Annotated in this window: 104 protein-coding genes, 2 tRNA genes and 1 riboswitch (1 of these 107 running past the window's edge); of the genes, 50 read left to right on the forward strand and 56 right to left on the reverse strand. The window is 38.7% G+C overall.

Annotation, left to right across the window (positions count from 1 at the left end):
* Positions 1 to 2982: the 3' portion of a vitamin B12 dependent-methionine synthase activation domain-containing protein gene (locus DEU42_RS01065; protein WP_114756426.1), read on the forward strand. It extends 258 nt beyond the left edge of the window; only the last 2982 of its 3240 coding nucleotides appear in the window; the start codon falls outside the window, past its left edge; it ends in the stop codon at positions 2980 to 2982.
* A 100-nt stretch (positions 2983 to 3082) separates the two neighbouring features.
* Positions 3083 to 4039, forward strand: coding sequence for a methylenetetrahydrofolate reductase [NAD(P)H] (gene metF, locus DEU42_RS01070; protein ID WP_114756427.1), 957 nt, complete (start codon positions 3083 to 3085; stop codon positions 4037 to 4039).
* A 454-nt stretch (positions 4040 to 4493) separates the two neighbouring features.
* Here metF and gldA read toward each other — a convergent pair whose 3' ends face one another.
* On the reverse strand, positions 4494 to 5399 hold the full coding sequence (gene gldA, locus DEU42_RS01080) for a gliding motility-associated ABC transporter ATP-binding subunit GldA (protein ID WP_114756429.1): 906 nt from the start codon (positions 5397 to 5399) through the stop codon (positions 4494 to 4496).
* 61 nt (positions 5400 to 5460) lie between these two features.
* Here gldA and DEU42_RS01085 point away from each other — a divergent pair, with 61 nt between their 5' ends.
* The 10 genes from DEU42_RS01085 to queA all read left to right on the forward strand — a co-directional run bounded on the left by DEU42_RS01085 (position 5461) and on the right by queA (position 16895).
* Positions 5461 to 6567 (forward strand): bifunctional 3-deoxy-7-phosphoheptulonate synthase/chorismate mutase type II, encoded by a 1107-nt coding sequence (locus tag DEU42_RS01085; RefSeq protein WP_114756430.1) that lies wholly within the window; start codon positions 5461 to 5463, stop codon positions 6565 to 6567.
* A gap of 20 nt (positions 6568 to 6587) precedes the next feature.
* On the forward strand, positions 6588 to 7559 hold the full coding sequence (gene rsgA, locus DEU42_RS01090; RefSeq protein WP_114756431.1) for a ribosome small subunit-dependent GTPase A: 972 nt from the start codon (positions 6588 to 6590) through the stop codon (positions 7557 to 7559).
* Positions 7559 to 8011, forward strand: coding sequence for a D-aminoacyl-tRNA deacylase (gene dtd, locus DEU42_RS01095; protein ID WP_114756432.1), 453 nt, complete (start codon positions 7559 to 7561; stop codon positions 8009 to 8011). Before rsgA ends, dtd begins: the two co-directional genes overlap by 1 nt.
* 48 nt (positions 8012 to 8059) lie before the next feature.
* Positions 8060 to 9961, forward strand: coding sequence for a DUF3857 domain-containing protein (locus tag DEU42_RS01100; protein WP_114756433.1), 1902 nt, complete (start codon positions 8060 to 8062; stop codon positions 9959 to 9961).
* Between the two features lie 13 nt (positions 9962 to 9974).
* Positions 9975 to 11912 (forward strand): DUF3857 domain-containing protein, encoded by a 1938-nt coding sequence (locus tag DEU42_RS01105; protein ID WP_114756434.1) that lies wholly within the window; start codon positions 9975 to 9977, stop codon positions 11910 to 11912.
* Positions 11913 to 11915: 3 nt separating this feature from the next.
* Positions 11916 to 13844 (forward strand): DUF3857 domain-containing protein, encoded by a 1929-nt coding sequence (locus DEU42_RS01110; protein ID WP_114756435.1) that lies wholly within the window; start codon positions 11916 to 11918, stop codon positions 13842 to 13844.
* A 91-nt stretch (positions 13845 to 13935) separates the two neighbouring features.
* Positions 13936 to 14262, forward strand: a complete 327-nt coding sequence (locus DEU42_RS01115; protein ID WP_114756436.1) for a nucleotide pyrophosphohydrolase — start codon at positions 13936 to 13938, stop codon at positions 14260 to 14262.
* A 1-nt stretch (position 14263) separates the two neighbouring features.
* The gene (locus tag DEU42_RS01120; protein WP_114756437.1) at positions 14264 to 14479 is read left to right on the forward strand and encodes a hypothetical protein; all 216 of its coding nucleotides are present in this window, start codon (positions 14264 to 14266) and stop codon (positions 14477 to 14479) included.
* Entirely contained in the window at positions 14480 to 15703 is a 1224-nt protein-coding gene (gene aroA / locus DEU42_RS01125) for a 3-phosphoshikimate 1-carboxyvinyltransferase (protein ID WP_114756438.1), read from the forward strand. It abuts the gene before it with no gap.
* Between the two features lie 142 nt (positions 15704 to 15845).
* Positions 15846 to 16895, forward strand: coding sequence for a tRNA preQ1(34) S-adenosylmethionine ribosyltransferase-isomerase QueA (queA, locus tag DEU42_RS01130; protein WP_114756439.1), 1050 nt, complete (start codon positions 15846 to 15848; stop codon positions 16893 to 16895).
* A gap of 47 nt (positions 16896 to 16942) precedes the next feature.
* Here the strand turns inward: queA and DEU42_RS01135 are convergent, their stop codons facing one another.
* On the reverse strand, positions 16943 to 17674 hold the full coding sequence (locus tag DEU42_RS01135) for an SIMPL domain-containing protein (protein ID WP_114756440.1): 732 nt from the start codon (positions 17672 to 17674) through the stop codon (positions 16943 to 16945).
* An 85-nt stretch (positions 17675 to 17759) separates the two neighbouring features.
* Here DEU42_RS01135 and kynU point away from each other — a divergent pair, with 85 nt between their 5' ends.
* Positions 17760 to 19043 carry a kynureninase gene (kynU, locus tag DEU42_RS01140; protein ID WP_114756441.1) on the forward strand — a complete coding sequence of 428 codons (1284 nt, stop codon included), beginning with the start codon at positions 17760 to 17762 and terminating at the stop codon, positions 19041 to 19043.
* A gap of 31 nt (positions 19044 to 19074) precedes the next feature.
* Here kynU and DEU42_RS01145 read toward each other — a convergent pair whose 3' ends face one another.
* The 8 genes from DEU42_RS01145 to DEU42_RS01180 all read right to left on the reverse strand — a co-directional run bounded on the left by DEU42_RS01145 (position 19075) and on the right by DEU42_RS01180 (position 23718).
* On the reverse strand, positions 19075 to 19992 hold the full coding sequence (locus tag DEU42_RS01145) for a YARHG domain-containing protein (RefSeq protein ID WP_114756442.1): 918 nt from the start codon (positions 19990 to 19992) through the stop codon (positions 19075 to 19077).
* A complete protein-coding gene (locus DEU42_RS01150) occupies positions 19989 to 20561 on the reverse strand; it encodes a DUF2306 domain-containing protein (RefSeq protein WP_114756443.1) in 573 nt (190 codons plus the stop codon). Before DEU42_RS01150 ends, DEU42_RS01145 begins: the two co-directional genes overlap by 4 nt.
* A gap of 189 nt (positions 20562 to 20750) precedes the next feature.
* Positions 20751 to 21254, reverse strand: coding sequence for a DinB family protein (locus tag DEU42_RS01155; RefSeq protein ID WP_114756444.1), 504 nt, complete (start codon positions 21252 to 21254; stop codon positions 20751 to 20753).
* A gap of 81 nt (positions 21255 to 21335) precedes the next feature.
* Positions 21336 to 21710, reverse strand: coding sequence for a VOC family protein (locus DEU42_RS01160; protein ID WP_114756445.1), 375 nt, complete (start codon positions 21708 to 21710; stop codon positions 21336 to 21338).
* A gap of 29 nt (positions 21711 to 21739) precedes the next feature.
* Positions 21740 to 22165 (reverse strand): VOC family protein, encoded by a 426-nt coding sequence (locus DEU42_RS01165; RefSeq protein WP_114756446.1) that lies wholly within the window; start codon positions 22163 to 22165, stop codon positions 21740 to 21742.
* Positions 22166 to 22194: 29 nt separating this feature from the next.
* On the reverse strand, positions 22195 to 22716 hold the full coding sequence (locus DEU42_RS01170; RefSeq protein ID WP_114756447.1) for an SRPBCC family protein: 522 nt from the start codon (positions 22714 to 22716) through the stop codon (positions 22195 to 22197).
* Positions 22717 to 22722: 6 nt separating this feature from the next.
* Positions 22723 to 23250, reverse strand: coding sequence for an SRPBCC family protein (locus tag DEU42_RS01175; RefSeq protein ID WP_114756448.1), 528 nt, complete (start codon positions 23248 to 23250; stop codon positions 22723 to 22725).
* A 24-nt stretch (positions 23251 to 23274) separates the two neighbouring features.
* A complete protein-coding gene (locus DEU42_RS01180; RefSeq protein WP_114756449.1) occupies positions 23275 to 23718 on the reverse strand; it encodes an SRPBCC domain-containing protein in 444 nt (147 codons plus the stop codon).
* A 199-nt stretch (positions 23719 to 23917) separates the two neighbouring features.
* Between DEU42_RS01180 and DEU42_RS01185 the strand changes: the two genes are divergently transcribed.
* Positions 23918 to 24883, forward strand: coding sequence for a GlxA family transcriptional regulator (locus tag DEU42_RS01185; protein WP_114756450.1), 966 nt, complete (start codon positions 23918 to 23920; stop codon positions 24881 to 24883).
* Positions 24884 to 24885: 2 nt separating this feature from the next.
* On the opposite strand, the gene DEU42_RS01190 is transcribed toward DEU42_RS01185, so the two are convergent.
* From DEU42_RS01190 to DEU42_RS01200, 3 genes are read right to left on the reverse strand one after another with little or no spacing between them, the layout of a single operon-like run.
* The gene (locus DEU42_RS01190) at positions 24886 to 25167 is read right to left on the reverse strand and encodes a hypothetical protein (RefSeq protein WP_114756451.1); all 282 of its coding nucleotides are present in this window, start codon (positions 25165 to 25167) and stop codon (positions 24886 to 24888) included.
* A gap of 43 nt (positions 25168 to 25210) precedes the next feature.
* Positions 25211 to 25903, reverse strand: a complete 693-nt coding sequence (locus tag DEU42_RS01195) for a response regulator transcription factor (RefSeq protein ID WP_114756452.1) — start codon at positions 25901 to 25903, stop codon at positions 25211 to 25213.
* Positions 25900 to 27252 carry a sensor histidine kinase gene (locus DEU42_RS01200; protein WP_114756453.1) on the reverse strand — a complete coding sequence of 451 codons (1353 nt, stop codon included), beginning with the start codon at positions 27250 to 27252 and terminating at the stop codon, positions 25900 to 25902. Before DEU42_RS01200 ends, DEU42_RS01195 begins: the two co-directional genes overlap by 4 nt.
* A gap of 104 nt (positions 27253 to 27356) precedes the next feature.
* On the opposite strand from DEU42_RS01200, the gene DEU42_RS01205 reads away from it, so the two are divergent.
* The 3 genes from DEU42_RS01205 to DEU42_RS01215 all read left to right on the forward strand — a co-directional run bounded on the left by DEU42_RS01205 (position 27357) and on the right by DEU42_RS01215 (position 31782).
* Entirely contained in the window at positions 27357 to 29822 is a 2466-nt protein-coding gene (locus tag DEU42_RS01205) for an outer membrane beta-barrel family protein (protein ID WP_147278037.1), read from the forward strand.
* A gap of 105 nt (positions 29823 to 29927) precedes the next feature.
* Positions 29928 to 30122, forward strand: a riboswitch (cobalamin riboswitch).
* A 266-nt stretch (positions 30123 to 30388) separates the two neighbouring features.
* Entirely contained in the window at positions 30389 to 31393 is a 1005-nt protein-coding gene (locus DEU42_RS01210) for a beta-ketoacyl-ACP synthase III (RefSeq protein ID WP_114756455.1), read from the forward strand.
* Positions 31394 to 31395: 2 nt separating this feature from the next.
* Positions 31396 to 31782, forward strand: a complete 387-nt coding sequence (locus DEU42_RS01215; protein ID WP_114756456.1) for an acyl-CoA thioesterase — start codon at positions 31396 to 31398, stop codon at positions 31780 to 31782.
* A 101-nt stretch (positions 31783 to 31883) separates the two neighbouring features.
* On the opposite strand, the gene DEU42_RS01220 is transcribed toward DEU42_RS01215, so the two are convergent.
* Positions 31884 to 34130 carry a TonB-dependent receptor gene (locus DEU42_RS01220; protein ID WP_114756457.1) on the reverse strand — a complete coding sequence of 749 codons (2247 nt, stop codon included), beginning with the start codon at positions 34128 to 34130 and terminating at the stop codon, positions 31884 to 31886.
* A 204-nt stretch (positions 34131 to 34334) separates the two neighbouring features.
* On the opposite strand from DEU42_RS01220, the gene DEU42_RS01225 reads away from it, so the two are divergent.
* The 7 genes from DEU42_RS01225 (at position 34335) to DEU42_RS01255 (ending at position 42191) form a co-directional block, all read left to right on the forward strand.
* Entirely contained in the window at positions 34335 to 35183 is an 849-nt protein-coding gene (locus DEU42_RS01225) for a helix-turn-helix domain-containing protein (RefSeq protein WP_233506594.1), read from the forward strand.
* A gap of 80 nt (positions 35184 to 35263) precedes the next feature.
* Positions 35264 to 35452, forward strand: a complete 189-nt coding sequence (locus DEU42_RS01230; protein ID WP_114756459.1) for a hypothetical protein — start codon at positions 35264 to 35266, stop codon at positions 35450 to 35452.
* 8 nt (positions 35453 to 35460) lie between these two features.
* Positions 35461 to 35817 (forward strand): hypothetical protein, encoded by a 357-nt coding sequence (locus DEU42_RS01235; protein WP_147278038.1) that lies wholly within the window; start codon positions 35461 to 35463, stop codon positions 35815 to 35817.
* A 543-nt stretch (positions 35818 to 36360) separates the two neighbouring features.
* Positions 36361 to 37440 carry an efflux RND transporter periplasmic adaptor subunit gene (locus tag DEU42_RS01240; protein ID WP_114756461.1) on the forward strand — a complete coding sequence of 360 codons (1080 nt, stop codon included), beginning with the start codon at positions 36361 to 36363 and terminating at the stop codon, positions 37438 to 37440.
* 2 nt (positions 37441 to 37442) lie between these two features.
* Positions 37443 to 40517, forward strand: a complete 3075-nt coding sequence (locus tag DEU42_RS01245; protein ID WP_114756462.1) for an efflux RND transporter permease subunit — start codon at positions 37443 to 37445, stop codon at positions 40515 to 40517.
* A gap of 13 nt (positions 40518 to 40530) precedes the next feature.
* Positions 40531 to 41829 carry a TolC family protein gene (locus DEU42_RS01250; RefSeq protein ID WP_114756463.1) on the forward strand — a complete coding sequence of 433 codons (1299 nt, stop codon included), beginning with the start codon at positions 40531 to 40533 and terminating at the stop codon, positions 41827 to 41829.
* Positions 41830 to 41831: 2 nt separating this feature from the next.
* Positions 41832 to 42191, forward strand: a complete 360-nt coding sequence (locus tag DEU42_RS01255) for a hypothetical protein (RefSeq protein WP_114756464.1) — start codon at positions 41832 to 41834, stop codon at positions 42189 to 42191.
* A gap of 47 nt (positions 42192 to 42238) precedes the next feature.
* On the opposite strand, the gene DEU42_RS01260 is transcribed toward DEU42_RS01255, so the two are convergent.
* The 15 genes from DEU42_RS01260 to DEU42_RS01330 all read right to left on the reverse strand — a co-directional run bounded on the left by DEU42_RS01260 (position 42239) and on the right by DEU42_RS01330 (position 57200).
* Positions 42239 to 43684, reverse strand: coding sequence for a glycoside hydrolase family 30 protein (locus DEU42_RS01260; RefSeq protein WP_114756465.1), 1446 nt, complete (start codon positions 43682 to 43684; stop codon positions 42239 to 42241).
* 63 nt (positions 43685 to 43747) lie between these two features.
* Entirely contained in the window at positions 43748 to 44410 is a 663-nt protein-coding gene (gene rpe / locus DEU42_RS01265) for a ribulose-phosphate 3-epimerase (protein ID WP_114756466.1), read from the reverse strand.
* Positions 44411 to 44517: 107 nt separating this feature from the next.
* Positions 44518 to 45132: a hypothetical protein gene (locus DEU42_RS01270; protein ID WP_114756467.1), complete on the reverse strand. Its 615-nt coding sequence runs from the start codon at positions 45130 to 45132 to the stop codon at positions 44518 to 44520.
* Between the two features lie 321 nt (positions 45133 to 45453).
* Entirely contained in the window at positions 45454 to 46317 is an 864-nt protein-coding gene (locus DEU42_RS01275; protein ID WP_020212501.1) for an RNA polymerase sigma factor RpoD/SigA, read from the reverse strand.
* Between the two features lie 147 nt (positions 46318 to 46464).
* A complete protein-coding gene (locus tag DEU42_RS01280) occupies positions 46465 to 48156 on the reverse strand; it encodes a hypothetical protein (protein WP_147278039.1) in 1692 nt (563 codons plus the stop codon).
* Positions 48125 to 48673, reverse strand: coding sequence for an RNA polymerase sigma factor (locus DEU42_RS01285; protein WP_114756469.1), 549 nt, complete (start codon positions 48671 to 48673; stop codon positions 48125 to 48127). The genes DEU42_RS01280 and DEU42_RS01285 overlap by 32 nt, the downstream gene beginning before the upstream one ends.
* A 38-nt stretch (positions 48674 to 48711) precedes the next feature.
* Positions 48712 to 49572 carry a hypothetical protein gene (locus tag DEU42_RS01290; RefSeq protein ID WP_114756470.1) on the reverse strand — a complete coding sequence of 287 codons (861 nt, stop codon included), beginning with the start codon at positions 49570 to 49572 and terminating at the stop codon, positions 48712 to 48714.
* A 127-nt stretch (positions 49573 to 49699) separates the two neighbouring features.
* A complete protein-coding gene (locus tag DEU42_RS01295) occupies positions 49700 to 51235 on the reverse strand; it encodes a helicase HerA-like domain-containing protein (protein WP_114756471.1) in 1536 nt (511 codons plus the stop codon).
* Positions 51236 to 51321: 86 nt separating this feature from the next.
* On the reverse strand, positions 51322 to 52155 hold the full coding sequence (locus DEU42_RS01300; protein WP_114756472.1) for a hypothetical protein: 834 nt from the start codon (positions 52153 to 52155) through the stop codon (positions 51322 to 51324).
* A gap of 134 nt (positions 52156 to 52289) precedes the next feature.
* Positions 52290 to 52607: a DUF3817 domain-containing protein gene (locus DEU42_RS01305; protein WP_114756473.1), complete on the reverse strand. Its 318-nt coding sequence runs from the start codon at positions 52605 to 52607 to the stop codon at positions 52290 to 52292.
* A 2-nt stretch (positions 52608 to 52609) separates the two neighbouring features.
* Positions 52610 to 53068 (reverse strand): hypothetical protein, encoded by a 459-nt coding sequence (locus tag DEU42_RS01310; RefSeq protein ID WP_114756474.1) that lies wholly within the window; start codon positions 53066 to 53068, stop codon positions 52610 to 52612.
* 74 nt (positions 53069 to 53142) lie between these two features.
* Positions 53143 to 53733: a TetR/AcrR family transcriptional regulator gene (locus DEU42_RS01315; protein ID WP_114756475.1), complete on the reverse strand. Its 591-nt coding sequence runs from the start codon at positions 53731 to 53733 to the stop codon at positions 53143 to 53145.
* Positions 53734 to 53842: 109 nt separating this feature from the next.
* Complete coding sequence (locus tag DEU42_RS01320; protein ID WP_114756476.1) at positions 53843 to 56152, reverse strand: polyribonucleotide nucleotidyltransferase; 2310 nt, start codon at positions 56150 to 56152, stop codon at positions 53843 to 53845.
* Positions 56153 to 56292: 140 nt separating this feature from the next.
* A complete protein-coding gene (rpsO, locus tag DEU42_RS01325; protein ID WP_114756477.1) occupies positions 56293 to 56562 on the reverse strand; it encodes a 30S ribosomal protein S15 in 270 nt (89 codons plus the stop codon).
* Between the two features lie 179 nt (positions 56563 to 56741).
* Positions 56742 to 57200 carry a GAF domain-containing protein gene (locus DEU42_RS01330; protein ID WP_114756478.1) on the reverse strand — a complete coding sequence of 153 codons (459 nt, stop codon included), beginning with the start codon at positions 57198 to 57200 and terminating at the stop codon, positions 56742 to 56744.
* A gap of 146 nt (positions 57201 to 57346) precedes the next feature.
* On the opposite strand from DEU42_RS01330, the gene DEU42_RS01335 reads away from it, so the two are divergent.
* From DEU42_RS01335 to DEU42_RS01350, 4 genes are all read left to right on the forward strand, one after another.
* A complete protein-coding gene (locus tag DEU42_RS01335; RefSeq protein WP_147278040.1) occupies positions 57347 to 57772 on the forward strand; it encodes an HYC_CC_PP family protein in 426 nt (141 codons plus the stop codon).
* Between the two features lie 66 nt (positions 57773 to 57838).
* Entirely contained in the window at positions 57839 to 60073 is a 2235-nt protein-coding gene (locus DEU42_RS01340; protein ID WP_114756480.1) for a TonB-dependent receptor domain-containing protein, read from the forward strand.
* 17 nt (positions 60074 to 60090) lie between these two features.
* Positions 60091 to 60441 (forward strand): heavy-metal-associated domain-containing protein, encoded by a 351-nt coding sequence (locus tag DEU42_RS01345; protein ID WP_114756481.1) that lies wholly within the window; start codon positions 60091 to 60093, stop codon positions 60439 to 60441.
* A 166-nt stretch (positions 60442 to 60607) separates the two neighbouring features.
* On the forward strand, positions 60608 to 61822 hold the full coding sequence (locus DEU42_RS01350; protein WP_114756482.1) for a Ca2+-dependent phosphoinositide-specific phospholipase C: 1215 nt from the start codon (positions 60608 to 60610) through the stop codon (positions 61820 to 61822).
* A 39-nt stretch (positions 61823 to 61861) separates the two neighbouring features.
* On the opposite strand, the gene DEU42_RS01355 is transcribed toward DEU42_RS01350, so the two are convergent.
* The 8 genes from DEU42_RS01355 to miaB all read right to left on the reverse strand — a co-directional run bounded on the left by DEU42_RS01355 (position 61862) and on the right by miaB (position 71265).
* The gene (locus tag DEU42_RS01355) at positions 61862 to 64234 is read right to left on the reverse strand and encodes a hypothetical protein (RefSeq protein WP_114756483.1); all 2373 of its coding nucleotides are present in this window, start codon (positions 64232 to 64234) and stop codon (positions 61862 to 61864) included.
* Between the two features lie 162 nt (positions 64235 to 64396).
* Positions 64397 to 66028 (reverse strand): chaperonin GroEL, encoded by a 1632-nt coding sequence (gene groL / locus DEU42_RS01360; RefSeq protein ID WP_114756484.1) that lies wholly within the window; start codon positions 66026 to 66028, stop codon positions 64397 to 64399.
* 41 nt (positions 66029 to 66069) lie between these two features.
* Positions 66070 to 66345 (reverse strand): co-chaperone GroES, encoded by a 276-nt coding sequence (gene groES, locus DEU42_RS01365; protein WP_114756485.1) that lies wholly within the window; start codon positions 66343 to 66345, stop codon positions 66070 to 66072.
* A 146-nt stretch (positions 66346 to 66491) separates the two neighbouring features.
* Positions 66492 to 66857: a preprotein translocase subunit SecG gene (gene secG / locus DEU42_RS01370; protein WP_114756486.1), complete on the reverse strand. Its 366-nt coding sequence runs from the start codon at positions 66855 to 66857 to the stop codon at positions 66492 to 66494.
* Positions 66850 to 67605, reverse strand: coding sequence for a tetratricopeptide repeat protein (locus DEU42_RS01375; protein WP_233506595.1), 756 nt, complete (start codon positions 67603 to 67605; stop codon positions 66850 to 66852). Before DEU42_RS01375 ends, secG begins: the two co-directional genes overlap by 8 nt.
* 335 nt (positions 67606 to 67940) lie before the next feature.
* Positions 67941 to 68450 (reverse strand): LptE family protein, encoded by a 510-nt coding sequence (locus tag DEU42_RS01380; RefSeq protein WP_114756488.1) that lies wholly within the window; start codon positions 68448 to 68450, stop codon positions 67941 to 67943.
* Positions 68451 to 68464: 14 nt separating this feature from the next.
* Complete coding sequence (locus DEU42_RS01385; RefSeq protein ID WP_114756489.1) at positions 68465 to 69751, reverse strand: sigma-54 interaction domain-containing protein; 1287 nt, start codon at positions 69749 to 69751, stop codon at positions 68465 to 68467.
* A gap of 62 nt (positions 69752 to 69813) precedes the next feature.
* Complete coding sequence (miaB, locus tag DEU42_RS01390) at positions 69814 to 71265, reverse strand: tRNA (N6-isopentenyl adenosine(37)-C2)-methylthiotransferase MiaB (RefSeq protein ID WP_114756490.1); 1452 nt, start codon at positions 71263 to 71265, stop codon at positions 69814 to 69816.
* A gap of 217 nt (positions 71266 to 71482) precedes the next feature.
* On the opposite strand from miaB, the gene topA reads away from it, so the two are divergent.
* The 7 genes from topA to DEU42_RS01425 all read left to right on the forward strand — a co-directional run bounded on the left by topA (position 71483) and on the right by DEU42_RS01425 (position 81062).
* Positions 71483 to 73987 carry a type I DNA topoisomerase gene (gene topA, locus DEU42_RS01395; RefSeq protein ID WP_114756491.1) on the forward strand — a complete coding sequence of 835 codons (2505 nt, stop codon included), beginning with the start codon at positions 71483 to 71485 and terminating at the stop codon, positions 73985 to 73987.
* Between the two features lie 3 nt (positions 73988 to 73990).
* Positions 73991 to 75145 (forward strand): formimidoylglutamase, encoded by a 1155-nt coding sequence (locus DEU42_RS01400; protein WP_114756492.1) that lies wholly within the window; start codon positions 73991 to 73993, stop codon positions 75143 to 75145.
* A gap of 150 nt (positions 75146 to 75295) precedes the next feature.
* A complete protein-coding gene (gldK, locus tag DEU42_RS01405; RefSeq protein WP_114756493.1) occupies positions 75296 to 76675 on the forward strand; it encodes a gliding motility lipoprotein GldK in 1380 nt (459 codons plus the stop codon).
* Positions 76676 to 76748: 73 nt separating this feature from the next.
* On the forward strand, positions 76749 to 77381 hold the full coding sequence (gene gldL, locus DEU42_RS01410; protein ID WP_379820490.1) for a gliding motility protein GldL: 633 nt from the start codon (positions 76749 to 76751) through the stop codon (positions 77379 to 77381).
* A gap of 52 nt (positions 77382 to 77433) precedes the next feature.
* Positions 77434 to 78978, forward strand: a complete 1545-nt coding sequence (gldM, locus tag DEU42_RS01415) for a gliding motility protein GldM (protein WP_114756494.1) — start codon at positions 77434 to 77436, stop codon at positions 78976 to 78978.
* 46 nt (positions 78979 to 79024) lie between these two features.
* Positions 79025 to 79951: a gliding motility protein GldN gene (gene gldN, locus DEU42_RS01420; protein WP_114756495.1), complete on the forward strand. Its 927-nt coding sequence runs from the start codon at positions 79025 to 79027 to the stop codon at positions 79949 to 79951.
* 67 nt (positions 79952 to 80018) lie between these two features.
* Positions 80019 to 81062: an NAD(P)/FAD-dependent oxidoreductase gene (locus DEU42_RS01425; RefSeq protein ID WP_114756496.1), complete on the forward strand. Its 1044-nt coding sequence runs from the start codon at positions 80019 to 80021 to the stop codon at positions 81060 to 81062.
* Here the strand turns inward: DEU42_RS01425 and DEU42_RS01430 are convergent.
* Entirely contained in the window at positions 81049 to 81441 is a 393-nt protein-coding gene (locus tag DEU42_RS01430; protein ID WP_114756497.1) for a DUF983 domain-containing protein, read from the reverse strand. The genes DEU42_RS01425 and DEU42_RS01430 overlap by 14 nt on opposite strands.
* 53 nt (positions 81442 to 81494) lie before the next feature.
* Between DEU42_RS01430 and DEU42_RS01435 the strand changes: the two genes are divergently transcribed.
* The gene (locus DEU42_RS01435) at positions 81495 to 83408 is read left to right on the forward strand and encodes an ABC-F family ATP-binding cassette domain-containing protein (protein WP_114756498.1); all 1914 of its coding nucleotides are present in this window, start codon (positions 81495 to 81497) and stop codon (positions 83406 to 83408) included.
* 26 nt (positions 83409 to 83434) lie between these two features.
* On the opposite strand, the gene DEU42_RS01440 is transcribed toward DEU42_RS01435, so the two are convergent.
* Together DEU42_RS01440 and DEU42_RS01445 are read right to left on the reverse strand one after the other, a co-directional pair.
* Positions 83435 to 83743, reverse strand: a complete 309-nt coding sequence (locus tag DEU42_RS01440; RefSeq protein WP_114756499.1) for a hypothetical protein — start codon at positions 83741 to 83743, stop codon at positions 83435 to 83437.
* Between the two features lie 75 nt (positions 83744 to 83818).
* Entirely contained in the window at positions 83819 to 84793 is a 975-nt protein-coding gene (locus tag DEU42_RS01445) for an App1 family protein (protein WP_114756500.1), read from the reverse strand.
* A gap of 65 nt (positions 84794 to 84858) precedes the next feature.
* On the opposite strand from DEU42_RS01445, the gene DEU42_RS01450 reads away from it, so the two are divergent.
* Positions 84859 to 85737, forward strand: a complete 879-nt coding sequence (locus DEU42_RS01450; protein WP_114756501.1) for a diacylglycerol/lipid kinase family protein — start codon at positions 84859 to 84861, stop codon at positions 85735 to 85737.
* Here DEU42_RS01450 and DEU42_RS01455 read toward each other — a convergent pair whose 3' ends face one another.
* The 3 genes from DEU42_RS01455 to DEU42_RS01465 all read right to left on the reverse strand — a co-directional run bounded on the left by DEU42_RS01455 (position 85738) and on the right by DEU42_RS01465 (position 87936).
* The gene (locus DEU42_RS01455; RefSeq protein ID WP_114756502.1) at positions 85738 to 86880 is read right to left on the reverse strand and encodes a GNAT family N-acetyltransferase; all 1143 of its coding nucleotides are present in this window, start codon (positions 86878 to 86880) and stop codon (positions 85738 to 85740) included.
* 156 nt (positions 86881 to 87036) lie between these two features.
* Entirely contained in the window at positions 87037 to 87525 is a 489-nt protein-coding gene (locus DEU42_RS01460; protein WP_114756503.1) for a DUF1761 domain-containing protein, read from the reverse strand.
* 81 nt (positions 87526 to 87606) lie between these two features.
* Positions 87607 to 87936: a hypothetical protein gene (locus DEU42_RS01465; RefSeq protein WP_114756504.1), complete on the reverse strand. Its 330-nt coding sequence runs from the start codon at positions 87934 to 87936 to the stop codon at positions 87607 to 87609.
* A 28-nt stretch (positions 87937 to 87964) separates the two neighbouring features.
* Between DEU42_RS01465 and DEU42_RS17390 the strand changes: the two genes are divergently transcribed.
* The 4 genes from DEU42_RS17390 (at position 87965) to DEU42_RS01480 (ending at position 92882) form a co-directional block, all read left to right on the forward strand.
* Positions 87965 to 88141, forward strand: coding sequence for a DUF5522 domain-containing protein (locus tag DEU42_RS17390; RefSeq protein ID WP_158537839.1), 177 nt, complete (start codon positions 87965 to 87967; stop codon positions 88139 to 88141).
* Positions 88142 to 88213: 72 nt separating this feature from the next.
* Positions 88214 to 90202, forward strand: a complete 1989-nt coding sequence (locus DEU42_RS01470; RefSeq protein WP_114756505.1) for a urocanate hydratase — start codon at positions 88214 to 88216, stop codon at positions 90200 to 90202.
* Positions 90203 to 90268: 66 nt separating this feature from the next.
* Positions 90269 to 90829 (forward strand): DUF4136 domain-containing protein, encoded by a 561-nt coding sequence (locus DEU42_RS01475; protein ID WP_114756506.1) that lies wholly within the window; start codon positions 90269 to 90271, stop codon positions 90827 to 90829.
* Positions 90830 to 91121: 292 nt separating this feature from the next.
* Positions 91122 to 92882 carry an aromatic amino acid hydroxylase gene (locus DEU42_RS01480; RefSeq protein WP_114756507.1) on the forward strand — a complete coding sequence of 587 codons (1761 nt, stop codon included), beginning with the start codon at positions 91122 to 91124 and terminating at the stop codon, positions 92880 to 92882.
* 31 nt (positions 92883 to 92913) lie between these two features.
* Here the strand turns inward: DEU42_RS01480 and DEU42_RS01485 are convergent, their stop codons facing one another.
* The 5 genes from DEU42_RS01485 to alaS form a co-directional block, all read right to left on the reverse strand.
* Entirely contained in the window at positions 92914 to 93516 is a 603-nt protein-coding gene (locus DEU42_RS01485) for a DUF4230 domain-containing protein (protein ID WP_114756508.1), read from the reverse strand.
* Between the two features lie 50 nt (positions 93517 to 93566).
* Positions 93567 to 94517 (reverse strand): GSCFA domain-containing protein, encoded by a 951-nt coding sequence (locus DEU42_RS01490; protein WP_114756509.1) that lies wholly within the window; start codon positions 94515 to 94517, stop codon positions 93567 to 93569.
* A gap of 83 nt (positions 94518 to 94600) precedes the next feature.
* Entirely contained in the window at positions 94601 to 95374 is a 774-nt protein-coding gene (locus DEU42_RS01495; protein ID WP_114756510.1) for a fimbrillin family protein, read from the reverse strand.
* Between the two features lie 143 nt (positions 95375 to 95517).
* The gene (locus DEU42_RS01500) at positions 95518 to 96288 is read right to left on the reverse strand and encodes a hypothetical protein (RefSeq protein ID WP_114756511.1); all 771 of its coding nucleotides are present in this window, start codon (positions 96286 to 96288) and stop codon (positions 95518 to 95520) included.
* 122 nt (positions 96289 to 96410) lie between these two features.
* Entirely contained in the window at positions 96411 to 99038 is a 2628-nt protein-coding gene (gene alaS, locus DEU42_RS01505) for an alanine--tRNA ligase (RefSeq protein WP_114756512.1), read from the reverse strand.
* Positions 99039 to 99187: 149 nt separating this feature from the next.
* Here alaS and DEU42_RS01510 point away from each other — a divergent pair, with 149 nt between their 5' ends.
* From DEU42_RS01510 to DEU42_RS01530, 5 genes are read left to right on the forward strand one after another with little or no spacing between them, the layout of a single operon-like run.
* Positions 99188 to 100165, forward strand: coding sequence for a M23 family metallopeptidase (locus DEU42_RS01510; protein WP_114756513.1), 978 nt, complete (start codon positions 99188 to 99190; stop codon positions 100163 to 100165).
* On the forward strand, positions 100165 to 100494 hold the full coding sequence (locus DEU42_RS01515) for a MerR family transcriptional regulator (protein WP_114756514.1): 330 nt from the start codon (positions 100165 to 100167) through the stop codon (positions 100492 to 100494). Before DEU42_RS01510 ends, DEU42_RS01515 begins: the two co-directional genes overlap by 1 nt.
* A 12-nt stretch (positions 100495 to 100506) precedes the next feature.
* Positions 100507 to 101097, forward strand: a complete 591-nt coding sequence (locus DEU42_RS01520; protein ID WP_114756515.1) for a LemA family protein — start codon at positions 100507 to 100509, stop codon at positions 101095 to 101097.
* 10 nt (positions 101098 to 101107) lie between these two features.
* Entirely contained in the window at positions 101108 to 101545 is a 438-nt protein-coding gene (locus DEU42_RS01525; protein WP_114756516.1) for a TPM domain-containing protein, read from the forward strand.
* Positions 101546 to 102355 carry a TPM domain-containing protein gene (locus DEU42_RS01530; RefSeq protein WP_114756517.1) on the forward strand — a complete coding sequence of 270 codons (810 nt, stop codon included), beginning with the start codon at positions 101546 to 101548 and terminating at the stop codon, positions 102353 to 102355.
* A 37-nt stretch (positions 102356 to 102392) separates the two neighbouring features.
* Here the strand turns inward: DEU42_RS01530 and DEU42_RS01535 are convergent, their stop codons facing one another.
* From DEU42_RS01535 to era, 4 genes are all read right to left on the reverse strand, one after another.
* A complete protein-coding gene (locus DEU42_RS01535; RefSeq protein WP_114756518.1) occupies positions 102393 to 105233 on the reverse strand; it encodes an outer membrane beta-barrel protein in 2841 nt (946 codons plus the stop codon).
* A gap of 87 nt (positions 105234 to 105320) precedes the next feature.
* Entirely contained in the window at positions 105321 to 108137 is a 2817-nt protein-coding gene (locus tag DEU42_RS01540) for an outer membrane beta-barrel protein (protein WP_114756519.1), read from the reverse strand.
* 146 nt (positions 108138 to 108283) lie between these two features.
* On the reverse strand, positions 108284 to 109594 hold the full coding sequence (gene der, locus DEU42_RS01545) for a ribosome biogenesis GTPase Der (protein WP_114756520.1): 1311 nt from the start codon (positions 109592 to 109594) through the stop codon (positions 108284 to 108286).
* Positions 109595 to 109703: 109 nt separating this feature from the next.
* Entirely contained in the window at positions 109704 to 110588 is an 885-nt protein-coding gene (gene era / locus DEU42_RS01550; RefSeq protein ID WP_114756521.1) for a GTPase Era, read from the reverse strand.
* 127 nt (positions 110589 to 110715) lie between these two features.
* Here era and DEU42_RS01555 point away from each other — a divergent pair.
* Positions 110716 to 110788: transfer RNA gene (locus DEU42_RS01555), tRNA-Met, on the forward strand.
* A 261-nt stretch (positions 110789 to 111049) separates the two neighbouring features.
* Here DEU42_RS01555 and DEU42_RS01560 read toward each other — a convergent pair.
* Positions 111050 to 111481 (reverse strand): hypothetical protein, encoded by a 432-nt coding sequence (locus tag DEU42_RS01560; RefSeq protein ID WP_114756522.1) that lies wholly within the window; start codon positions 111479 to 111481, stop codon positions 111050 to 111052.
* Between the two features lie 387 nt (positions 111482 to 111868).
* Between DEU42_RS01560 and DEU42_RS01565 the strand changes: the two genes are divergently transcribed.
* Both DEU42_RS01565 and DEU42_RS01570 read left to right on the forward strand, forming a co-directional pair.
* Positions 111869 to 111941, forward strand: a tRNA-Met gene (locus DEU42_RS01565).
* Between the two features lie 547 nt (positions 111942 to 112488).
* On the forward strand, positions 112489 to 112938 hold the full coding sequence (locus DEU42_RS01570; protein ID WP_114756604.1) for a KTSC domain-containing protein: 450 nt from the start codon (positions 112489 to 112491) through the stop codon (positions 112936 to 112938).
* 36 nt (positions 112939 to 112974) lie between these two features.
* On the opposite strand, the gene DEU42_RS01575 is transcribed toward DEU42_RS01570, so the two are convergent.
* The 3 genes from DEU42_RS01575 to DEU42_RS01585 all read right to left on the reverse strand — a co-directional run bounded on the left by DEU42_RS01575 (position 112975) and on the right by DEU42_RS01585 (position 114504).
* Positions 112975 to 113457: a hypothetical protein gene (locus tag DEU42_RS01575; protein ID WP_114756523.1), complete on the reverse strand. Its 483-nt coding sequence runs from the start codon at positions 113455 to 113457 to the stop codon at positions 112975 to 112977.
* Between the two features lie 97 nt (positions 113458 to 113554).
* Positions 113555 to 114013, reverse strand: coding sequence for a hypothetical protein (locus DEU42_RS01580; RefSeq protein WP_147278041.1), 459 nt, complete (start codon positions 114011 to 114013; stop codon positions 113555 to 113557).
* A gap of 26 nt (positions 114014 to 114039) precedes the next feature.
* Complete coding sequence (locus tag DEU42_RS01585; protein WP_114756525.1) at positions 114040 to 114504, reverse strand: hypothetical protein; 465 nt, start codon at positions 114502 to 114504, stop codon at positions 114040 to 114042.
* A 254-nt stretch (positions 114505 to 114758) separates the two neighbouring features.
* Here DEU42_RS01585 and DEU42_RS01590 point away from each other — a divergent pair, with 254 nt between their 5' ends.
* Positions 114759 to 115184, forward strand: a complete 426-nt coding sequence (locus tag DEU42_RS01590) for a response regulator (RefSeq protein WP_114756526.1) — start codon at positions 114759 to 114761, stop codon at positions 115182 to 115184.
* The last annotated feature ends 159 nt before the right edge of the window (positions 115185 to 115343 follow it).

Here is a 115343-nt window from a genome sequence, read left to right on the forward strand (position 1 = left end):
ATCGATGTCAATATGGACGAGGGGATGCTGGATGGCGTGCATGCCATGACTACGTTCCTGAATCTTATCGCATCTGAGCCGGATATTGCTCGTGTGCCTGTGATGATCGATAGCTCTAAATGGGAGATCATCGAGGCAGGTCTAAAAGTAACTCAGGGTAAAAGCGTGGTGAATTCCATAAGCCTTAAAGAGGGGGAGGAATTATTTATAGCTCATGCTAAAAAAGTAAAACGTTATGGTGCTGCCGTAATTGTTATGGCCTTTGATGAGGTAGGCCAGGCAGACACTTATGAAAGACGTATTGAGATATGCAAACGCTCGTATGATATACTGGTTGATAAAGTAGGCTTTGCACCCGAGGATATCATTTTTGACCCGAATATATTTCCTGTGGCAACAGGCATGGAAGAGCACCGCAAAAATGCGCTCGATTTTTTTCTTGCTGCCAAATGGATTCGTGAAAACCTGCCGTATGCCCACGTGAGCGGAGGAGTGAGTAATGTTTCATTCTCTTTCCGTGGTAATGATAAGGTAAGGGAAGCGATGCACTCGGCGTTTTTATACCATGCCATTGCGCACGGTATGGATATGGGGATCGTAAATCCGGAAATGCTTGAGATCTACGACGAGATTCCGAAAGATCTTTTGGAGCATATCGAAGATGTATTGCTTGACCGACGTGATGATGCTACCGAACGCCTTTTGGCATTTGCTGAAAATGTAACCGGAGGTGCTAAGGTAAATGAAAAGCAGGCTCAGGAATGGCGCTCGCTTCCGGTACAGGAAAGGCTTACGCATGCGCTCGTAAAAGGCCTTGACGAATTCATCGAGATTGATGTTGAGGAGGCAAGACAGCAGGCATCGAAACCTATTGAGGTTATTGAGATCAACCTGATGAATGGTATGAATGTAGTGGGTGACCTTTTCGGAAGCGGAAAAATGTTCCTGCCACAGGTAGTGAAGTCGGCGCGTGTAATGAAAAAAGCGGTGGCTTATTTGCTTCCGTTCATTGAAGAAGCAAAAAGACAAGCCCCCTCCGCCCCCAAAGGGGGAACTCCCAAGCAGGACGTCAAAGGAGAACTCTATTGGAAAACGGCTAATCCTGTTAATTACGGACTCTTAAAAGAGTTTTGTAAAACAATGAGGAATATACCCACTGAAGCTGAAAAAGTTTTATGGGAGGCGTTAAGTGGTAAGAAGCTTGAAGGGTATAAATTCAGGAGACAACATATTTTAGGGAATTATATAGCCGATTTTATTTGTCTTAAAGAAAATATCATTATTGAGGTTGATGGATTAATTCATCAATTACCTGATAATATTGCGAGCGATATTGAAAGAACAAAATGGCTTGAAGAACAAGGCTACAGAGTTATAAGGTTTACAAATGATGAGGTTATAAACAGGCTAAATGAAGTATTGGATAAAATAGTGTCCGAGTTAGCTGCAAACAAATTAACGGCTGAGTTGGAAGCTCCCCCTTCGGGGGCGGGGGGTGCTGGGAAGATATTAATGGCAACAGTTAAAGGAGATGTTCACGATATCGGTAAAAATATTGTTGCGGTGGTTTTAGGTTGTAACAATTTTGAGATAATTGACCTTGGCGTAATGGTACCACCCGAAAGGATCATTGAAGTGGCTGTTAAGGAACAGGTTGATATTATTGGTCTTAGCGGACTGATCACGCCTTCACTTGACGAGATGGTGTACCTGGCTAAAGAAATGGATAAGCTGAATATCAGTATTCCGATAATGATAGGCGGGGCTACTACTTCGCGTGCGCATACTGCTGTTAAGATAGCTCCTGAATACCGCGAAACCGTGGTGCATGTTAACGATGCATCGCGTGCTGTGACTGTTGCAGGTAATTTACTGAATACTGCCACTAAAAGGGATTATTCAAAGAGCATACGTGAAGAATACGATAAGCTTCGTGAAGGTTATCTGAACCGTTCACGCGACAAGGACTTTCTGAGTATTGAAGATGCCCGCCGAAATAAGCTGCAACTGGACTGGGATGCGTTTACTCCGGTAACACCTAAGTTTACAGGGGTAGAGATAATTGAACCACATCCGTCGGAACTGGTTGATTTTATCGACTGGACACCTTTCTTCCAAACTTGGGATTTGCACGGTAAATATCCCGCGATACTGAATGATGAGGTTGTGGGCGAACAGGCTAAGGTGCTATTTGCTGATGCACAAAAAATGCTGAAGCAAATGATAGACGAGAACTGGCTTGAGGCTAAAGGTATTTATGGGATCTTTCCTGCCAATACAGTAAATGATGACGACATTGAGATAAGCCCCCTAGCCCCCAAAGGGGGGACAGGAACAGGTTCAGTAGCTCCCCCTTCGGGGGCGGGGGGGGCTGTGCGTTTCCTAACACTAAGGCAGCAGTCACAAAAGACAAAAGGTGCACCTAATATTGCGCTTTCGGATTTTATTGCGCCAAAAGACACCGGTAAGACCGATTATATGGGGGCTTTTTGCGTAACTACCGGTTTCGGTGTTGACGAAAAAGCTGCCGAATTTGAAGCAGAACATGACGATTACAACGCTATCATGGTTAAGGCACTCGCTGATCGATTAGCTGAAGCATTCGCAGAATACCTGCACTTAAAAGTACGTAAGGAAATTTGGGGTTATGCATCGGATGAGGTGCTAAGTAATGATGAACTGATTAAGGAGCAGTATGAAGGTATCCGTCCGGCACCGGGCTATCCTGCCTGTCCTGACCATTTAGAGAAAAAGACCATCTGGCAACTGCTGGATGTTGAGCATAAAATAGGTGTATCACTAACCGAAAGCCTTGCCATGTGGCCGGCTTCATCGGTATCGGGATATTATTTTGCGAATCCGAAGAGTAAATACTTTGGACTCGGAAAAATAAAAGAAGACCAGGTTGTTGATTACGCCAAACGAAGAAATATAAGTACAGACGAAGCCACAAAATGGCTTAATCCTAATATAGCTGAATAAGCCCCTTCCAACCTCCCCAAAGGGGAGGGGAGTGTGGAAATGCTGAAATGAGAATATGAGTATTAACGATATAAATTTCCCCTTTGGGGGATAGGGGGCTATGAAAGTAACAGAGCACATAGAGAATGCCAATGGCAAACCACTTTTTTCTTTTGAGATACTGCCTCCCCTAAAGGGACAGAACATCCAGTCTATTTTTGACAGTATTGACCCTTTGATGGAGTTCAATCCTCCGTTTATAGATGTGACCTATCACAGGGAAGAGTACGAATTTAAAGAACTGCCAAGCGGTTTGCTGGAAAAAAAGATAGTAAAGAAACGTCCGGGTACGGTAGGGATCTGCTCGGCGATACAGAATAAGTATCAGGTAGATGCTATTCCGCATATACTATGTGGTGGTTTTACCAAAGAAGATACAGAGAACTTCCTTATTGATCTTGACTTTTTGGGGATTGAAAATGTAGTAGCGCTGAGAGGCGATGCTGTAAAGAGTGAAATTTATTTTAAGCCGGAAAAAGAAGGTAATCATTATGCATCGGAACTGGTTACACAGATAGCCGACCTTAATAAAGGTATTTATCTTGATGCTGATTTACAAAATACATCGGCGACGAGTTTTTGTATTGGTGTAGCGGGCTATCCGGAAAAACACATGGAAGCACCAAGCCTTGACAGTGATATTCACTTCCTTAAACAGAAAATAAAGAACGGAGCATCTTACATTGTTACGCAGATGTTCTTTGATAACCAGAAATTCTTCGACTTTGTAGCAAAATGCCGTAAGGAAGGAATTACAGTGCCTATCATTCCGGGACTAAAGCCCATTGCAACTAAGAAGCAATTGAACCTTATTCCGCACCGCTTTAAGGTTGACTTGCCTGATGATCTTATTATGGCTGTGGTGAAAGCAAAAGATAATGATGCTGTACGACAGATAGGAATTGAGTGGTGTACCGAACAAAGTAAGGAACTGGTAAAAGCCGGAATTCCGGTACTGCATTATTACTCTATGGGTAAGGCAGAAAATGTAAAAGCTATCGCATCAGCGATATTTTAGATAATTGTTTGTTTGTTGTTTGTATAAGAAAGCCTGGCGTTAGCGTTGGGCTTTTTATTTTTTCAATACACCTACAATTAAAAAAATACAACTCAACAATACTATTGGCAGTATCAAATGAAATAAAAAATAAGCTCCGACTGGGTATTTATCTATCAAGGGATATCTTCCTGTATACTTGTCAATGATCTTATTGGCCTGTTTTTTTCTGAAAAGAAAAAAATGGTTGAGACAAATATGTAAAACCCAGGCAAAAAAAATAAATGGTTTTATCTTCTCATAGTTATACCAATCAATTTTTCCTGATTTACTGAGCTGATCTAGTATGAATGTTGGGCAGAACAATAACATCCACTGAAAACCTACAAAAGATATTTCAGCTTTAGACCATGTTGGATCGTAATCATTTTTGATAAGTGTAATTATATAATATAGTCTTTTCATAAAAGCAGCACTACTTCTTCTTCGTCATTTCCCTGAATACGGTCTCAAGATTTTTGCTCTTAAGCGATAACTGAAGCGTTTTCAGGTTATTAGCCTGTGCGAAGTCGAATACTGCAGGGCGCATATCGTTATCGGCTTCAAATGTAAGTTCCCAAACATTACCTTTTGTATTCACGGCTGAGGTAAGGTTTGTAAGGCTCTGAAGTGAAGATTTGTTTACGGCCTGGTCAAATTCTACTTCAATTACCTGAGCTTCTTTGTGGTCTTTTACAAGGTTGCCAATTTCTTTATCGGTAACAATTTTTCCGTGGTTGATGATGATAACCCTGTCGCAGATGGCCTCAACTTCCTGCATGATGTGTGTAGAAAGGAAAACGGTTTTGTCTTTACCAATGTTCTTAATAAGATCGCGTATCTCTACAATCTGGTTAGGGTCAAGTCCGGTAGTAGGCTCATCGAGGATAAGTACTTCAGGGTTGTGAAGTAATGAAGATGCAAGACCTACTCGCTGACGGTATCCTTTAGAAAGTGCACCAATTTTTTTGTGGGCTTCAGGAGTAAGTCCGGTTAGCTGGATAACCTCTTCAATACGCGATTTGTTTACTTTGTAAACATCGGCGTTGAATTCAAGATATTCCCTTACATATAAATCTAAGTATAATGGATTGTGTTCCGGAAGGTAACCAACCGATTTCTGAACCGCTTTTTCTGCTGTAGCTACATCTGATCCATTTACCAGTGCTGTGCCACTATCGGCATTAAGGTAAGTGGTCAGGATTTTCATTAGGGTAGACTTTCCGGCACCATTTGGCCCCAGGAAACCTACAATTTCTCCTTTGTTTACAGAAAATGAAACAGCATCAAGCGCTTTTTGTTCGCCGTAGCTCTTAGAAATATCCTTTACCTCGATTGACATAGCCTTTGAATTTGAAACAAAAGTAGTAAGAAAACATTAAATTTGTGGTAGATTTCAAAAAATGGAAAATAATACAGAGATGAGAACGTGGCTTGACGAATTTAAAGCGTCTAAGCCTTTGATTATAGCAGGTCCCTGCAGTGCCGAAACCGAAGAGCAGGTATTAGATATTGCCCGTCAGCTTAAAGATTCAGATGTTAGTATTTACCGTGCCGGTATCTGGAAACCCAGAACGCGTCCGGGAGGTTTTGAAGGTGTTGGTGCTATCGGACTGAAATGGCTGCAAAAAGCAAAAGCAGAAACCGGACTGCCTATGGCAATTGAGGTGGCAAATGCAACCCATGTAAAATTAGCCCTTGAACATGATATAGATGTATTGTGGATAGGTGCACGTACAACAGTGAATCCGTTTGCGGTGCAGGAGATTGCCGATGCGCTTGCAGGTACCGATAAAATTGTACTGATAAAAAATCCGGTAAATCCTGATTTGAGCCTTTGGCTGGGAGGTGTGGAGCGTTTGTATAATGCGGGTATCAAAAAGCTTGGTGTAATACACAGAGGTTTTTCTACTTATGAAAAAACGAAATACCGTAACATACCCGAGTGGCAGCTTGCCATTGAACTTCATGAACGTTTTCCTGATTTGCCGCTGATAGGTGATCCATCTCATATAACAGGTCGTCGTGACATGATACAGGAAGTAGCCCAACAGGCACTGAACCTGAATTATGACGGACTGATGATTGAAACACATAACGATCCTGAAAAGGCCTGGAGTGATGCTGCCCAGCAGGTTACTCCGGTAAGGCTAAAGGAGATATTGGAAAGTCTTGTGGTGCGTAAAAAAACGGATGAAGACAGTGCTTTTAATAAAGAGCTAGAGAAACTAAGGTTACGTATTGATGAATATGATTCAAAACTTATTCAGGTATTGGGGCAAAGAATGCGTATTGCGGATAAGATAGGGGAGCTTAAAAAAGAAAATAACGTTGCTGTATTGCAAACCCAGCGCTGGAAACAGATACTGGAAAGGATGAAGGCAGAAGGGCTTCCTGAAAACCTTGGTGAAGAGTTTATTTTGGATTTGTTCAGAGCGATACATCAGGAAAGTATTGCGCATCAGGAGAAAATAATAGGAGGTAAAAAAGATGAGGATAACGGCCAATAATAATTGGCTATCTTTGCGCTATGACAGGATTGGTTTATAAATCTACCGGGAGCTGGTATACTGTAAGGACAGAAGAGGGAACTTTTTACGAATGCCGTATAAAAGGGAAATTCCGTATTAAGGGTATTAAGAGTACAAACCCCGTTGCGGTGGGTGATATTGTTGACTTTGACCTTGATGAAACTTCTGATACCACTACGGGGCTTATCCATAATATACAGGAAAGGAAAAATTATATTATCCGTAAGTCGGTAAACCTGTCTAAACAGGTGCATATAATCGCTTCAAATATTGATAAGGTTTTCCTTTTGGTTACTATAAACAATCCGCCTACAACTACAAGTTTTATCGATCGTTTTCTGGTAACCGCCGAAGCATATGGTATTGAAGCTATTCTTGTTTTCAATAAGATAGATACGTTTGACGACGCCATGCTCGATGAGCAGCTGTATCTTCAATATATTTACAGTAACATAGGCTACAAATGCCTGCGGGTTTCATCTACCCAACAAAAAGGTATTGATGAGCTTAAAGCAGAAATGAAGGATAACGTTAGTATGTTCTCGGGACATTCGGGAGTTGGTAAATCTACACTTATCAATACACTGCAGCCAAATCTTAACTTAAAGACTAAAGAAATATCCGAACAGCACAGCCAGGGACAACATACCACTACTTTTGCAGAAATGTTTGATCTTGATTTCGGAGCTAAAATTATTGATACTCCCGGGATTAGAGGTTTTGGGATTGTAGATATGGAAAAAGAGGAGATAGGCGATTATTTTCCTGAATTCTTTGCCCTGAAAGACCAATGCAAATTTAACAACTGCCTGCATAAGGAAGAGCCGCATTGTGCCGTAAAAGAAGCGCTTGATAACGATGAAATTGCCTGGTCGCGTTACAATAGTTATTTGCAAATGCTGGAAGGTGATGAGGATCATTACCGCACTGATGCCTATGCAGATGGCAGAAATAAGGAGGAGCAGGAATAATGAGGGCAGTTATACAGCGTGTAAGTGAGGCATCAGTAACTATTGAAGGAAAAAGAGTAGCTGATATAAAAGCAGGACTACTCATCCTTGTTGGAATTGAAGATGCCGATACTCAGGAAGACATCAACTGGCTTTCTGCCAAAATAGTAAAGCTTAGGATTTTTGGTGATGATGAGGGGCTTATGAACCGTTCCATAGAAGATATTAATGGTGATGTAATAGTGGTGAGCCAGTTTACACTTCATGCGGCTACCAAAAAGGGCAATCGCCCGTCATATATCCGTGCTGCAAAGCCGGATATTGCCATTCCGCTTTATGAAGCATTTGTACTGCAAATGGAAAAAGACCTCGGAAAAAAAGTACAAACAGGTGAGTTTGGGTCTGATATGAAGGTAGCACTTATTAACGATGGACCGGTGACAATAATCATAGATACAAAAAATAAGGAATAAATATTTTCGTGTTAAAAAAATATTATTTTTGGGCAAACCAATCCAATTATGATATTTAGAATTTTATTACCCTTATTGTTTCTGTTTCAGTCTGCTTTTGCTCAGGAAAGCGATTTGACTGTAGCAGGAATTCCCGAAAACTTAAAAGAAAATGCCGATGCTGTTGTAAGGCTGAACAAAATTGATGTAGATATTTCTTCAAGAAAATCTATGTCGACCAAACAAACCAGGATAGTAACTGTTATTAATGAAAATGGGCTTGACGCGATTGATGCCTATGAATATTTTGATAAATCATCTATTTCAATAAAGTCAATTGAGGCTATAATCTTTGATGCTAAAGGAATGCAACTGAAAAAGATTAAGAGAAAAGACTTTAAAGATCTTTCTGCCTCTGGAGGAGCAATGTTCACCGATAGCAGAATACTCAAATTAGATTACACGCCTACTCAATATCCTTTTACTATTGTTTTTACAAGTGAAACAGAAAGTTCTAATACTGCTTTTCTGCCGAAATGGCTCGCAATAGCAGGTAGTAATACTTCGATGCAGAAGAATGTCATCAAGATTAGTTGTGTTGCAGATTTAGGCTTTAAATACAAAGAATATAATTTTGAAGGAGTTCCTATACAAAAAGAGCAATCAGCTAATACGGTTAGCTTCATTGCGGAAAATATACCTGCACTAAAAGATGAAGATTATTCTCCTTCAATAATGAAAGTAACACCTTATGTTTTGTTTGGACTTGAGAAGTTCCATCTCGAAGGAGTCGATGGTGACGCCAAAGACTGGGAATCATTTGGGACTTGGTATTTTAACAAAATACTTGCGGGTACTGACGAAGTTTTGCCGGAAACGGTTGCTAAAATTCAAAGTATAGTTGGGGGTGAAACTGATCTTGAAAAAAAGGCAGCGTTAGTATATAATTACGTACAGTCGAAAACAAGATATGTTAGTATTGCTTTGGGGATTGGCGGATGGAAACCAATGGCGGCAAAAGACGTTGACAGGCTTGGGTATGGCGATTGTAAAGCACTTAGCAATTATACCCGTGCCTTACTAAAAGCAGTAGGGGTGGAGTCTTATTATACCATTATATATGGTGATAGGCATAAACAGGATATGCAGGAGGATTTTGTATCAATGCAGGGAAACCATATTATACTTGCTGTACCAAATAAAGATAAAATGATTTGGTTAGAATGTACCAATCAGGCAATTCCGTTTGGTTATCAGGGAAGTTTTACAGATGATAGGTTGGCACTTATAGTGAAACCACAAAAAAGTCAGATAATAAGAACTGGTATTTACACTTCAGAAAATAGTATTCAGAAGTCTAAAGGCAACTATAATATATCAGATAAAGGTACGATTAATGGCAGTGTAATGATTGTAAGTACAGGGATACAATATGAGAGTAAATATTTTCTGAGTGAAGAGTCTAAAGAGAATAGGGATAAGTTTTATAAATCTGCATTTAGGAATATAAACAACCTGAAACTCAAAAAGACTGATTTAAAAAATGATAGGGAGCTTAAAGAGTTTACCGAAGATATAGTATTTGAAGCTGAAGGGTATTGTAATAAATCAGGAGACAGACTCATCTTCTCTGTAAATGCTTTTAACCAATATTCATCGATCCCTCAACGCTATCGAAACAGAAAAAATCCTTTTGAGATACTAAGGGGGTTTCTGGATAGTGATGAAATAGCAATTGATCTTCCGGAAGGATATAGTATTGAGTCTAAACCTGATGATGTTATTATAAAAGACAAGTTTGGAGAATATACGGCAAAATATACAATTTCAGAGTCAGGTACAATTGTTTATACAAGGAGTCTTTTAGTAACTCCGGGATATTATGCTAATAATGAATATGAAAATTTCAGGCAGTTCAGAGAAAAGATAGCAAGAAACGACAACGCTAGAATTGTGCTTTTAAAAAAATAACTCCAACCAATCGATGAAACTAACCAATACTATGCTGCTTTTCTTAAGCTGTATTTTTACTGTTGCAGCTCAAAATTTTAAACCCGCAAAAATCACCAAAGAAGATTTACTGCAAAAAGTACATCCTGTGGATACTTCTGCATCAGCGGCAATGCTTCACAAACTGGGTAAAACTTATTTTGCTATAAGTGGGGACCATTGGGAACTTGTAACAGAAGTCAATATACGAATCAAAATTTACAAAAAGGAAGGATACGAGTACGCTAATCAGCAGGTTTCTTATTATACTGGGGGAAAAACTATACGAGTTGATTTTAGTGATGCCTATACCTACAATTTGAAAAATGGTGAGGTTGTTAAGACAAAACTAAAGAGTGACGGAGAATTTAGAGAAAAAATAAATGAAGAGTATGAGCGTAGAAAAATAACTTTGCCGGATGTTAAGGAGGGAAGTATTATAGAATATACATATTCTATAAGATCACCATATTTTTCAGTGTTTAGGGATTGGTATTTTCAGGATGAAATACCAATTGATTATGTTGAATATACTGTAGCTGTACCCCAATATTTTGTTTATAACAGGTACTTGGCAGGATATCTTAAGATTGAAAAGACTGAAACAAAATATAATACTCCAATGGGTAGAAGTTATCAGGAATACATTGATACTTTTTGGGCAAAAAACGTAAAAGCAATAAAGGATGAAGCTTTTGTTTCTAATGTTGAAAATTACATGTCTATACTTAAACACGAGCTGTCTTCGACTAATTTCAGTACAGGAATACAAAAATATTCTACAGATTGGGCATCAGTGGCAAAAACCATTTATGATAACGAGCATTTTGGAAAGGAGCTAAATCGTGATTCATACTATAAAGAGGATCTTACAAAGTTGTTATCGGGCATTACAACTCCTGATGAAAAAATGAATACGATATTTGGTTATGTAAAAAACAGAATGCATTGGGACGGCGATAATGATTATTATTGTGATAAAGGTGTAAAAGCTGCTTATGAGAGTAAAAGTGGAAACGCTGCAGAAATTAACCTTATGCTTACAGCAATGCTTCGTGATGCAGGGTTAAAGGCTGATCCGGTTCTTGTAAGCACACGTACCAATGGAATCGCGCTTTTTCCAACATATTCAGCATATAATTATGTGGTAGCTGGGGTAGAGACTGATAAAGGTACTGTATTGCTTGATGCGACAAGTAAATATACTGTGCCTGATATACTGCCTGTACGAGCGCTCAACTGGCAGGGAAGAATGATAAGAAAAGATGGCGCCACTAAAGAAATTGAATTGAGGCCAAAGAAAAATTCAAGAGAAGTAATAGGGATGTCTGTGGTAATGGACAAGGATGGTAGTGTAAAAGGGAAAATGAGGGATCAGATGTTCGATTATTATGCCTACACTTTTAGAGAAGATTATGCTGAAATGAATGAGGACACTTATATCGAAAAATTAGAGAAAAGATATGCAGGTCTTGAGCTTGGAGAATATAAAAGAACAGGTGCAAAAGAAATGGATAAGCCGGTACTGGAAGAGTACGATTTTATGCATAAAGAGGTGGCTGATCTTATTGGAGATAAGATTTATTTTAGCCCAATGCTTTTCCTGCATAGAAAGGAAAATCCTTTTAAGCAGGAAGTTAGAGAATATCCGGTTGATTTTAATTTTACCTGGCAGGATAAATACATGATAAATATTACCATGCCGGAAGGTTATGTAATTGAGTCGCTTCCAAAAGGCGTTAACGTAGTTATGGAGGAAAATATAGGTAGTTTTAAATATAATGTTATTGCCCAAAACAATATTATTCAGGTTATGATTGTTTTTGATATGAATTACGTAAACATATCTAAGGATTATTATAAAACGCTAAAAGACTTTTATCAGAATATAATTGAAAAGCAAAACGAGAAAGTCGTTCTTAAAAAGGCATAACAAATGAAAAAAGGTATTCTTATTTTTCTTTTTTTTCTTATTTGCTTTCAGATGTCTTCACAAGTGTTTAAACTTGGTGGCGTGACTGTAAAAGAGTTGGAAGAAACAAAGCACCCTTTTTATAAGGATGCAGATGCGGCATACCTTTACAAGAAAGGAGAGACCTATTTTGAAATAATCGGAGGAAGCTTTAGGACAGTAACCGAGGTTGCTGTGCGTTTGAAGATATATACAAAAGCAGGATATGGATATGCCAATGTGAATATACCCTATTATGCGGGAAGGACTTCTCAGAAGGTAAAATTCAGTGATGTTTGTACTTATAATCTTGTAAATGGCAGTGTTGAAAAAACAAAACTCGGATCTGATGGCAAATTTGAAGACGAGATTGTTGATAATTTTAAAATCAAGTCTATAGTTATGCCTAATGTTAAAGAAGGTAGTGTTATTGAATACAGGTATAAGATTATTAATCCTTTCATGACTATAAGCGACTGGAATTTTCAGGAGAAGATACCGGTAAATAATGTTGAATATCAGGTTTCTATTCCCGATTATTTTGTTTATCACAAGCAAATTAAAGGCTTTGTACAAGTGACAAAATTGAGCAAGCCAAAGAAAAAGAATAATAGTTTTTCTGAAAACATAACGGTATACTATGCTCATAATGTAATGCCTTTTAAAGAGGAAACCTATGTAGACAATATCAATAATTATATGTCTATACTGGAGCATGATATGGTTAAGGCTCAGTTTCCAGGGGAAATGCCCCATTATTTTGCAGGCAATTGGCAAGTGCTTTGCAGAAATATCTACGAAGATGAGTCTTTTGGTGGTGAGTTAAATGGTACTTCTTATTTTAAAGAGGATGTAGATATGTTACTTAAGGATGTGCCTCAGGATAAAAAGTTGGATACGCTATTTAGTTTTGTAAAAGACAGGATGACTTGGAATGAGGTTGAAACAGAATTTTGTAATAAAGGAGTTAAAAAAGCATATTTGGAGAAAACTGGGAATTCGGCAGAAATTAACCTGATGCTTACGGCCATATTGCGCTATGCCGGATTTGATGCAAATCCTGTTTTATTGAGTACGCGTGGTAATGGACAATTAATATATCCGTCACCTTCTGCTTTTAATTATGTAGTGGTAGGTGTGACTATCAATACTGAGATTATACTTCTTGATGCGACCAGTAAAAATACTGTTCGCGGATTGTTGCCACTAAGGGCACTAAACTGGATCGGCAGAATGGTGAAAGAGAAAGATATGAGTATTGAAGTAGACCTCATGCCAAAAGAGAAATCGGCTGAAATGATTTCAGTAGCGGCTGAAATTGATGTGGAAGGAAGAATAACAGGGAAGGTAAGGAATCAGTACATTAACCATCTAGCTCATCTTTTTAGGGAAAGTTATAGTGAGAGTTATAAGGAAAAATATGTTGAAGAACTGGAAAAGAGTTATCAGGGTATTGAAATAAACGACTATCAGACATTAAATCTAAAAGATTTGTCGAAACCTGTTGGTGATGACTATAGTTTTGCGCATAATAACATCATGGACGTAATTGAAGATAAACTTTATTTTAGCCCCATGCTTTATTTTGTAGAAAAAGAAAATCCTTTTACTGCTGAGAAGAGACAATATCCTGTGGATTTTATGTTTCCGCATCAGAAAAAATATTTATTTGCTATTAAGCTGCCGCAAGGATATGTTGCAGAAACTATTCCGGCTTCTGTAGTTTATAATATGGGTGAGAATATAGGTAGCTTCAAATACCAGATTCTCGCTGATGATAACATGATACGCTGTAATATAACATTTGATATCAATTATGCTAATGTTAATCAGGATTACTATCCTATACTAAAAGATTTCTATTTTAAGATGATAGAGAAACAAAATGAGAAGATAGTTCTGAAAAAGGCTTGATATAAAAAACACCACACTGGCGGTGTTTTTTTATGATATGATGTTTGGAAGGAAAATCATAATTTTACAATCCTAATAACAGATAAATACGATGGATATCAAAAACGCACAGCTTGACGTAGATAACTGGATAAAAGAACACGGTGTTCGTTATTTTAATGAACTTACCAATATGGCCCAGCTTTCAGAGGAAGTAGGTGAAGTAGCCCGTATTATTGCACGCCGCTATGGTGAGCAGAGCGAAAAAGAAAGCGATAAGAATAAAGACCTTGGTGAGGAACTTGCCGATGTAGTATTTGTGGTTCTTTGTCTTGCTAATCAAACAGGGGTAGACCTTCAGGCTGCTTTTGATAAAAAAATGGATATAAAAAGCAAACGCGATCACGACAGGCATCATAACAACGAAAAGCTGAAATAATATGCGATTAAAAATTGCCCAGTTTTTTGGAGGTATAATTCTTTACTCAATATTTGGAGCATTAATGGTATGGATATCAGGAGTTGGGTTTAAAGGACAGTGGACTTTTCTCAGTATCTGGATTGTAGGCATTTCATTAATGCATGTACTTATTATTGAGCCTATGCGAATGAAAATGGCCAAAAGAAAAGCTGAATTGCAAAAAAAGAAGCAATAAATGGATATACGCCTGCATATATCAAAAAATATTATTTCTGAAACTATAAAGATTTCCGGTAGTAAATCTGAGACAAACAGGCTTTTACTATTACAATCTCTTTACCCCGGGATTACAATTGAAAATGCATCAGAATCTGATGATAGCGAAGCGATGCGTAAAGCACTTGCGGGCAATGACTATGTAGTTGATATACACCATGCCGGCACTGCAATGCGTTTTCTTACGGCATACTATGCCATACAGCAGGGCAGGGAAGTAGTGCTTACGGGTTCGTCCCGAATGAAGGAACGCCCTATTGGTGTGCTTGTAGATGCTTTACGAGCCCTTGGTGCTGATATTGAATATACTAACCACGAAGGATACCCACCACTAAAAATTATAGGTAAAAAACTAACCGGTACATCTGTAAATATAAAAGCCAATGTGAGTAGCCAGTACATTACTGCTTTACTTTTAATTGGAGCTAAACTTGAAAGCGGACTTGAAGTAATTCTCGATGACGAAATTACATCGCGTCCCTATCTCGAAATGACACTTTCACTATTGAGGGAAGTTGGAATTAAATCATCTTTTCAGGATAATGTCATTAAAGTAAGTCCGGCAACTAACAACCAACAACCAACAACCGTTATTGTAGAGAGTGACTGGAGTTCAGCTTCTTATTTTTATTCCATAGTTGCCCTTTCGGAAATTGGTACATCGGTAACATTATCGTCATATAAAAAACAAAGCTTACAGGGAGACAGAGCCCTGGCAGATATTTACCAAGATCTTGGTATAACTACTGAGTTTAAAGAAAGTACTTTAACGTTGAGTAAAACCAATAACCCAAAACCCATAACCCGAAACTTAAAAGATACTCCTGATTTAGCACAAACAATAGCCGTGAGCTGTTTTGGGTTAGGAATTGGCTGTAATCTTACAGGATTGCATACGCTAAAGATAAAAGAGACCGACAGGCTTGAGGCACTTAAAACAGAACTTGAAAAACTTGGTGCTGAAGTTGTGGTTACTAATGATACACTTTTTCTGAAGCCCTCTTTAGCAATAAATGCGGAAATCGCTATTGAAACCTATAACGATCATCGTATGGCAATGGCCTTTGCTCCTTTGGCAATTAAAGTACCCATAAAAATTAAAGATGCCGAAGTGGTTTCTAAATCTTATCCGGCCTTTTGGGAAGATTTAAAAAAGGTGGGTTTTGAAATAAACACGTTGTAAGCTCTCCTAAATAGCTGTTTTTTAATTACTGGAATAAATAAATGCAAAAAGACTTGACAACGCCTGTTTGGCAATAGTATATTTGCACGCAATTAAAGCGGGCGGCAAGTAAGCCGTAACTGCCTAAAAATAAAAACAGAACATGAAATTATCTAACTTCAATTTCAACCTGCCAAAAGAGCTTCTTGCCGAATTCCCTGCAGAAAACAGAGATGAGTCACGCCTTATGGTGGTAAACAGGAAAACAGGAACTATAGAGCACAGACTCTTTAAGGATGTACTTGATTACTTTGATGAAGGTGATGTAATGGTACTTAATAATACTAAGGTTTTCCCTGCGCGTCTTTATGGTAACAAAGAAAAAACCGGTGCAAGAATTGAGGTTTTCCTTTTAAGAGAGCTTAATTCAGAGCAACGTCTTTGGGATGTTTTGGTTGATCCTGCAAGAAAAATAAGGATTGGTAATAAACTATATTTTGGCGATGACGATTCTCTTGTAGCAGAGGTTATCGATAATACAACTTCAAGAGGTAGAACACTTCGTTTCCTTTACGACGGTTCTTATGAAGAATTCCGTAACAAACTTACTGAACTTGGTGAGACTCCAATACCTAAATATATTAACCGTGAGGTAGTTCCTGAAGATGCAGAACGTTACCAAACAATTTACGCAAAAGAGGAAGGTGCTGTAGCAGCTCCTACTGCCGGTCTTCACTTTTCCAAGCACCTGCTTAAGAGACTTGAGATAAAAGGTATTGATTTTGCTGAAATCACGCTTCACGTAGGTCTTGGTACTTTTAACCCTGTTGAGGTTGAGGATCTTTCGAAACACAAAATGGATTCTGAGGAGCTTATCATCACTCAGGAGGCTTGTGATATCGTAAACAAAGCTAAGACAAGTAAACATAAAGTATGTGCTGTAGGTACTACTACCATGCGTGCTATGGAAAGTTCGGTATCATCAGCTAAAACGCTTAATCCTTATGTTGGGTGGACAAACAAATTCATCTTCCCTCCATACGACTTTAGCGTTGCGGATTGTATGATCACTAACTTCCATACACCAAAATCAACACTGCTTATGATGATCTCAGCCTTTATGGGTCACGATCTGATGAAAAAAGCATACGAAGAAGCGGTTAAAGAAGAATATCGTTTTTACACTTACGGAGATGCAATGCTTATTCTGTAATTGATAATAATAAAAAGAAAATCCTGCCATTGGCAGGATTTTCTTTTTTAATCAACCTGGTAGGCTAATTTTACGGTAATGTTTGCTGTTTTCTTCTTTGCTGAGGTATTAAACGAACCTCCCCAGGAATATTCTTCAGATGAGTTTTGGGCTATGATCTGAAAAACGCCCATGTCACTCTTTTTTAGATCTCCTAAAGATGAGCCTGCATTTTCAGCAATGCTTTTTGCACGTGAATGCGCATCTTTGGTAGCTTCAGCTATCATTTTTATTTTCAGTTCGGCTAGCTTCGTGTAATAATATTCTGGTGGGTTAGAATAAAATTCTACACCCGAATTTATAAGTTGTGATACTTCGCGCGATATACTTTCTACTTTATCTACTTCTTTAGATTCAATAGTTACATTTTGGGTAAGTGCAAACCCGCTAAAAGTTTGTTGTCTCATATTACCATTGCTATCATATTGATATTGAAACTCCTTGTTTATAGACACCGCAGAAAATACAATTTCTTCCTCTTTTATACCTTTTGAGGTAAGGTATTTTCGGATTACTTCACGGTCCTGATCAAGAGCAGCATAGGCATCACGAAGAACGGGATTTTTTTTGGTGAACGATCCGCTCCAAACAATGAGGTCAGATACAAAATCTTGTTTGCCCAATCCTGTTACACTAATAGTGTCGGCAGCACGATTACGGTTTTGGAAAGCATTTGAGAATAAGTAGGCGGCAATAATTATTGCTAAAGCCGCGACAATTGTATTTGCAAGATACTTCATAAAGTTTTTTATATAAAAATACGTTTTTCCTGATAACGTTATAGTTACTTTATTTAGTATTTTTGCAGCCTACAAACAAACTATAATGGATTTTCAAAATACACGCGAATTCGCACAACAGCTTGACGCTAAAGATAAGCTCGCAAAATACAGGGACGAGTTCCATTTCCCACATGTAAACGGAAAGCAGGTTATTTACTTTACGGGTAACTCGCTTGGGCTTCAGCCGAAAAGGACTAAAGCTTATGTTGACGAAATTATGGACGACTGGGCTAAACTTGCCGTAGAAGGACATTTCTATGCAGATAAACCCTGGTGGGATTATCATGAGCGTTTTGCAGCTCCGCTTAGTAAAGTGGTAGGTGCATTACCTTCTGAGGTTACTGTAATGAATACCCTTACGATTAACCTACACCTTATGATGGTTTCTTTTTACCGTCCTACAGCTAAGAGATTCAAAATCATTTGTGAGGAGAAAGCCTTCCCAAGCGATCAGTACATGATCAAAAGCCAGGTGAAATTTCACGGACTTAATCCTGAAGATGCTATCATAGAACTTAAAAGAAGGCCGGGTGAACACAACATCCGTCTGGAAGATGTTCTTGCAAAGATTAATGAGGTTGGAGATGAGCTTGCGCTTGTACTTATAGGTGGTGTAAACTATTATACAGGACAGGTTTTTGATATGAAAACCATAACTAAAGCAGGTCAGGATGCCGGGGCTTATGTAGGCTGGGATCTTGCGCATGCTGCAGGAAATATAGCACTTGAATTACACGACTGGAATGTAGATTTCGCTGCCTGGTGCAGCTATAAATATATGAACTCAGGACCGGGTAATGCTTCCGGAGCTTTTGTACATGAGATGCACCACAACGATATGGATCTAAATCGTTTTGCAGGATGGTGGGGTCATAACAAAGAGCGTCGTTTCCTTATGGAGCCAAACTTTGATCCGATCCGTGGAGCAAACGGCTGGCAGGTGAGTTGTCTTCCGGTAATTGCGCTGGCACCATACCTGGCATCGGTTGAGATGTTTGATGAGGTGGGTATGCCTGCTCTTATCCAAAAACGTGACCTGATCACTTCTTACCTTGAATTCATTCTGGGGGAAGTTGATAAAGAAATTAACGGTAACTTTGAAGTAATAACGCCAACTGACCCTGCACAAAGAGCTTCGCAAATATCCGTGTTCCTTCATGGAGAAGGAAGGTCTTTGTTTGAATACCTGATGAAAAATGGTGTTATAACCGACTGGCGTGAGCCTAATGTTATCCGCCTTGCTCCGGTGCCGTTGTACTGTTCTTTTGAAGACATGTACGAATTCGGACAGATATTGAAAGAGGGGATTTTATCTCACAGGAAATAAATAAAAATGGGAAGCAAGTGCTTCCCATTTTTTATCTACCAAAAGTATCGTAATGGTCAGTGGCGTATTCTTCCATACGTTTTAGCAAAGCGATATTTTGTTTTTCGAGCACAGTTAGGTCTTTATCCACATTATTAGAAACAGGGACATACCAGTCGCTGAATTCAAAAAAATAACGCAGGGAACTTTTCTTAAACGAATAACCGTGACGGGCGAAAACACAGTTTCTTACGATTTCAAGATCAAGCTTTCTCAGGTTTTTAAGCGATTCTTCGGTTAGGGTATCGGTTGAGGCATTAATGTGGAATATTTCATCAGATGCTACTCTGTATATATCTTCAAGGTATATATGCTCTTCGCCGTCCTCGTCAGTAACGGTATCCTGGCGTTGTAAAGGTGTATCCCATTCTACTATTGCGTCATCAAGCTCTTTACTAAGCATAAAGTGGGGGTTGTATACAAACTGTTTCTGAACCAGTTTTAGTTTCTTTTTCGGGATGATTTTCTTGTTGGGTTTATAGATGATCCAGCTTCCGTGCAACGTGTCGTTAGTAAAGGAGAGTTCAAACCTGCCATCGTCTTTTGCTTTACCGGGCTCATCCAGAGTTACAAAAAGATTGGCTCCCATTTTCGTAAGAATTCCTTTTAGAGGTCTTTGATTTCCTCCTACGATGCTCTGCCCAAAGATAGAGTCATTGTGTATCCTGTTGATTTTAATCGTGATTTTTTTAGGTCCATCTTCATAACCTGTATCTGTCGTGTCGTCTTCGTTCCTTACATAACTGTCATATTCCGGCTGAAGAGTTCCTGTCCATAAGCCATACAATTCTTTATGCGATTCCTTCGGTACTTCTACATAGGCAAGCGGAGCCTTGTTTTTCATTTCATCTTCCTTTTTACAGGAAATCATAAGGGTAAGCAGACAGGCTGCCAATAATAATTGTTTCATGTTTTTATTTTGGATTGGTTGTATATAATCAATTCGGCAATAAGCAGGTTAGGAATCCAGCCCAGCCAGGCTATTATCTGGTAGTTGTCCATTGGAGGCATCTGGAAAAAGTATACTAACACAACTTTCCATATACGCAAAGTTATAGCAGAAAGACATAAACTATAACTACGGATCATCCAGTTACGGTGCGATGCAAATTCACGTTTTTTTATCTTTTGCATGGCTATAAACGTAGATAACCACCAAAGGAGGCTAAGTATTGTAAATGAAACTTTTGACCATAATCCTCCATTTGCGTAAAATCCCATGTAAAGACCACTTGGTGCAGCAAAGGCTAAGAGAAGGAAAGCGTATTGATAGCCTGAAAAACGATGGATGAGACGCCAGGTTTTAGAGTGATTGTTGAAAAACTGAAGGAACCCAAATAAGAGTACAAATATACTGGTATATACATGTGCGTAGAAAATATAGCGGTACTCAGGTAATGTTTCAATTTCTGTTTGCTTGATCTTTAAAAAAGAAGCTGTGGTGCTATAGGGTACATAATACAGCGTTATCCTTAGCATTAACCAGTAAAAATATAAGAAGACGGAAATTAGCAGTAAATTCCACCGTAAATAAAAACCTGCATGTATTTTTAGCTGCTTTCTATTCATTGCTTCAAATGTACACAAAAAGCCAAAAATATAAACAGACAGTCTCCAGTCTCCGTTTACAAATCTGTGCTGCAAACGGAAACTGTCATTAAAAACTATTTACTGTAGCTGCTCGCGAATATTCTTCATCTGATGGTTGTGCCTAATGGTATGATAGGTAATAAAGTAAAGTGTTTCCAGCTTAGTAATTCCATTTAACGGATGTCCCTCGGGTAATGGAGCCATTTCTTCCAGTTTGGAATTCTTTGCAGCTTCAGTCATTTTATCTTTGGCACTTTCAAGAGAATCCTTAAGCTCTGATTGATTGTAGTATTTGTCTTCGGGCAAGATGAAATCAGGCGATTTCATCTTGTTTTCATAGTTCAGGAATATATCTTTTAGCCACTGGGCTTTCTCTTCCGGATTCCTGTCAGCCTGTTGTGAAGGGGTATACAGCAGCTCGTCCATTCCTTTTATAGATTTATAGAGATGCTGTGCAACCTGAGCTGTTGTCCAACTGCCCTCAAAAGGGATTTTATTTATTTTTTCTTCATTCAAAGAAGAGAGAAGCTGTAAAGTTTCCGTTAATGCAGCATCCATTTGATTGATGATTTCTTTAGGCATAAAATTCGTTTTTTGATTGATGATTTGATGTTTTTAGTTTAAGGATCAATGCCTCATAATTTTGAATACTGGAACTGTCTATTATTCCAGTACTGATAGTATATTTCCGGCGGGGTCTTTAAACCAGGCAATTTTTGGTCCGCCCCCACGAAAAATGTTATCAGGGTCGGTTTTAAGGTTCTCAAAGTCATAGGTTTCAAAAACAACCCCTTTATCTTTAAGCTGTTGTACAGCCTTTTCAATATCAGCTACAGGAAAGTTCAGTACTGTAAAAGTTGCAGGTTCGTGATTTGGCTTTGGATATAGAATAATGGGATTATTGCCTTTTGTATAGACCTCGAGAATACCCATCTCGCCGTCCTTTACAATTAGTCCCAACACATTACCATAAAAAGCTTTTGCCTTTGCGGTGTCATCTACCGAATAACCGCTGAATGCTTTAGTATCTTTAAACATGACTTTAGTAGTGGTTGAAAGACGATATTTTATGACTGATATTTTTCACTATAGCTTATCATCCATTGTATCTGATACTTGTCAGTAAGCATGCCGTAGTAATCGCCCCAAAACATATCGTTCATAGGCATGGTAGCTTTACCTCCTGCACTAAGGCCATTGTATACCCTGTCAGCCTCTTCGCGGCTGCTTACATTTACACTTATCGACATATTAGTACCGGCAGTAACCTGCTCCATAGATTTTGGGACATCGGTACCCATAAGAACATTCGATCCTATAGGTAATGCAATGTGCATAATGCCGTTCTTTTCAGTTTCGGGCATGTTTTCACAACCGGGCGTATCGCCAAAGCGCATTACCATGGCAAATTCACCGCCAAAAATGCTTTTGTAAAAGGTGAAAACTTCTTCGGTGTTTCCGTTAAAGTTCAGGTACGGGTTTAAAGAATTCATAATATTATAGATTAATTGTTTGTTTGCTTTTATCTGTTTTCCAGTATTTTCTTCAGGTCGTTAAGACTAATCGACATATCGTTACGCAGCACATTTTTCATCAGAGCTGTCATCAGGTTTAACGGATATGTGCTTTTGCCGGTCATGCGCCATACTACCTTTGTGCTATGTTCGCTTTCTGCTTCAGTAGTCATGTAAAAATGAGCGATGCTCTTAAAAGGCCTTACAAAACGAACCTCGGTAGTTATGCGTTCGCCATCAATAATTCCGGTTATTTCCTGTTCACCTTCACCGGCTTTGTTGTTCCCGTTCCAGGCGTAGATGTAGCCAACATTACCATCAACTCCGGTAAGGGTCTTTTTGATATTAGGATCGGTTTTTACCCATTTGCTGTATTCTTCCTGATTGTTTATGTATTTAAGGTAATCGAATACTTCGTGTTTTGGCTTGTTTACTATGGTCAGGGCTTCAACAGCATATTCTTTAGGTATAAAAAGAGCTATTATGGCAGGAATTGCCAGTATAATCAGTAGTATCCAGATTACGATCATATCGAATTATTTTTCAAGGTTGTTTCTTAGATTAGTAAGTCCCTCTTCAAAGGCACCACCCAATTGTTTGTTCATAAAAAGGTTCATGATATTCATAGGATAGTTGCTGTAACCTTTCATGTTCCATATTACTTTAGTCCCACCAGTGGTATCTTTTGTGGCCATGTAGGTATGTGCATCTCCATCAAACGGACGTATGAATTTAAGATCCATATCTACACGCTCACCTTCGCTAATTGCTGTTATTTGCTGTTTGCCTTCACCTACCTCATCATTACCATCCCAGTGGTATATAAAACCTACGGTCCCATCAGTACCTGTAAAATTTTTTTTCATTGTTGGGTCTGCCATATTCCAAACGCTATAGTAATCCTGATTTTTAATGTGTTTTACATAGTCAAATACTTCGGCTCTGGGTTTGTTAACTACGATTTCGCGGGTAACATCATATTCTTTATTTATAAATAAAGCAATGACAAATGGCAGTGCCACAAGAATTACAATTACAATAAGGATTCTTTTAAGTATTTTCATAAGAGGGTTTTTATATTATTAGGTTTATTTTTCAGAAAGCTTTTTAATAATTACAAGGGCTTTGTCCCACATATCAGCCATCATATCGGCATATTCTTCAGAACAGGCTGATTCGATATCAAGTTTTGTCCCTTCAGCAGTTTCTGATAGCCAATAGGTTTCACGATTGCCTTTTAATTGTTTGGCTTCGGCACTTTCAAAATCGTCTTTATGATCTTTTACCATACCTTCTGGTTCAATAGATAAGGTTTTCATAGGTACATTTTCAGCTATCTTCCCAATCATGCCAAAACCATTTTTGTCGACAACCCTGTATTTGCTTCCGGGCGACCAGTCGGTTTCTACTTTAAGGTCTTCGCCAAATTCGGCATACCATTCTTCTATATAAGGAGATTCAAGCAATACCTGCCATACTCTCTCTGGAGAGGCTTTAAGATTTACTGTTTTATGTATGATTTTTGCACTCATGATTTTTTAAATTTTACTGATTTTTAGTGAGATGTTATATTTTTAAAAAATTAACATCTGAATTGTAAATGTGTTTGTTTTGAGTTACTTATACAAAGTTAAGTTAAACATTTTATAGACATGGTGTTATAAAAGTCAACCAAAGGGGGTATTTGAGACAAAAACAGTATATTTGTTACTGACCTCTAATCTTATCGATATGCAATTAGGAATTCTATTGACTAAAGATCACCGTCTGCTAAGTGTGGCGGCACTACTTGACGTACTTGAAACGGCTAATCGTTTTTATCGGAATGAAGGCGATAAGGAGCCTTTTGCCATAAGCCTGCTTCATCAGTCAGGAGAGGAAAGTGTATCTTATTCAGGGTATCTTTCAAAAACAGCGGCAAAAGAGGAGCAATACGGCTTAATACTCATTCCTGCTTTTACAGGAGATAACCTTTCAGGGTCGTTAAAAGCCAATATGGCCTGGATACCCTGGCTGCAAAAAGAATATAAATCGGGTGCCGCGGTAGCAAGTTTTTGTACCGGTGCTTTTCTACTGGGAGCCTCAGGGCTGCTGGATAACAAACCTGCAACTACACATATTAATGCCGAAAAATCTTTTGCAAAACTATTTCCTTTGGTACAGGTGCAGGCTGAAGCCGTGGTTACCGAAAAGGATAGGGTGTTTACCAGTGGAGGAGCAACTAATACGTTTCACCTTCTTATGCGCCTGCTTGAAATTTATTGCAACAGAAAGGTAGCGGTAAAAGCGGCGAAAGTTTTTTCTATTGATATGGACCGTAACAGGCAAACTTATTTTGGAACATTTGCCCCTGCCGAAGATCATGGAGATGATTTGGTTAAAAAGGCTCAGGAAGAGATACAAAAGAATTTTAATACGGCAAATACTATTGAAGAACTCATTGCCGATGTGCCTGCAAGCAGACGTAATTTAGTGCGTCGTTTTAAGCAGGTTACCGGTATAACGCCTATAGAATACCTACAAAAAACCCGTATTGAAGCTGCAAAACAAATGTTAGAGCAGTCACGCTATAGTATACTTGAAGTAATGCTCGAGTCGGGGTATAATGACCTGAAAACATTCAGGACACTTTTTAAAAAGAATGTGGGCATGACTCCTAAAATGTACAGGGAAAAATTTAGTGGGCAGTTGGTGTAAACTTATGCCTTTTTGGGCTGTGTTTTTTTAGAAGCTTTCTTTTTAGGTGTTTTGGCCACAGGCTTCTTTTTTTCAGGAGCTGGTTCTGCTTTGCCATCAGTGTAAATAACTGTTTCAACCCCGGTTGGCTTACACATTTCTGAAGCATCAACTATTGTCAAAGCACTGTTAAAGGGTAAATTCAGACTAATCTCATTGTTGAAATCATATCTTAATGAATCGGGAGATAAAGTATCCGATACGCAAAAGAAAAACAAAAGTGCTAAAAGTAATATTCGTGCCATGATTTTACTGTTGGTTGTGTAAATGTAACTAAAATATTGATTGTCAGTTTTTAATTTTAAACTCAAGGCCAAGTCCGCGGTAACTGTTGATTGCAATAGCATTGTCCTCTCCAAAATACTTTCTGAGCCTGCTGATGAATACATCCATGCTACGGCCGGAGAAGAAGTCGTCGTTACCCCATACCTCAGTGAGTATATCTTCACGTTTAATCATACGGTTCCTGTTGGTAAACAAATAGCTTATAAGATGGGCTTCTTTTTCAGTCAGGCGATGTAACAGATCGTTTATGGTCAGGGTATAATTGGCATTGTCAAACTTATATTGTCCTATTAGTATAATATTGTCAGCTGAAGGCTGGGAAGCAAAACTGCGTTGCGAACGCTTTAGTATGTTTGTAATTCGCAATATCAGTTCATCGGCTTCAAAAGGTTTTACTACATAATCATCAGCACCCAGTTTCAATCCTCTTATCTTGTCTTCTTTCATTCCTTTTGCTGTAAGGAAGATCAATGGGATTTCTGGCTTAATAGCAATTACTTTCTCTGCGAGGGTAAAACCGTCCATTTTGGGCATCATTACATCAAATACACATATGTCGGGACTTGTGTCAGGAAATAACGCTAATGCTTCGGCACCATCTTTGGCCCAGGTAACTGTGAATCCTGATATCTCCAGGTATTGCCTCAGGATGCTGGCATAATCAAAATCGTCTTCAGCTAATAGTATATGCTTCATGGCTTGGGTATTGAAATTAAGAATTCAGCACCTTTGCCTTCATCACTGTTAACGGTTATATATCCCTTGTAGGCTTTTACAAGCTGCTGAACATAAAACAGTCCAAGTCCTAATCCCTTAGATGTATGTATGTTTCCCTTCTGAACCCTGTAGAACTTTTCAAAAATTGCTTTTTGCTCTTTTTTAGCAATGCCAATGCCGTTGTCGTTTACGCTTAATGTAACTTTATCATTGTCTTCCTTCAGGTTTATGGTAATGCAGTCGGCACCATATTTTACAGCATTATCAAGAAGATTAATGAGCATGGTCGAAAAGTGAAACCTGTCCATGCGAAATGTGGTAGCAGTTACATTGTTCTCTATTTTAATGTCTGGATGCGAAAGCATAAAGTCTTCTAAAATCTCATTTATGCAGTTCCGGTCAATATATTGTTCCCTTGCTGCGGTAATACTCCCTTCGGTTAGGGAAGCTTCAGTTACCTGTCCAAAGAGCTTTTGCATACGAATGTTTTGCCTGTCGATAATTTCGAGCGAATGCCTGAAATGTTCTTCGGTGAGCTCGCCTTCTTTTTTGCGGAGTGTCTTTACGGCTATATCAAGTGCGGCTATAGGCGTCTGAAACTCGTGGGTAATGTTATTTATGAAGTCGGTTTTTATCTCGGCTATCTTTTTCTGGGTGATAAGATTCTTTATAGACAGGTAAAAGAGGATTACTACAAAACTTAGCAACACAACTGAAAAAATAAGTAGCCCTGCCATCTTAATATACACCTGACGTTCCCAGTTGGCAATGCTGTAATAACGTTGCGATACCACTTCAAAAGTATAATTGGTCTTTTTTAGTGAGCTGTCAGTATATTTACCATCACGCCATGTAGATTGTGATGCTGCAGTTTCGGGCGTTCTTGCTTCGTTATTACCGTAAAGCATCAGTTTTCCTTTAAATATTGTATCCGGTATTTTACTGCCTTCCCTAAATAGTACTATCGTTTTAAGATAGTCGATATAATTTACTTCATATTCTTCAAATATCTTATTGCTATTGACATATTTACCCATAATGCCGGAAAGTGAATCGGCAACCTTAGTAATCATATCCTCATATTCGTCTTTGCTTGCTTTTTGATTGTAATAATCTTCGATGAACTTACCAGTGCGAATCATCCATACGCTATTAAGGGTGTCCAGTTTTCCTGAAGTTTCCAGAGCAAGGAACTGACTGGTTATTTCGGCGTTAGCCTCCTTGGCTTTAAGCTTATAGGTGTTATAAATAAAATAGCCCTGTATTACGGCAAGAGCCGATACAGTAACAATGCATCCGATGATAAGGAAAAGAATCTTTCGTTTCATACTAAGGTATACTATCTGCAAGATACAAAACTAAGGTTTTCCTTATTCCGATGGTAAGTGAATACCCCCATTAACCTGTCGTTAACCTAGCATTAACCATAAAGGTGAGAACATTTACTGAGCTTTGCGGTAATCATCAAATCATCATCATGGGTTCAATCATCAACAAAAAACGTTTGTTTTCATTTTTAATCACTTTCATTTCACTTGCCTGTGCGGCGCAGAACCCCGCCGTATCGGGTAAAGTAATAGATACCAACAAACAGCCGGTTGCATTTGCCAATGTAGTCCTGAAAGCAGTAGTAAAAGATAGTACTTTTATGAGGACATCATTTACAGATGAGAATGGCCATTTTGAAATTGCATCCGATCCAGATCAGAAAGAATATACATTAGAGATAAACACTATAGGTTACGAGAGTTATAGTGCCGCACTTGAGATAACAGCAAATTTGAAACTGCCGGATATTGTGCTTCAGGCATCGGCTAAAGAGCTTGATGGTGTAGTGATAGATCAAAAAAGGCCTGTGGTAACACGTAAGATAGACCGTCTTGAGTTTGATGTTGAGAATTCTATCCTGTCATCAGATAATGCATGGGAAATAGTTAAGAAAACTCCGGGAGTGATTGCTTCGAGCGACGGACTTTCCATTCGCGGAAGCAGCGGTATACTGGTTACCATAAACGACAAGAAAGTATATCTTACCGGAACGGAGCTCAAAAATCTTCTTGAAAATACTGATGGCAGCAATATAAAATCGGTTGAGGTAATCACAACACCACCTGCTAAATATGAAGCCCAGGGTAGTGCCGTACTGAACATCAAAATGAAAAAGAATATTGGAGGGGGCTATAAAGGTATGGCAACGGGAGCCTATGTGCAGTCGATGTATCCTAAAGGTGTGGTCGCAACCAACCATTATTATAAAGGTAAGAAGCTTACGGTTTTTGGTGGGTACATGTTTGGGTCGGGGCATTATTATGGCGAAAGCAAAGGTGATGTAAAATACTTTGATGCCAATGGCGATGTCTCATCTACATGGAAGAGTATAGAAAAATCGAATTACCGTGCAAAACAGCAAAACAGCTATAACATAACTGCTGAATATACCATCGATTCACTTAATACCTTTTCGGCAGGATTTAACGGTTTTCAAAGTCTTAAGAGCACTGCGCTTGTAGATACGCCAACCTATATTTACAATTCATCAGGGCAGCTTGACTCATTGTTTACCAGCCATAATCATAGGGACTATCCGGAAAAGAACAGTACTTTTACAGGGTCTTTTGAGCATAAGTTTAATGCTACGCACATGTTGGTTCTTTCGTCTGATTATACTTCATATTACACCAATCAGGATCAGGATATAAATACGGCTTTTTCACTGCCCGATGCTGCGCCATACAGACAGCAGGATATCCAGAGTGATGACACCCGACGTATCGATTTGTTATCCGTTCAGGCGGATTATAACGGACAGGTAGGCACTACCAGAATTGAAGGAGGAATGCGTTATGGTAAGGTTGATGCTGAAAATAACTTTGATTACTATAGCGAAATTGATGGTGTACCGGTTCCGGGCAACCTCTCGAACATGTTTTTGTATGATGAAACCATCATGGCCGGTTATATTGGTGCCGACAGGGAATTTGGTAAATGGGGCTTTAAGCTGGGACTTCGTGGCGAACATACTAAGCTTGAGGGCGATCTGGAAACTACCGGAGAGGTAAACAGTCAGAACTACTTCAAGTTATTTCCGTCGGCGTATGCGCTTTATAAAGCTTCTGACAATCATCAGATAGGTTTCTCGTATGGCAAGCGCATCATAAGGCCACAGTATGGTATGCTTAATCCGTTCAGGTCCTACAGTACCCCTTTTTCGTATACAACAGGAAATCCGCAGCTGCAGCCTACTATAGCCCATAATTTTGGGCTGCAGTATACGCTAAAAGGCAAGTATATGTTTGGTGCGTTTTACCGTTACGAAAAAGATCCTTTTGCTAATATTACCTATCAGGACTATGCAACCAGCACCATAATAACAGAGTATACCAACATCAGCAGCAATACATCAGTGGGAGCTGAATTTAACACTAATGTAGAATTGTTTCCGTGGTGGGAAGCAGGGACTTTTTTAACGGCAGGATATCAGCAAAACAGTTTTCAGGGAGCAGATGGAACTATTCGGGAAATAGACAGGTGGACATTTTACGGCAATACTAATAACCGTTTTATGCTGAATAAAAAGAAGGACTTCTTTGCAGAGCTTAGTTTCTTTTACTCATCAGCAACTGTATATGGAGCTTACAAATTAGGAGATATTTCGAGTCTCTCTATAAGTTTCAGGAAACGATTCTGGAAGGAAAACGGCGAAATTTCGCTTATATTCTCTGATATTTATAGAGGGGAGCGCCAAACTACCACTACAAGTTATGCCAATCAGTACAGTAGCTACAGGTCTTATGGTGATACACAAAGCTTCAGGATCCAGTTCAGGTACCGTTTTGGTAACCAGAAATTACAGGATGGAAAAGCTGTACAAAAAACCGAAGAGCAAAACCGTTTATAAACAATAACGTTTGAGTTAGTTGTCCTGCCCCGTCATTATTGGCGGGACAGGACTTTTGTATAGATTATTGTTGGTATATTTGCAGCCATAAGTTCTTTACTTAATTTCTTTTCAAACAGGAATGGTTTTCGGCAATAGCCGGAATGAAAAGGGAATCGTGTGCAAATCACGAACTGTCGCGCAACTGTAAATGCCACACCACAGTTTTTACTACTCATGTCCACTGTTCGCAATAGGCGGATGGGAAGGACCGTAAAAACGGCATAAGTCAGGAGACCTGCCATTACTTACTTGACAATGCTTTCGCGGTTTGAAGCAATTGGTTTTCGGTTATTTCATGGTATTCCCGTGCCCGAACCTAAGCTTCTTAAGGCATTGTGAAATGGGCAAAAGGGCTTTTAACTAATTTATTAATTTTTTAAAAGCAAGTAAACATGAGACACATTCAGAAATGTTACTTTGGTGAACGCCTGAGTCCTAAAGCAACATTTGCCGTAGTAACGGCATCGGGTTAGTCGGGCAAAACAATTGCGGCCTAAGGCTTACTTATTTACCAATTTAATTTTATGAATACCAAAATGAATGCAGCAATTACTGCTGTTGGTGGTTATGTACCCCAAACCATACTTGATAATGCCACTCTGGAGAAGATGGTAGATACATCAGACGAATGGATTATTACCCGAACCGGAATAAAAGAACGCAGAATACTCGAACCGGGCAAAGCAACTTCAGATATGGCTGCTTTTGCAATACAAAACCTGCTTGAGAATTCAGGAGTAGACCCAGAAGAAATAGAAGTACTTATACTGGCTACTTCTACACCTGATACGATACTTTCGCCTACTGCACCGCTTGCCTGTGTAAAAGCAGGTCTTAAAAATGCCTGGGGTTTTGACCTGAATGCTGCCTGTAGTGGGTTTTTATACGCGCTTTCCGTAGCAGCGTCACTTGTAGAGAGCGGCAGGCATAAAAAAGTACTTTTAGTTGGAGCCGACAAAATGAGTGCTATTGTAAACTACGAAGACCGTAATACCTGTGTGCTTTTTGGAGATGGGGCAGGAGCGGTATTACTGGAACCTGCTCAGGACGGGACAGGAGTTTTAGATACAGTCTATAAATCTGACGGAAGCGGTATACAGTTTCTTTCGGTTCCGGCAGGAGGATCGGCAGAGGGAACAGGTCAGCAGACACTCGATGAGAAAAGACATTATGTACAACAGGATGGGCGCACAGTGTTTAAGAACGCCATAAATGGTATGACTACAGCCAGCAATGAACTTTTGCAAAAGCTGAACCTTTCTACCGAAACTATAGACTGGGTAGTGCCACATCAGGCGAACCTGCGTATTATCGATTCAGTTGGTCAAAACCTTGGTATTCCTAAACAAAAGATAAAGGTAAATATTGAGCGCTATGGCAACACGACGGCAGCGACATTGCCGCTTTGCCTGTGGGATTTTCATAATGATTTTAAACCCGGCGATAAAATATTGCTTACCGCTTTTGGTGCCGGATTCACATGGGGGAGTACCTGCGTAGTGTGGGGAAACCTTAGAAACAATAACTAATAATGACTTTACAAGAAAAAATAGACGCTGCTCAAACACACATTTTTAAAGCAATATTTCCTAATACAACCAATCATTACGATACGCTCTTTGGAGGTATGGCCATGCATCTTATGGATGAGGTAGCCTTTATTACCGCTACACGTTTCAGCAGACAACGAATGGTTACCGTGAGCAGTGACCGTATCGACTTTAAAAAGCCAATACCGGCGGGTACTTTTGCTGAATTGATAGGCAAGGTTACACATATTGGTAATACCAGTCTTAAGGTACATGTTGAGATATATGTCGAGAATATGTATTCTGATAACAGGGAAAAAGCCATAACAGGCGATTTTACTTTTGTGGCTATTAATGAACAGAAAGAACCAATCCCAATTAATAAGTAACCTGTTCCCTTTTTATCATTGCGGGGAAGTATAGCACGGTAATCTCAAGGATTGTCGCGTTACGTTCACTTCACTCGCAATGATTAAAAATTATTCCTGTTTTAAAACAGGTTATAGCGCATCCCTATATAAATTCTTCTGCCCTGTAGCGATCCATAATTATAGCTGGTATCAAAAGTATATCCGTTAGGATTGGTTACCGGATCATCGGCTGTTTTATTAAAAGGATCAAACGGACGCATTAACGGGTCTTTTGGTACAAAATCAAAGAGGTTTTTCATGCCCATATACAATTCAAGTCCGTAAGTGAATTTTTTGGTAAACTGAATATTGGCAATGCAGAACCACGGTGAGTATTCCGATCTGTAGTCATTAGGTAATATGGGTAGCCGCATCGGGCCATACCAGTTGCCGGTAACATCTATACTGTAATTGTTTTTAAAGCTGTAGGTAGCAACAAAATTACCGGTCCATTTAGGCGCATGAAGCTGTTGTGACCTTTCTTCGCCATTACCTTTGTTTTCTATCTGGAAAACATCCATGTATGATACGCCTACCATCATCTTCAACGGAAAATTGAAAGTTACATCTGTGTTTAAGGATACACCCTGCGATATGGCATGCCCTTTCAGGTTGTCGTAAATAATCTTATCCGGATCAGTATCGAAATCGCCTACGATCTTATTGGTAAAATAGGAGTAAAAGCCTGTGATGTCAAAATTAAGGAAGGCAAAATTTGAAGGAACTTTTAATATATAGTTCAGGTTACCATTATAGGAGCGTTCCGGTTTCAGTGCTTCGGTAATTACAACATCGCGTGCACCTGTTAGCGCCGCATGGTCTTCGGTAAAAAGGTTTACCACTCTAAAGCCTGTACCAAAGCTTGCTCTGACAGTATTATTGTGGTTAGGAGCAAATTTATAAGCTACCCTTGGCGAATGCACGCCACCGTGGTTTTTGTCATAATCAAAACGATAACCTCCCAATAATTTATGTTTTTCATTGAGTGTCCATTCATCCTGTACAAATAGTCCTGGTAATGGTGTTTCCTGTGGCCTGTTGGCTAAACCGTCTGTGCTGGAGGTAGCCGGAGTGTTGTCGTCATAATAGGTGTAACGGAAAGCTCCTCCTAACAGGAAGTTGTGGTTGGGGCCAAACTGCTTGTCCCAATAGGTTTGTATGAAGGCTACCTGCTGATTAGCCATATAAGGCGTAAAACCATAATAAGAATTCTGATCATGCCAGTTATAGGAGAACTGGGTAAATATCCTTTCGGTTGTAGGAAGCTGGTATAAGCCTATAAGTTCTGCACGTTTGGTATAAATGCTTTCGCCATAAATGCTGTCACTGCCACGCCATTGTTTGGTCCAGTTCATCTCGCCACCCCAACGGTCTTCATATACATAGCGCGTACCCAGGCTAAAAGCACGATTTTCTTTACGTTCAAAATTCCATTTATTGAATAATGAGATACGGTTTTGTTGGGTAACATCGGTAAAATTATCACCGTTCTTATCGGCAAGTACGCTATAGTTAAAATAGTTTACTCCTAATAACGAAGTAGCTTTTCCGGCTTTAAGCTTTACTGCGGCATCAAGACTTTGTTCCCCCCAGCTTGTAAAAAAATAATCAGCACTTACAACAGGTGCCTTAGTTGGGCTTTTGGTTATCACATTAATAATGCCTCCCATAGCTTCAGACCCGTACAGTGATGATGCGGGGCCTTTTACCACTTCAATGCGTTCTACAATGCTGTTCGGTATACCACTTAGCCCATAGACGGTTGACAGGGCACTAACTATCGGCATACCGTCTATGAGTATCATGGTGTATGGGCCTTCCATACCATTAATATGGATGTCACCTGTATTACATACGTTGCAGTTAAGCTGTGGCATAACGCCGTTCACCATTCCTACAGCCTCAAAAAGACTGGCAGTGGGATTCTTTTTAAACAATTTTGGTGTTATTATTTCTACAGGGATAGGGCTGTCACTACGGCTTACTTCCTTCATGGTACCGGTAATAACCACTTCATCAAGGGCTTTATTCTCGTCCTGCATAACAATATTCAGGATTATAGGCGTACTACTGTTTAAGGTAACTTTTTTACGTTCGTTAAGCATTCCAACCGAACTGAATATAACCTCATAGGTGCCGAACGGTATGTCTTTTATTTCATACTTTCCGTCATTATCGGCGGCAATTGATTGTCCTGTAGGAAGTAGAACAATACTAACTGCGGGAACGGGTTCATTGTTTTGCGTAATTTTTCCCTTTATGCTTCCGGTTTGGGCAAACAGGGGGATTGTTGCGAATAATAATATAAATAGTATATGTTTTTTCATTATCTAAACTAATAATTAGTATTGCAAAAGTATAAATTTAGATTAGTCTAAAAATTATTTTTTATTTTATTTTAAAATAATGTTTTAGGAGGCTAACTTTTATTGTTTTTCTAATAAGATTTTTATGTATAATATCTTAGGTTATTTTTCTGTTATATTTTCTTGTAATTCCTTATTTTTACAGGACAGAAAAGAAAATCGCATTTGGATTCAACGGGTAATTTCATAACTATAAAACCAAAAGATGAGGTGGTAGCAAAATATATTGACTACTACTATTTTCATGTGTCTGACGATCCTTTATTCACTAAAAGATTCTTTTTTTATCCTAATTACAAACATGCAATTACGGTTTATAAAGGATCCGATGTTAGTCTTACCGAAGAAGGGTCTGTAGTCCTGCCTTCAGCAGATGATGCTATTCTTTCTTTCTATTCCATAAATACTGACCAGAATTTTAAAGTACAGCTTAACGGCATTTTCAATAAGGTGGGTATTGTATTCAATCCGCTTGGACTGAATCATTTTCTAAAAGAACCCCTTGGAAACTTTTTTGATCAGGCAACCAATAAGCTTGATTGCTTTGGAGCCTCTTTTGTAAAAACTTTGCAAAGTGTGTACGCCGAAAGTGATGCTGAAGCTAAAGGTGCTGTGTTGGATACTTTTTTTGCAGATACTTTTTCTGGGTTCAATGAGCCAGTCGTAAAAAAAGCGGTGCAGGAAATATTAAATTCAAATGGTTCGGTTAAGGTCGATGAACTTTCGGAACTTCTGGATGTGAACCGTAAAACGTTATTGCGCCTTTTTAAAAAACATCTTTGCTGTAGTGTGGAGGAATATAAAAAGCTGGTAATGTTCCGTAATGCATTAAACTATTCTCAGGCTATGGGAGAAGAAGCATCTTTAACCGATGTTGCCCTTTACAGTCTTTACTACGATCAGGCGCATTATATTAAACATTTTAAATCGGTTACGAATCAGTCACCTAAAGCGTTGCTGTCTAAACTTACAAAGTTGGGAAGCCAGGAAACGTACTGGTATTTTGAAGATTAAACGGAAGTGTCCCAATTTTACAATTTTCTGTTTTAGAGGTTTGGTAAGTTTGTATTATAAATCAGATAAATCAACCGAATATGAAAATTACAACTAAAAAACAATTGCTTGCCATCCTTATTATTGTAAATCTGCTTGTCTTTTCTGTGATTGGAGCAGTACTGTTTTACTTTGACGGAATAAGAATTCTTGCCCCTCTTTTAGGTGCCGCTGCGGCAGTTACAGCTATTCAGTATAATATGAGGAAAAAACAACTTCCTCAGGTATAGTAATCCAAATGAAAATTACCTTCAGGCATATTTTAATTTTTTGCACTACACTATTCATTAGTATGGTTATAGGTTATCTTGCCGATACATTATTTGATGTAAGATGGTATGGTTACCTTGCAGTGGGAGCAGCAATAAGCTGTTTTCTGTACATCAATAGCCAGCCAAAGCCTTTCATGGAGACGGCTCATCCATATTTAAGGTATGGTGTAGGCATATTAGTGCTATTGCTTATTTTTAGTGCTCTTGGATTTTTAGGTCACATTATTTTTGGGATAGATTTTTTTAAGCCCATACTATTTGGCTTTATTATCGCGTTTACAATGTTCTTTAATCAAAGAAAAACCACAATCAAAAAACAATAGTTATGTTACAGTTCATAATGATGATTGTTACCTTTATACAGGAAATTCTCATAAGTATATTTTGCTAAAAAAGCTTCCCGCAAGGAACGGGAAGCCTTTTTTCTGAAATAAGCACACACATTATCTTTAAGTATCTGTTTGGGACCGCAAATACTGTTTGTGATGCAATTAACTAACTAACAATGAGTCAATTTACCTAAAAAAAAACGTAGCTCATTATAAAGCGGTTAAAAATTACCTTTTGTCCTGATATTCTGCCATCTTATCGTATTTTTCTTTAGCATATTTATAAAAAGCTTCATTTTCCTGTATGGATAAATATGTAGTTGTTTGATAGTTATTGTTTTATGTAAGAAAATAAGTCTGAATATTTGTGTTAAAGTATTGACTGGTTTTTCCTATTCAATACTATATTGACTTAGCTTTGCAAAGCAACTGCATATTATGCCTTTGACGAATTGAATTGGTCATTTATTACGATTTCGTAATAACAATGGCATTCTATTCGTGTAGATTTGCGAATCGCTATACTATATCATAATTATGAAGGTTAAATACATCGTATACACACTCTTATTTGCGGGCGTTGGAGCCCTTGTGTTTTACAGGATATCTGAAAATAAAAAACAAAAAATGGACGCTGCCGGAGGTGGAGGAAAAGATGGTAAAAAGCCTCCTATGGCTGTAAACGGAGTAGTTGTTGCTCCTCAGGAGTTTGCCAATACACTTTCGCTTTCAGGTTCGATAGAGGCTAATGAACAGATTGAAGTGCATTCAGAGGTGTCGGGTATTGCCGAGAAAATATTTTTTACCGAAGGTGCTAAGGTGAGCAAAGGCCAGGTATTGGTAAAAATTAATGATATAGAATTGCGTGCTCAGGCAGGTCAGGCAAAAACAAGGCAAACCCTTGCGGCTGAAAATGAAAGACGCGCCCGATTGCTGCTGCAAAAAGAGGCAATAAGCCAGGAAGAATATGATATAGCAAGTGCTGATTATAAAACAGCTTTGGCACAGACACAACTTATTAATGCACAAATAGGAAAAACTTCAATAAGAGCCCCGTTTTCAGGGACTATTGGTTTACGTAATATATCGCCCGGAACTTATGTAACGCCTACTACGCTTATTACAAATCTTGTAAACAGCAGTCAGATTAAGATTACCTTTTCTGTTCCTGAAAAATATGCTTCGCAAATGAAGGTGAATTCAGTAATTACTTTTACTGTATCAGGAAGCAATGAGACATTCCAGGCTAAAGTATATGCATTAGAACCTTCGGTAGAAGTTACCACCCGTACCTTAAAGGTTAGGGCTATTGCTGAAAATGCACAGGGTAAACTGTTGCCGGGTACTTTTGCAAATGTCATCCTTCCCCTGGATGAGGTTAAGGATGCTTTTGTAATTCCTACCGAGGCTATTGTACCGGTTCAGGGAGGTAAAAAGGTATTTGTTGTAAGGAATGGGCAGGCCCAGGAAGCTACTGTAGAAACAGGTACACGTACTGATAAGGATATTGTAGTGCTTTCAGGACTTAAAGCCGGAGATACGGTGCTAACGACTGGTGTGCTAACCCTGAAGAAAGAGACTCCGGTAAAAGTATCGCTAACTAAAAAAGCGAAGTAGCGATGAGTTTATCTACGTTAAGCATAAAACGTCCCGTACTTACCATTGTAATGAATGTGGGCATAATCCTTTTTGGGGTTATAGGTTATACCTTTCTTGGCGTAAGGGAGTTTCCTTCTATCGATCCGGCACAAATATCTGTTCGTACAAGTTATGCCGGTGCTAATGCCGATATTATTGAATCGCAAATTACTGAACCACTCGAAAAAGCCATTAACTCTATTGATGGTATCCGAAATATTACCTCGTCGAGTAACCAGGGTTCTAGTAATATTACCATAGAATTTGAACTTGAAAAGAACCTTGAGGAAGCTGCTAATGATGTGCGTGACAAAGTATCGCAGGCTGTTCGAAGTCTTCCGCAGGATATCGATGCTCCGCCTGTAGTATCTAAGGCTGACGCCGATTCGGAACCGATCATTACAATGACCGTTCAGAGTGCTACAAGAAATCCATTGGAATTGAGTGATTATGCCGAGAATGTAATTGCCGAAAGATTACAGACCATTCCCGGTGTGAGTAGCGTGCAGATATGGGGACAGAAACGTTATGCCATGAGGCTTTGGCTTGACCCTATACAACTAAATTCGTATGGAGTTACTGTTAGTGATGTGCGTAATGCACTGAATAGCCAAAACGTAGAGTTGCCAACAGGTAAGCTTACAGGAGCTAATACCGAACTGACCATTAAAACATTGGGTAACCTTGCAACACCTGAGCAGTTTAATAATATTATAATAAAATCCGAAGGGGAGAAGATAGTACGCTTCAGCGATGTAGGTAATGCCGAGCTGGGGCCTGAGAATACAGAAACCAAAATGACCAACGATGGTCAGCAGCTGGTGGGGCTTGCGATCATTCCGCAGCCGGGAACAAACTATGTTGAGATTGCCGATGCTTTTTATGCTCAGTATGAACAGATGAAAAAAGAGCTGCCGGGAGATCTGATTACTAATATCGTTATCGATAATACGGTATTTATTAAAAAGTCGGTACTGGAGGTGGCTGAAACACTGGCAATATCTATCATACTCGTAACTTTGATTATTTATCTTTTCTTCCGTGACTGGGCAATAGCATTACGCCCTTTATTAGATATACCTGTTTCCCTTATTGCTACATTCTTTATCATGTATATTTTCGGGTTCTCCATAAATGTACTTACACTATTGGCTATTGTATTGGCTACCGGGCTTGTGGTAGATGATGGTATTGTTGTTACCGAAAATATATTTAAAAAGGTGGAAGAAGGTATGACGCCTATTGAGGCAGCTATGAAAGGTGCTAATGAGATTTTCTTTGCGGTTATCTCTATTTCCATAACGCTTGCGGCAGTGTTCCTTCCGGTAATTTTCCTTGAAGGTTTTGTTGGACGACTCTTCCGGGAGTTTGGGGTCGTAATCGCGGCAGCGGTACTGGTATCGGCATTTGTATCACTTACACTTACACCAATGCTTAATGCCTACCTGATAAAAGGAGTGCATAAAAAATCGAAATTCTACGAATTTACCGAACCTTATTTTGAAAAGATGAACAAAGGCTACGCAGGAATGCTTACCAATTTTATGAAAAGGAAATGGGTGAGTTTCCCTATACTTATCATCTGTATTGGTTTTATAGGTTTGTTCTACACTATCATTCAAAAAGAAACAGCGCCATACGACGACAGGAGTTTTATAGGGATGAATATTACGGCACCCGAAGGTGCTTCCTATGAATACATGGATCGTTTTATGCGTGAAATGGAGGAATTGATAAAAGATTCGATACCTGAGAAAAAAGCAAGCCTTGTAATTACATCACCGGGCTTTGGTTCTGCTTCTGTAAATAGCGGGCGTATTAGAATTGCACTTACAGAACCTGAAAACAGGGAGCGTTCACAGAAAGAAATCGCTGCTAACCTTACCAAATGGACAAAAAAATACAGCGAGGCCAAAACAGCAGTGTCTGAGCAGCCTACGATTGCCGTAAACCGCAGGGGAGGTCCGCCGATCCAATATATTATACAGGCACAGAATTTTGAAAAACTCCAGGAAAAGATACCGGTATTTATGGATGAAGTAGCTAAAGATCCTACTTTTTCCATGACCGATGTTAATCTTAAGTTCAATAAGCCTGAAATCAATGTGACCATTGATCGTGAAAAGGCCGAAAGCCTTGGTGTGTCATTGCTTGATGTTGCACAGACATTACAATTATCTTTAAGCGGGCAGCGTTTTGGATACTTTATGATGAATGGTAAACAGTACCAGGTTATTGGGCAGTTTGAACAGGACGATCGTGCCGCACCTATCGATTTAACATCAACATTTGTAAAGAGCAATACGGGACAATTAATACAGTTGGATAACCTTGTTTCGGTAGATGAGCAAAGCAGTCCGCCGCAGTTATACCATAACAACAGGTATATGTCGGCTACTGTATCGGCTGGGCTTGCGCCGGGTATGAGTATAAGCGACGGTATTGATGCGATGGAGCGTGCCAAAGAAAAAGTGCTGGACGATTCATTTACTACCGATCTTGGTGGTGAGTCACGTGACTTTGTTGAAAGTAGCTCGAATACCCTTTTTGCTTTCGGATTGGCATTATTGCTAATTTATCTGATACTGGCAGGACAATTTGAAAGTTTTATAGATCCTTTTATTATTATTCTTACCGTGCCAATGGCAGTTGCCGGGGCATTATTATCATTGTGGTTGTTCGGGCAGACATGGAACATCTTCAGCCAGATTGGTACCATTATGCTTATCGGGCTTGTAACCAAAAATGGTATCCTTATCGTGGAATTTGCCAATCAGCTGCGTGAAGAAGGAAAAGAAAAATATGAAGCCATTATGGAGGCTGCCGAATCGCGTCTTCGCCCGATATTAATGACGAGTTTGGCGATTGCTCTTGGAGCTTTACCAATTGCGATGTCATTAGGGGCAGCATCTACCAGCCGTATTGGTATGGGGGTTGTAATTGTTGGAGGAACGGTATTTTCACTTGTACTTACCCTTTTTATAATTCCGGCAATTTATTTTATGTGGTCGCGACCTAAAAAGCACCGACCTGAATTTGATAATCTTGAAGACTAAAGCCATTGTATCTATGAAGTTTTATTTATATATAGCATTTATATTTATCACAACGCTTTCGCAGGCGCAGGAACTGCTTACGCCACAACAGGCCATAGCTATCGCGTTAGAAAATAATTACGATATTAAGCTGGCTCAAAATGACCTGAAAATTGATGAGCAGAATGTTAGCCTTGCGAATGCCGGTTTGCTACCCAATGTAGCTGGTACATTTACGCAGAATAATAATATTCAGCACCTGAAACAGATACGTAGTGACGGTACAGTTCAGGAACAGGATAATGCACATAATAATAGTATGAATTATGGTGTAAACCTGGGGTGGACAATTTTTGATGGTTTTAAGATGTTTGCCCGTTATGACCAATTACAGGAATTACAGAAGCAGGGAGAAACTGAATTAAAACTCATGATACTGAACAGGGTTAGCGATGTAATGACAACGTACTTTGACCTGGTGCAGCAACAGCAGAATCTTACCGTGATGGATACTGCTATTGTAATTTCTAAACAAAGGGTAACCACAGCAGACAACCGATTTAAGATTGGTAAAGCAGCTAAACTGGAAGTGCTGAATGCACAGGTGGACTTGAATACTGACCAGACGAACCTGCTTCGCCAGAAGGAATTGTATGAGAATACAAAAACCTACCTGAATGAACTTTTGGCGCGCGATCTTACCACAAAATTTATGGTGATCGATTCGGTTAATATCGATGATAAACTAAAGCTTGGGGACCTGATGAATATCGCTTCACAGCAAAATCCGCAGATACAGTTGGCGCTCATCAATAAAAGGGTTGCCGAACTTAACCTCAAACAGGTTAAGGGTTCGCGTTATCCGCAGGTAGCGGTAAATACCGGTTATGTCTTTAATAACAGTGAATCGAGCCTTGGGTTTACGCAGCAAAGTAACAGCCGCGGACTTAACTATGGTGTTTCGGCATCCATAAATATATTTAATGGTTTTTTACAGAACCGTAACGAGAAGATAGCTAAAATACAGATTGATAACAGTAAAGTACTTGTCGATCAGCAAACGCAGACTATTAACTCTCAATTGATCTCGGCTTTTCAGACATATCTAACGAATATAGAATTGGTAAAGCTTGAGGCGACCAACGAAGAAATTGCCATGCAAAACCTTGATATCACGCTTGAAAAATACCGTATAGGGACAATAACGCAACTTGAGGTTCGTGCAGCACAGCTTAACTATGTAAATGCACGTGTACGAAGCAGTACGGCACAGTTTCAGGCAAAAATATCGGAAATTACCCTTAAGCAGCTGGCAGGGAATGTTACTTTTTAAGGATGGATGCTGAAGAATTAAAATTGCAAGTTGAAAATGAAATTGATCTTCTTATATCAAAAGTAGCTGATATACCATATGAACTTATTCCAAAAGTTAATGAGTCAAATGATTTTGCCTATCCTTTTGTGGATATAAGTTCTGAAGGAGATTTATACTATGTTGTCAGAGAGCAGGGAGTAGAATTAGAAAGAAGCATTCAGCCTGATACAGATTGTTTATTAAAAGTAATTTTCAAAAGCATATCTTATGAATTAGCTTTTCGCGAAGAACTTAAAAACAGCAATAATTATTCTCATCAGCAAGTCAAAAACTTGCAGGAAGAGTACTTAAAGAAGTTTAATCCTGATTGGGGTTTATAAATACAAAAGGCAGCCATTGGCTGCCTTTTTTGTGCTCTGTATATTTTTTAGAAAACCAGTGTCTGTATAGAGTGTGGCTCACTTGCAACTTCTACGGCCTTGCCTTCTATCCAAAGGTTGTAGTTTACTTTCTGGTCGCCTTTATTCATTACGATAACGGCAACTTTACCGTCAGTATTGATGAATCCTGTTGCACTGATAGCGCTACGGCTTGGTGAAACAGCGATACGCTTAGCACCCGGACGTACGAATTTAGAGAAGTGACCTATGTAGTAATATTCATTGGTATACATAATCTCTCCTGTTTTTACATTAGCGTGTATTGGTGCAAAACAAAGGTTGAAAACGTGGTTAGGTCCCCCTGTTTCATCAAGGAGGATGTTCCAGTCTGTCCATGCAACAATGCCATTATTGAAATCGTTGATCATGTTCGTTCCGTAAAGCTCGCCCAGTTTCCAGTCGTATACTTTATTGATGTCAAATTTCTCTTTACAGCCTTCGGTAAAGATAAGGTTGGTTTCAGGATATGTTTCGTGAACCAGTTTCAGGTTGTTGAACATCTGTTCGCCACCGCTCCAGTTCTCATACCAGTGGTACCCGATACCCCAAACGTATTTTGCAGCTTCAGGGTCATTAAGTACTGTGCTTGCTCTTTGGAACAGCATATCTCGGTTGTGATCCCAGGCGATGATCTTTTTATCACCAAGACCTTCTTTTTTCATTGTTGGCCCAAGGTAGTTCTTAAGGAAATCACGCTCTTCTTCGCCTGTATAAATACATGACTCCCATGTTTGGGTTGCCATTGGCTCATTCTGGATAGAGATTCCCCAGATTGGAATACCTTCTTTTTCGTAAGCTTTAATGAACTTAGTGTAGTAGGTTGCCCACGGCTGGTAGAATTCAGGTAACAATTTTCCGCCTTTCAGCATGTTTTTGTTGTCCTTCATAAAAGCGGGTGGACTCCACGGCGAAGCATACATCGTCAGTTTGCCTCCTGCAGTAGCAATAGCCTGCTTGATCATCGGGATGCGGAACTTCTTGTCGTGGTCTACGCTGAACGATTTCAGTTCCTTATCACCTTCTTTGATGTAAGTGTAGCTGCCACTTGAAAAGTCACTACTGTGGATGGTAGTCCTTGCCAGCGTGTAGCCAATACCTTTGTTCGGGTCATAGTAGGCCTCGATGATTTCCTTCTGTTTGTCTTTCGGCAATTTTGCAAAAGTCTCCGCAGAAGCATCAGTAATCGCTCCACCTATACCCATAACCGTTTGGAAAGTCTTGTTTGGGTCAACAAATACAGAAATTTGCGTTTCAAGCGGCTGCTTCAGTTCGGCGAACGAAAGCGTGCCCTGTTCGGCGCTCAGTTTCTGGCCTGTTTTTTCGGCAGTGGTGTACACTGTTACCTTTTTGCCATCTGTAGCGAAAGGATTTTTGTTCTGACCCCAAAGCGCACTGCCTGAAGCCAAAAGGATTAATAATGGAATTTTTTTCATAGAATGTTGAATAGATGTTTGGCCTTTCGGCCGGTTTGGATGTTTATTTGGGTTTTTGGAAATTTAAAAAGTGGTCAGCTTCTTAAGTCCCGCTATGGTTGCAACCGGGTCTTCCGCCCTGAACACATAGTTTCCGGCAACAAGTACATCGGCACCTGCCTCAACCAGTTGTTTTGCATTTTTGTCGCTCACCCCACCATCAATCTCGATAAGTGTAGAAGCACCGTTACGGGTAATAATTTCTTTTAGCTTTTTTACTTTGTCGTATGTTCTTTCAATGAAAGACTGTCCGCCAAATCCAGGATTAACACTCATAAGGCAAACTACGTCAACATCTTTGATAACGTCTTCAAGAAGCGATACATTAGTATGTGGGTTAACTGCAATACCTGCTTTCATGCCTTCAGCTTTGATAGCCTGAAGCGTACGGTGAAGGTGTGTGCAAGCCTCAATGTGCACGGTAAGGTTAGTAGCGCCAAGCTGAGCAAATGTTTTGATGTACTGATCAGGATTAACGATCATAAGGTGTACGTCAATTGTTTTTTTAGCGTGACGTGTTATAGCCTCAAGTACCGGCATACCGAAAGAGATGTTTGGTACGAAAACACCATCCATGATATCAATGTGAAACCAGTCAGCCTCACTGTTATTAATCATTTCGATATCGCGTTGCAGGTTGGCAAAATCAGCCGAAAGCACAGAAGGTGCAATTAGAGTATTTTTCATCGTGAATTTGTATGTTTAGGCAAAGATAACCTTAACTGCCTAAGCTACAAAATGCCAATGTCATAAAATTACCATTCTAAAAATCGTAATAATGTATTTTTAAGTTCTTATTGGGTAATATTTCCTGTTGATTCCGATTGTTCACTTTCCCCTTCAATGAACCAGTTGCGTTGAAAATCCAGATTAAGGAAAATGATTCTGATTTTCATGCCAGAGTATTTTTCTTTCAGGCTTTTATACCATTTAAATCCGGTATCGTTGATGGTTGGGGCCTCTTTTTTTGCATATAATCCCCATGTAAGGATAACAGTCGCATCATAATTTTGGCTGCCCAAATCTGATTTTTCAAGGAATGTAAAATCTTTTATCCAGTTATCAATATGTTCTGTGGTAATGGCAGGGGCAGTGTTTATTTTTTCAGCATTATTAATAACCTGGCCACATCTTGTGCCTTTAAAATTATCCTCAACCTGATAACCATCTTTGTTGAAAAAATAGGCGTGAGGAATTGGTAAATTGTTTTTTACTGCAAAAGCTCTGAAAACCGTAGTGTCTTTTAGTGTAGCAAGATCGGCTATCTGATAATCGACTTTACTGCTGTCAAGATAATGCAGTAAGGAAGTTTTAGTTTGTGGCTGAAAATCAAAATTTATCTTTTTGTGAAATGTAATGCTGCATGATGTAAGAAGTAAGATAAGAAAGAGAAACAGTAATTTTTTCATAGTAGGGATGGTGATATTCAACGAAAGATGAAACGAAAATATTAAAATAAGTTTTGTCGTACAATTTATTGTTTACTGTTTACGTTATGATGTAAGATTTTCCGTATTTAATTAATTTGAGTTATGCTAAAACGGAAGGTTTAGACAAAAAAAAAACTCCGGTAATCAGCCGGAGTTCAATCATCAATCAAAAAACGAACAGTTATTGAACTGTTTGTAGTTTTAAATATTTTTAGTTTTTACATACAAAATCAGACTGCCAAAATACAAATTTTATTTAAAATATGAAATCCGGGCAGTCTTTTTTGTAGTAATATGTAATTAGCCTAAATAGGTTTTAAGTATCTTGCTTCTCGAAGTATGTTTTAACCTTCTGATTGCCTTTTCCTTAATCTGGCGAACACGCTCACGTGTAAGGTCAAAAGTTTCTCCAATTTCTTCAAGTGTCATTGGGTGCTGGTCACCTAAACCGAAATAAAGCCTAACAACATCAGCCTCACGAGGCGTTAATGTTTCAAGGGCACGCTCAATTTCAGTACGAAGCGATTCGTGGATAAGTTCACGATCCGGGTTTGGAGACTCACCTGAACGTAGTACGTCATAAAGGTTAGAATCTTCACCCTCTACAAGCGGAGCATCCATTGACAGGTGACGGCCAGAGTTTTTCATACTCTCTTTAACGTCATTTACTGTCATGTCAAGCTCTTTTGCAATCTCTTCAGCTGAAGGAGCACGCTCGTTGCTTTGTTCAAGCAAAGCATACATTTTATTGATTTTGTTGATAGAACCAATTTTGTTAAGTGGCAAACGTACTATACGTGATTGCTCTGCAAGAGCCTGAAGTATAGACTGACGAATCCACCATACAGCATAAGATATAAATTTAAAACCACGTGTTTCGTCAAAACGTTGTGCGGCTTTAATAAGTCCTAAATTCCCTTCATTAATAAGATCGGGAAGTGTCAGGCCCTGATTTTGATATTGTTTAGCTACTGATACAACGAAACGTAAGTTAGCTTTTGTCAGTTTTTCAAGTGCTCTCTGGTCTCCGGCTTTTATACGTTGTGCTAACTCTACCTCCTCATCTGCAGTGATCAAATCCACTTTTCCAATTTCCTGAAGGTACTTGTCTAATGAAGCAGTCTCCCTGTTGGTTACCTGCTTGGTAATTTTTAATTGTCTCATGTAACGTTTCCTGAGTTTTATGTATGTATATATTATACGTAGCAAGCAGGTAAAAAGTTACACGATAGTGTAGTTATTTTTTGATTTTAACTTTTCATAAGTGAAAATAAAATTTTGTATAGGTGTATTTGTTTGTGATATAATGCTTTAGAGGTCGAAATTGTATTGAAGGCCTATTCTGAAAGTAAAAGAATATGGCTTACTGTTGCTATACGAATTGAAATAATAATTAAATACCGGTTCGGCATTCACCTGGAAAGAAGGGTTTATTTTATAGTGTAATCCAAGACCAAGAACTCCGGTAAAGCTTGTTTTTTTTGCCGCATTCCATTCTCCTAAAAATACTCTTCCATTTTCGTTGTAAGCAAAAACTTCATTTTTATTCAGTAGAAGCATACTGCCTCCGCTAAATAGATTTACACCAAAACGACGATCGAACAAGTTATAGCTTACTTCAATCGGAATCTCAAAGTAACTTAGTTTGCGGTCAATGTTTATTATAGCGGCATAGTTGTTAACAGAAACAGTAGCAAGTTTATCAATTACGGAACCATTGGTTACTCCGTCAGAGTAGTCTATCCAGGTAAAATTATCAGGGGGCATTATTCCGATTTCTGTTCCGGTAGACTCCATGGTATAATTTAGCTTAATGCCATTTGCCGATTGCTTCAGTTTATACACCGAAACACCGGTGCGAATGCTTAGTTTATGATTAAAATGATAGCCAAAAAGTACTCCAAAACGAGTTGTGGATTTAGTGTTGAGATCAGAAGTTGTGGAATCGGTTACAACTGTGCTGTTCGGAAAGCTAAAATACGACGGGCCTCCATAAGCATATACCGAGAATTTCTTGTAAGGTACTGGTGGTATGCTGTCTTTTTTGTTTTCGTCATCTTTTTTCGCTTCTTCTGTGGGAACAGTTACTTTGAGGCTGTCTGCTGCAACTTTTGTAGTATCGGTTATGCTTTCAATATTTCCATTTCCAATGTTCTTTGTTTCTATAGCCGATGAACTCTTTTCATTATTTGTAGCAGCATTATCGTTATTAGTAGTGGCAGCTAATGATGAATCATTTATAGTATCCGTTTCTTCTGTTGTTCGCTTGTTTTTTGCAGCAGTATTTTCATTTAAAGCATCAGGGCGATTAGCATTTTTAGACTTGTTTCCTAAAGTGGCTATATGATCTGTCGCGGCTGTATCGGTTTTTGATGTTTTTTTAGATTTTACAGGTTTGTCTTTTTCTGTATAAGCTGTTTCAGACTGTGAATCTTTATTACTGATGTTGTTATTTGTTCTTGCCTGTTTTTGTTTGGTTTTGACTGATGAAGATTCTATTGTGACTTTTGCCTCGGAATTTTTCTGAGAAGCTTTAGAATCGCTTACAGTGTTTTTTACGTTTTTAGAAGGCATAGTTGTATTTCCCTCGGTTTTTGTTGTCGAAATCGAAACTTTATTATTTTCTGCAGCAACTCTATTTTCGCTTGTGTTGCTCCCAGATGAGGTAGGAGTGCTCATTGTATTACTTTCAGCGTTTTTAGATTCCTCAGAAGTAATAATAGTATTTATAGTTCCTTTACGCTGAGAGTTATCTTTTTTATTGGTATTCTCTGTATTAGAAAGCACATAAGCTGTTGCCGTAATGCCAATAATGGTACAAATGATAATGTACAACCAGAAGAATGGGAAAAATTTTCTTTTCTTTTTCTGTTGTTTGTCAAGGTCGGCACTTATAGCACCCCACATAGCATCGTTGGGCTGCCTGTCCAGGCTGTCCAGTTTTTCACGAATGGCTTTTCCTATGTCTTTTTTAGCTTCCATGGCTTTGGGTATGCTCAGCATTTTTAAGTGCTGTAATTTTTTCTTTTAATATGGCTTTTGCCCTGTGCAGGTTCGATTTCGAGGTGCTTTCGGATATCGACAGCATTGTTGCAATCTCTTTGTGCGGATAATCATCCAGTTGATAAAGGCAGAATACAAGCCGGTACTGATCGGGCAGTTGTTGTACCATATCGAGTATTATATCTGCCGGAATATTCATTTCTTCTTCACCCACATCGGTATCGCTTGTAAAGTTATCCTTTATAGGTGTCAGTTGTTTGGTTTTTTTAAAGCTGCTTATGGCTTTATTTATAGTGATACGCTTCATCCAGCCTTCGAAGGAGCCTGTTCCTTTAAATTTATCGATGGTAGTAAATATTTCGATGAATGCATTGTGCAGGTTGTCTTCGGCTTCAGCTTCGTTACGGCAATACTTAAGGCACAGAGAGAAAAGTACCCCCTTATAAAGGTGGTACAGTTCTTCCTGCGAACCGCGATTATAATTGCGGCATCCTTTTATGATTTGCTCTAAGTCCAAGAATGAAGTTTAAAGTGTTAAAGCTAAGTATTTAGGGTTTAATTCTGGAAAAAATAATCAATATAGCAGAATGGTTGCCCCTGGATGGATACAGTTTGGTTCTGCGGATATCCTTCCATTCCTGAAACCGGATTGAATACTATGTCAGAATGGTAGTAAGGATTACCTGCAACTGTAAAATCCTGTAAAAAATAGTTGCCTAATAATGCTGAAGATTCCAGTTTAAGGGCTTTAAGCACTTCGTTGTTTATCTGTACTGTAGACTTTTGAAGCATAGCCGGCATGTTGTTAGGATAATACGTGAAAGTGCCTATCTGTTCCATAGGGCCTGTAATTCCCTGAGCCATTAGCGCAACAGGCTTGGTATTACCGTTAAATTGCAGGGCGGTAGCATTGCTGATAATGTCGCCCGTTAATTCACTATGCGACTCTATATTACCATCATTGTTTATCATAAAAACACCTATGTTGATAAATGCGCCGGCCGGGTCGTAATAATCTACTGAAACGGTATTGTCTTCATACGTGTATTCATAATGATCGCCATAATTAAAAAAGGCAATCAGCCTGCCTTGTGTGTCATATTCTTCAGCGGCAGAAGCAATGATTGTTCCTTCAGTGTCTTTTTTGTCTACGGTATAATTGCTTGCAGTGTAAGTGTGTACATTACGCCAGATGAAATTGCCGCTGGCATCATAGGTGCTATCCGCAACAATATGCATATTGCTGTCATAGTATTTTACATTACGTGTCTCAAAATTTTCCAATGCAGGAAAATAAGTAATAGTTTTTTGAAGTGTCACTGGAGACTCATTCGGGCTCATGTTTTCGGTATCGCTATCCGAGCATGAAGCTAAAACTGATAGGGCTGTAAAAGCCACAAGGAAATGTTTTTTCATAATAATTACTTTTTTGATTTACCCTTTAGTAATTGAAAATGAAAAAGGTTGCGTAGGGGATTAAAAATATTTTTAGATAAAATAAAAAAGCCCCTGTATAGGAGCTTTATATTTATGTTTAATGTTTTTACTTCCCAAACATTTTATTCAATACCCCAAACACACCCCTTATAAACGTAGCGCTGGTAACAGTCTTGATGATCTGTTTTTCAATAGTGCCACCCATAGTAGAAGTTGATTGTTTAGGAACTGCCTTAGCGGCTTTCTCTTCGGCTTTTTGTTGTTCTGCCTGTGCCTCTTGTTGCAATGCGGCTTCCATTTTACGGGTCAGGATCTCGCAGGCACTTTCGCGGTCTATAACTTCGCTGTATTTTTTAACCAGTTTTGAGGAAGCATTCAGTTGAGCAATTTCATCAGCGGTTAAAATATCCATACGGCTCATCGGTGCGCGTAGCATCGTAGCCGCAAGTGGGGTAGGATTTCCTTTTTCGCTCAGTGCGGTAACAAGGGCTTCACCGGTTCCTAACTGAGTGATTATCTCATCCGTATTGTAAAAGTCAGATAGAGGATAGTTCTCAGCGGTAAGTTTAATAGCTTTGCGATCGGTAGCGGTAAAGGCGCGAAGCGCATGCTGAATTTTTAGTCCCAGTTGGCTCAGTACGCCGTTAGGTACATCGGTAGGGTTTTGGGTTACAAAGAAGATACCCACACCTTTAGAACGTATCAGTTTTACGATGGTCTCGATTTGATCCAGCAATGTTTTAGTTGCCTCATCAAAAATAAGATGAGCTTCGTCAATGAATATTACCAGCTCCGGTTGGTCGGCATCACCTTTTTCGGGCATAGTATTGTAGATTTCCGCCAATAGCGAAAGCATGAATGTAGAGAACAGTTTAGGCTTATCCTGGATATCAGTAAGGCGGATGATGTTTACATAACCACGCCCCTGATCGTCTATGCGCATCAGGTCATGAATGTCAAATGACAGTTCGCCAAAGAATAAGTCGGCATCCTGTTGTTCCAACTCAATTATTTTGCGAAGTATTGCTCCGGATGTTGAAGTCGAGATCATTCCGTATTCTTTTTCGATTTCGGCTTTGCCTTCATCGGTAATGTATTGCAGTACTTTTTTAATGTCTTTCAAATCAAGCAATGGCATGTTATTGTCGTCGCAGTACTTGAAGATCACATTTACAACACCGGTCTGGGTATCATTCAATCCCAATACTCTTGAAAACAGTACGGGGCCAAATTCAGACACTGTAGAGCGTAGTCTTACCCCATCCTGATGTGATAATGACATCAGCTCTACAGGAAAAGCTTTTGCCTCATAAGGCAATCCTATTTTTGTGTGTCTTTCGGTAATGAATGGTTGTTCTATGGCAGCTTTGGCAATACCGCTCAAATCGCCTTTTATATCCATCATTAGTACAGGAATGCCATTTTCAGAAAGCTGTTCTGCCAGCACCTGTAAGGTTTTGGTTTTACCGGTACCTGTAGCTCCGGCAATGAGTCCGTGGCGGTTCATGGTCTTTATCGGAATCTTCACAAATGCGCCTTCAACAGGGGTTTCGTTAAGCATTGCGGTACCAAGCGTTATTGATGAGCCTTTAGGCTGGTAACCTGAAGTAATGGATTCTAAAAAGCGGGCTGTGTCTGCCATTGTAGTGTTGTTTTATTAAAATTCTAATTTCGGGATTATTTTTTTATAAGCAACATTGTATTTGTAAATTTTGAGGGTTATGAATCTTATTGTTTATTTAGGGTCTTAAGGTAGTCCTGAACAAGTTTCAGGCCTTCTTTGTCAACTATGGTTGTTCCCAGCTTAGGCATATCCCTAACAGTCATTCGGTGCTCTATATTCCATTTGTTGAAAAAAATACCTGTGTTTTCAAATTCATTTTCATACCGCAGATCAAGGCTGTAAGCCCCGGCGAATCCGTTAGGGTTATGACAATGGGCGCAGTTTATTTCAAAATATGCCCTGGCACGTTTTTCTATAGTGAGGCTGCCATCTTTATATGATGGCAGCTTTGCTGTTTTTTCATGTCCTTTTAACGAAAGCAATCCCTTATTGCTCAGTAATTGTAATTGGGGAGTCGCTTTTCCCTTAATGAAAACATCTACATTGAGATTACGAAGTTTTGGGCCAATGGGCGTTAGTTCGTTATTGTTTCTGTGGCAATCATAACAGTCATATACGGTAGGGATCTTATAGTTTATCTGTTTTCTTTCGCCATCAGGTAGGGTAACAGTTACCGGGACTTTATCGCCATCGTTTACTAAAAAAGCATTCGTTTGGGCTTCATTCCATTTGTAAGTAGCGACATTCCATAAGCCGTTATTCTTTTGTAAAATGCGGGTCTCTATAATTTTTTTCTTCCCTTCTGTTTGTTCTGCGGTATAATAAAAAGTCTTAGCTAGTATAGCTCCGTCAGGAAAATCAGGAAGGCCATCACCTTTTCCCTTTATTGATGTTCCTGTTGGCAGCTTTAGCAACCGTTGTTTCTCCGTATAGTCTGTAAACAGGGTAGAGGAGAGTTCAAGTACCTGAACGCTGTCAGCGGGAACTAAATCTGCCATGTTTCCTTTAAACAATTGGAAGGATGTCAATGAATCAGGGAACTTTATATTGTTTTTTGAAAAGCCTTCTTTACTATTATTAGGCGAACACGCTATTAAAATAAAACAAATTAGTAGGGATGTTATTCCTGATTTCATTGTTTAGGTGCTGCGATTTTAGCCAGTAGTTGACGGTCAATGTAAAATGTGCCAAAAGGTATAAAGCAGGCAAGTAATACTTTCCATGTTGTTTCTTTAAATTTCCATTGCTGCTCTACGCCAACACTCAGCGCATTGAAAATGAACAACAAAAAAAGTCCACCATGTATAGGTCCCATTGCTTTTACAAGTGATGGATCCTGCGAAAAGTATTTAAGGGGTACAGCAATAAATACAAGTGCTAATAGTGACAGGCCTTCTAAAAATCCCAATATCCTGAGACGGCCAATATTGGTTTTGAATAAATGTGTCATGATTAAAAATGTCTTAGGTAAGGACGTTGTGCCAATGGTGAAAACGGCCACGGAATAGCAATGAGAATGATGCACAGCCCTATTAAGAAAAAGGTGAGCATGGTTTTGAATTTGTCACTGTCTGATAAGACTCTTTTGGCTTTAGCCGAACCTATTGTAATAAAAACAACAGCGGTAAGCATCAGGCTTAAGTGTACCAGGCCAAAGAAAACAGGGTCGCTCCAACCATTTTTTATTTCAGAGACCATTGCTTTGGCAACCGCACTCTGGGTGTACAGTATAATTCCTAGTAATAACTGAATATGCGTGATAGTAGCTGTCCAGTGACGTAAGGAATTGTCTGTTTTAGTAAACGGCAATAATTTTCGATGTCCCTGCCATGCCTTATAAATTGAAAAGAGCAGAGCGATAAGAACCGCCCACCTGAACAGGGAATGTGCGACAAGAAGTGATTGATGCATAACTGTGATTTTTGATTGATGATGCAAAGATATATTAAAAACATACTAATTAGTATGTTTTTATGAAAAAAAAATTATATCAGTGTTTCAAGGTAAAATTTAAGCTGTTCCAAATGGCCTTTGTAACTCTCTTTTCCATAGATTTTACCAAGGTTTCTGATGCCTCCATAACCTGCCATAATGAAGTAGGCAACCTGCTTGCTGTCAGTGTCTTTTTTTATTTTTCCTGAAGTTTTGCCTTTTTCCAGGCAAGTAGCTATAGCTTCGTGCCATTGGTTGTTAAGCTTCATTAAAGCCGATTGAAAGGCCTCATTGTGAGAAGCCATTTCTTCAACCAGATTAACGGCCGGGCAGCCATATTTCACAATGAAAAAAGGGTTTTCCATGAGTAGCGAATGCATCATGGCATAAATCTCGGTAACAGGGTCATCGCTATCGGAAAGCGGGCCTATCAATGCTCCCTGCATACCGGGAACCATAACTTCATTTATCATCGCCAGACCCATTTCGTCCTTGTTTTTAAAATGATAAAAGAAAGCACCCTTTGTAACCTGTGTTGTAGCAATAATCTCGTCTACGCTGGTAGTGCGGTAGCCGTTCTGGTACACAAGCCCAAAGGCTTTCTGCAGTATGTTGAGTCGGGTAGCGGCAGCTTTAGCAGACATTATAATTTGATTAGGCTGCAAAGATGCAACTTTTTTGTAAATACGGTAAAAGTAAAAACCCTGTCACTTTTCAGTAACAGGGTTTTTATAATTAACCTTTTAAGGATGATTAAGACTCCTGAGGAGTTTCACCATTATTTTCATTTTGCGGAGCATCATTCCTGCGCTCTTCCCTTGGGCCACGGTCGCGAGAGTTTCTGTCATCTCTTGATCCACGGTTATCCCTTTTTCCACCGCCACGGTTGTCACGGTTGTTGTCACGAGGGCCACGGTCTTCGCGTTTAGGAGCGTTCTCATCCCTTGGAGGGCGAGGCAGTAATGCTTTTCTTGAAACTTTTTCTTTTCTTGTTTTAGGATCGATACCAATGTATTTTACATCAAATACGTCTCCCATATTCACAACGTCAGTTACGTTTTCAGTACGTTCCCATGCAAGCTCAGATACGTGAAGCAATACTTCATTACCCGGAGCATCCATGTACTCTACTACCGCACCAAAGTCAAGCATTTTTATAACTTTTACGCTATATGTTTCGCCAACCTGTGGTTTGAAGATGATAGAGTCAATTTTGCGTAGTACCATGTCGATACCTTCAGGGCTTGTACCAAGGATCTCAACTTCTCCCTGCTCATTAACTTCGTTGATAACGATAGTTGTGCCTGAAGCTTTCTGAAGTTCCTGAATAACTTTTCCACCAGGTCCGATAAGTGCTCCAATGTATGCACCAGGAATAGTAACTGTAATAATTTTTGGAGCGTGACGCTTAACAGTTTCTCTTGGAGTATCGATAACTTCAGTCAGTTTACCAAGGATATGAAGACGTCCGTCGCGAGCCTGGTTAAGGGCTTGTTCCATGATCTCATAGTTAAGACCGTCGATTTTGATGTCCATCTGACAAGCAGTGATACCATCAGCTGTACCTGTAACTTTAAAGTCCATATCTCCTAAGTGATCCTCATCACCAAGGATGTCTGAAAGTACAGCCCAACGTCCTGTAGCATCGTCAGAGATAAGTCCCATAGCGATACCGGAAACCGGTTTTTTCATTTTCACACCTGCATCAAGAAGTGCAAGCGTACCCGCACATACCGTAGCCATCGAAGATGAACCGTTAGATTCCAATACTTCAGATACTACACGTACAGTATATGGGTTCTCGTCAGCAATCATGTTTTTAAGTGCACGTTGTGCAAGGTTACCGTGTCCAACTTCTCTTCTTGAAGTACCTCTTAGCGGTTTAGCTTCACCTGTAGAGAAAGGAGGGAAGTTATAGTGAAGGTAGAAACGCTCTTCACCTTGTTCAGACGGTAGGTCGATGATGTTAGCCTCACGAGATGTACCAAGAGTTACAGTAGCAAGCGCCTGAGTTTCACCTCTTGTGAAGATTGAAGATCCGTGTGCAGATGGAAGATAATCTATCTCACACCATATTGGACGGATCTCAGTTGTTTTCCTTCCATCAAGGCGGATACCAAGATCAAGGATAACATTTCTTACAGCCTCTTTTTGAGATTTGTAAAGATATTTAGAGATAAGCTCTGCTTTTTCAAGAAGTTCTTCTTCTGTAAAGGCAGCTTTAACTTCTTCTTTCACTTCAGCAAATTTCTCAGAACGCTCATGCTTAGCAGAACTTTCTTTAGCGATGTTGAAGAATTTATCGTAAGCAAGTTCGTAAACTTTAGCTTTTACTTCGTCATCATTTGCTTCAGGCTCGTATGTTCTGAATTCTTTTCCGATAGCAGCTCTTAATTTTTCCTGAGCAGCAACCTGAAGTTTAATAGCTTCGTGAGCAAATTTAATTGCCTCAACCATTTCAGCTTCAGAGATTTCTTTCATCTCACCCTCAACCATCGCGATAGTATCAGCAGAAGCTCCGATGATCATGTCGATATCTGATTCAGCAAGCTGAGCTTTGCTAGGGTTGATGATAAGCTGTCCGTTTACACGTCCTACACGTACCTCAGAGATAAGTGTATAGAAAGGAACGTCAGACACAGCAAGTGCAGCAGAAGCTGCAAGACCTGCAAGTGCATCAGGCATTACTTCTTCGTCGTGAGACATAAGCTGGATCATTACCTGCGTTTCAGCGTGGTAGTCATCAGGGAATAGCGGACGTAATACACGGTCAACCAATCTCATGGTTAATACCTCTGCATCACTTGGTCTTGCTTCACGTTTGAAGAATCCGCCAGGGAAACGCCCTGCAGCGGCAAATTTTTCACGGTAATCTACCGTAAGTGGTAAAAAGTCGATACCAGGAGCAGCAGTTCTTGCAGATACTACAGTTGCAAGCAACATAGAGTTGCCCATCTGTACTACCACAGATCCATCTGCCTGTTTCGCTAATTTACCTGTTTCGATCGAGATGCTTCGTCCATCTCCCAGATCGATGATTTCTTTAATTACGTTAGGAATCATAAATTAATTCGTTTGATTAAACAATGGGTTGTTTAGTGTGTTGTTGTCGTGTAGTTGTTTAGTACCCAATGAAAAACCAAAACTTTTTCTGCATTATATAAAAATAAAAAGAGGCGCGCGGGCACCTCTTCTCATTTCGATTATTTTCTGATGTTTAGTTCTTTGATAATCTCACGGTATCTGTTGATATCTTTTTTCTTCAAATAATCAAGAAGACTTCTTCTTTTACCTACCAGTTTTACAAGAGAACGCTCAGTGTTGTAATCATGACGATTTTTCTTAAGGTGCTCAGTAAGGTGGTTGATTCTGAATGTAAAAAGGGCAATCTGACCTTCAGCTGAACCGGTGTTAGTTGCAGCTTTACCGTGTTTTGCGAAAATTTCCGCTTTAACTTCTTTAGTTAAGTACATGCTAATATTATTTAAATGATTATTATGTATGTATAAGTTTATCCTATACGGCTGCAAAGGTAATCAATATTTTTTGACTTGCAACCCTGTATAGTTGAAAGTCGTAAAGTTTTAATGTTATAAAGTTTTGTTACTATGTGATTCAGCGACTTTTAACTTTCCAACTTTCAACTTTATAACTAATTATAAAGTTTCGCTACTTCTTCATTTACAAACTCAAGGAAACGTTCATCCCTTTCGGTAAACGGATCCAGTACGTTTGAGTCGATATCTATCTGCCCTATGTTCTTTCCGTTTACGAATAATGGAATTACGATTTCAGATTTTACCGTAAAAGAGCACGCTATATAGTTGTCCTGTGCTTTAACATCCGGCACTACAAAATTTTGGTTAGAAACCGCCACCTGTCCGCAAATGCCTTTTCCAAAAGGAATTACGGTATGATCCGTAGGTTCGCCGGCATAAGGTCCCAATAAAAGTTCCGGTTTATCGCCATTGGCAAAATAAAAGCCTACCCAGTCGTAGTAGTCAATATTATCACGTAAAAGATGGCAAAGCTGTAATAATTTATCTTCTCTTAGCGTATTGTCGTGGTGAAGTATGTCGGTAACTTTTGGTTTTAATTCTTCGAATGTCATGATGTATAATTATTTTATACAAAATTACGACAAACACTATTCCACTTATGTTTTTATGGTTGGAAAATATAAAATTCCCACATTATGCATTTTATTGGCTGTCAGGCTGTCCGCTTTTAATAGAAAATATATACATTTGTCACGGTATGAAATTTAATAAGCACATAGGTATACTTTTAGCGTTCCTGATATTGGCTTCCAATATGGGGTTTGCTATCAATGTGCATTATTGTCATGATGAAGTTTCGTCGGTTTCGTTAGCTTATAAAATAGACGAACCTTGTAACGACCATCATAAGGAAGAGTCAAAAAGCTGTTGTGCAAAAGCTTCAGAAAGCCATAAAAAATGCTGTAAAAATGATCTTGTAAAACTGCAGGACGACAAAGCTGATAACATTATAGTTAAATCGCTGCAATTAGATCTTAGCGCATTTTATACGTTAGAGGAGTGGAAACCTGCCCAGTTTGCTACATATACTCCTGTAATTAACCATGAGTCACCTTCTTTCTATTGTGAGGCTCATGCACCGCCTTTATTCCAGTTATACTGCCAATACATTTTCTACGCCTGAGTTATACATTATAATTAGTTTCCTTTTAGGAGGAATCGAACGATTATTAATGATATAACTTTTTTTATGCGTAAAATATATTTATTGTTGCTACTGTGCGTATCATTTGCACAGGCACAGGAAACATTAAGCGGTAAAGTTCTTGATGAGCAGAATCTTCCGCTTCCGGGGGCCGGCATAAACTGGCTTAATACTACTATTTCTTCATCAACCTTAGAAGACGGTACATTTACAATTCCATATTCTCCGGAACACAAAAGACTTTTAATTAGCTATTTAGGATATCCTACCGATACGCTTGATATAGTTTCGCCTCAATATATTACCCACAAAATGAAACCTGCTAAGGGCAGTGATCTTAATGAGGTTGTGGTAGATAAGACCCGTAAAAGCCTTGAGCGGAGCCATGTTAAAGCAACAAACGTAGTGACTATGGGTAGTAAAGAATTGCTTAAAGCTGCCTGTTGTAATATTGCCGAAGCTTTTGAAACCAATCCTTCTATTGATGTTAGCTTTTCGGATGCGCTTACAGGTACCCGTCAGATAAAAATGCTGGGACTTACCAGTCCGTACCTTCTTATAGCAGAAGAGAATATTCCGGCTGTGCGTGGTGCTTCGCAGGTTTATGGACTTTCTTTTATTCCTGGTACATGGGTTGAAAGCATCCAGATTACTAAAGGAGCCGGTCCGGTTGTTAATGGTTATGAAAGTATTTCAGGACAGATAAACTATGAATTACTTAAGCCTGTTAATGATATACCTTTCTTTTTGAATGCCTATGGTTCTACCGATAGCCGTTTTGAGCTGAATACCCATTTCAATAAGAAATTTTCCGACAAATGGAGCAGCAGCCTTTTTGTTCACGGCAATGCCAGAGTAAGTAAAAATGACATGAATGATGATGGTTTTCTGGATAATCCGCTTGGAAAACAAATTAATATCATGAACCGTTGGCAATACAACGATATGGAGAAAGGCTGGGTTGGCTTCATCAACGCGCGATATATGCGTGATGAAAAGCAAACCGGAGAACTCGGCTTCGATCCTGATACCGACAAATTCACGACTAATCACTGGGGTTCAGAAATCAATACTGATAAAGTAGATTTTTCGGGAAAGCTGGGTTATGTGTTTCCTGATATGCCTTTTCAGAGTATCGGTTTACAATCAGCTTTCAACTGGCACAAACAGGAGTCTTATTTTGGTTTCAGGACCTATGACATCGATCAGAAGAGTTTTTACTCAAACCTTATCTTTAATTCAATCATTACCAATACAAGAAATAATTTTGCTACCGGCCTTAACTTTACTTATGATAAGTATGGCGAGTTCGTTAATGCTATTGATTATAGCAGGATAGATAATTCTGTTGGTGCTTTCTTTGAGTATACCTATGATAATGCTAACGATTTTACCGTGGTATTTGGTGGACGTTTTGACGTGCACAACCGTCTTGGGGCTTTTGTGACACCAAGAATGCATTTGCGTTACAATCCATGGGAAAAAGGAACCTTCAGGGCATCGGCCGGAAGAGGTAAAAGGGCAGCAAATATCTTTGCTGAAAATCAGTCACTTTTCGGTAGCTCAAGAACATTTACCATTGCGAACAATGGAGGTAAATTATACGGACTTAATCCGGAAATTGCTTGGAATTATGGTCTGAGTTTTATTCAGGGCTTTACATTGTTTGGTAAAAACACGGAGTTTGTGATTGATTTTTATAGAACAGATTTTCAGAACCAGGCAGTTGTCGATCTTTTTGCTTCACCACAACAGGTGTTGTTCTATAATCTTGATGGGAAGTCGTATGCAAACAGTCTTCAACTGGAGCTGAACTATGAGATAACTCATCATTTTAATGTTCGTACAGCCTATAAATATTACGATATTGAGACACAATATACAACCGGAATGCAGGAAAGACCACTGCAGGCTAAACACCGTTTCTTTACTAACTTGGCTTATGAAACACATATAGTTGACGGAGGAAAACAATGGAAGTTTGATTTTACCTATAACTGGATGGGTAAACAGCGTTTGCCTTATACGGGCAGTAATCCTGTAGATGAGCAAATGGGCAATTATTCTCCATCTTTCTCGTTAATGAATGCACAGGTAACCAGAACATTTTCAAGTGTTTTTGAGGTTTATGTAGGGGCAGAGAACTTAGGTAATTATCAGCAAAAGAAAGCTATTTTAGGTGCAGATGATCCTTTTGGCTCATATTTTGACACTTCAATTATCTATGCGCCTATTTTTGGACAAATGTATTATGCAGGAATACGATTTAAAATAAAATAACAACTAAACCACTTAACATGAAAAAATTAATTTTAATAATGCTTGTAACACTTGTAGGTTTTGCAGTGCAGGCACAGGAGAAAAAACAGGAAAAGAAAAAGAATGCTACTTATGAAATTCCTGTAAATGGTAATTGCGGGATGTGTAAAAAGCGAATTGAAGCTGCCGCTTATAGTGTTAAAGGAGTTAAATCGGCGCAGTGGCACCAGGATCATCACGATATGCATTTAATCATAGATGAAAACAAATGCAGTATTGATGATGTTCATGCAGCAATTGCTAAAGCGGGACATGATACAGATAAAGTAAAAGCAAAAGATGAAGATTTTGAAAAACTTCATGGATGTTGTAAATATGAAAGACTATAATTGGGAATTACCAATATAGCATTGAAATTATAAGATTAAATAAATTTTCAACAGAAGCAGCTTTTAGTTGCTTCTGTTTTTTTATATGTAAATCAGGTAATTGTACTTGTAGTCAGTGTTTTAAAATGAGATAATTTTGAAATCCTAACTATTAAATTACTAATTTATGTATGACAACTTAAGGTACGATCAGATTATGTTCAAGGCTTCTCATAACAGCTATGAACGTAATGAGACTATTGGGGAACAACTTACTTTTCATCCCGATCATCCCTATAACTCAGGCTGTTTGGGCCTTGAATTTGATATCTGGAGACATTCAGCTAATTACACACCATTTCAAAGCATACCGGAAACATATTTTACGGTAAGTCACGTTACGCCGGGTAAAACAATTTTGAAAAAATACCTTGATGAGCTTAAGAATTGGCATAACGGACTGGCTAACAAAAACCATTATCCTGTTTTAATAACATTAGATATAAAAAGTAAAGAAGGTGGCTATGATGGTTTTAATGACGAAATTGATACCTATCTGAAATGTTATTTTGATGAAAGTCTCATTTTTAAGCCTGGGGAGTTATTTGAGAAGAACAGGGGATATGACCCTAATGCATCTTTGGCTGATAATATACGTAATCATGGATGGCCTAAAATAGCCGATATGAGGGGTAAATTTATATTTTGCCTTAGCGGTAATAAAGACTGGAAAACTGAATATGCCAAAGGGGTAAGGCACCGCTTTTGTTTTAGTGACACAGGTAATTTAACTTCAACGGATCCAAATATCGTGTTTTTTAATACTGAAGTATCAGGTTTTATTTTACCTTTTATTAATGCGAGAATGCAGCAAGGGCTTATTGATCTTCAGTTTAAAAACTTCATAACAAGAGGGTATGGCGCTAATGATGCAACGTTATGGAACCTTGCCAAGAATCTTAATTTTAGTGAGATAGCTACAAACGCAGTTCGAAACCATGAATGGGCTGAAATACATTATACGAGTCCTATTAAAGAAAAAAGCAGAATATCTAAACGTTCTTTACGTAATAAAGCCAATAATGAGTACAGGACAGATAGAGCTACACATATGACAGCACATTATGACAGCAATACATGTCTTTTTATTTTTGAGCAAGATTCGGAAAGAGATATTTATGCGATTAAGAATTATAAAACCCAGGAGTATTTTGATTGTACTATTTCAACCATGTCGCCCACAATTAACGATGATTGTCAGCGATGGTCTCTTATTCCAAGTGGAGGAGCGAACGAGTATTATATCAAAAATGTAAAAAATGGAGAATACATGACCAAAAAAGCTTCTCAGCTTTCAAAAAATCATGGGAAAGATGAAGTATATATAATAGAGAATCGTTAAACGAAAAGAGGCCGTTTTTCAAAACGGCCTCTTTATATATTAGCTTTTAGGGTCTATCGTCTTTATTTCGGATATTAGTTTTCCGTCAGCACTAAAGCCTTCTATTAAAACTTTCATGGGTTTCGAAGTCATTTTAGGAATCGAAATGCTGAATTCACCTTTATTGTCGCTCCAAACATTGGGTTGCCAGTCAATAATGCCGAAGTTTTCAAAACCTTTATCATCTACACTGTTGTAGGTTACATTTTGAAAAAGTTTAGGTTTTTCAAACCCGGATTTGACAACAATATCGGGAGTGTTGTTTTTTAAATATCTTGGTCTGACACCCTTTTTAAGGTAAATTTTTATCATACCCTGAAAATTTCGAATTGATGGTACAATGGCGGTTGAGCTCATGTAAATTTCATCAACTTCTGATGTTTGTATAAGACTAAGCATGGAATAATCCATCAGCTGAAAATTATCAAGATAAATAATAGGTTTTGCCTGTGCCGCATTTACACTGTTAATCGTACGGGTGTATATGTCTAATTGCCCTGTTGCATGATTCTCATTGATATAAAAGCCTCCGTAGGTTTTAATAAACTGGAGTAAGGTTTGATATGAATTGGCATTAGAATCGGATATTTTGTATCCCCTTAAATCACCATTACCATAACTATTGGCATATTTTAAGGCGTTACCTTCAATCTTTACTTCTTCAAGTTCTATTGATGTATTGTCGCTAAAAATATTCGGGTTTTTAAATGTTTCATCATTATACTGAGGTGTATAGAAATGAGGCTCCGGTTTGTATGGTTTGTTAAATTTGCGTGACCCATTCAAAATTTGCGGTGTGATTGTAATTTCCTTAGGCTTAAGTCCTCTTTTTATCAATGTAAAGTTTACGTAAGAAGAATCGTCAATAACAAGATTTTTGAACTCAAATTCTCTGTTGTCATTTACTTCAGTATTTTCGTCAATGCCTGAAGTAAGTGAATATAGTCTTATACGGCCACCTTTACTGTCTATGCCGGATGGTATGGTTCCTTTTAGAGTAAGGCCAAGGTCGAAAGGATAATTGCTTTTAGGTGGATTTTGTTTAATGTTTATCCATTGGTATTTACTTTTTTGATTTATCAGAAATAAATCAAGCTCATAGAGTTTGTTCTTAGAAAGTGTTGTGAAATAATGTCTTCCGGAAGCTTTATGCTGGTTTTGTATATAGGGTAATAACAGAAATGAACCATAGATGTCGTTAGTGTCATCAAAGCTTATTGTGTTTTCAGGTAACACTGTTAGACTTAAGTTCATATTAGAGTGGTTAACTTTTCCCTGATACTTTTGCTTGGTAGCCGATTGTTCTGTTTTAGTAATATCTACCGTAAGTCCTGTTTTGGGATAATTAAAGAATAACCTCTCAGAAAGTTGTATGAGGTTACTGTCTAATATCCTTATGGTATTCATTCCCGGCGATAAATCTGCATTAGGGATAATAAGAGTTTGTTCAAAATTGGCATTGTTCAGGTTCAGTTCCATTATCACTGTTTTTGCATCCTGATGCACCAACATGTATACTGGCTGTTTGTTAAGTAGATTAATAGTGGCTTTATTAGTGCGAGCTTTTATCATTGTTTTATCAGCGATCGCATAATTGTTCACTTCGAGTGATATACCGGTTAAATCAGCAACAGGAAAAGTTTTTTCGTGCTTAACGTCTTCAATTGTTACTACAGCTTTATAGTTTGTAGATGCATTTGCAGGAAGATCAAATTTTCCAAAGCCAAGCTTGTTAAGTTGTACCTGTTTAAATATCTTTCCGGATCCATCTACTATATCAACTGTAGATATGGCTAACGGATTATTATTGCAATCTGTTACATGTATACCAATAGTGCTGGATAAACCGCTTATTATTTTTCCTCCTTCAGGATTTATGTCAATATTGATTTTAGAGGGGTCGGCTTTTGCTAAAGCTGTGCCTGATCCTTGTTGAGGGTTAATAACAGCTGTCTCGTAAACGGCGGAGTCATCTTCCGAAAAATTATTCATCCAGTTGGTGTAAAACTGTAGGTAATATTTGCCGGAATTGAATTTGCTGTTAAGTTTAAAAAAACCTGTAAATCCACCCCTGTTGCCAAAAAGAAGCTTTGTTTCGATAATCTTCCCCTGGTCATCCATTAATGATGCGTAAATGTTAGTTGTGTTGGGTGAAGGAGCATTTATCTTGCGATGAAATACGTATCCTTTAAACCAGATGGTCTCGTTGGTCATAAAGGCGTTTTTGTCGAACTGAACGTGAATATTTTCTCTTTCCAGGAGATAATAATCGGTTACTAGTTTCATGATTTCTTCACTACGGCTTTGCTGTGCATGCGCAGTCAGGTTTAGCAATGGGATGGTTGCTAAAAGAGTTAAAAGTATTTTTTTCATGGTTGGATGGTTGGTAAAATTTTTCCTGCAAAAAATATGCCGTAAAAATATGCGATTTAATTATATGTACATTTATAAAAGGGTTTAAATTATTTGTAAAATAAACGCAAAAAGGGAGCGTTTATTTTTAACGCTCCCTTTAAGTTTTTATAAGATAATGTATTACATCATTCCTGGCATTCCGCCTCCCATTGGCATTCCGCCTCCGGCATTATCTTCTTTGATATCTATTAAGGCACACTCAGTAGTAAGTATCATTCCTGCTACCGAAGCAGCATTTTCAAGAGCTACACGTGTAACTTTTTTAGGGTCAATAATACCAGCTGCAAGCATATCTACATATTCGTCAGTTTTAGCGTTGTAACCAAAATCTCCAGAGCCTTCAGCAACTTTTGCAACAACCACAGATCCTTCAAGACCAGCATTTTCAACAATAGTTCTTAGCGGAGCTTCGATAGCGCGAGCTACGATCTGAACACCTGTTGCTTCATCAGCGTTTTCAGCCTGAATTGAAGAAAGGGTAGCTTTAGCTCTTAGTAAAGCAACACCACCTCCGGCAACTATACCTTCTTCAACAGCTGCTCTGGTAGCGTGAAGTGCGTCATCTACGCGGTCTTTTTTCTCTTTCATTTCTACTTCCGATGCTGCACCTACATAAAGTACAGCTACACCTCCTGCAAGTTTTGCAAGACGCTCCTGAAGTTTTTCTCTATCATAGTCAGATGTTGTAGTTTCCATCTGAGCTTTGATTTGGTTTACACGGTTTTTGATGTTATCCTGATCACCTGCACCGTTTACGATTGTAGTATTATCTTTGTCAATAACTACTTTCTCACAAGTTCCAAGCATATCAAGTGTGGCATTTTCAAGTGTGTAACCTTGCTCTTCAGCAATTACAGTACCACCTGTAAGGATAGCAATGTCTTCAAGAAGTGCTTTTCTTCTGTCACCAAAGCCTGGAGCTTTAACAGCAGCAATCTTCAGCGCACCTCTCAGTTTGTTTACTACTAATGTAGCAAGAGCCTCGCCATCTACATCTTCAGCGATGATTAGTAGAGGTTTACCAGATTGTGCAACCGGTTCAAGTACCGGAAGCAGGTCTTTCATTGAAGACACTTTTTTGTCATATAATAAAATGTAAGGTCTGTCAAGTTCAGCCTCCATTTTTTCTGAATTTGTTACAAAGTAAGCAGACAGGTATCCTCTGTCAAACTGCATACCTTCTACAACATCAACATAAGTATCAGTTCCTTTAGCTTCTTCAACAGTGATAACGCCTTCTTTACCTACTTTTTCAAAAGCAGTAGCGATTAGTTCTCCTACGCTTTCGTCGTTGTTAGCAGAGATAGAAGCTACTTGTTTTATTTTTTCAGAAGTGCTTCCTACTTCTTTAGATTGTTTAGAAAGATCGCCCACAATTGCAGATACGGCCTTGTCTATACCACGTTTAAGATCCATAGGATTTGCACCTGCAGCAACGTTCTTAAGCCCTTCTTTTACGATAGCCTGCGCAAGAACAGTAGCAGTAGTAGTACCATCACCTGCAAGATCGTTGGTTTTAGAAGCTACTTCTTTAACCATCTGAGCACCCATGTTCTCAAGAGTGTCAGCAAGTTCAATTTCTTTAGCTACAGATACACCGTCTTTAGTTACAGTCGGTCCGCCAAATGATTTGCTGATAATTACGTTACGTCCTTTAGGACCAAGAGTTACTTTTACAGCATTTGCCAATGCATCCACACCGCGTTTTAAACCATCGCGTGCTTCAATATCAAATTTTATTTCTTTAGCCATTGTGTCTTTAGTATATGTTTTTTAAATATGTTAACCTAAAATTAGATTACAGCAAAAATTTCTTCTTCTTTCATGATAAGGTAATCTTTGCCTTCGAATTTCAATTCAGTACCGGCATATTTTCCGTATAATACAGTATCACCTACTTTTACGGTCATTTCATGGTCTTTAGTGCCATTGCCTACTGCCACTACAATACCTTTTTGTGGTTTTTCCTTAGCGGTGTCAGGAATAAAAATCCCTGAAGCAGTTTGCGTTTCTGCAGCTACCGGTTCAATAAGTACTCGGTCTGAAAGGGGTTTGATGTTTAAAGCCATATTGGTAAATTTTATTTTGTTTATTGTAAATATTTGCTGTTTCCTTTTTTTCAGAAATTATGCCATTCGGAACTAACCTGACATATTTTCAGAAAAAATGCCAGCTTAATGAGGCTGGCATTTTAATATCGTTATTTACGAAGAAATTACTGTTGTGGTTGTGTAGCCGGAGCCGGAGTTGTTGCCGGTTGTGCAGCCGGAGCAGCAGTACCTGCAGGTTTAGCCGCCGGAGCCTGAGCAGCCGGTACAGCAGACTCATCAATGAATGACTCATTTCCTCCTATTGAAGAGAAGCTAATGCTAGATAAAAGGATAAGTGTTACAAGGATAGCAGCAAGTGTCCATGTACTCTTGTCAAGAAAGTCTGTGGTCTTTTGAACGCCGCCCATCATCTGAGAACCTCCAATAGAAGAGGAAAGGCCTCCACTTTTTGGGTTTTGCACCATGATTACCACTACAAGCAAAAAGCTTACTATTGTTATAAGTACCAGAAAAATTGAAAAGTTAAGCATCGTTCTTTAAGTTGTTATTTTGTTGAATAATCTTTATATCTGAAATACGGTCTGCAAAGAAAACACTTTTTTCCGGATATTTCAAAATTAAAATTTCATAAGCCTGTATTGCTTTGCTGTATTTTTTTTGTTCGAGGTAAACCCTTGCCAGAGTTTCAGTCATCAGCATTGAGCTGTCCTGCGTGCTACGCTCAACGTTTGCAGGGGTTGGCGTATTGTTTTTAACAGGAGCAATCTTTGGATTTGTCTCAATGAATTTATCAATAAGCTCCAGTTTTTTTGCGATAGGACTCTCATTTTCTTCTTCTTTTGGCTCTGCTTTTTCTTCATTATCCCTATTTATTGGGGTAAGTCTTGATAATTGCAGCCATTCGGCGAAAGAATGAGTTTCATTTTTATCAAAGTCTAAAGGTTTTCCTATGCTGAGTTTTTCTTCTGTTGTCTCAATAGTGTTTTCTGCAACTTCCGGTGTTACCTCTTCTTCTTGAAAGCTATTAAGTTCTTCTGTTGCCTGTATTGAACGTTTTATGGAGTCTTCAAGTTTGTCTGAGGATTGAGGCTGAACATGAGTAGTGTTGTTAGCTTCTTCTGTAGCCTGTATCGAGCGTTTAATAGATTCCTCTATTTTGTCCACAGGAGATTGTTCTACCGGTTCAGCTTGAGTGATGGTTTCTTCTGCAGGTTCAATTTCTAAGATTTCGCTATCAGCAACGGTTATAGACTGCAAAGCATTTTCCTGCTGAGCCATCACGTCTTTTTCAATGCTTTGGAATTGTTCTGATGTAATAAAATCGAAAAGAACTGAACGATCTGTTGTGTAGGCAGCCGTTTTTTTTAGCTCAGTATTGTAACGAAAACTGTCCTGATTGTATAGCCCTTTCAGGTAAATGGCGCGCGCGCTTTGCAGGAACGGAAATTCCGAAAGGATTTTCTCCAGTTCGGCCGTCTGCCTTTCATTTAATGAATAAGGCTTATTAAGCAGGTATGTATAGTCTTTTGTGTTCAGTTTTTCTAGTATTCAGTGTTCAGTGTTCAGTGTTCAGAAGGCAACTGCCAACTGTGACTGCTTACTGAAAACTCATTTTACCATTTCGCCAGCGATTCGTTAAATATATCCTGAGTTATCCTTTCAAAAATAGCTTCAAGGGCTTCATTTAGAACAGTTCCTGTAGGCAGGTCAGTTCCGGAAAAGTCATGATAGAAGCTGAAAGGTTTTTCAAAATCATCTTTTTCGTTATTCTTGTTGGTAAACCTCACGTTTACGGTAATGCTTAGTCTGTTTTGCGCTGCTCTTTGGTCTGCTGTTGCTGTCATAGGAGAGATGCGGTATTGCGTAATCTCTCCTTCATAAAGCAAATCACCTCCTGAATTGGTAAGGCTCAGATTGGTTTGGTTCTGTATAAGATCCTGAAGCCTTCTTGTAAACGTAACGTCAATTCCCGGCTCTATCAGATCGGCATTATTCTGAAAATGGTTTACCTGAAATGTTTTGGCATTAATCGCCCCCGTAGTTCCGGTAAAGTTATAGGCTACAGTACATCCGCCTAAAGATAAAAGTACGGCAAACGCCATTATAAATTTTAAATATCTCATAGTATTTGCAATGGCTATAGGTCGTATTGTTTTATTTTTCGATATAAAGTTCTTTCAGATATACCAAGCTCGTCAGCGGCAGCTTTGCGTTTTCCTTTGTTACGTTCCAGTGCTTTTTTAATAAGCTCTATTTCTTTTTCGTCAAGGCGAAGTGTTTCTTCTTCTTCAACAGTTTCTGCAAAAAGGTAATTGTCATCATCTTCATCTTCGTCATGATGATCAATTACAGCAGGTTCGGTATGTACTGTTTTTTGAGGAGGGAAAACTTCAGCACGGTGCAGCTCTTCGTACTCGTTTATTGCGTTTCCGTTTTGCGATCCGTATATTTTCTGGATAAGGCCTTTATTTGTTTCCTGAACTTTAGAGGTGTTGCCGTTTTGCATCAGCTCCATCGTAAGTTTCTTCAGGTCGTTAAGATCGCTTTTCATATCGAACAGTACCTTATATAGTATCTCTCTTTCGGTACTGAAATCGCTTTCTGGTTTTTTATCTCTTACTACAGCCGGCAGGTTAGAGCCTTCTTCAGGGAGATAGCCACGTAATGTGGCCAGGGTTATATTTCGATTAGTTTCCAGTACAGATATCTGTTCAGCTACGTTACGTAGCTGTCTGATGTTTCCACTCCAACGGTAACGCAGTAATAATTGGATGGCATCGTCTTCAAGCTTAATGGGAGGCATTTTGTATTTGTGCGCAAAGTCTGAAGAGAATTTTCTAAACAGTAAGTGTATGTCATCCTTTCTGTCTCTCAATGGAGGAAGCGAAATCTCAACAGTACTTAACCTATAATAAAGGTCTTCCCTGAATTTGCCCTTTTCGATAGCGTCAAACATATTAACGTTTGTAGCAGCTACAATGCGCACATTCGTTTTCTGCACCTGCGACGAACCTACTTTTATAAATTCACCATTTTCGAGAACACGAAGCAGTCTTACCTGAGTGGTAAGAGGTAATTCACCAACTTCGTCAAGAAATATTGTTCCGCCATCGGCTACTTCAAAATAACCTTCACGTGTTGATGTTGCTCCTGTAAAGGCTCCTTTTTCGTGGCCAAAAAGCTCACTGTCAATTGTGCCTTCAGGAATTGCGCCGCAGTTTACAGCAATATATTTACCATGCTTTCTGTGCGAAAGTGCATGGATGATTCTCGGAATGTTTTCTTTACCTACACCGCTCTCACCGGTAACCAGTACCGAAATATCGGTAGGAGCAACCTGAATGGCTTTTTCTACAGCACGGTTAAGCTTAGGGTCGTTCCCTATAATCTCGAACCGTTGTTTTATGGCTTGTACACTTTCCATTATATTATTCTTAGCTATTCCTCAAATTAGCGAAAATTTTTGTAATTCGTAGCAAACAAAGATTAAGCTTGCATGATTTCGTTGTATCCTACAGCTTCACCTATAAGAGTAGCTGACGTACATTCGCTAATAAGCACATTAACAAAGTCTCCCGGTTTATACTCTCCTTTAGGGAATACCACTACCGTATTTTGAGAGTTTCTTCCGCTCCAGTGTGCGTCAGAACGTTTTGATTCTTTTTCTACCAATACTTCAACTACCTGACCAATGAAACGCTGTGTTCTTTCAAGGGCCATTTTCTGTTGTAGGTTGATGATCTCTGTAAGTCTGCGGTTTTTTACATCGGCAGGGACATCATCCTCCATTTTACGGGCAGCAAGTGTTCCCGGTCTTTCAGAATAAGCGAACATGAAACCAAAGTCATAATTACAATGTTCCATAAGTGAAAGCGTATCCTGATGGTCTTCTTCGGTTTCAGTAGGGAAACCAGCAATCATATCCTGAGAAAGTGACATTTCAGGGATGATGCGGTATATGTTGTCTACCAGTGCCATGTATTCCTCACGGGTGTGCTGGCGGTTCATTTCTTTTAGTATGCGTGTGCTTCCTGATTGTACAGGTAAGTGGATGTATTTACATATATTATGGTGTTTCGCCATAACTTCAATTACTTCAAGGTGCATATCCTGAGGGTTTGAAGTAGAGAAACGGAAACGCATTTTAGGGAATGCTTTAGCAACCATATCCAGTAGCTGTGCAAAATCTACTGCAGTAGCTTTCTGCATTTCAGAAGCTTTTACAAAATCCTTTTTAAGCCCGCCTCCGTACCAAAGGTAGCTGTCTACGTTTTGTCCTAATAAGGTAACTTCTTTAAATCCTTTGCCGTAAAGGTCTGCAATTTCTTCCATGATGCTTTGCGGCTCACGGCTTCGCTCACGCCCACGTGTAAAAGGAACCACACAGAAAGTACACATATTGTCGCATCCGCGGGTTATTGATACAAAAGCTGTAACACCATTGCTGTTAAGACGTACGGGTGAAATGTCTCCGTAAGTTTCTTCTTTGGAAAGGATTACATTAATAGCGTCACGGCCTTCTTCAACCTCTTTTAAAAGATTCGGAAGATCTTTGTAGGCATCAGGTCCAATAACCATGTCTACAATTTTTTCTTCCTCAAGGAACTGGCTTTTAAGACGCTCGGCCATACAGCCCAGTACGCCCACTTTCATTCCAGGATTTATCTTTTTTACGGCATTATAAGTTTCCAGTCTTTTGCGCACAGTTTGTTCCGCTTTATCACGGATAGAACAGGTGTTTACCAATACAAGATCGGCCTCCTCAATATTCTGGGTGGTGTTAAAACCTTCATTGGCAAGAATAGAAGCTACGATCTCGCTATCAGAGAAATTCATCTGGCAGCCATAGCTTTCGATGAAAAGTTTTTTAGTGTTTCCTTCTTTCTGTTCTAAAACAAGGCTTTGTCCCTGTTTGTTTTCTTCAATAATCTTTTCCATAATTCACTCCTGTAGTGCTTAATCAGGTCGCAAAGATAGCATTAATTTCAATATTATGACAAGTTGACAGCCTTAGTTGCTAAGATTTAGGAACGTTCATTGTTATGTTTTACTCCTTAATATATATTGCAGATTTCATAAAAATGATTTTAAAAAAAACGACAAAAAACTAATATTTAAAAAAAACCAATACTTTTGCGACACAAAGAAAAGCAATATGGCAAAGAATTTAGTGATCGTTGAGTCGCCTGCGAAGGCAAAAACCATTGAGAAATTTCTGGGTTCAGGATATCAGGTTGAGTCCAGTTATGGGCATATAGCTGATATTCCGGCTAAGGAAATAGGGGTGGATGTTAATAATGGCTTTAAGCCAAAATATGAAGTGTCTCCCGATAAAAAAGCACTGGTAAAAAAACTTAAAGATCTTTCTAAATCGGCCGAGACCGTTTGGCTGGCTTCCGATGAGGACCGCGAGGGGGAGGCTATTGCATGGCACCTGGCGGAAGAACTGAAACTGGATAAGTCTAAAACGAAAAGGATTGTTTTTCATGAGATCACCAAAACGGCGATACAAAAAGCAATTGAAAATCCAAGGGATATCAACTATGATCTTGTAAATGCGCAACAGGCACGCCGCGTGCTTGACAGGTTAGTAGGTTATGAGTTGTCTCCCGTACTTTGGAAAAAAGTAAAAAGCGGACTTTCGGCGGGTAGAGTGCAGTCGGTTTCTGTGCGTCTTATTGTTGAACGCGAACGCGAGATACAAAATTTTAACGCAGAGGCTTCTTATAGTGTAACAGCTGAGTTTGTAAACGAAGCCGGTAAATCTTTTAAAGCGAAGCTGCCAAAAAATTTTACGACTAAGCAGGAAGCTCAGGATTTCCTGAATAAAAATATTGGCTCTATATATAAGGTGTCAGATCTTGAGACCAAGCCGGCTAAAAAATCGCCGGCAGCACCATTTACTACATCTACATTACAACAGGAGGCGGCAAGAAAGCTGTATTTTCCGGTTGGTGTTACCATGATGCTGGCGCAACGACTGTATGAGGCCGGACTTATTACTTACATGAGAACGGATAGCGTTAACCTTTCTCAGGAGGCGATGGCTGCTGCCGAGGCTGAAATTATCAGGTCTTATGGTAAAGAATTTAGCAAGCCGAGAAATTACGCAACCAAAAGTAAGGGGGCGCAGGAAGCTCACGAGGCTATCCGTCCTACAGATATGTCTCGACATGGCGTGAATATCGACCGTGACCAGGCAAGGCTTTACGATCTTATCTGGAAAAGAACAGTGGCTTCGCAAATGAGTGATGCCGAATTGGAACGTACCAATGTAAAGATCGAGGCTAATAATCATAAAGAATTATTTTCAGCATCCGGTGAGGTGTTGATGTTTGAAGGTTTCCTTAAAGTATATCTTGAAGGGAATGATGATGAGGATGTAGAACAGGAAGGGATGCTTCCGGCACTAAGAGTGAGTGAGAGACTTATTAATAATTATATAACTGCTACTGAGCGTTTCTCAAGGCCGCCTGCACGATATACTGAGGCTGCACTTGTTAAGAAGCTTGAGGAACTTGGTATTGGGCGTCCGTCTACGTATGCACCGACTATTTCTACTATTATCAGCAGAAATTATGTTGAGAAAGGAAGTTTTGAAGGGCAGGAGAGAAGGTATAAGCAGTTGGTGTTAAAAGCGGGAGCAGTTTCTGAACAGGAGCTTCATGAAAATGTTGGTTCTGATAAAGGGAAGCTGGTGCCGACAGATATAGGTATTATTGTTAATGATTTCCTTGTAAATCATTTCGAAACCATTCTTGATTATAACTTTACCGCTAAGGTGGAGCAGGATTTTGACGAAATTGCTTCAGGTAAAGAAGACTGGACGAAAATGATGAGTGAATTTTACAGTCATTTCCATCCTACGGTAATCAATGTTGAGAAAAATGCTGAGAGGGAATCGGGTGAGCGTATTTTGGGTACTGATCCAAAAACAGGTAAGCCGGTAAGTGTTCGTTTGGGTAAATTTGGCCCAATGGCTCAGATTGGTGATGCCGAAGACGAAAATAAACAGTTTGCAAGCCTTCTTCCGGAACAAAATATTGGTACTATTACACTTGATGAAGTTTTAGGTTTGTTTATGCTGCCTAAGAACCTTGGTAATTACCAGGGAGAAGAAGTAGAGGTAAACAATGGCCGTTTTGGTCCGTATGTGCGTTTTGGAAAAGTGTTTATTTCGCTTCCAAAAGGAGAAGATCCGTTGGATGTGACTTTTGAAAGAGCGCAACAGTTGATTAATGAAAAGCAACAGGCCGATGCTCCGATAGGAACGTATAAAAATGAACCTGTGCAAAAAGGTGTTGGCCGATTTGGTCCGTTCATAAAATGGAATGGCATTTTTATCAACGTAAGCAAAAAATATAATTTTGATAAGCTTTCGCAATCTGATATTGTGGAGCTGATTGAAGATAAATTACAAAAAGACATCGATAAGGTTATTCATAACTGGGAGGATGAAGGTATCCGTGTGGAAAAAGCACGATGGGGGCGTTCAGTAATCCTTAAAGGAAAAACCAAGATTGAACTGAATAAAGATGTAGATGCTTCTAAACTGACACTTGACCAGGTTAAAGCAATGATAGAAGAGAAGGCTCCGGCTAAGAAAAAGGCGGCAGCTAAGAAGACTACAACTAAAAAACCTGCAGCTAAAAAGAAATAATAAATGATATTCGATTTTTTACAGCCTTTAGATGAGGGACTTCTTACTTTTATTTCTGAAGGTTCAGCGCAGGCGTTAGGTCATAAAACAGATTTTCATGCCGATGGACGATTTCCGGATCTTGAAAACGCAAAAATTGCTATTATTGGCGTGTTGGATGACAGGGGGGCGGGTAACAAGCGTGAGCACCACATTCATCTTAACTATGTTAGAAAGGAGCTTTACGGTCTTTTCCCGGGTAACTGGGATAAACAGGTTGTAGATTTGGGTAATATACCTGCAGGAAATTCACAGCAGGATACTTACTTTGCGCTCAAAAGTATTGCGGAAGAGCTTATAAAAAACGGTGTATTGCCGGTTGTTATCGGAGGTTCTCAGGATTTGTCATATGCAATGTACCGGGCTTACGATAAGCTGGAGCAAATGGTGAATTTTGTTTCAATTGATAGCAGGTTTGACTTTGGTAAGCAGGATGATGAGCTTTCGGCAGTATCTTACCTTACGAGAATGATTGTTGATGAACCTAATAATCTTTTCAATTATTCTAATTTAGGATATCAGACGTATTACAATCCGCAGGAAGAGATTGATTTGATTGAAAAGCTGTATTTTGATGCTTACCGACTTGGAGAAGTGTGCGGAAACCCCGTAATTGCTGAGCCTGTGTTAAGAGATGCTGATGTTGTAAGTGTTGATATGATGGCAGTTAAGTCGGGTGATTCCGGAAATATTGTTAAATTTATACCAAATGGTTTTGATGGCAAAGAAATTTGTACATTAGCACGCTATGCAGGGATAAGCGACAAGGTGAGTTCTTTTGGGATTTTTAATCACGGAGACAGTCTTCAGGAAGCGGCTCTTATTGCGCAGATTATATGGTATTTCATCGAAGGGGTACATTATCGCTCGAATGAGTACCCGTTCGGAAGTAAGGAGTCTTATATTAAATATATAGTGCCGTCGGAGGATGAAGAACTCGTTTTTTATAAGAGTGATAAGACCGACAGATGGTGGATTGAAGTTCCTTTTGTTTCAGATTTTAGCAATAAATTAAAAAGGAACACGTTATTACCATGTAATCATCAGGATTATCTTAGTGCAACCAACGGTGAGTATCCTGAAAGATTATGGAAAGCGCAAAGAAAGAACATAATTTAACTTTTTTGCTATAAAAATGGCATGTTTTACAAGAAGTGTTGAATTGTTTGCTTTTTGTTTAGGTTTTTTTAATAAAAAAATTGTTTTTTTAAAAATAAATAAATAGGTTTACGCCCTTAAAAATAGAATTACATTAATAACCCAAGTTTTATGAAGAAGTTCATTGCATTAACAGCAACTTTATCATTTTTAATCAGCTGTGGTTCCAGTGACCGAGGGGAACTGGTAGGAGTTAAAGGCAGAAAGTGGAGGCCTGAAAAGCCTTATGGTATGGCTTTGATTCCTGGTGGCGCTTACATTATGGGTAAGTCGGATGACGACTTAGCAAATGTTCAGGATGCTCCTACAAAAACGGTAACTGTTCGTTCTTTCTATATGGATGAAACAGAGATTACCAACAGTGAGTACCGTCAGTTTGTTCAATGGGTTAAAGATTCTACAATCAGAACCAGATTGGCTATTCTTGCAGATGAGCAAGGACAGAAGCCTGGTGCAGGTGGTATTGGAGAATTTGCGTTCAAAGATCAGGAAGCTACGGAAGATCAGTCTGCGTATGATAAATATATGTATGAGAACTACTATAGTTTAGGTACAGATGATGATATGTATGCGGGAAGAAAGCTTAATCATAAAGCTAAGCTTATTACTGATCCTCAGAAATATCCGGATGAGTACTATGTAGAGGTTATGGATTCTATGTATCTGCCTGAGTCAGAATCATACAATGGTTTAAGAACTATTGATGTTTCTAAATTGGTATTCCGTTACTCTTGGATGGATATTCAGGCTGCTGCAAAAGACAAGTCTACTAAAAATACAAGGGCTAAGAGAAGTAAATATATGAGACATGAGCAGGTTCAGGTATATCCGGATACTACTGTGTGGATCAAAGACTTTGCTTACTCATATAATGAGCCGATGCATAATGACTATTTCTGGCACGAAGCCTACGGAGAATATCCTGTAGTAGGTGTTACGTGGCAGAAAGCTAAAGCATTTTGTGCTTGGAGAACTCTTTATAAAAATGCTTATCAAAAAGATAAAAAGAGACAATTTGTAAACTCTTTCCGTTTGCCAACTGAGGCTGAGTGGGAATTCGCTGCAAGAGGTGGTCTGCAATCAGCTACTTTCCCTTGGGGTGGTCCTTATGCTAAAAACGACAGAGGTTGTTTTCTTGCAAACTTTAAACCAAACAGAGGTGACTACGCTGCTGACGGTGCTCTTTATACTGTAGAGGCTCGTTCATTTGATCCAAATGATCACAACCTTTATAATATGGCAGGTAACGTTTCTGAGTGGACTGACTCTTCTTACGATGCATCTTCATATGAGTATGTTTCTACTATGAACCCTAACGTTCCAGATCAGGCTAACAAACGTAAAGTTGTCCGTGGTGGTTCTTGGAAAGACGTTGCTTATTTCCTTCAGGTGAGCAGCAGGGATTGGGAATATGCTGATTCTGCAAGAAGCTACATTGGTTTCAGAACTGTACAGGATTACATGGGTACGCAAAATACCTCAAACGAATAATTTTAACCAACTCGAATTTTTTTTTTGAATATTTAAATTAATTAACTTAACTAAAAACTAAAAATTATTTATTATGGCACTACCTAAAAGAGTTATGAACATGGCCTATGGTCTTGGAGCGGCAGTTGTAATCGTTGGAGCTCTATTCAAATTGATGCACTGGCCTGGAGCGAGCGCGATGCTTATCATCGGTCTGGGAGCTGAGGCTTTTATCTTCGCAATCTCTGCATTTGATGCACCTGAAAAAGATCTTGACTGGTCTCTGGTTTACCCTGAACTAGCTGGTGGTGAGGCTAAGAAAAAAGACGTGAAGAAAGAAAACCCAACAGAAGCTCAAGGTCTTCTATCTCAAAAACTTGACAACCTATTAAAAGAAGCTAAAATTGATGGTGCTCTTATGGAAAGCCTAGGAAACAGTATCAAAAACTTCGAATCTGCTGCTAAAGGAATTTCTCCAACAGTTGATTCAATCGCTTCTCAGAAAAAATACAGCGAAGAAATGTCTCAGGCTGCAGCTCAGATGGAGTCTCTAAACAGTCTTTACAAAGTTCAGTTAGAGAGCGCTTCTCGTAACGCTGAGGCTAACAAAGAAATCGCTGATAACGCTGCTAAACTAAAACAAGAGATGGCTAACATGACTCAAAACATCGCTTCTCTTAACAATGTTTACGGTGGTATGCTTTCTGCTATGGGTAACAGAGCTTAATAATTAGTTACTATATATTTTAACACTAAAACCAAAAGATAACTAATTAGAAATGGCAGGAGGAAAATTAACCCCTAGGCAAAAGATGATTAACCTGATGTATCTGGTTTTCATCGCTATGTTGGCCCTAAACATGTCGAAAGAAGTACTTTCAGCTTTCGGCTTGATGAACGAACAATTTGAGTCTTCTAATGTAGAGGCTACTAAAAATAATGGAGCTTTATATGAAGCCCTTGCTTTAAAAGCTGCTGAAAACCCTTCTTTTACCGCTGCAAAAGCTGTGTCGGAAAAAGTTAAAGGTATCTCTGCTGAATTCAATGACTATATTGAAAGCCTTAAAGGTGATATCACTAAAGATGTTGAGAAAGATTCAAACGGAAAGCTTCCTTATGAGGCAATGGATAAAGGAGATAAAATCGATGAGCATTGGTTTGAAGGCGATGGTTACTCTAAAAAGGGTAAAGAAATCGTTGCTAGAATTGAGCAGTATAAGTCTGATATGAAAGCTGCTATCGGAAACGATGTTAAGTATGCTGCGATCAACAGAGAACTTGATTCTAAATTCAGTACTGCTGATATCAAAGATGGTGAGGGTGTTACTAAAAAATACCTTGACTATCACTACAAAGGTTTCCCTTCAATTGCTTCTTTAACTAAACTTTCTGCTATGCAGAACAACGTTAAAGTAATGGAGGCTAACGTATACAACCTTGCTCTTGGTAAAGCGGCTATCGAAGCTACTTCAATGAAAAACTATACAGCTTTAGTTGTTCTTGATAAAAATGCTTACTTCCAGGGTGAAAAAGTTACAGGTAAAGTTGTTCTTGGTCGTTATGATGAGAATACAAAACCAGTTTCATTCAACGGTCCTGGTAAAATTGAAAACGGTCAGGCTGTGATCAACCTTACTGCTGGAAATGTTGGTGAGCAAAAAATTGGTGGTGAATTCGTATTCCTTGAGGATGGTAAAAAAGTACCATTGAAATTTGAAGGTAAATACGTTGTAGTACCTAGACCAAACTCTGCAACTATCGCAGCTGATAAGATGAACTCTGTTTACCGTGGTGTTGAAAACCCAATGACAGTTTCATTTGCTGGTGTTCCTGATACTGATGTTAAAGCTTCTGCACCTGGTGCTTGGAGAAACACAGGTAAAGGTAAGTATAGCTGGAATGTAACTAATGTATCTGGTACTACTGCTAAGATTCAGGTTACTGCTAAGCTTTCAGATGGTAAAACAGTTACTGATATGAAAGAATTCAACGTTCGTCCTATCCCTGCTCCGGTACCGGAAGTTAGAGGTAAGAGAACTTCAGCAAAAGGTAACAAAAATGACCTTTCATCTTCAACTATTAACGTAGCGTTCCCTGACTTCGTATTCGATGTTAAAACGACAGTTAAATCATTTGAAGTGTTTGTATCTGGTTCAGGTACAATGGTATGTCAAGGTAACAGATTCAGTGCTCAGGCACTTGCTGCAATCGCTAAATGTAAAAGAGGTGATGTAGTAGTTATCAGCCGAATTGAAACTAAAGTTGACGGTGCAGGTGCTTATATGCCACCACCATCAGGTTCTTTCACTTGGGAAGTACAATAATTTGATTTAAAAGAACGTTTTTCTTTTACAGTATAAAATTAAAATAATGAATAGCAGAAATTTTTTATTAGCGGCTCTATTTTTTGCAGGTGTAACTACATCTTTTGCCCAGTCAAACTTGCTTAATGCAAAGACGCCGGATGAAATAGGTAAAAAAACCGCTGAGCAGGACTCATTAGATAATGATAAACCACTACCTTATGGTTATGTGGGTGATAGGGATGTTTTGCTTGCCAGAAAAGTTTGGGAGGTAATCGACCTTGATCAGAGAATCAACTTTCCAATGTATTTTCCTGTTGAGGATAATATAGGCGATGATAGAAGGTCACTATTCAGTGTTTTAATGACAGCTATCAAAGACGGTCAGCTTACGGAGGTATATGATGATTCATACTTTACCCTTAAAAAGACAGGTGATGATATCCAGTCTTCATTTTACTTCAAAGAGCTTAACGACTATGGTCGTGAAATCTTGAACCAGAACCCTGGTAAAACTGAAGATGATCTTAAGGCTAAAGGTGTTCTTACAGCGGAGCACTATACAACTTCTGAGCTAAACGGTGCAGACGTATCTAAATATAAGATCGTTGGTACCTGGTACTTTGATAAGAGACAAGGTGAGATGAAATACAGAATCCTTGGTATTTGTCCAATGGCTGTAGATGCTCTTACTAAGTTAAGACAAGGGTCTGAAGCAGAACCAATCGAGCTTTTCTGGGTATTCTATCCAGGGGCAAGAGATGTGCTTCACAAAGCGAAGGCTTTCAACGAGAAAAACTCTGCGCAGCCTATCACTTTTGACCACTTACTTAACTCAAGACGTTTCACTGCTGTAATTGTTAAAGAAGAGAACGTTTATGGAGACAGACTCATCGAAGACTACATGAAAGATAACTCTCAGATGCAGCTTCTTGAAGCTGAGCGTATCAAAGATAAGATACGTAACTTTGAGCAGGACATGTGGAACTACTAAGAAGTTATTCTTCGAATAATATTAAAAACTCTTACCCTCGTGGTAAGAGTTTTTTTATTTTTACACCATGAAAGATTTTATAATCGTTGGTGCTGGTCTTGCCGGGGTCAGCTTTGCGGAAACCGCTTTGCTTAATGACAAGTCGTTTGTTGTGATTAGTGACAATTCTCAAAATTCATCATATGTTGCGGCAGGGTTATATAACCCTGTAATATTAAAAAGGTTTAGCCTTCCGCAGGATGCTGCAGTCCATTTAGACTATATGGGGCCTTTTTATAAAAGAATTGAAGAGCGTCTTGGAGTTAAGTTTGATATAAGTTTGCCTGTTTACAGAAAATTTGCTTCTGTTGAAGAGCAGAACAACTGGTTTCAGGCTGCTGATAAAGCGGCTCTTGAGCCTTTTCTATCACCAAAAGTTCTATATACTGATTATGAAGGTTTGCCTGCTGAGTTTGGTTTCGGTAAAGTTATGCATACGGGTTATGTAGATACGGAGACCTTATTGAACACTTATAAAAAATTTTTAAGTGATAATGTGTGGTTAGTTCAGGAAACTTTTCAGCATGATCTTCTTGAAATCAAAGAAGACCATGTAGTTTATAAAGGAATTGAAGCACAGCATATAATATTTGCTGAAGGTTTCGGAATTCATGCGAATCCTTATTTTAAGCATTTGCCACTGGATGGGACTAAGGGAGAATTATTGCTAATAAAAGCTCTGGACTTAAAACTTGATGTGGCCGTTAATGCAAGTATCTTTATATTGCCTATAGGTGATGGTTTTTTCAAGGTAGGTGCAACTTATGAATGGTATGATAAGACTGCTGTGCCTACACAGGCGGGTAGGGATGAGCTGGTTGAAAAACTCAACGAGCTTATTAACTGTGATTACGAAATTATAGAACACTTAGCAGGAATTCGCCCAACTGTTAAAGATAGAAAGCCGCTTATTGGCACACATCCACTATACAAAAATGTCCATTTGCTGAATGGTTTAGGTACTCGTGGGGTAATGCTTGGACCTTCTATGGCCAAAGAATTGTATGATTCCATAATTACCGGTAACCCGGTTAGGAGAGAAGTGGGAATTCAGAGATTTAAGAATCTCTAGGTTTATTCCAGTCCTTATCATAGCCTACAAAGAAGTTTATCCAAATGTTTCGGGATATTCTCATAATGTAAGGCATGAGGAGTACGAGTCCGACGATTATACTGATGAATGCTGTTTTTAGATCTGTACCTATAAATGAGAAGCAGATAATAAATATAGCAACGCTGATAGCCACACCAAGTGCATAACTGACGTACATTGCGCCAAAATAAAATGATGGCTCAATTTTGTAAGGTTGCCCGCAATGGCTGCATCGCTCGTGCATTTTGTATATTTTAGCCAGATTGAAGGGGTTTTTATCAATATACATACTTTCTTCGTGGCATCGGGGACAGGTTCCTGTTAAAATGCTATATAGTTTCGATCCTTTTTTTAACATTTGCAAAAAATTTGTTGATACACAAATTTACGATTAATAAGACATAAAGAATAATGCTTAACATACATAATTTATCAGTTTCTTTCGGAGGGACATATTTGTTTGAGGAAGTTACTTTCAGGCTTGGTGCCGGAGACAGGGTTGGTCTTGTTGGGAAGAATGGTGCAGGAAAATCGACCATGCTGAAAATACTTTCAGGCGAACAGCAATATGACTCGGGTGTAATCGCTACTGAAAAAGAGATTAAGATTGGTTTCCTGAAACAGGATATCGATTTCATCAAAGGCAGGACTGTTCTTGAAGAAGCTTATCAGGCATTTGTTGAAATCAAAAAAGCTGAGGAGAAAATCGATAAGATCAACCATCAGTTGGCTACCCGTACCGACTATGAAAGTGCTGAATACTCTCAGCTGATTGAAGATCTGAGTGATGTTACACATCATTATGAGATTCTTGGCGGATACAATTATGTTGGCGATACTGAAAAAATATTATTAGGTCTTGGTTTTAAACGCGAAGATTTTGATAAGGCAACGGATACTTTCTCAGGAGGATGGCGTATGCGTATCGAACTGGCAAAGCTGCTGTTGCAATACAATGATGTACTACTTCTGGATGAGCCTACCAACCACCTTGATATCGAGAGTATCATCTGGTTGGAGTCATTCTTAAGAACGTATCCGGGGGTAGTGGTTATCGTATCGCACGATAAGATGTTCCTTGATAATGTTACCAACAGAACCATTGAAATATCGTTAGGAAAAGCCTACGATTTTAGTAAACCCTATTCGCAGTATCTTGAATTAAGGCAGGAGCTTAGAGAGAAACAACTTGCTACACAAAAGAATCAGGAAAAGAAAATCGAACAGACTGAAAAGCTGATCGAGAAATTCAGGGCGAAGGCTTCAAAGGCTTCGATGGCACAATCACTTATCAAAAAACTGGATAAAGTAGAGCGTATAGAGGTTGATGAAGATGATAATTCGGTAATGAACATATCATTCCCGGTTTCGATTACGCCGGGGCGTGTGGTTGTTGAAGCTGAACACGTAACTAAAAAATATGGTGAAAAAACCATTCTTAAAGATATTAGTTTGCTTGTTGAACGCGGAAGTAAGATTGCTTTTGTTGGGCAGAATGGCCAGGGCAAATCTACACTGATCAAAGCTATTACTAAGGATATAGATTATCAGGGAACGATTAAGTTAGGACATAACGTGCAGTTAGGTTATTTTGCCCAGAATCAGGCCGAATATCTTGATGGCGAAATTACGCTTCTTGAAACAATGGAAAATGCTGCTACTGACACTAACCGTTCTAAGGTGCGCGATATGCTTGGTGCTTTCCTTTTCAGGGGAGATGATGTAGAAAAGAAAGTAAAAGTACTTTCGGGAGGTGAAAGGAATCGTCTGGCATTGTGTAAGCTGTTGCTTCAGCCGATCAATGTGCTTGTAATGGATGAGCCTACGAATCACCTTGATATTAAATCTAAGAACGTTCTGAAAGCTGCATTACAGAAGTTTGAGGGTACTTTGTTGCTAGTATCTCACGACAGGGATTTTCTTCAGGGGATGAGTAATATTGTTTATGAATTCAAAGATCAGAAGATAAGGGAATATCTTGGGGATATCAATTTCTATCTTGAGCAGCGCAATATGCAGAATATGCGTGAAGTTGAGAAAAGGGATGTAGTGGTAAAAGAAAAAGAAAAGGAAGCTCCAAAAAAGCAGGTTTCTTATGAGGATCAGAAAAAGAATAAAACTCTTCAGAACAGATTAAGCAAAATAGAAAGCCAGATTGCCGAAGTGGAAAAACAAATTCAGCACGATGATAAGCTTTTGGCTGGAGATTACGAGAAGCTAATGGCTGATGCCGCTTTTTTTACTGCTTATGAAAATAAGAAAAAAGAACTGGAAAAACTCATGCAAGACTGGGAACAGGTTCAGGAAGATTTAGAGAACGCATAAAAAAATCCCGCATCTGCGGGATTTTTTTATGGCGTTTTGATTTCTACTTCAGCTTTTTTCTTGGAAATGGTTACGTTGTTAGTCGCCTCACCATTTTTATTCTTTACACTGAATCCGTCATTACTTACACTAACTGAGGTTCCGTCAGGATTTTCTTCAGTCTTCTGAACAGTTACATTAGTAGTTGTAGTTGTTTGTGTCTGAGGTTCCGGTGCTGGTGGTGGAGCGGGATCTTCAACAGGTGGTGGGGCCGGTGGAGGAACTGGTTCTTCTTTCTTTTTACAGGATGCCATAAGCAGTATGGCAAGGCCTGACATAACAATTAATTTTTTCATGATCTTAAGTGTTACCTGGTTTATTTGTTAAAATTACAGTTTTTGAAAATAGATAAATCTATAAATAACTTAATTTTAAGATATTAACCCTATTCGTTTTGAATGCTCTATAGCTTCTTTGCTTTCCTTGAAATAGCAGACAGCAACACCCATAGATTCCATATTTTTAACGGCTCTAACTGCTTTTTCTTTTTTAGCTGATCCTGTTTGGCGTATGTAAACAGCCTTGACGGTTAAAGGGAATATTTTGCATACATCTTCGTATAAAAATGGATCGTGCTGCGAGTCGTCACCCAAAAGGGTATATTGCAGGTGAGGGTAAAATTCGAGTATGTGTTTTATCTTATCAAATTTATGTCCGTGATTTCCACGCCCTGTTACCAAAAAATCCATGAGGCTGGTTTTAATGTCTTTTAATAGCATTACCGCCCTTGGCAAATCATGTTTTTCAGTAAATTTTACAATGAACCGATACAGGTTCCATTCACTGCTCGAAACGTAGAAAAAGGCATTTTGCTCGTCTTTTTTATTTCTCCCCGCAGTACTCAGTGCCTGATAGTGGGGTACAACATCCTGGAATATCTTTCGGTCATTTACGTTTCTAAACAGTAATATGTATATTTTTTTAAATACATTACGGGTGTGGGAAACAAGAAAAGTATCGTCAATATCAGATATAAAACCTAAGTTGCCTTCGTGAGGTCTTATAAAGCTTCCCTTTTCGATAATTTCTTTTCCTTCATGAAATGTGCTCACTTGGTAGTCCATCCAGCCGTGTCCTGCTCTCTCTTTTTCTTTTAGAGGGATGCAGAATTTAAAATAACCGTCGTCTAAAGCTTTAGTATGTATTTTTATTCCATTATGTTCCAGGTAAACATCAGCATTGGGTATGGTTTTTATGCGAAATACCTGTAGTACTGATTTTGCATTTTTAAAACGTTTCTTTTCAAATTCATAATTTCCGGGTGAAGATGTTCTTGCAACGTGTCCAAAAACGATAAGCTCTTCTTCGTTGGCATAGCCGCGGTATAGTTTTAAGATGGGCTTCATGAAAATTTATAAATTTGATAAGAGTTTCGTGTTTCAATTTATCTAAATTTAGTAAAAAAAATAAGATGGACTCCTTAAGAAAATGTTTATTGGTTGTTAATCCTATCGCGGGCGGTAATGATAAGACAGAACTGATTGGGATTACAAAGCTATACGCCGAAGAAAAAGGGGTAGAACTTGTTTTGTTTGAAACCACTGGAAAAGATGATGAAAGGGCAATTCATCAACTTTACAAAGAACATAAACCGGAGCGTATATTAGTGGCTGGCGGTGACGGAACCATAAAAATGGTTGCTGAAGCTGTTGAACACCATGATGTCATTATTGGGGTATTGCCTGCCGGATCGGCCAATGGTCTGTCTGTAGATCTTAAGCTCTCGGTAGATTTGAAAGAAAATCTGGATATTGCTTTTGGAGATTCTGTTATGGAAATGGATATGGTTTCCATTAATGGGAAAAAAAGTCTGCACTTAAGTGATATTGGAGCTAATGCCGAACTTATACGTAATTATGAGAATAGTTCACTAAGAGGGAAATTAGGTTATGGTTTGCAGGCAATTAATACGCTAACCGAACTTGATGATCCTTTTGAGGTTACGATTTATGCAAATGGCATGACTCTGACTACTGAGGCGCGAATGGTAGTAATAGCCAACACACAGAAGTATGGGACAGGTGTAACCATTAATCCTATTGGGGTTATGGATGACGGTAAATTTGAAATTGTTATCCTTAAAAGCCTTAATATATTTCTAATAGGAAAAATACTTACGGGCAATATGCCCCTGGATACTGATGAAGATGTAGAGATTATTTCAACTCAAGAAGCAATTATAACGACAAACAAACCTGTCAGTTTTCAAATAGATGGCGAGTATTGTGGGGAAGAAGAACGATTGGAAATAAAAATATTGCACAGGCAGATGCGTGTTGCCATACCGTAATTATTTAAAAGGATTACGTTCTTTCCAATCAATTTTTGGGTCAAAATAAGGGAATAGCCTCGGCATGAAAAGATTAATGATAGGATTGGTGTGTTTGATAATGCCAAAAACCTGCTCTGCTCTTGCTCCTACAGAGCTTTTTATTTCCATCGCAGACCTGGCGAATATTACATGTTTGAATTGCTTTTTTATGGCATAACTAACCATATCGTAAAGCATATTCAGGTAGAGCATTTTTTCTTTTTGAACTTTGTCGTCATAACCTAAAAAATAGGTATCCATATCACAACCGTTTCTGATAAGTGTGCTAAATCCAACAATCTCATCATTGATGAAATAACCGTAGAATAAGAAGTAGTCCTGCAATTGCTGTTTGAAAATTGTAAAATGATCTTCGGGTAGATGAAAGGTATTAAAGGATGCATTGCGGGCAACAGTCATGTACAGATCATGAATTCTTTGTTCCTGTTCTTTTATATCCTGCGCAGTAAGTTTTCTTTTCTCAATTCCTTCTGCTTTTTTTCGGGCACGGTTATATTGTGTGCGGTATTTGGTGTTTAGGTCAGATAGATAATCATCAATAGACAGCCATTCCGGTTTGATGTCAAATATCATGTTAGGCTGTGTGCAAAACTGATAATATCCTTTAAATCCGGCAGTTTTAAAGTCAGGTAATTCCTGAGCGTTAAAATCTTTTACCGCAAGCATATTTATTCGTATTCCCTTCTTTCTATAAATAAGGGTTAATTCTTTTATGGCTTTTTGAATTAATTCTAAAGCCTCAGATGTGGGTATTTCGTCGGTGAGTAAAAAAGCATTTTGCCCTGTAAGCATATTATTGCCTACTACAAGGGTATATGTTGTAAACAGACCAAAAATATAATCTTTAAAGCAAAAGCTTTTCTTTTCTTCTACAAATGTATTTACCTTACTGAGGTCAATGTGCTGAGCCAATGCAATACCACAAAGTTTATCATTCCTAAAAAGGCCTATAAAAAGGCAATCCATGTTTTCCGGAGCTGCTTTTTCAATAATGGACAGGTAAGCAACAGAAAGAAATATGTTGTTTTTGGAAATAGTATCCCAGTCTTCGGGAAGTGAAGCCGAAGTTGAATATATACGAAATGATAAGTCTGGTTTCAATGAGATAATGTTGGTACTGCTTTACGAGCTTATAGCAAATATAGAGATGACGACCGGTATGCTGTTTTGTTACAAAGTCTTTTTACTTTGTTCTGAAGTCCGTTCAATAGGGTTATAAAACAACAAATCTCCCGAAGGAGATTCATTGTATATTATTTAGTTTTCCCATGCACAGATGATACCACCCATAATGGTAAGACAAACAATGAAATAGCCTCCGTTGATAAGGATATACTTCCAGCTCTTTCTTTCAAAAAGTGCATTGATGCCTACTATAGGTAAAGCAAAGAAAAGCCCGGTCATGAATCCGTGAAGGGCACCATGTTTGAAGGTTCTGTAAGCCGTGCCATAGTCAGCCATGAAAGCATGGTAAGATGGTTTGATATCAGCTGCGGCAGGCCCTCCAACCATTCCTGATGCTCCAAACTGGTGGATAACAAGAAATTCAAGAATAAAAGCAATCATAAATGAAAACAGGATAGTAAGGCCAAAAATTTTAAACATGTTAGCGCCTTTTGCTTTCTCTTCAGTCATTCCGGTTTCATTCATCCAGATCGTTCCGAATACTTTTGGGTTATACCAGATGAAACCAACAGGTAATGTTGCTAATGCGGCTACAAGAATAGCTGGAAAATTGATTTGCATAATTGTTTTGTTTTAGTGTTTGGTATAACAAATTTATGTTTTTTTGTGAACGGATATCTAAAAATTGAATAATTACTTTTTTCAGCCTAAGAATTTTATGAAGTTCCAAAAAGGTCTGTTTTTTAGGTAATTAGTATCTGATTCGTTACTGTATGCCTCTTTTTCAAAACAGATACTCCGGTAAGCTTCTTTTCTATCCTTACAGCTTATAAGGCGTATTATATATTCGCATACATACCAGATGTAAAAGGGAATTATAAGCATTTCTGCCTGTTGGCGCAGGTGAATACGTTCGTGATTGATAAGCCTGTGATTTTCTTTCATCCTTTTATCGTGTAAAATGATAAATGGAAATAACGCCATGCCGGCATATCCTTTCGGGATTAAATATTTAGATGTGATTAGTATCATTAAATGTAAAGTTCATAAATTTGCGCGTATGACAGGGCAAAATTCTGAAAATAAATTAACCGAAGGTGAAGATTATTATCTTTCACCCGAAGGGTACAAAGTGTTTACCGAAAGGTTTCATTTAAAGCGCGGTTACTGCTGTAAAAGCGGATGCCGACATTGTCCTTACGGTTACGATAAAAAAACAGGAACATTTAAAAAGTAAGCAGTGGTCAGTGATCAGTAGGCATCTATGCAAAACTGAACACTGGAAACTGAACACTGAACACTATAAAATATGACATTTCAGGAACAAATTCAGGAAGGGATACCTTCGGTTTTACCGGCTGTTAAGCCCTATGAAACGGACATCAATCATGCTCCGAAACGTAAAGAGATTCTAACTGCAGAGGAAAAAAAACTGGCGCTTCGCAATGCGCTCCGTTATTTTGAACCGCAGCATCATGCAGAATTGATTAAAGAATTTACGGAAGAGCTTGAAAAATACGGACGTATTTATATGTACCGTCTTCGCCCTGATTATAAAATGTATGCCAGACCTATTGATGAGTATCCGGGAAAATCGACCCAGGCAAAAGCTATTATGCTCATGATACAGAACAATCTGGATTATGCAGTGGCGCAGCATCCGCATGAACTTATTACCTATGGTGGTAACGGAGCGGTATTCTCGAACTGGGCGCAGTACAGGCTTACCATGAAATACCTAAGCGAAATGACTGACGAGCAAACGCTGGTTATGTATTCAGGCCACCCAATGGGGTTGTTTCCTTCGCATAAGGAAGCTCCAAGGGTAGTTGTAACTAATGGTATGATGATTCCTAACTATTCTAAACCGGATGATTGGGAGAAATTCAATGCACTTGGTGTTACCCAATACGGCCAGATGACTGCCGGTAGCTATATGTATATAGGTCCGCAGGGAATTGTACATGGTACAACCATCACAGTTCTTAATGGTGGAAGAAAAATATCTAAGAACGGAGAAGGCCTTGAAGGCAAAGTGTTTGTTACATCGGGTCTTGGAGGTATGAGTGGTGCTCAGCCTAAAGCGGGTAACATTGCCGGTTGTATTACTATTTGTGCCGAGGTAAATCCTAAAGCGGTACATACGCGTCATTCTCAGGGATGGGTGGATGAAGTGATAACCGACGTTGACGCACTTATAAAAAGAGTTGAATTGGCTAAGGCCAACAAAGAAGTGGTTTCTATAGCTTACCAGGGCAACGTGGTAGAGGTATGGGAAGCATTTGATAAACATAATATTTATGTAGACTTGGGTAGTGACCAGACATCGCTGCACAATCCGTGGGCGGGAGGTTATTATCCCGTAGGCTTATCGTTAGAGGAGTCTAATGTAATGATGGCCGAAAATCCTGAGCTATTCAAAGAAAAAGTACAGGAGTCACTACGTCGTCAGGCTGCTGCTATCAACAAACACACGGTAAAAGGAACCTATTTCTTTGATTACGGAAATGCTTTCCTTTTAGAAGCATCGCGTGCCGGAGCAGATATTATGGCAGCTAATGGTATTGATTTTAAATATCCAAGCTATGTTCAGGATATTATGGGGCCAATGTGTTTTGATTACGGATTCGGACCATTCCGTTGGGTATGTGCTTCAGGTAAACCTGAAGATTTAGCTAAAACCGATGCTATTGCTGCTTCTGTATTGGAAGAAATGGCTAAAACGGCTCCGGGCGAGATCAAACAACAAATGCAGGACAACATTAAATGGATACACGGTGCACAGGAGAACAAACTTGTGGTGGGTTCTCAGGCACGTATATTATATGCCGATGCGCAGGGTAGGATAAACATTGCCGAAGCATTCAATAAAGCGATTGCTAAAGGTGAAATAGGTCCTGTAGTTTTAGGCCGCGATCATCATGATGTATCGGGTACAGATTCTCCGTACCGTGAAACATCTAACATTTATGACGGTTCACGCTTTACAGCCGATATGGCCATCCATAACGTTATTGGAGACAGTTTCCGAGGGGCAACCTGGGTAAGTATCCATAACGGTGGAGGTGTAGGCTGGGGAGAGGTTATAAACGGTGGATTTGGTATGGTTCTTGATGGTTCTACGGAGGCGTCAAGACGTTTAGAATCAATGCTTTTCTGGGATGTGAATAACGGAATAGCACGCCGAAGCTGGGCAAGGAATGAAGAAGCTGTTTATGCTATAAAAAGAGCTATGGAAGTTCAGCCGCTGCTAAAGGTAACATTGCCAAATATAGTTGACGACGCTTTACTGGGCTAGATAATTACGAAAGTTAATTATCGGCGCATTGTTTTTAATTGCTATGAACCATTAACTTTTAAAATTATGAAGACTGTAAAATTGCTCTCGTTACTGTTTATAACGGCCATTGCGGCTTCGTGCAGTTCTATATCGGTAAATTCTGATTATGATGATGCTACCGATTTTACGCAGTATAAGACTTATGGCTTTCTTGATAAGGCTATAGAGAAGGCTGAAATATCTGACCTTGATAAAAAGAGGATAATAAATGCTATTGATGCCGAGTTTCAGAAGAAAGGATTTACAAAAAGTGATAATCCTGCCGTACTGATCAACTTTTTTACCAAAGCAAACAAAGAGGTTAACGTAAACCAATGGGGTTACGGAGCCGGATTTGGCTGGGGTTGGGGTTATGGCTGGGGTTGGGGAGGCCCCGGATACTGGGGAGGAAACTATACCACAGTAACGGAATCTACCGAAGGAACACTTTTTATTGATCTGGTCGACACTAATAAGAAAGAACTGATTTGGCAGGGTGTAGGTACAGGAGTGCTGACGCTTGACCGTGAAAAGAAACAGGCAAGAATCAATGAGTTTGTTGCCGAGATCATGAAGCAATATCCTCCGCAGAAGAAAACGAAATAAAACAATAGAATCCGGGTTTTTAGCCCGGATTTTTTATTTGTAAAATTTTTAAGAAAATATATAATAAAAGATTGTTAAAGCACGTTATTTATTTACTGTTTTAATCAATTGTTATTTCAATTATTACTTTGTTTCTGTTTGCCACGGCTCCGGCCGTGGCTTTGCTTTTTAAATCCTGACTAATTTTTAACATCACTCTGAAAATTAGAGTAATTAAAATATATATATTACGATTTAATAATATTAAGTGAGAAATTCGTAATTTTACCCGGTAAATATTGTTCAGCACATTATGAATGCACCTATTGAGACAAACCCGCTTATAGACAGGCTTCCAAAACATCTGAAGCAGTTTATTAAACCTCAGGATTATAATGGTTATACCCCTATAAACCAGGCGGTATGGCGCTATGTTATGCGCAAGAATGTAGACTATCTGAGCAGGGTAGCGCACAGTTCATATCTTGAAGGTCTTAAGAAAACGGGTATTGAAATTGATAATATCCCAAGTATGTATGGTATGAACAGGATATTGCAGGAAATAGGCTGGGCCGCTGTTGCGGTAGATGGTTTTATTCCACCTAATGCATTCATGGAATTTCAGGCATATAATGTGCTTGTAATAGCTTCGGATATCAGACAGCTTGAACATATAGAATATACTCCCGCTCCGGATATCATTCACGAAGGGGCAGGACACGCACCTATTATTGCAAATCCTGAATATGCTGAATATTTAAGGCGTTTTGGAGAGATAGGATGTAAAGCAATCTCTTCGGCTCATGATTATGAAATATACGAGGCTATCCGCTTGTTGTCAATTTTAAAAGAAGCGGAAGGTACACCACAGGAAGAGATTGAAGCTGTTGAAAAGAGGGTAGACGAGTTGCAGAATGCAGTTGTTGAACCTTCAGAAATGGCACTTATCCGTAACCTGCATTGGTGGACCGTTGAATACGGACTTATAGGAACTGTTGAAGATCCTAAAATATATGGTGCAGGATTGCTTTCATCTATTGGAGAAAGCGCATGGTGCATGACTGAGAATGTAAAAAAAGTGCCTTATACCATAGAAGCAGCTTATCAGGGGTTTGATATTACAAAACCTCAACCACAGCTTTATGTAACACCTGATTTTGCTTACCTCAGCCTTGTACTTGAAGAGTTTGCTAATAAAATGGCATTGCGTACAGGAGGGCTTAGCGGTGTACAGAAACTTATAAAATCAAAAGCGCTGGGTACAATTGAACTTAGTACCGGAATTCAGATTTCAGGTGTGTTTACAAACGTAATCGAAAACGAAGGTAAATCTGTTTATATACAGTCAACCGGTAAAACGGCATTATCATTCAGGGAAAAAGAGCTTGTAGGTCATGGTACATCGTATCATGCTGAAGGTTTTGGTAGCCCGGTAGGGAAACTGAAAGGCATTAACCTTTCGGTGGAAGATATGAGTCCGCGTGACCTGATGGCATACGATATTTATGAAGGCAAACGTGTTACTCTTGAATTTGAAGGCGATATTACTGTTAGTGGTGAGATTATTACAGGCACAAGAAATATTCAGGGTAAGATTATTATCATCAGCTTTAAGGACTGTACCGTTACGCATGGTGATACAGTGCTATTCCAGCCGGAATGGGGTATCTACGATATGGCAGTAGGAAAAAAAGTAGTTTCTGCTTTCTCGGGGCCTGCTGATGTAAACAGTTTTGATTTGGTAACACACGTTCCATCAAGCAAAACCATTAAAGCAAAAAAATCGGCTGAGCGTGAAGATCTTGAAAGCCTGTATTTGAGCATAAGAAACATTCGCGAAGGAAAAGACTCAAATGGAAACTTTGGCAACATTTTTGCTTCAGTAAAAGAAAGACATACAAACGACTGGCTGCTTTCGGTAGAAATTGCCGAGCTGGCCCATAAAAATAATAATCAGGAATTACTGCAGGATGTAATGCTGCACCTGGATGCTGTTAAGAAGAAACGCCCTGAAGTGGCACATCTTATTGATGACGGATTAGAGCTTATTTTTGAAAAAGAGAAAGTTTCTTAATTACTAAAGAGCGCGAAAGCGCTCTTTTTTTTTATAACAATACATTTATAGACTGCTCATTCACTACTTCTCCATTGTATTGCAGTGTCCAGCCCATAGTATTGGTTAGTATAAGTATTTTAGATAACTCACTTATTAGCCTGTTTTGCGCATTGGATTTTAATGTAGACTTTTCAATCTTTTTGCGAAGACTTTCCTTTACCTGTTTGTTGATCTTATTGTAATCTTCATGAGAGAATTCATTAAAAGTGCTTTCCTGAATGTCGTAAAACTTCAGATCGGGACTGATCTTTATTTCTTCTTTGGGGATGTTTTTGATGGTAATAGTTTTGTTGGCTTCATTAATGTCATATTCAATTTTGCTAAGATCGTAACTTACGGTTACATCTGCATTGACTACAACCAAAGCCTTCTTTTCAAATGGAATTAAAAAGTATTTCTGCTGGTCTTTGAAAGTCAGTACCTCTGAGTAATGTCCTTCGGTAACCACCAGCTTCCTTACATTGCGTAGTTGTTCCTGTATTAAAGTTGTTTCTTCTAGAACTGAAGTGTCTTTCTTTTTGAATTCGCAGTAATGGAAAGCCAACATTATCAGTGCTATCCCTATTATACCGAGTAGTATTTTGCGTACCATTTTTATTTTAAATATAAGGAGAATTTACAGAGCCCTCTGTTATGGTTGACTTAAAATGTTATATGTGGATATTGTTTTTGTAATGTTTTTATCTTCTCATACAGTTTTTGCAAAAATGCCCGATGTTGTTCTGTGTCCGGATTAAAAGAGCGATGCGATAAACCTTTTTGAATGTTGTCTGCCAATTTCATGGTTTGTTGCGCTTCAGAGGCGGTATAAGCCTCTGTAAAGCGTTCCCAGATATAATCTACGGCAATTGCCGATGGATGTATCATGTCTTCGGCATAGAAGCGATAATCGCGTAGCTCGTCCATCATTATTTCGTAAGACGGGAAGTAGTTTATCGTTTGCTGTTTGTTGTTTATCGTTTGATGAAGTGCAGAAATAAGGTTCGCTTTGCTCCATTGGTTTTCGGTAAAGCCGTCTTTGATGTGGCGTACCGGCGAAACGGTAAATATGAAATTCAGTTTAGGATTTACTTCTGTTACCCTTGCAATGATACTTTCGAGGCTTTGTTTGATGGTCTCAGGAGAAAGAAGCTCTTTAGTGAACTCTTTTTGCGGAACCTTATGGCAATTGGCAACGAGATTACCTGAAGCAATGTTGCGGTATACCCATGCAGTACCTAATGTTATGATGAGGTGTGTAGCTTCTTTTAATTCGGCATACGCCAGAGAACCGGCCGAATTAAGATTATTTAGTAATACTTCTTTATCGCGATGGCTTAGGTCAGAATGTGCATCAAAGCAATGCCAGAGATCGTTAAGCTGAAAGATGTCAGAATCAGTGAATTGCTTTTGCTGTAGTGCATACCCAATGAATTTCTCGAGAGCTAATGGATGAAACAATATCCCGAACGGATTGGTTGTATTTCTAAATTTAAAATAATCGAATTTCTGCCCAATATTAACTGCAAAGCACGAGCCCAAAGAGACTATTTTAGAATTGTAATCAATGGGGTGATTGCTTTTTGCGATAGGTATAGGCGTACTGAATTGCATTGCTTTAATTTTGAATGTAAACTTAAAAAAGAAAACCCAAACACTCAGTGTCTGGGTTCTTTATTATATAACCTTTGTGAGGATTATTCGTAGAAGTATTGTGTTGTGTTTGTTATTGGTGATTGACCTTCATACTCGTATAGAATAGATGAGGATATCGGGTAATTATTATTGTTATATGTGTGATTGTAGGTATAAGTTTCATTACTGCTGCCTTCTATGGATTCAGAGACAGCATTATTTAAAAAACCCTCTGGTAGCATATACTCTTTAAAGCCTAATACATTTTTCATAGGGCCATTTTTGGTGTCGTAAACTGTTGTTATAGTTGTTTCTGTTGTTATAGTTGTTTCTGTTGTTTTTTGCTTAATGCTGTTTTCAGTATAAGATATATTGCTAGTGTCTCTAAAAGTCCATTCATTTTCTTGCTCAGCTACATATATTTGGGCCGTAACAGTTCCGTTCTGATTATATGTGTATATGTATTTAGTCCATTGCTCATATATTGAGCCGCCACTATTGTATTTGTAATGTATAATTAGTGAAGTCTTTTGGTTGTTGCTGTTGTATTCGAAATTTCTTTCATCTTCATAATTACTCCCAACAACTTTAATATTAGTTATTAGATTTCCGGTGTAAGTATATTCCCTGCTTTTTCCATTTTCATCTAATATGCTGACTATTTTATTACCGTCATAAGTATAAAAACTAGCTTGTGTATTTCCTTGCTGATCAGTTGTAACTGTTTTCTTTAAAAGGGTATTGTCTTGTGGTGTTGTTACGTTTGTGTTGTCATCGCTTGAGCATGAAGTAAAAATTAATAAGGCAATAGCTGCCAGTGAGAAAACTTTTTTCATTTGAAATAATTGGTTAATATTGGATGTAAATGTAGTAATTATAAAATGTTTGTCAAGGTTAGATTTAAAACACGTAATGCTATTAAAAAAGAAAGCCCAAACACATAGTGTTTGGGTTCTTAATTATATAACTTTAGAAAGTATTATTCGTAGGTGTATACAGTAGTACTTGTGTAACCACCGTTTACTTGTGTTTCTGTCTGCGTTAATGGATAATTAGCTGCATTGTAGGTGTATACAGTTGTGCTTTCCACAACAGAAGCATCTCCATTATAGGAATAGGATTGTGATACTACATTTTCATTATAGAATTTTGTAGTTCCCATAGTATTGGCAAAAGCAATTTTGTCCATACCGGTGATGCCTTTTAGCGGATTGTTTTTTCCATCAAACGTATAGGTATAAACTTCGGTGTCCTCCCCAGTGCCATAAACTGTAGTAAGAGTGGTTTCAGTAATAGTTCCTGTTGCATCCTGAGTGAAACTATCCGGGTTGTCAATATTATCGCTGTAATATTCAGTGAATGTTATTGTTCCGTTAGAATTATGTACGTATGTAGTTTTATATACATCGTCTCCAAATTCGTCATCATAAGCGAATTCAGTATATGTTACCAGTTGGTTTTGAGAATTGTATTCGTAAGTATCTTTGTAGATCAATTGATTGTCGGCATCATATGATTTCCATTCGGTTATAAGATCTCCTGTATAAGTAATCACGCTTTTTTCGCCATCATTGCTGTTTATCTCGATTAGTTTGTTGCCGTCATAAGTAAGGGTGCTAACAAAGTCGCCGTCAGAATCTGTTTCTGTAACTTTTATTAGTTTGTTCCCTGTCTGAGTGCTGTTAGAATCATCATCAGTACATGACACCATAAATAAGGCAATAGCTGCCATTGCAAGAATTTTTTTCATTTTTTAAGATTTGGTTTTTAATAATTGGTATGTGAATTTATGTTCTAAATAAAAGAGCCGTAATATTAAACGTGTATTTAACACATAAAGTATTACGGCTATTAAATTAATTTTATTGGTTCTTATTTTATAAAACCTTCGGCAGCTGTTAAAGCTTCGGCTATTCCGGCAACATTCTTACCACCTGCGGTTGCAAAGAACGGCTGTCCGCCTCCGCCTCCCTGGATGAACTTACCCAGTTCGCGTACTACCTGTCCGGCATTAAGGCCTTTTTCAGCGACAAGCTCTTTAGAGATGTAGCAGGTAAGCATTGGTTTTCCTTCTTCGGCAGTTGCCAATACAAGGAAAAGGTTAGTACTTAATGTTCCAAGTTCATAAGCAAGATCTTTGGCACCTGTAGCGTCAAGATCAACCTGCTTTGCAAGGAACTTAACTCCGTTTATTTCTTTAAGCTCGGCTGCAAGTTCGCCTTTAAGGTTTTTAGCCTTATCGCGAAGCAATGCCTCAAGCTGTTTCTTCAATTTTGTGTTTTCTTCCTGAAGCGATACCACAGCTTTTAACGTGTCCTGCGGATTCTTAAGAGCAGCATTTATGTCTTCAAGATCTTTTTCCTGAGTAGCAAAATAAGCTTTTACCGCCTCATTAGTAATAGCTTCAATTCTGCGGATACCGGCAGCAACTGCGCTTTCGCTTACTATTTTAAAGTACCATATGTCGGCAGTATTCCTAACGTGGATTCCACCACAAAGCTCCATGCTTTCGCCAAATTTGATGGCACGTACATTGTCACCGTATTTCTCACCGAAAAGTGCCATAGCACCTTCTTCAAGAGCCTGTTTAAACGGAATGCTTCTGCGTTCAATCAGCGGAAGATGCTCCTGAATTCTTGCATTTACAAAATCCTCAACCTGTTTTAATTCTTCGTCAGTCACTTTAGAGAAGTGAGAGAAGTCAAAACGCAGGTAATTAGGGCTTACTAACGATCCCTTTTGCTCCACATGCGTACCAAGGATAGACCTTAGTGCCTGGTGCAATAAGTGCGTAGCCGAGTGATTGCTTGCAGAATCACTGCGTAGTTTCTCGTTTACTTTAGCGGTAAAAGAACCATTTACGTTTTCAGGAAGCTTTTTAGCGATATGCAGTATAAGGTTGTTCTCTTTTTTAGTGTCAAGTATTTCTATAGTTTCATTAAGGGAAACTAAAGTTCCTTTGTCACCTACCTGTCCACCACCTTCAGGGTAGAAAGGAGTATTGTCAAGAACTATTTGGTAAAGAATACCGTCTTTTTTAGAATCTACTTTGCGGTAACGTGTAATTTTTACTTCGTTTTCCGTTTGGTCGTAACCAACAAAAGTTTCGATGTTACCTTCTGCAAGCAGAACCCAGTCGTCGGTAGCTACTTCAGAAGCAGCACGCGAACGGTCTTTTTGTTTCTTAAGCTCGGCATCAAAACCTGCTTTGTCGTAAGAAAGTCCTTTTTCTTTAAGGATTAGTGCTGTAAGGTCTTCAGGGAAACCAAAAGTGTCATAAAGTTCAAATGCTTTTGCACCTGATACTTCTTTTCCTTCTGTCTGGGCAACTACATTTTCTAATAGTTGAAGTCCCTGATCCAGTGTTCTAAGGAACGAAGCTTCTTCTTCACGGATAACATTGGTTGCCAATGACTGCTGCGATTTGATTTCAGGGAAGAATTCACCCATCTGAGCAGCCAGTACAGTTACAAGCTCATTGATGAATGGCTCTTTTTTATTAAGGAAGGTAAATCCGTAACGGATAGCCCTTCTTAATATTCTGCGTATAACATATCCTGCACCACCGTTAGATGGAAGCTGCCCGTCAGCGATAGCAAAAGCTACTGCACGAACGTGGTCAGCAATTACACGGATAGCGATATTTACTTTTTCTTCGGCATCGTTAGCTGCCTTAATTGTGTATTTAGCACCTGTAAGCTCTTCAATTTTAGAGATAAGCGGCGTGAAAACGTCTGTGTCGTAGTTTGATGTTACATTCTGTAATACCATGCAAAGACGCTCAAAGCCCATACCGGTATCAACGTGCTGTGCCGGTAGTTTTTCAAGAGACCCATCGGCTTTACGGTTAAATTCCATAAATACGTTGTTCCATATCTCTACTACCTGTGGGTGGTCATTGTTGACAAGAGATTTTCCTGAAACCAATGCTTTCTCTTCCGCTGAACGGATGTCAACGTGAATTTCAGAACATGGTCCGCAGGGTCCCTGGTCACCCATTTCCCAGAAGTTATCTTTCTTGTTTCCAAGAATGATTCTGTCTTCGTCAATAAGCTCTTTCCAGATGTCATAAGCCTCCTGATCGAACGGAACATTCTCTTCAGGACTTCCTTCAAACACACTTACATAAAGGATGTCTTTTGGTATTTTGTATACTTCTGTCAATAGTTCCCAAGCCCAGTTAATGGCTTCTCTTTTGAAATAGTCGCCAAAGCTCCAGTTTCCAAGCATTTCAAACATGGTATGGTGGTAAGTATCAAAACCTACATCTTCCAGGTCATTATGCTTACCCGAAACGCGAAGACATTTTTGGGTATCGGCTATACGTTTGCTTTTCGGGGTGCCATTGCCAAGGAAAAATTCCTTGAACTGCGCCATACCCGAATTGTTAAACATAAGCGTTGGATCATCTTTGGTAACAATAGGAGCCGAAGGCACAATAAGATGGCCTTTCTCCTTAAAGAATTCTAAGAATTGTTTTCTTATATCCTGGGATTTCATATACGGACAGAAATTTATTTAATGTTTATTAGCAGGTGCTGCCTTAAAAATTGGTGCTAAAACTGTAACATTTACTACATTTGTTCGTTTATCACTTATAGTCGCGGCAGGTATTTTACCTAAGGTGCAAAAATAGAATAATTTAAGACATGGCGAAGGTAAAATATTATTACGACGCAGAAAACTTAGCATACCGTATCATAAAACCTGTAAGAGGAAAAAAAATAGGCGTAGTCCTGCTGTTTTTGTTCTCTGCAGCCCTGTTCGGATTCCTTTGTTTTGTAGTGTTGCTTAATACCCCATACTTTGAAACTCCGAAAGATAAACTTCAGGCCCGTGAGATCGAAAACATGAAAATCCGTTATGAGATACTGAATCATAAAATGGACCAGATTGATGAGGTGCTCGAAGAAGTTGAAGATCGTGATAACAATCTTTACCGTGCTTATTTTAATGCTTCTGCCATTCCCGACGAACAACGAAAGGCTGGATTTGGAGGGGTTAACCGCTATAAGGATCTTGAAGGTTTTGATAATTCAGAACTTGTGATAGGAACCACCAAACGTCTTGATATCATTTCCAAAGAGCTGGTAATACAGTCTAAGTCACTTGATGAAATTGCGAAGCTGGCAAAGGATAAAGAAAAACTGTTAGCTTCTATTCCGGCAATACAGCCTGTAAAGAACGAAGATCTCCGCCAGATGGCATCGGGTTTTGGATACCGTAGCGACCCTTTTACCAAGATTCGTAAGTTTCATGCGGGTATGGATTTCTCTGCAAGAACAGGAACTCCCATCTATGCTACAGGTGATGGTGTGGTAGTAGCGGCAGATAACAGGCTTTCGGGTTATGGTAATCGTGTTGTTATACGTCATGGATTTGGTTATGAAACCCTGTATGGGCACATGAGCCGTTTTAAAGCGAAAGCCGGACAGAAGGTAAAAAGGGGAGATGTTATAGGCTATGTGGGTAGCACCGGACGTAGTGAGGCTCCGCACCTTCATTATGAAGTGCATAAAAATGGAGAGGTTGTAAACCCGCTTAACTTCTATTATGGAAATATTTCTGCCAAAGAATACATTTTAATTTCTAAATTAGCTAACCAGGAAAACCAATCGCTTGACTAATGCATTTAGAACTGCCTGAAAAAAGATATTACAGTATAGGCGAACTCGCCAAAGCATTCAATGTTAATGCATCGCTCATCCGTTTTTGGGATAAGGAATTTGATATTCTTAAACCTAAGAAAAACGCGAAAGGCAACCGTATGTTCACTCCCGAAGATGTAAAGAACCTGCAGCTGATTTACCATTTGGTAAAAGAGCGTGGCTTTACATTAGAAGGTGCAAAAGTGCATCTTAAGGAAGGACAGAAAAAAACACTCGATAAATTTGAAATTATCAGTAAATTAGAATCAATTAAAACAAATTTGATAAACCTTAAAAACGAACTTTAAAAACCAACAAACATGAAAAAATGGATTATCCCCGTAGTAATTATTGCAGCAATAGTAATAATTGGCTTTTTTTGGGCAATGGGTATTAAGAATGGGGCTTTAGGAAAAAGCCAGGCAGTAGGAAGTGCATGGGGTAACGTTGAAACCGCATACCAACGTAGAAATGACCTTATTGGTAATTTGGTTGAAACAGTAAAAGGGGCTGCTAACTTTGAAAAAAGCACTCTGGTAGAAGTTATAGAAGCAAGAAGTAAAGCTACATCAGTACAGGTAAATGCTGCCGATGCAACTCCTGAACAACTTGAGGCATTCAGTAAAGCGCAAGCTAATCTTATGGGGTCAGTTAACAAGTTGATAGGTAATGTTACTGTAGAAAAATACCCTGAACTGAAAGCAAACCAAAATTTCCTTAAACTTCAGGATGAGTTGGCTTCGACGGAGAATACTATTCAAACCGTTCGCACGCGTTACAATGAGAGTGTACAGGATTACAACAATTATGTGCTTAGGTTTCCTAACTCTATGTTCTTAGGCGAATATAAAGAAAAACCATACTTTAAATCGGTAGAAGGTGCTGACAAACCTGTAGAAGTTAAATTCTAATCAAAGCGTTATGCCCACAAACAATGATTTCCTGACTTCTGCTGATGAAGAGGCAATAGTTGCAGCTATACAGCAGGCCGAAAAGAATACTTCGGGAGAAATTAGGGTGCATATCGAAAATCATAGTGAAAAACCTCCTCTCGAAAGAGCTCAGGAGGTTTTTTATCAATTAGAGATGCATAATACCGCAATGCGAAACGGCGTATTGTTTTATGTTGGTATTAATGACCGCAGTTTTGCCATTATTGGTGATGAGGGTATTGATAAAGCTGTTGAAAATGATTTTTGGGACTGTACAAAAGATGTGATTATTAATCATTTTAAGGAGAAACGTTTTAAAGATGGACTTGTTGCAGGGATACTTAGGGCAGGCGAAAGGCTAAAAACCTATTTCCCTTATGCTGATGACGACAAAAACGAATTGCCTGATACTATATCTAAAGGATAAATGAAAAAAATAAAACAATTGAGCCTTTTGCTTCTGCTGATTTCATTTCTGTTGCCGGCAATAGGTTTTGCACAGTTTGATATTCCTCCCAAACCTGATTTACAAACCAGTGTTTATGATTATGCCGGAATTTTAAGTGCTTCTGAAAAGACAGCACTTGAACAAAAGCTTATAAGATATTCAGATTCTACTTCTACGCAAATTGTTGTAATTACAGTTGAAACTATTAAAGGGGAAAGTATCGGATTACTTACCCCAAAATGGGCCCATGAATGGGGAATAGGACAGGCTGATAAAGATAACGGTGTTTTAATCCTTCTCGCAGAAAAGGAACATCAGATATGGATATCTCCCGGATATGGTGTTGAAGACAGGCTTAGTGCCGGAATAGTGGGACAAATGACCCGTGATGTAATAATACCTGAATTTAAAGCAGGCAGTTATTATAATGGACTTGATAAAGGTTCAGATGCTATTTTTCAACTCTTAAAAGGAAAATATAAAGAAGAACGTAAAAACCTTAAAAAAGGCAAAGGCGATGGTGGAGGCGGCGGAATCTTTATTTTTATTATAATCTTCATTATTATCATAATTATCCTTTCCAGAAGGGGCGGTGGTCGTGGAGGAAATAATGGAGGTGGTGATTTTGGATCGACACTTACAGATATTCTTATTTTAAGCAGCCTCGGCCGTGGAGGAGGTTCACGTGGTGGATTTGGAGGCTTCGGTGGAAGTTCCGGCGGCGGCGGATTTGGCGGCGGCTTTGGCGGTGGCGGCTTCAGTGGAGGCGGTGCAGGAGGAAGCTGGTAAAAATAACAAGAAAGGCTGCAATTGCAGCCTTTCTTATTTAGAAGAACCAGAAACGATTGTCACCGTCGTCGTCTTTTTCCTTGGTTCCGAATTTATCAAGCTTAAGACTCAGTGAGAACATTACATAACGTTTAAGCACTGTGTTTTGCATATCGGTTACCGCAGTAGGTGATATGTATCGTGAAGTCCCCTGGTTTTGATTCAGGATGTCGTATACCTTAACCTTAAACATTAGTTTGTTGCTTAAGAAATTATACCCAAGACTGGTATTCCACAAAAAGAAATCTTTTTTAAATCCATCTCCTAAATTAGAATTGTAGGTATAGGTAAAGTCATTACCCCATACAATATGCTTTGGCCAGTAGCTTGTCGTTTGTAATCCTGCTTTGTGAACAAAATTCGACTGGAAATCGGTAGCGTAGTTGGTGTAATGCGATTCGTTGTATGTAAAGCTGTATATAGGGCTTATATTCAGTAATTCGCCATAGTCATAGCTAAAACCTATTTTTGGTACAATAGAGTATGAAGTTGCATCATACTGCAGATCATTGGTAATACCTTTGTTAAATTGTAAATATGTGTGAAGGTTAAAATTGAGACCGTATTTGCTTGCTCCTTCTGTTTTTATTTTTTTACTCCAGTTTCCACCCAGCCAGGCGTCATAGGTTCCGTTCATATTGCCATACTGAACGGTTCGTTTAGCACTTGCGTCTACATCGGTAAAAGTTATTACTTCGTTCTCGTTGTAGGTCGCACCGCCATAAAATGAGTAGCCACTGTTAGTAGCCCAGTCATAATCGTAAAAACTAAGGTACACAGAGTGCGCGACATTAGGGTTCAGGTTTTCGTTTCCTGTGGTCGTATACATAGGACTGCTCAGGTCGGTAATAGGTAATATCTGAGATGCCAATGGCATATTTGCATTATAGTTGTAGTTGACATATACCGACTGCGATTTGCCTAATTTTAAATGAGCATTGGCATTAGCATAAGGCAGCATGTAATTGCGGTTTACAGTATAATCTGTACCCATATAAGAACCGAAATTCCTGAAATTAATTACCGATGTACCTAAAGAAGCCCCAAAGCTGTATTTCTTTTTAACCAGATTAAAACCTGCATAAGGTGTTATTTTGGTTGTATTGCCTCTTGTATAATTTGTAAGCTCATCTGATATGTCTGAAAAGCTGTTGGTGCCGTCATTAAAATTAAAACCCTTACGGTTTTGAACATTAGTTTCATCCCTTAACTGGGTACCAACTTTAATACGAAGGGAATCGGTTATGGGTTCGGTGAAATTAATGCGTGCATCGTAATAGTCTTTTTTGTTTCCGTTGGTAACTAGTTGATTTCTTATATCGGCCCGGGTTTCATCTATACCGTCATCATTGGTGTCTTCATAAAAGAAAGTAGAAGAATTGGTATACTGCGAACGGTCTTCAGTATTGTTTTCAGTACTTAACTCAAGGCTGATCGATCTGCCTCTTTTGTTTAGCATTTTTGTTGCTGTAAGCTCAGTTTCAAAACCGTTATTGTCATTGTTATTACTGTTGGCACCACTGCTTTCGTTAAGTAGTTTTCCATCCTGGTTTTTTGTATTGCTTCTCGATTCACTGTTTGTCCTTTCGCTTGCTTTTACAAATTTTGGAGCAAAGTATAAAGTAGTAGTCGAATCTACCTTAAATTCAAATTCTGAGCTAAAGTTATGGGCATATTTAAAGGTATCCGTTTTTGATTCTGATTCGCTTATAAGGCTTTTGTTTGAAGATGTATTTGGAGTGCCGTTATCTTCCGTTGGCAAAAAGGTTTCCGATCTCGTTTTGCTTCTGTTTTCCGTGTCGGCACCGGTATAAAAATAATTGATATTAGGGTCAAAACCCTTAAACCACTGATCACCATAAGTGATGCCAAAAATATTAGTGCGGGTAATACCATTTCCTCCGCCAAAATGCATTCCGTTTATCCCGAAACTGCCGTCGCCACTCATATAAATGCTGTTGTTGCCACGTCCGCCGCTCATGCTGTCAAACACTTCATTCATGCTGAAACCGGTGGTGTTTATATTGTTGGAAGAGGCGAGTAAACTTATCTTTCGGTTTCCTTTAAAATAGTTTACCAAAGCATTGGCTTCATAGCGCTTGTCACTTCCGTATCCACCTACAAAACGGCTGAAGAATCCTTTGTTCTTGTCTTCGTCTATGGTCAGGTTTATACTGGCATTGTTACCTTCAGCTGCCTTTCCTGTATATTCTTCCTCTTTTGTTTTGGTATCGGTTACCTGAACTTTATTGATGATTTCGGCCGGTAGGTTCTCTAAAGCAATTTTACCGTCTTTATCAAAAAAAGGTTTGCCATTAACTAATATCTGGTTAACCTCTTTCCCGTTTACTTTAATTTTCCCTTCATCGTCAACCGTAACACCGGGGAGTTGCTCAAGCAGGGTTTTTACGTTAGCATCGGGGCGTACTTTAAACGAAGCAGCATTAAATTCCAGTGTATCTTTTTTTACACGGATAGGAGGGATTTCGTTCTCAATTACAAGTTCATTTAGTTCTGTTGATTTGTCGGCAAGCTTTAGCGTACCAAAATCTCTGTCTTCTGTAACACTTTGTATTTCCTGCCTGTAATCTGCAAGCCCCACATACGATACTTTTAAGAATACAGGATTACTGAGTTTTCGGGTTTTAAGTTCCCAATTACCATTTTTATCTGTAATGGTGTAGTTTACTATTGAAGAATCTTTTACAGCAGTAAGATATACAGTTGCAGATTCAAGTGGAAAATTTTGGTCATCTGTAACTTTCCCTTTAAGCGTAATGTTTTGCCCTGATACGAGTATAGTAGTAAAAAAGAGCAACAGTATTAGTAATTTTTGCATGAAACGATTGGCTGGTTAGTAAGGTTATCCTTATAAAACAGCTAAGTAAATACTTTAGTATGAATAGTAATGTTAAAATTTTAAAAATTAGTCTATTCTTCTCATTTCAAAACGTCTTCCCCGAGGCGCATTATTACCTTTTACACCTCCAAATTTTTCCAGCTTGTAAGTAAGTGAAAACATTACATATCGCTTTAATACCGTGTTTTCCTGGTCAACAATACTTGTTGGGCCAATTGTTCTCGAAGTCCCTAGGTTTTGATTCAATACATCATATACTTTTACTTTGAACAGCAGGTCGTCGTTCAGGAAGTTATAACCGATACTGGTATTCCATAGGTAAAAATCCTTTTTATAACCATTAGCAATGTTAGAATTATAAGTATATCCAAAGTCATTACCTAACACTACATGTTTAGGCCAGTAGCTGGTAGTTTGGAGATTTAAGCGATGTACATAGTTTGAACTGGAACTGATTCTGTAATTGGTATAATTATATTCATTGTAAGTGTACGTATACGAAGGATTTATAACGAGCAGCTCACCATACTCATAAGTAAAATTCACAGAAGGACTTAATCGGATAGATTTACTGTCGTATAGCTGTTCATTTAAAAACCCTTTGTCAACACTATATCCTGTAGATCCCGAAAGACTTAAGCGATAGGTATGCGCATCACTTTTTATGGTCTTGTTCCAGTTCACGCTAAGTGAGCTGCTCATGGTTCCCGAAATATTTTTATAAGTAGTAGTGTTTTTACCGCTATTGTCGGTAATAGTATATTGAGAAACCTGGCTCTCATAAAATGTAGAGCTTAGCCATAAATTGAAACCACTTTTTGAAGCCATATTAAAGTTGCGATATCCGGCTCTTAATCTGTGCGATTTGTTTGGGTTTAGATCAGGATTACCAACGGTAGTGTTTAATGGGTTACTAAGGTCGGTTACCGGTAATATTTGCGAAGACTGAGGAAAACCTACAGAGTAGTTGTAATTGAAATTCATCGATTTGCTTTTTGCAAACGAATACCTAAGGTTCATGTCGGCCAATGGTAAAAGGTAATCTTTATTGAGCCTGTAATTTTGCCCCATGTAAGATGCATAATTATTAAAAGATGCAACATTGGTTCCTGCACCGGCATTTACAAAGAGTTTGCCTAAATCGAAACGAACACCTGCCCTAGGTGAAAAAGTAGAAGTTGTTGAGGTTAGGTAGTTTGATAAAGCATCATTATAAGTTGAGTAATTACCGGTTGTTTCATCATAATCATAAGTGTTTCTATCGTCGACAGCACGGGTAAAATTATATTCTGTACTCAGGTTAAGTTCAAGAGAGTCGGTAATAGGCTCGGTATATTCTATGAGTGCATTGTAGGAGTCTGAATAAGAGTTGGTGTTAATTGTCTGGTTCCTGTCATCCGTCTCGATGATTGTTTCAGTTCCCGGATACCTGTATTTTAAAGTGCTTGAATGATTTAAGCTCTTGTCATCATTTTTTGTATTGGAGTTTCCAAATTCAGCACTTATTCCTCTTCCTTTTCGGGAGGTAAACTGCTTATTGTAGGTAAACTGGTTGCTAAATGAATTTGAATTGGTCTCGCTGTTACTGAAAGAGTTGCTTTCGTTCATGCGTTTTCCATCGGCAATACGGTCAGAAAATCTTTGTGATTCACTATTCGATCTTGAATTGGTAACATTAAATCTTGGTGCAAAATGCAGTGTAGACGTAGAGTCTATTTTGTACTTAAAGTCACTGTTGAAAATATTTGAATACCTCTCGTTTTCGGTTTTAGAAACCGATTGTGTTGTATAGCTCTTGTCTATAGCAGTCCCGGGATTATCTTCGTCCTCGCTAACCGGAAGATAATTTGTTGAAGTTGTGCGGTTATTGTTTTCGGTATTTGTGCCTGTATAGTTATAGCTCAAACCTGAATCAAATCCTTTAAACCATTCATCCGCATAATTAAATCCTACAAGGTCGGTTCTGGTGATACCCTTTCCGCTGCCGGTATTGAGCAATCCTGAAGCATTACGTCCACTACCCATGCTGTCAAATACTTCATTGAATGTAAAACCAGATGAGTTAATGTTGTTTGAGGCTGCCAACAGGCTAAGTTTCATTTTATTTTTAAAATAGTTTACGATGAGGTTGCTTTCATAACGGTCGTCAGTACCGTAGCCTCCCATTACTTTACCAAAAAAGCCTTTATTTTTGTCTTTTTTAATGGTAAGGTTTATACTGGAATTATCTCCACTGGCTTTTTGTCCTGCAAGTTCTTCTTTCTTGGTTTTGGTGTCACTTACCTGTACTTTTTCAATAATTTCTGCGGGTAGGTTTTTAATGGCGATCTGTCCGTTAGAATCAAAAAAAGGCTTTCCATTTACAAGGATTTGGTTTACTCCCTTACCGTTTACGGTTATCTTACCGTCGGCATCAATGTCTACACCAGGGAGTTGCTTCAAAAGGGTTTCTACATTGGCGTCAGGTCGTACCTTAAACGATGCCGCATTAAACTCCAACGTATCTTTTTTAATACGTATAGGAGGCACTTCGCTTTGTATTACTACCTCATTCAGTTCAGTTGACTGGTCGGCTAATTTTATGGTTCCAAAATCACGATCCTGTTCCAAAGACTGAAATTGTTCTTTGTAGTTTTGCAAACCTACATAAGAAACCTTCAGGAATATCGGGTTGGTAATCTTTTTCGTTTTTATTTCCCATAAGCCTGTCTTTCCTGATATAGTATAGTCAATAACGGATGAATCTTTAACCGATGACAGATAAATTGTTGCCGATTCTAAAGGAAAATCCTGTGAATCAGTGATTTTTCCTTTCAGGGATATGGTTTGACTAAAACCTAAATAAGAACATAAGAGTAGTAGCAGGGTAAATATTCTGGGCATAATATGCTGTTAGTAAGGTTATTCCTTAAAAACAGCTAATTAACCATATTAGTATCTTAAAAGCAAGAAACCTGCTAAAAAGTAATGTTAAAAATGACTAATTGAGCTTATGTAAAAAAATACCCCCGAAAAATCGGGGGTAAAAATTATTTCTGACGGAAATAGATATCAATCGGCACACCCGATAGATTGTATATTTCACGCATTTTATTTTCAAGGAAACGTTTGTACGGTTCTTTTACATACTGTGGCAGGTTACAGAAGAATACAAACTGAGGTGTTGGTGTAGGCAGCTGCATACAGAACTTAATTTTCACATACTTACCTTTAAGTGCCGGAGGTGGCATGTTCTCAATAATAGGCAGCATGGTTTCGTTAAGTTTAGAAGTAGCGATACGCTGTTTTCTGTTTTCAAATACCTCAACGGCAGTCTCAAGAGCTTTTAATAAACGTTGTTTTGTAAGAGCCGATACGAAAAGGATAGGCACATCGGTAAACGGCTGAAGTTCTTCACGTATCTTACGCTCGTAATCACGCGTAGTCATGGTGTCTTTTTCAACAAGATCCCATTTGTTTACAAGAATAACAACTCCTTTACGGTTCTTTTCGGCAAGCCAGAAGATACTCTGATCCTGACCTTCAAAACCACGGGTAGCATCAATTACAAGTATACAGATATCACTGTGTTCAATAGCCCTTACCGAACGCATTACCGAGTAAAATTCAAGATCTTCCTTAACCTTGGCTTTACGGCGTATACCTGCGGTATCAACAAGGTTGAATTCAAATCCGAAACGGTTGTATTTAGTATCAATAGCATCGCGGGTAGTACCGGCAATGTCAGTAACGATATAACGGTCTTCACCAATTAGTGCATTGATGAATGATGATTTACCAGCATTAGGACGTCCAACTACAGCAAAGCGTGGAAGTGCTTCGGCGTTTTCATCCGGCGCTTCCGCTTCAGGAAGAAGGTCTACAAGAGCATCTAGAAGCTCTCCTGTACCCGATCCGTTCATACCTGCGATGGTATAATAATCACCAAGTCCAAGGTTGTAGAACTCAACGGCGTCTTTTTCACGCATGGCATTATCAACCTTGTTTACAGCAAGAAGTACAGGCTTAGTAACTTTTCTTAGCAGTTTAGCTACCTCTTCATCCATAGGAGTTATGCCTTCCTCAACATCAACCACAAACACGATAACGTCAGACTCATCTATGGCAAGTTCTACCTGACGGCGAATCTCAGCTTCGAAAATATCTTCAGAACCTTTAATGTAACCACCTGTGTCGATTACAGAAAATTCTTTTCCGTTCCATTCGCTTTTACCGTAGTTCCTGTCACGGGTTACACCGCTAACAGAGTCTACGATAGCTTCTCTTCGCTGTATCAGTCGGTTAAAAAAAGTAGACTTACCTACATTTGGCCTTCCTACTATAGCTACTATATTATTCATTACTGTTTTTAAATTTTTTGCAAAAGTACGTATTATAAGTTTATAAAGTCATAAAGTTTAAAAGTCTAAAGTCATTGGCGACTGTAAACTGTAAACTGACCACTGTAAACTATTTCTGGTCATATCCAAACCTGCGCAACTGGTAAGAATTGCTTCTCCAGTTTTTGTTCACTTTCACGAACATTTGCAGGTGTATTTTCTTTCCAAAGAACTTTTCAAGATCAGTTCGGGCTTCAATTCCCACTTTTTTAAGGGCAGCACCTTTATGACCAATAATAATTCCTTTTTGTGTTTCACGCTCCACCATTATCAGGGCACTGATACGGATGATGTCATCATCTTCAATAAACTGTTCAGTCTCTATCTCTACGGCATAGGGAATTTCTTTGTCGTAATGCAAAAGGATTTTTTCGCGAATGGTCTCATTCACAAAGAAACGTTCCGGTTTATCGGTAAGAGCATCTTTAGGATAGTATGGAGGAGATTCAGGTAATAGCTCAAGTATGCGGTCAAAAACCTCTTTTACGTTAAAGTTTTCAAGGGCAGATATTGGATACAGTTCAGCATTAGGTACTTTTTCTTTCCAAAGTGCTACCTGTTCTTCAAGTTGTTCCTGAGATGATTTATCTATTTTATTCAGTAATAGTAAAACCGGAATTTTAGCATTAATTATTTTTTTAAAGAAAGCTTCATCCTTAAGTTCTTTTTCACCTGTTTCTACCATGTAAATAAGAACATCGGCATCTTCAAAAGCAGATTTTACAAAATCCATCATGTTAGCCTGAAGTTCATAGGCGGGTTTAATGATACCGGGTGTGTCTGATAACACAACCTGAAAATCATCACCGTTTACAATTCCCAGTATACGGTGGCGAGTGGTTTGTGCCTTAGAAGTAATGATAGAAAGGCGCTCCCCAACAAAAGCGTTCATAAGGGTAGATTTACCTACGTTAGGGTTACCAATGATATTTACAAAGCCTGCTTTGTGTGACATAAAAAAATAATTAAGCTGCAAAGGTAGTCATATCAGGGGAATAGTAGAAATAAAGCAGAAAATAAAAGAATTTTATCTTTTTTACTTGGAATTCTAATAAATCGTAGTACTTTTGCACTCGAAACATCGCGGGATAGAGCAGTAGGCAGCTCGTCGGGCTCATAACCCGAAGGTCACAGGTTCGAGTCCTGTTCCCGCTACTAAGTAAGGCTTCACATTTGTGAAGCCTTTTTCTTTTAAAGATATTCTAATGCAAGTCGGGCTCTTATCTGCCGCGGCGGACACAGGTTCGAGTCTTCGCTGTGGCGAACTACTAAGAAAAAGAGAATCAGCAATGGTTCTCTTTTTTCGTTTATGACATCTCGTGGGCTCTTATCCGCCGCGGAGGACCGAGGTTAGATAAAAATTAAAGCCTGAGAAATAAAATTTCTCAGGCTTTAATTTTTCAGATATTGCAATTATTAAAGCTTCACTGTTAGTCCAATTCCCGGGGAAAAACCGGAGACGTTGCCACCGGAAAGTTCGGCATATACTCCCCATTTGTCATTCCAAAACCACCTTCCTCCAACCTGAAGCCCAAAGTTGAGATCGCTGTCATCATGACCTTTGTTATCCCTCATGTCAATAGTATATCCCACATTAGGTCCGGCATATACATCCCATGCAGCGCTTGTAATCCCAAAGAGATTGTCAAAATAATAATTACCTTTTACTCCTAAGTTTAGCCAGTCAAGATCCAGACTGGTTCCAACACCCGGAGCAATAGTAATATCTCTATGGACAGGTATTTCGTAATTAACACCTATAAGGCCAAAATTTAATTCTTTTCTGGCTTGTCCAAAAACACATGTAAAACATAGTACTGAAAACACTGATAAAGTAATATTTTTCATATATGTATTTTTTAATGTTATACTCAAAGTTAATCCTTAAAAACTAAATAAATGTTAAAAACTAGTCATTTAAATTAGTTTCTGTTATGTGTGATAATCATATGCAGTAGTTTTCTTGCTTAAAGCACTATGTTTTTTGCAGAATATTCAAATCAGATTTATAAAAATATTTTTTCTTTCATGAGATTTTATATTCGACTACTTTATTAAGAAATATGAGGTATTGTGGAAGGGATATGGTAAGCTTTAAGTTTGTAGCAAATTATAAAATGACACAAAATTATGGTATCTATCCCTTTGAAATAGATGGTCTTGTAGATTTATAATGACTAAATGGGGATATAGTAGGTTTAAATCAATAAAATGTTGTATATTTGCACTGAACATCGCGGGATAGAGCAGTAGGCAGCTCGTCGGGCTCATAACCCGAAGGTCACAGGTTCGAGTCCTGTTCCCGCTACTAAGTAAAAGAGAATCATCAATGGTTCTCTTTTTTCGTTTATGGCAGCTCTTCTGGCTTATATCCGCCGCGGCGGACACAGGTTCGAGGTATTCGCAGTGGCGAACTACTAGGTAAAACTTCACAGAAATGTGGAGCTTTTTTATTTATAGCATGTTGAACGGCTCCTATCCTCCACGGCGGACACGGTTCGAGTGCTGTTCCCGCTACTAATTAAAAGAGAATCATCAATGGTTCTCTTTTTTCGTTTATGGCAGCTCTCCTAGCTTATATCCGCCGCGGCGGACACAGGTTCGAGGTGTTCGCAGTGTCGAACTACTAGTAAAGCTTCAGACAAATCTGAAGCTTTTTTGTTTTTAAAGATATTTTTAATACTAGTTCAGATTCTTATCCACCGCTGGACTCTGGATTAAGACCTCATATATTGTAACTTTAGTTGTTGTAAGCTGTTAATTTTCAGATATCTTTAAAAGATTGCTTATTCTTCGTTCAAAATGACTACTTTTGCGCGCTCTAATTAAGATACACAATATCAGGATATATGAACATGAAAAAAATTGTTGAGTACAGAAAGCTACTCGACGTAACAAAAACAGCCACGCTAAAAGAACTGAAAACCATTTACAGGAACAGTATGAAGGATTGCCATCCGGACACCTGTACAACTGACGAAGAGCGTAATGCTGCAGAAGAAAAAAGTAAGGAAATTATTGAGGCGTATCATTTTTTAGTGAGCGTAGCTCCTGAAACTGCTGAGAAAAACTTTTCAGAATATACTAAAACGACCACTGCTTCGGGAATTCATGAGTTTTATATGGATAACCAGGTTTTATATATCCATTTTTTAGACGGCAGCAGCTATGAGTATTTTGGTGTACCCAAAAATGTATACATAAAAATGATCAATGCCGAATCTCCGGCACGTTTTGCACGTAGACACATATACGGAACATATTTATACAGAAGTGCTGTGAAAATAGTTGCATCTGCTGAATAATACTAAAATGCCCGCTGATTTTCAACGGGCATTTTTTTATTCTTCTATTCTCTCGAAAGTAAAAATTCGATGTGTATAAGGCTGTTCTATAATCAATCGGCCATCTTTAAACTTAACGGGTACTGTTGTTTTGGTTTTGTCTTTAAATGTACCAACGATTACCTGATTGTTGTCTTTATCGCGTGTAATCCTAAAAGTACCTTTGTTCAGGTTTTCGTGTACAAACATTTTAAAGTTTTTTCCTGACACATTCAAATAACCTTCCTGATAATGTTCTGCCTCACTTTCTAGATTTGTTCTAAGCATTGCGGCTACTTCGTCATACTTTATGGTTTTTTCAATAGGCTCATCAATAGTTGCCTTTCCGGATGCTACATCCAGACTAACACTTTTTTCACGGTAAGTAACCAGTTTCCATTTGCCCTGAAGGTCTTTTTCAGTGTAAACTTCAGCTACGGCCTGAGCCCACAAGGGTGAAACGGTAATAAATAAAAAAACGGAGAGTAAAAGGTTTTTCATAAATAGTTGGTTTTGAGTTTAATTTACATAAAAATAGAAAAAAAACATCTCAAAATGCATCAACTGATTTATTTATTGAAAAATTAATATTCTGCTTTTAAAGTTTTGTATAGATGTATTGTTTTGGACCTTTTACACTGAAAAGACAAAGCTTTCCATCGATGAATTTAAAGGCAATTTCATCTTTGGTACCATTGTCAAAATTAGCCGAAATAAATTGTTGCCCTTTTTCCTCGGTTAATTTATATGTCCCATTTCTCATGAAGTCGAAAATTATCTGCGTAAAAGTGTCTTCAGTTATTTCGAGAGAAGACATCCTAAGGTTATCGGTATAGCTTTCCATATCGGCAATAAGCTTAGGTCCCATTGCAGCCATTAGAGGGCTATCATCCTTTTCGGTTAGTGTAGCTTTTCCAGACATAACGTCCAGGCTGGCACCATGAACATTGTATGTAACCAGTTTCCAGTTGCCCTTAATGTCTTTGGTAGTATATTTTTGCGCCCACATTGGTGCTGTTAAAAGAAACGCAACAAGAGCGCAAAGAAAATTTTTCATAATTAGAAATCCTTTTTTCTGTGAAATTAAACTTTATTAAAAACGAATTCGGCACTTTGGCCTTGTTCATACTTAAATATATATAGCTGTTTGTCTTTAATCCATACTGACGTTTCTGAAGTGGTCTGATCGCTCCATGACGTAGTCATTACCTGCTGCCCATCTTTATCTTTAATAACAAATGTTCCGTTTTTTGTTTTACCCGCCATGTGCTGAACCACATTGTTGTTTGTAAAAGTAACGTTTGAAGCTCTTAGCGGTTCAAGCAGTTGTTTAAAACTTTGATCAATCTGAGACATCATTTCAGGAGATATCTGGTTTTTCAGTTCAGGCGATACAGTTATTGCTCCTGTAGCTACATCAACAGTAATGCCATTTTGATTATACCCTGCAAGTTTCCAGTTGCCCTCAAGCTCTTTTGAGGTAATTTTTTGTGCAAATCCACTAAGTGATATAAGACATATTGAAAATAAAAAAATAAGTTTTTTCATGAGCTTTAGTTATTGAAGTATAAAAGTATCTGAAATTTCATTAATCTGGTAAATTGATAAGCAAAAATATAGGTGTTTTGTCTATTGCGTTTCTATTGATGCATCTTGTCGATTTATATGCGAATGTAATGAAATTGTAAAACCGCAAGGTTATTATTGTCGTAAATTGGTTGAAAATGTATTAAAATTTTACCTAATTCCTTACAACTTAAGACGAGATGAATGTAATATTTAATTTTTAGATATATTTGAGTATGAAAACAAATGGAGACATAATACTCATTGAAGATGATGCTGACGACAGGGAAATCCTGATTGAAGCATTTGATCAGGTAATGACCGAAAATAATTATGATAACCGACTGGTAGTTATAGAAGACAGTTCTGTTGTAATTAATTATCTTAAGTCTACAGGAACTGAGCCTTTTTTACTTCTGTCAGATATCAATATGCCAAAGGTTGATGGCTTTACCCTTCGTGACCTTATTACTAAAGATCCTGAACTAAGCGAACGTTGTTCGCCATATCTTTTTCTGACTACCTCAGATACCTCAGATTACATTTCGAGAGCCTATCAGAGATCGGTTCAGGGATATTTTGCAAAGCCGGTTACTTTTTCGGGATACAAAAAGTTAATTGCTGATATATTATCATACTGGAAACTTAATAAAACACCGTAGTGAATAGTATTTCAAAACAAAAAGCCTTTCCAAACGGAAAGGCTTTTCTATTTTCTAACTAATTCAAATAAATTTCGGTGATTGATGATTGACCCGATGATTTAAATCATTAGTAGTTAAAAATGGGTTTTCGTTACAACTAGAGCGATTTTATTTTTG

The organism is Flavobacterium sp. AG291 (genome assembly GCF_003350375.1).
In the GTDB taxonomy this organism is placed as follows: domain Bacteria; phylum Bacteroidota; class Bacteroidia; order Flavobacteriales; family Flavobacteriaceae; genus Flavobacterium; species Flavobacterium suzhouense.

Bases quoted from the DNA above. Each gene is read 5' to 3' on its own strand.
- DEU42_RS01250 (WP_114756463.1), top strand. From the start codon at position 40,531: ATGAAGTTTTATTTATATATAGCATTTATATTTATCACAACGCTTTCG.
- DEU42_RS01240 (WP_114756461.1), top strand. From the start codon at position 36,361: ATGAAGGTTAAATACATCGTATACACACTCTTATTTGCGGGCGTTGGA.
- DEU42_RS01525 (WP_114756516.1), top strand. From the start codon at position 101,108: ATGCCCACAAACAATGATTTCCTGACTTCTGCTGATGAAGAGGCAATA.
- DEU42_RS01375 (WP_233506595.1), bottom strand. From the start codon at position 67,605: ATGGCTCAGCAGGAAAATGCTTTGCAGTCTATAACCGTTGCTGATAGC.
- DEU42_RS01115 (WP_114756436.1), top strand. From the start codon at position 13,936: ATGGATATCAAAAACGCACAGCTTGACGTAGATAACTGGATAAAAGAA.
- DEU42_RS01490 (WP_114756509.1), bottom strand. From the start codon at position 94,517: ATGCAATTCAGTACGCCTATACCTATCGCAAAAAGCAATCACCCCATT.
- DEU42_RS01470 (WP_114756505.1), top strand. From the start codon at position 88,214: ATGACATTTCAGGAACAAATTCAGGAAGGGATACCTTCGGTTTTACCG.
- DEU42_RS01435 (WP_114756498.1), top strand. From the start codon at position 81,495: ATGCTTAACATACATAATTTATCAGTTTCTTTCGGAGGGACATATTTG.
- DEU42_RS01475 (WP_114756506.1), top strand. From the start codon at position 90,269: ATGAAGACTGTAAAATTGCTCTCGTTACTGTTTATAACGGCCATTGCG.
- groL (WP_114756484.1), bottom strand. From the start codon at position 66,028: ATGGCTAAAGAAATAAAATTTGATATTGAAGCACGCGATGGTTTAAAA.
- DEU42_RS01295 (WP_114756471.1), bottom strand. From the start codon at position 51,235: ATGGCAGACACAGCCCGCTTTTTAGAATCCATTACTTCAGGTTACCAG.
- DEU42_RS01175 (WP_114756448.1), bottom strand. From the start codon at position 23,250: ATGAAAATACTTAAAAGAATCCTTATTGTAATTGTAATTCTTGTGGCA.
- kynU (WP_114756441.1), top strand. From the start codon at position 17,760: ATGGATTTTCAAAATACACGCGAATTCGCACAACAGCTTGACGCTAAA.
- gldA (WP_114756429.1), bottom strand. From the start codon at position 5,399: ATGTCAATCGAGGTAAAGGATATTTCTAAGAGCTACGGCGAACAAAAA.
- DEU42_RS01100 (WP_114756433.1), top strand. From the start codon at position 8,060: ATGATATTTAGAATTTTATTACCCTTATTGTTTCTGTTTCAGTCTGCT.
- era (WP_114756521.1), bottom strand. From the start codon at position 110,588: ATGTCACACAAAGCAGGCTTTGTAAATATCATTGGTAACCCTAACGTA.
- DEU42_RS01110 (WP_114756435.1), top strand. From the start codon at position 11,916: ATGAAAAAAGGTATTCTTATTTTTCTTTTTTTTCTTATTTGCTTTCAG.
- DEU42_RS01290 (WP_114756470.1), bottom strand. From the start codon at position 49,572: ATGAAAAAACATTTCCTTGTGGCTTTTACAGCCCTATCAGTTTTAGCT.
- DEU42_RS01220 (WP_114756457.1), bottom strand. From the start codon at position 34,130: ATGAAAAAACATATACTATTTATATTATTATTCGCAACAATCCCCCTG.
- DEU42_RS01350 (WP_114756482.1), top strand. From the start codon at position 60,608: ATGTATGACAACTTAAGGTACGATCAGATTATGTTCAAGGCTTCTCAT.
- DEU42_RS01320 (WP_114756476.1), bottom strand. From the start codon at position 56,152: ATGATTCCTAACGTAATTAAAGAAATCATCGATCTGGGAGATGGACGA.
- DEU42_RS01270 (WP_114756467.1), bottom strand. From the start codon at position 45,132: ATGAAAAAATTACTGTTTCTCTTTCTTATCTTACTTCTTACATCATGC.
- DEU42_RS01560 (WP_114756522.1), bottom strand. From the start codon at position 111,481: ATGAAAAATATTACTTTATCAGTGTTTTCAGTACTATGTTTTACATGT.
- miaB (WP_114756490.1), bottom strand. From the start codon at position 71,265: ATGGAAAAGATTATTGAAGAAAACAAACAGGGACAAAGCCTTGTTTTA.
- DEU42_RS01165 (WP_114756446.1), bottom strand. From the start codon at position 22,165: ATGAATTCTTTAAACCCGTACCTGAACTTTAACGGAAACACCGAAGAA.
- DEU42_RS01085 (WP_114756430.1), top strand. From the start codon at position 5,461: ATGGAAAATAATACAGAGATGAGAACGTGGCTTGACGAATTTAAAGCG.
- gldK (WP_114756493.1), top strand. From the start codon at position 75,296: ATGAAGAAGTTCATTGCATTAACAGCAACTTTATCATTTTTAATCAGC.
- DEU42_RS01200 (WP_114756453.1), bottom strand. From the start codon at position 27,252: ATGAAACGAAAGATTCTTTTCCTTATCATCGGATGCATTGTTACTGTA.
- secG (WP_114756486.1), bottom strand. From the start codon at position 66,857: ATGCTTAACTTTTCAATTTTTCTGGTACTTATAACAATAGTAAGCTTT.
- DEU42_RS01335 (WP_147278040.1), top strand. From the start codon at position 57,347: ATGAAATTTAATAAGCACATAGGTATACTTTTAGCGTTCCTGATATTG.
- DEU42_RS01235 (WP_147278038.1), top strand. From the start codon at position 35,461: ATGAAAATTACCTTCAGGCATATTTTAATTTTTTGCACTACACTATTC.
- gldL (WP_379820490.1), top strand. From the start codon at position 76,749: ATGGCACTACCTAAAAGAGTTATGAACATGGCCTATGGTCTTGGAGCG.
- DEU42_RS01500 (WP_114756511.1), bottom strand. From the start codon at position 96,288: ATGAAAAAAATTCTTGCAATGGCAGCTATTGCCTTATTTATGGTGTCA.
- DEU42_RS01180 (WP_114756449.1), bottom strand. From the start codon at position 23,718: ATGAGTGCAAAAATCATACATAAAACAGTAAATCTTAAAGCCTCTCCA.
- DEU42_RS01300 (WP_114756472.1), bottom strand. From the start codon at position 52,155: ATGGCAGATTTAGTTCCCGCTGACAGCGTTCAGGTACTTGAACTCTCC.
- DEU42_RS01465 (WP_114756504.1), bottom strand. From the start codon at position 87,936: ATGATACTAATCACATCTAAATATTTAATCCCGAAAGGATATGCCGGC.
- DEU42_RS01535 (WP_114756518.1), bottom strand. From the start codon at position 105,233: ATGCAAAAATTACTAATACTGTTGCTCTTTTTTACTACTATACTCGTA.
- DEU42_RS01585 (WP_114756525.1), bottom strand. From the start codon at position 114,504: ATGAAAAAACTTATTTTTTTATTTTCAATATGTCTTATATCACTTAGT.
- DEU42_RS01495 (WP_114756510.1), bottom strand. From the start codon at position 95,374: ATGAAAAAAGTTTTCTCACTGGCAGCTATTGCCTTATTAATTTTTACT.
- DEU42_RS01510 (WP_114756513.1), top strand. From the start codon at position 99,188: ATGGCGAAGGTAAAATATTATTACGACGCAGAAAACTTAGCATACCGT.
- DEU42_RS01380 (WP_114756488.1), bottom strand. From the start codon at position 68,450: ATGAGATATTTAAAATTTATAATGGCGTTTGCCGTACTTTTATCTTTA.
- DEU42_RS01210 (WP_114756455.1), top strand. From the start codon at position 30,389: ATGAATACCAAAATGAATGCAGCAATTACTGCTGTTGGTGGTTATGTA.
- DEU42_RS01215 (WP_114756456.1), top strand. From the start codon at position 31,396: ATGACTTTACAAGAAAAAATAGACGCTGCTCAAACACACATTTTTAAA.
- DEU42_RS01315 (WP_114756475.1), bottom strand. From the start codon at position 53,733: ATGTCTGCTAAAGCTGCCGCTACCCGACTCAACATACTGCAGAAAGCC.
- DEU42_RS01385 (WP_114756489.1), bottom strand. From the start codon at position 69,751: ATGGAAAGTGTACAAGCCATAAAACAACGGTTCGAGATTATAGGGAAC.
- DEU42_RS01400 (WP_114756492.1), top strand. From the start codon at position 73,991: ATGATATTCGATTTTTTACAGCCTTTAGATGAGGGACTTCTTACTTTT.
- dtd (WP_114756432.1), top strand. From the start codon at position 7,559: ATGAGGGCAGTTATACAGCGTGTAAGTGAGGCATCAGTAACTATTGAA.
- DEU42_RS01280 (WP_147278039.1), bottom strand. From the start codon at position 48,156: ATGCTGAGCATACCCAAAGCCATGGAAGCTAAAAAAGACATAGGAAAA.
- DEU42_RS01450 (WP_114756501.1), top strand. From the start codon at position 84,859: ATGGACTCCTTAAGAAAATGTTTATTGGTTGTTAATCCTATCGCGGGC.
- DEU42_RS01195 (WP_114756452.1), bottom strand. From the start codon at position 25,903: ATGAAGCATATACTATTAGCTGAAGACGATTTTGATTATGCCAGCATC.
- DEU42_RS01160 (WP_114756445.1), bottom strand. From the start codon at position 21,710: ATGTTTAAAGATACTAAAGCATTCAGCGGTTATTCGGTAGATGACACC.
- DEU42_RS01150 (WP_114756443.1), bottom strand. From the start codon at position 20,561: ATGCTAAGGATAACGCTGTATTATGTACCCTATAGCACCACAGCTTCT.
- DEU42_RS01515 (WP_114756514.1), top strand. From the start codon at position 100,165: ATGCATTTAGAACTGCCTGAAAAAAGATATTACAGTATAGGCGAACTC.
- rpe (WP_114756466.1), bottom strand. From the start codon at position 44,410: ATGAAAAATACTCTAATTGCACCTTCTGTGCTTTCGGCTGATTTTGCC.
- DEU42_RS01340 (WP_114756480.1), top strand. From the start codon at position 57,839: ATGCGTAAAATATATTTATTGTTGCTACTGTGCGTATCATTTGCACAG.
- queA (WP_114756439.1), top strand. From the start codon at position 15,846: ATGAAATTATCTAACTTCAATTTCAACCTGCCAAAAGAGCTTCTTGCC.
- DEU42_RS01260 (WP_114756465.1), bottom strand. From the start codon at position 43,684: ATGAAAAAAATTCCATTATTAATCCTTTTGGCTTCAGGCAGTGCGCTT.
- topA (WP_114756491.1), top strand. From the start codon at position 71,483: ATGGCAAAGAATTTAGTGATCGTTGAGTCGCCTGCGAAGGCAAAAACC.
- alaS (WP_114756512.1), bottom strand. From the start codon at position 99,038: ATGAAATCCCAGGATATAAGAAAACAATTCTTAGAATTCTTTAAGGAG.
- DEU42_RS01445 (WP_114756500.1), bottom strand. From the start codon at position 84,793: ATGAAGCCCATCTTAAAACTATACCGCGGCTATGCCAACGAAGAAGAG.
- gldN (WP_114756495.1), top strand. From the start codon at position 79,025: ATGAATAGCAGAAATTTTTTATTAGCGGCTCTATTTTTTGCAGGTGTA.
- DEU42_RS01575 (WP_114756523.1), bottom strand. From the start codon at position 113,457: ATGAAAAACCTTTTACTCTCCGTTTTTTTATTTATTACCGTTTCACCC.
- DEU42_RS01530 (WP_114756517.1), top strand. From the start codon at position 101,546: ATGAAAAAAATAAAACAATTGAGCCTTTTGCTTCTGCTGATTTCATTT.
- DEU42_RS01425 (WP_114756496.1), top strand. From the start codon at position 80,019: ATGAAAGATTTTATAATCGTTGGTGCTGGTCTTGCCGGGGTCAGCTTT.
- DEU42_RS01245 (WP_114756462.1), top strand. From the start codon at position 37,443: ATGAGTTTATCTACGTTAAGCATAAAACGTCCCGTACTTACCATTGTA.
- DEU42_RS01540 (WP_114756519.1), bottom strand. From the start codon at position 108,137: ATGCCCAGAATATTTACCCTGCTACTACTCTTATGTTCTTATTTAGGT.
- DEU42_RS01440 (WP_114756499.1), bottom strand. From the start codon at position 83,743: ATGAAAAAATTAATTGTTATGTCAGGCCTTGCCATACTGCTTATGGCA.
- gldM (WP_114756494.1), top strand. From the start codon at position 77,434: ATGGCAGGAGGAAAATTAACCCCTAGGCAAAAGATGATTAACCTGATG.
- metF (WP_114756427.1), top strand. From the start codon at position 3,083: ATGAAAGTAACAGAGCACATAGAGAATGCCAATGGCAAACCACTTTTT.
- groES (WP_114756485.1), bottom strand. From the start codon at position 66,345: ATGGCTTTAAACATCAAACCCCTTTCAGACCGAGTACTTATTGAACCG.
- DEU42_RS01580 (WP_147278041.1), bottom strand. From the start codon at position 114,013: ATGAAAAATTTTCTTTGCGCTCTTGTTGCGTTTCTTTTAACAGCACCA.
- aroA (WP_114756438.1), top strand. From the start codon at position 14,480: ATGGATATACGCCTGCATATATCAAAAAATATTATTTCTGAAACTATA.
- DEU42_RS01460 (WP_114756503.1), bottom strand. From the start codon at position 87,525: ATGCAAATCAATTTTCCAGCTATTCTTGTAGCCGCATTAGCAACATTA.
- DEU42_RS01230 (WP_114756459.1), top strand. From the start codon at position 35,264: ATGAAAATTACAACTAAAAAACAATTGCTTGCCATCCTTATTATTGTA.
- DEU42_RS01275 (WP_020212501.1), bottom strand. From the start codon at position 46,317: ATGAGACAATTAAAAATTACCAAGCAGGTAACCAACAGGGAGACTGCT.
- rpsO (WP_114756477.1), bottom strand. From the start codon at position 56,562: ATGTACTTAACTAAAGAAGTTAAAGCGGAAATTTTCGCAAAACACGGT.
- rsgA (WP_114756431.1), top strand. From the start codon at position 6,588: ATGACAGGATTGGTTTATAAATCTACCGGGAGCTGGTATACTGTAAGG.
- DEU42_RS01255 (WP_114756464.1), top strand. From the start codon at position 41,832: ATGGATGCTGAAGAATTAAAATTGCAAGTTGAAAATGAAATTGATCTT.
- DEU42_RS01185 (WP_114756450.1), top strand. From the start codon at position 23,918: ATGCAATTAGGAATTCTATTGACTAAAGATCACCGTCTGCTAAGTGTG.
- DEU42_RS01135 (WP_114756440.1), bottom strand. From the start codon at position 17,674: ATGAAGTATCTTGCAAATACAATTGTCGCGGCTTTAGCAATAATTATT.
- DEU42_RS01105 (WP_114756434.1), top strand. From the start codon at position 9,975: ATGAAACTAACCAATACTATGCTGCTTTTCTTAAGCTGTATTTTTACT.
- DEU42_RS01485 (WP_114756508.1), bottom strand. From the start codon at position 93,516: ATGGTACGCAAAATACTACTCGGTATAATAGGGATAGCACTGATAATG.
- DEU42_RS01520 (WP_114756515.1), top strand. From the start codon at position 100,507: ATGAAAAAATGGATTATCCCCGTAGTAATTATTGCAGCAATAGTAATA.
- DEU42_RS01430 (WP_114756497.1), bottom strand. From the start codon at position 81,441: ATGTTAAAAAAAGGATCGAAACTATATAGCATTTTAACAGGAACCTGT.
- DEU42_RS01120 (WP_114756437.1), top strand. From the start codon at position 14,264: ATGCGATTAAAAATTGCCCAGTTTTTTGGAGGTATAATTCTTTACTCA.
- DEU42_RS01590 (WP_114756526.1), top strand. From the start codon at position 114,759: ATGAAAACAAATGGAGACATAATACTCATTGAAGATGATGCTGACGAC.
- DEU42_RS01170 (WP_114756447.1), bottom strand. From the start codon at position 22,716: ATGATCGTAATCTGGATACTACTGATTATACTGGCAATTCCTGCCATA.
- DEU42_RS01305 (WP_114756473.1), bottom strand. From the start codon at position 52,607: ATGACACATTTATTCAAAACCAATATTGGCCGTCTCAGGATATTGGGA.
- DEU42_RS01355 (WP_114756483.1), bottom strand. From the start codon at position 64,234: ATGAAAAAAATACTTTTAACTCTTTTAGCAACCATCCCATTGCTAAAC.
- DEU42_RS01190 (WP_114756451.1), bottom strand. From the start codon at position 25,167: ATGGCACGAATATTACTTTTAGCACTTTTGTTTTTCTTTTGCGTATCG.
- der (WP_114756520.1), bottom strand. From the start codon at position 109,594: ATGAATAATATAGTAGCTATAGTAGGAAGGCCAAATGTAGGTAAGTCT.
- DEU42_RS01155 (WP_114756444.1), bottom strand. From the start codon at position 21,254: ATGCCTAAAGAAATCATCAATCAAATGGATGCTGCATTAACGGAAACT.
- DEU42_RS17390 (WP_158537839.1), top strand. From the start codon at position 87,965: ATGACAGGGCAAAATTCTGAAAATAAATTAACCGAAGGTGAAGATTAT.
- DEU42_RS01345 (WP_114756481.1), top strand. From the start codon at position 60,091: ATGAAAAAATTAATTTTAATAATGCTTGTAACACTTGTAGGTTTTGCA.
- DEU42_RS01310 (WP_114756474.1), bottom strand. From the start codon at position 53,068: ATGCATCAATCACTTCTTGTCGCACATTCCCTGTTCAGGTGGGCGGTT.
- DEU42_RS01330 (WP_114756478.1), bottom strand. From the start codon at position 57,200: ATGACATTCGAAGAATTAAAACCAAAAGTTACCGACATACTTCACCAC.
- DEU42_RS01570 (WP_114756604.1), top strand. From the start codon at position 112,489: ATGAAAAAAATTGTTGAGTACAGAAAGCTACTCGACGTAACAAAAACA.
- DEU42_RS01480 (WP_114756507.1), top strand. From the start codon at position 91,122: ATGAATGCACCTATTGAGACAAACCCGCTTATAGACAGGCTTCCAAAA.
- DEU42_RS01145 (WP_114756442.1), bottom strand. From the start codon at position 19,992: ATGAAACAATTATTATTGGCAGCCTGTCTGCTTACCCTTATGATTTCC.